Below are 112863 nucleotides of genomic sequence, written 5' to 3'. Positions count from 1 at the left end.
GACAGACCCCGGCCCGGCTCACCTGGGACGCCGCCCAGGCCAGCGACGTCATCATCACCATGGGCTGCGGCGACGCCTGCCCCGTCTTCCCCGGCAAACGCTACGAGGACTGGAAGCTCACCGACCCTGCCGGTCAACCCCTCGACGTCGTCCGCCAGGTGCGCGACGACATCAGGACGAGGATCACCGAACTGCTCGCCAGCATCCAACCGGACCGCTGAGCGCAACGCCCCCGCGCTGGCCCTCGGCTCCTATGGTCACGGGCATGCTTGACAAGCTGTCCGCTGCCACCGTGCGCCACCGGCGCGTTGTCCTGACCCTCGGGCTTCTCCTGGTCGTCATCAACGCCGTGATCCCGGGGTCCGCGTCCACCGTGGGGCAGCGCCTGTTGATCCTCATCTCCCTGGCAGGCCTGGTCCTGGCGGTCGTCGTCACCAGGGTCCGTCCGGCCTACCTCGTGGTGCAGCCGCAGGTTCCGGCCTTCGCCACACCCGGGCCCGCCTGCACGGTGTTCTTCGCAGTGGGCTACCTCGGGCCCGCGTCCATGCACATCGGCGCAATGGTGCGCGCGACCAGACAGGGCACCCTGTCGACGTTCGACGTGGTCATCGGTGTTCTCTGGGTGGTCCTGGCCGCGCTGGTGGTGACGTGGGCGTGGCGGGGTCACGGGGTGCGGCTGCATCCGTCCGGGGTACGGCAGACCTGGGCTCTGGGCACGCTCACCGTGCCGTGGGAGGCCCTCCTGGCCCCACAGATCCCCCCGGCTGCCGACCGCCGCCAGTGGCTCCCGATGAGGATCACGGAACCCCGACTGATCCGGCGGCGCGGCATTCCGCGAGGCCGGGCAGCGTTGCGGACCGACATCGTCGACGCGGGATTCCTCGCCGCGGTCATCGGGCACTACGTCGCTCACCCCGAACACCGGGCGGCGATCGGTGGTCAGGCCGAGTACGAACGACTCCGCGCCGCGCTGCCCGGTCACCCGGCCGGTGGGTCGGCGGCGGGCCCTCGGGCTCCTTACGGTACGAAGACATGGTGAGTGCCGCCAGCGTGACGCCCCTAGCCCTGTCCACCACCGAATCGGTGAGCTGCCAGGGCAGCACCTCCTGCGAGTGGATCTACGACATCACCAGGTCGGCCTGGTTCGCCGAGGGAAGTTACTGGATCCTGCTCAAACCGCTCCGCGTGCTGCTGATCGTGGCGCTGGCGATGGTGGCCCGCTGGGCGCTGCACCGGACGATCAACCGGCTGGTCCGGACGACCACCGACGGTGCGGTGCCGACGATGCTGCGGCCGCTGCGCGAGCGCGTACCCACCGCCGCGGTCGACCCGGCCGAGTTCGTACCCGAGCGGCGGCGGCAGCGGGCCGAGGCGATCGGGTCGGTGCTGCGCAGCCTGACCACCGCGTTCGTCTTCGGCATCGCGCTGCTGATGATCCTGCGGGAGTTCAGCTTCGACCTGGCCCCGCTGCTAGCCAGCGCGGGGATCGCCGGTGTGGCGCTGGGCTTCGGTGCGCAGAGCCTGGTGAAGGACCTGATCGCCGGCCTCTTCATGCTGATCGAGGACCAGTACGGCGTGGGTGACAACGTCGACCTGGGCGAGGCGATGGGCGTGGTCGAGTCGGTCGGCCTGCGGGTCACCACAGTGCGCGACGGCCGCGGCGTGCTCTGGTACATCCGCAACGGCGAGATCATCCGGGTGGGTAACAAGAGCCAGGGTTGGGCGCTCGTGGTGGTGGACCTGCCGATCGGTTTCAACAGCACCGAGGAAGCGACGGCGGTGCTACGGACCGCGGCCGCCTCGGTCGCCATGGACCCGGAGCTGTCGCCGGAGATCGTGGAGGCGCCCGAGGTGTTGGGTGTCGAGCAGGTGACTGTGGACGGCGCTGTCATCCGCACAGTGGTGAAGACGACCGCTGACGGGCAGTTCGCGGTGGGCCGGGAACTGCGTCGGCGTCTCGCCGAGGCGCTGGAGAATTCGGGTATCACCGCGCAGATCGCAGCGGCCCGCATCTATCCCGGTCTGTCGACCCGGCCGTTGTCCGAGGGCGAGACCGGTCAGGGCGGCGCCACCTGACACCGCCCACATTGTCCGGCAATTCAGGGGTCGCGAGCCGGCCGGCCCCTCGGGTATCGTCCGTTCGTTCAGTCGGGGAGGCGACGAACGACCCGTTCGACCTAGCTAGTTGTCAGACGATCGGGCAGAATCCGGAGCACGCGTTCCCACCGAAGCGTGATCACAACCTCGCTGATCCGTAGATCTGACGAGCGCTTCCGACCGGGCTGCCACGAGCGGCCGAGCCGGGGCCGATGGAGGCGACGGTGCCTGACGAGCGACCTTCCGCGGAAGGCCCCGCTACATTCCGCGACGTCTTCGGCCAGCACGAGTTCCGGGCCGTGTTCGTGGCTGGTGCTCTCTCCTGGGTCGGCGACTACGTCGCGAAGGCCGCCGTCACCCTGCTCGTCTATCAGCAGACCCGGTCCGTCGCGCTCTCCGCGGCTGCCTTCGCGGTCAGCTTCCTGCCCTGGCTGCTCGGCGGTCCCGTGCTCGCCGCACTCGCTGAGCGGTACCCGTTCCGACGGGTGATGGTGGCATGCGACCTCATCCGGATGGCGCTGATGCTGGTCATCGCCATTCCGAGCCTGCCGTACCAGGCGGTGCTGGTGCTCATCTTCGCCGCCACGCTGGCGAACCCGCCGAGCCAGGCGGCGAAGTCCGCGCTGATCCCACAGTTGCTCACCGGGGACCGGCTGGTGCTGGGGCTGTCGCTCAACGGCAGCGTCGGGCAGGCCGCCCAGGTCGTCGGGTACGTCTTCGGCGCCGCTGTCGCCGCTGTCGACCCGGAGGCGGCGCTGCTGTTCAACGCGGTCACGTTCGGTCTCTCGGCGCTGCTGGTTCGCCTCGGCGTACGCCACCATCCGGCGATGATGAACCCGGAGCACCGCAGCCACCTGCTGCGGGAGACTCGGCAGGGGTTCGGCATCGTGTTCCGCACACCGGTGCTGCGGGCCATCGCGGTGCTGGTGTTCAGCTCGATGCTCTTCTCGATCGTTCCCGAGGGTCTGGCCGCGGCCTGGGCCAACGAGGAGAGCCGCGGCGCGGTGAGCGCGGGCACCGCACAGGCGGCGATCATGGTGGCGAACCCGATCGGCTTCATCCTCGGTGGGTTGCTGGTGAGTCGCCTGTTCGGCCCGGCTCGCCGACTGAAGCTGATGCGGCCGCTCGCGGTGCTCGCCCCGTTGGTGCTCGTACCGGTGCTGCTCGACCCCCCGCCGCTGGTGGTGGCACTGCTCGCCGCGCTCTGCGGGTTCGCGGTCGCCGGCATGATGCCGATGGCCAACGGGTTGTTCGTCCAGGCGCTGCCCAACGGCTTCCGAGCCCGCGCCTTCGGGGTGATGGCCACCGGCATACAGGTCATCCAGGGCCTCGCGGTACTGGTCACCGGGATGCTCGCCGAACGGTTTCCCATTCCGATCGTGGTGGGGGTCTGGAGCGCAGCCGGGGTGGTGCTGATGACGGTGGCCACGCTGCGGTGGCCGGACCGGCAGACGGTGGACGACGCGATCACTGCCGCCTCGTTGGCCAACGCCGCTCCGCCATCCTCCGGCCTCGGCGACCCGGCCAGCGACCGCCCGGTGGAAGGCAGGCCCAACCCGCATACCGGTGACGGCCACCGCCGGCACGCTGTCACCTGACCCGTCGAACCGACCTTCGCCCGGGCAGGCCGGGTGGCGACATTCGGGCTTGTCGACCCGGCGTGATCCGACGCACGCTGTGCGGGTCGGGTCGGCACCGGACGCACCTGGCAGGATGGAACTGTGACTTCCGCAGGTGAATCCGACCGTCCCGGTGCGTCGATGACCCTCTTCGAAGCGGTCGGCGGCGAACCCACCTTCCGCAAGCTGGTCGACGAGTTCTACGCCGGGATCGCCACCGACCCCCTGCTGCGACCCATGTACCCGGAGGAGGACCTGGGCCCGGCCGCGGACCGGATGACCCTGTTCCTCATGCAGTACTGGGGCGGGCCCAACACGTACTCCGCTCAGCGGGGGCACCCTCGGCTGCGGATGCGCCACGCGCCGTTCCGGATCGGAGCGGCCGAACGGGACGCCTGGCTGCGCAACATGCGCCGGGCCGTGGACCGGCTCGACCTTGAGCCGGAGATCGCCGTCACCCTCTGGGACTACCTGGAGCGGGCCGCGTACTTCATGGTCAACGTCGAGGACGACCCGGCCAACGGCGGCTGACCCACAGCACCCGGAGCGGCGTCAGAGCAGCGCGCCCTCGTCGTGCAGCCAGTCCACGAAGCTGGTGGCGACCGCCGCGCCGCAGTCGAGCATCTCGACCAGGAGCGCGTCGTGGGTGCCGGCACCCAGGGGCACCTGAAGCTCGGCGTAGATCGGTAGCTGACCGCGCTCGGTCGGGTCACCGATGTACGCCTTGCAGAACCGGCGGGTGTGGTTCCACTCGTTGACCACCCGGTACGCCCGGTCGGCCCAGTCCGGCGGGACCGTGGCGTGCGGGCGTGCCCGCATGACCAGGATCTCGTCCTCCGGCCCTTCGAGGGTGACCAGCACCGCGTGCCGCTCCCACATCGCCAGCAGGTTGCCGTCGCCGTCGGCCAGGTAACGCACGTCGAGCAGATCGAGCGCGTCACAGACCCGGCGCAGACTCACCGGCTCGACGGTGGCGGGCGTATCGGTCAGCACGGGCCGCTCGTTGGACGGGCAGTCGTCCCCCGGCTGGCGAGGACTGGGCGGCCCGATCCGGACCGCGCTATCGACTGTGATCCCGCTTCGGGTTTCCGGTTCGCCGCCGTCGGCGGGACCGGGGCGCCATGACCACCACGGCATCGCTCGCGCACCTCACTCCCCAGCGGATCCAGTCGCCTACGGTGCGTTGGATCCGAGGATGGACGGTACCCGGACAGCCGGGTTGAAGCACCCCCCCAACGACCGCCCCTGACCAGAAGAATGATCCGGGATCACCCGTTCGGACGAGCGCTCAGGGGTGTCACGGCAAGATCCGTGGCCTTCTGCAACCACGCCGCTCCGTGTGGTCCCACCAGGCCCACCCAACGGCCGGCCACCCGCACCTGAACGGCGTCCCCGCCCTCGCCGGCCGCCGAGCCGTGGGCGGCACCGAGGAAGCCCATCCGGACCACCCCCTGCACCAGCCGCTGCGGCACCTCGACCGGCGCGGCAGGCGTCCCGTCGGGCGTCCCGTCCGGGGTGATCAACACCGCCACGTGGTCGAGCAACGCGTCACGCAAAGCCCGCTGGCCCACGGCACGGCCGGCCACACCCTGCTCGCTCGCCGTCCGCAGGGTGCCCGCCGCCGCGTCGGCGATCCGTCGCAACTCGGCAACGGGCAGCGCCTCCACCTGGCGGCTCCGCGTCGGCGGCAGCGGCCACCGCCACTGGGCGTCCCGGCGGGTCGGCAGGGTCGCGCCGCTCCGCTCCAGTTCGGCGAGCAGCTCCGCGGCTGCCACAGTGACGTCCTCCGCGACGCCGTCGGCCGGCCCACCGGCAACCGTGCGGACCACCAGGACCTGCCACGGCAGCCGGGCCCACAGGGCGATCCGGCCCGGTGCGCCGGCCGGCCGCAGCCGGACCGGTGCGACCGGATCCAACCGGACCAGCCGGGCCAGGAAGGCCCCCGCGTCCGCCACCCCTTCGACACCGTGGGTGGGCGCCGCCGTCCGGCCCGGCTCGGCGGTGCCGGGCCGGGTCACGCCACCCCGCCCTGCGGCGCGTACGTGAGCAGGAAGTCCCGCTCCTCGCTGGTGATCCGCCGGGGCACCTGGCGGGTCAGGTCGAACGGCACCAGCACCGAGCGGGCCCGGCTGGCCAGCACCTCACCGTCGTACAGCTCGTAGGCGACGGTGAACCGGGAGGCCCGGATCTCCTCCACCCACAGCTCGATCCGCACTGTGGGGGCCGCCTCCGCGGTGGCCCGGCCGAGCGCGTAGTCGACCGGGCGCAGGTAGTCGACCTCGTGCCGGCGGATCACCACCCCGTCGGCGAACGAGCCGACGCCCCAGGCCCGGCCGCCGGCGAACATCAACGCCACCCGCGCCTCCTCGTACAGGGTGAGGAAGCGCGAGTTGTTGACGTGGCCGTACGCGTCCAGGTCGGACCAGCGCAGGGTGCAGTGGTAGACGAAGCGGTCAGACACCTTCTCGGCCGGTCAGTCGCGGGTCAGCTTGCGGTAGGTCACCCGGTGCGGCCGGGCGGCCTCCGCGCCGAGGCGGTCGACCTTGTTCTTCTCGTACGCCTCGAAGTTGCCCTCGAACCAGAACCACTTGGACGGGTCCTGGTCGTCGCCCTCCCAGGCCAGGATGTGCGTGGCGACGCGGTCCAGGAACATCCGGTCGTGGGAGATGACCACGGCGCAGCCGGGGAACTCCAGCAGGGCGTTCTCCAGGCTGGACAGCGTCTCCACGTCCAGGTCGTTCGTCGGCTCGTCGAGCAGGATGACGTTGCCGCCGATCTTCAGGGTCAGCGCCAGGTTGAGCCGGTTGCGCTCGCCGCCGGAGAGCACCTTGGTCGGCTTCTGCTGGTCCGGGCCCTTGAAGCCGAACGCGGCGATGTACGCCCGCGACGGCATCTCGACCTTGCCCACCATCAGGTAGTCCAGCCCGTCGGAGACGACCTCCCAGACGGTCTTGTCGCCGTTGAGGCCCTCACGGTTCTGGTCGACGTACGACAGCGAGACGGTGGGGCCGACCCGGACCTCGCCGCTGGTCGGCTCCTCCAGCCCGACGATGGTCTTGAACAGCGTGGTCTTGCCGACGCCGTTGGGGCCGATGATGCCGACGATGCCGTTGCGCGGCAGCGAGAACGACAGGTTGTCGATCAGCAGCCGGTCGCCGAAGCCCTTGCTGAGGTTGTTCGCCTCGATCACCGTGCTGCCCAGGCGCGGGCCCGGCGGGATCTGGATCTCCTCGAAGTCCAACTTGCGGGTCTTCTCCGCCTCGGTGGCCATCTCGTCGTACCGGTCGAGGCGGGCCTTGGACTTGGTCTGGCGGGCCTTGGCGTTGGAGCGGACCCACTCCAGTTCCTCGGTGAGGCGCTTCTTCATCTTGGCGTCGCGGCGACCCTCGACGGCCAGCCGGGCGGCCTTCTTCTCCAGGTAGGTGGAGTAGTTGCCCTCGTACGGGTACGTCCGGCCACGGTCCAGCTCGAGGATCCAGTTGGCCACGTTGTCGAGGAAGTACCGGTCGTGGGTGATCGCCATGACGGTGCCGGCGTACTTCGCCAGGTGCTGCTCCAGCCAGGAGACGCTCTCCGCGTCCAGGTGGTTGGTGGGCTCGTCGAGCAGCAGCAGGTCGGGCGCCTCCAGCAGCAGCTTGCAGAGGGCCACCCGGCGACGCTCACCACCGGAGAGCTGGGTCACGTCGGCGTCCGGCGGCGGGCAGCGCAGCGCGTCCATCGCCAGTTCGAGCTTGGAGTCGACGTCCCAGGCGTCGAGGTGGTCAAGCTCCTCCTGGAGCTTGCCCATCTCCTCCATCAGCTCGTCGGAGTAGTCGGTGGCCATCTGCTCGGCGATCTTGTTGAACCGCTCCAGCTTGGCCTTGGTCTCGGCGACCGCCTCCTCGACGTTGCCGAGCACGGTCTTGGCCTCGTTGAGCGGGGGCTCCTGGGCGAGCATGCCGACGGTGTAGCCGGGCATGAGTCGGGCCTCGCCGTTGCTCGGCTTGTCCAGCCCTGCCATGATCTTGAGGAGGCTGGACTTACCGGCGCCGTTCGGACCGAGCACACCGATCTTGGCTCCCGGCAGGAAGCTCAACGTGACGTTGTCGAGCACGACCTTGTCGCCGTGCGCCTTGCGCGCCTTTTCCAGGACGTAGATGTACTGGGCCACGGTGCGGGCTACCTCCGTCGGTTGCTGTCGCTGATCGGCGGCGCGGCGCGGGCTGCGAGGACCGCCCGCCGCCGCCGGCCGGGAGCCGGCCGCGCGCACGCCATCGTCAATCCTGACAGGTACGGCGCGCTTCGCCCACATCACCCCGCCCCAGGAGTACGCGGGCGCGCCGCGTTGCCGACCGTGGTATCACCCGCTAGCGTCCCCGGTATGACCAAGAAGATCGCCATCAGCGTGCCGGATGACGTGGCGGAGCGGCTGGCCGAGGAATCCAATGTCTCCGCCTTCATCACCGAGTCCGTTCGTCAGCGGATGGCTGGCGAACGGACGCGGCGGGCGCTTCGACAGGTGGGCTTCCAACTCACCGACGAAGGCCTCGCCGAGGCGGGCCGGAAGCTTGACGAGGCTCACGCCAAGATCACCCCGGAACTGCGATCCAAGGCAGCTGCCCTGCTGGGCGAGGCTTCTCGCGGACGGATGACCATCCGTGACTGACGCCGGCCTCGTCCTCGACACGGGCTGCCTCCTCGCCTACTCGGAAGGCATGGAGGCTGTCGGGGAGCAGATCGCGAAAGTCGCGGACAAGGGGCAGGGCGTGATCGTCCCCGCACTCTGCCTCGCAGCCGCGTACCGCCAGGTGGCCAGTGACGGCTGGCCACTGCTCGACATCGTCGGCGACCTGGAGCACGTCATGGTCACGCCCGTCGAGCACGACATGTGCGCCATTCTCGGCGGCTGGTCACGAACCCTCGGCGGCATGGATCTGGCCCAGGTTGCGATGGAGGCCGCTCGGGCGATCACGCCGATCATGACGGATCGGCGGGAACTGCTGGATGAGGTGCTGCCCAAGGAATGGCCAATCATCGACCTCTGACCAGCGCGCTTGTCGACAAGATCACCTTTAGGATTCGGTCGTACCGGGGCGGGTAGGAGACTCCGGCACTAGGCACAAGACGCCGCAGCTACGCTCAGTACGCTCATCGCGGTGGACCCGTCAGTACCCGGAGGTGGCCGATCGTGACCGTCCGTAGCTCCTTTGTCGTAGTGGCGAACCGTCTGCCGGTCGACGAGGTGAGCACACCCGAGGGCCGGCAGTGGCGACGCAGCCCTGGCGGGCTGGTCACCGCGCTGCACCCCGTACTCGCCGAGCACAAGGGCACCTGGGTCGGCTGGGCCGGTGGCACCGGCGCGGCCCCCGAGCCGTTCGACCTGGAGGGGATCCGGCTGCACCCGGTCCCGCTCAGCGCCGAGGAGTTGGAGCGGTACTACGAGGGCCAGTCCAACGCGACGATCTGGCCGCTCTACCACGATGCCGTGGAGACACCGGCCTACAAGCGCCGGTGGCGGGAGGCGTACCGCCTGGTCAACGCCCGGTTCGCGGAGGCCGCGGCCGACGTCGCGGCCGAGGGCGCGACGGTCTGGGTGCAGGACTACCAGCTCCAGTTGGTGCCGGCGATGCTCCGTGAGCTCCGCCCGGACCTGCGGATCGGGTTCTTCCTGCACATCCCGTTCCCGCCGATCGAGCTGTTCATGCAGATGCCGTTCCGCACCGAGATCCTGCGCGGTCTGCTCGGCGCCGACCTTGTCGGTTTCCAGCAGCGGCTGGCCGCGCAGAACTTCGTCCGGCTGGCCCGGCACCTGCTCGGGCTGCGCTACGAGGGGCAGATGATCCAGGTCGACGGTCGGCAGGTGAAGGCCGGCGCCTTCCCCATCTCGATCGACACCCAGGAGATGGAGCGGATGGCCGCCGACCCGGCGATCCAGGCCCGGGCCAAGCAGATTCGCGCCGAACTGGGCGACCCGAAGACGATAATCCTGGGCGTGGACCGGCTGGACTACACCAAGGGCATCGAGTTGCGGCTCAAGGCCTTCCGGGAACTGCTGGCTGACGGAAAGTTGACAGTTCCCGACGCGGTCATGGTTCAGGTCGCCACACCCAGCCGCGAGCGCGTGGAGCACTACCAGGCACTACGGGTGAAGGTGGAGCGCGAGGTCGGCCGGATCAACGGCGAGTTCGGCAGGGTCGGCGTGCCGGCGGTCCATTACCTCCATCAGTCGTACAGTCGCAGTGAGCTGGCAGCGATGTACGTTGCTGCCGACGTGATGATGGTGACCCCGCTGCGAGACGGAATGAACCTCGTGGCAAAGGAATACGTAGCATCACGTGCCGACCAGGGTGGCGCGCTCGTACTCAGTGAGTTCGCCGGCGCCGCCACGGAGCTTCGCCAGGCATTTTTGTGTAACCCGCACGACCCGGACGCGGTCAAGGACGCCCTCCTCCGGGCAGTGCACGTGGAGAAAACCGAGGCGCGCCGCCGGATGCGGACAATGCAACGTCACCTGCGTACCCACGACGTGGGCCACTGGGCCAAGTCTTTCCTCTCGGAACTCGGAGTTCCCGAGGCGGAGGCCGAGTGAACACGTCCCTCAACGATGGGGCGGCAGTCGCCACCGGGGTCATGGACCCTGAGTTGCGCTCCGCCATCGGCCGGATAGCCCGGGTCCCCCAACTCCTTGTCGCCTGCGACTACGACGGCACACTGGCGCCGATCGTGGAGGACCCGAGCACGGCCGTTCCACTGCCCGAGTCAGTGGCCGCGGTCCGCGCGCTCGCCGCGCTGCCGCAGACCACAGTGGCGGTGGTCTCTGGCCGGGCGCTGCGCGACCTGGCCGCCCTCTCGCGGCTGCCCAGCGAGGTGCACCTCGTCGGCAGTCACGGCTCCGAATTCGACATCGGCTTCGTCGAGCGGCTCTCCCCCGAGCTGGTCGCCGTACGGACCCAGGTCCGCAACGCGCTGCGTGAGATCGCCGCCCAGCACCCGGGCATCCGGCTGGAACGCAAACCGGCGAGCGTCGCGATGCACACCCGTGGGGTCGACCCGCAGATCGCCGCCGCCGCCATCGAGGCGGTCCGCAACGGTCCGGCCACCTTCGACGGCGTCACGGTGACCCAGGGCAAGGAGGTCATCGAGCTCTCCGTGGTGGCCACCCACAAGGGCACCGCACTCGACCAGCTGCGGACCCAGCTCGCCTCCAGCGCGGTGCTGTTCATCGGCGACGACATCACCGACGAGAACGGGTTCGCCCACCTGCACGGTCCCGACCTCGGCATCAAGATCGGCCCCGGCGACACCGAGGCCAGCTACCGGGTGGCCGACCCGCTGGAGGCCGCCCGCGCGCTGGCCCTCCTGCTGGAGACCCGGCGGCACTGGCTGTTCGGTGAGCGGGCGGTGCCGATCGAACGGCACTCCATGCTGGCCAACGGTCGTACCGTCGCTCTGCTCACCCCCGAGGCCAAGGTGAGCTGGCTCTGTCACCCCAAGCCGGATTCGGCCGCGATCTTCGCCGACCTGGTGGGTGGCAGCCCGGCCGGTCACTTCAGCATCGCCCCGGAACGTGGGGGCATCCCGCTGGGCCAGCGCTACCGCTCCGGCACGATGACGGTGGAGACCCGGTGGTCCGGGCTCACCGTCACCGACTGGCTGGACAAGCCGGCCCGGGAGACCACCCCCGGCGACAGCCCGGCGGTCCTCACCGGCGACTCGACCCTGGTCCGGGTGCTGACCGGCAGTGGCAAGGCCACTGTCGAGTTCGCGCCGAGGCCGGAGTTCGGCCAGGTGGCCGTCCAGTTGCAGCCGCTCGGCGACGGCCTGCTGGTGCTCGGCTCGAACGAACCGGTCGCGCTCTACGCCCCCGGCGTGCAGTGGGAGGTCGGCAACGACGGAGGGTACGAGACCGCCAAGGCGACCGTCGACCTCTCCGCCGCCGGTGGACAGGTGGTGCTGGAGCTGCGCTTCGGCACGCACAGCCTGGAGCATCACCGGGTGCCGATCCACGAGCGGCAGGCCGCAGCCGAGCAGCCGTGGAAGGACTGGGTGGCCTCGCTGCGGTTGCCGTCCACCTCCCGCGAACTGGTCGCGCGCAGCGCCCTCACCCTGCGCGGGCTCTGCCACGAGGCCACCGGCTCGATCCTGGCCGCGGCGACCACCTCGCTCCCCGAGGAGCTGGGCGGCGTCCGCAACTGGGACTACCGCTACTGCTGGCTGCGCGACGCCGCGCTGACCGCCCGCTCGCTCGTCGACCTGGGCTCCATCGAGGAGGCCGAGGCGTTCCTGCGCTGGGTGGACGGCTGCATCGAGCGCACCGGTGGGCACCCGGAGCGGCTGCACCCGCTCTACACGATCGACGGCTACGAGCTGGGCGCCGAGGCGGTCATCGACACGCTGCCCGGGTACGCCGGCTCCCGGCCGGTCCGGGTCGGCAACCTCGCCAACCACCAGTTGCAGCTGGACGTCTTCGGCCCGATCGCCGACCTGATCGCGGCCGTCGCCGACGCTCGCGGTTCGGTCCGCGACGACGAGTGGCGGGTCCTGGAGAACATGGTCGAGGCGGTCCGCCGCCGCTGGCACGAGCCCGACCACGGCATCTGGGAGGCCCGGCTGCCACCCCGGCACCATGTCTTCTCCAAGGTCATGTGCTGGATGACAGTCGACCGCGCGCTGCATGTGATGCGCGAGCACGGCGGCGAGGACCGGCCCGAGTGGAAGGACCTGCGCGACCGGATCGGCGCGAACGTGCTGGAGCACGGTTGGCACTCCGACGTCGAGGCGTACAGCGTCGCGTACGGGGACGAGGACATGGACGCCTCGTCGCTCTGGATCGGCCTCTCCGGCCTGCTCCCGGGTGACGACCCGCGCTTCCTGTCCACCGTCCTACGGATCGAGGCGGATCTGCGCAGCGGCCCGGTCGTCTACCGTTACCACTGGGACGACGGCCTGCCCGGCCGTGAGGGCGGCTTCCACATCTGCACGGCGTGGCTGATCGAGGCGTACCTACGCACCGGCCGCCGCACCGACGCCGAGGAGCTGTTCGCACAGATGGTGCTGACCGCCGGCCCGACCGGGCTGCTCCCCGAGCAGTACGACCCGCTTGCCGAGCGCGGCCTGGGCAACCACCCGCAGGCGTACAGCCACCTCGGTCTGATCCGCTGCGCACTGCTGCTGGACAACATGCTCAAGCAGTAGTCGAAGGAGAGACCACGACGGGCCGGAGCAGCGCTGCTCCGGCCCGTCGTCTGTACCGGCTCCCGGCTCCCGGCGGGATGCAGCGGCTCCCTCAGCCGTCGAGGGTGTTGACCACGTCGCCCACCACGACGACGGCGGGTGGCCGTACCTCGGCCGTGAGCGCGTCGGCGGCCACCGCGTCGAGCGTCGACCGCAGCACCCGCTGGGTGCCCGTCGTGGCTTCCTGAACGACAGCGGCGGGGGTCTGCGGCGACCGACCGTGGGCGATCAGGGTGGCCGTGATGGCGGCGAGGTTCTTCAGCCCCATCAGGATCACCAGGGTGCCGTGCAGACCGGCGAGGGCGTCCCAGCGCACCAGCGAAGCCGGTGCGTCGGGTGCCAGGTGTCCGGAGACGACAGTGAACTCGTGCGCCACGCCCCGATGGGTGACCGGGATCCCAGCCGCGGCCGGGGCGGCGATCGAGCTGGTCACCCCGGGCACCACCGTCACCGGAACACCGGCGGCAGCGCAGGCCAACAACTCCTCGCCGCCGCGCCCGAAGACGTACGGGTCACCGCCCTTGAGCCGCACCACGAACGCGCCGGCCAGGGCCCGGTCGACCAGGATCTGGTTGATCTCCTCCTGGGCCCGGGACGGGCCGTAGGGGATCTTCGAGGCGTCCACCAGTTCGACGTCCGGGCGCAGCTCGTCCAGGAGCAGTCCGGGCACCAGCCGGTCGGCGACCACCACGTCGGCCTCGGTGAGCAGCCGCCAGCCCTTCACGGTGATCAGCTCCGGGTCCCCCGGCCCCGCCCCGACCAGCGCCACCCGCCCGACCTGCCGCCCGCCGCTCACACCGGCCTCGGTCACACCGGCGCCGAGCCCGCCAGGCGGCGCAGCAGCGGCACCGGCCTGGCCAGGCGGCGCAGCAGCGGCACCGAGCCCGCCGGACGGCGCAGCGGCGGCGGGCGCCAGGCGGACCGCCAGAAGGTCGCGGACGGCGTCGCGGACGGTCATCGCCCGGTGCGGGTCGCCGCCACCGAGCACCGCCACGGTGACCGGGCCGTGCCGGGTCACGGCCGGGGTCCAGGCGGTGGCGGCCGTCCGGTCGTCGGCCCGCACGCAGAAGATCCGCCGCTCGGCGGCGACGGCGCTCACCGAAGCCGCCGCCATCGGGTCGTCGACAGCGACCTGGACCAGCCAGGCACCGTCCAGGTCCTCGGGCACGAACCGGCGCGGCACCCAGTGCAGCCGACCCGCGTCGGCCCGGGCGCGCAGCGCCGGAGTCAGCTCCGGGGCCACCAGCAGGACGTCCGCGCCGGCGTCCAGCAGCGCGGGTACGCGCCGGGTGGCGACCGCGCCGCCACCCACCACGACCACGCGCCGCCCGTGCAGCCGCAAACCCAGGGGGTACGGATTGGAGGTCACGCCGCACCACCGAGGCGGACGGCTCGTTCGCGGCTCGTGCTCACTTCTCGGCCACCCCTGCGGAGTCGAAGGTGGCCACCTCGTGCAGCACCCGGACCGCGCCGGTGACCACGGGCAACGCCAGCAGCGCGCCGGTGCCCTCACCGAGGCGCAGCCCCAGGTCGATCAGCGGGTCGAGGCCGAGGTGGCGCAGCGCGACAGTGGCACCGGGCTCGGCCGAGCGGTGGCCGGCGACCATGGCGCAGACCGCGTCCGGGGCGAACGCGGCGGCGGCGAGCGCGGCCGAGACCGCGATCACACCGTCCAGCAGCACCGGTGTGCGGCGCGCTGCGGCCCCGAGGATCAGCCCGGCCAGGGCGGCGTGCTCCAGACCACCGACGGCGGCCAGCACCCCCAGCGGGTCGGCCGGGTCGGGGGTGTGCCGGGCCAGCGCGGCCCGCACCACAGCCACCTTGCGCGCGTACGTCGGGTCGTCGACCCCGGTGCCCCGACCGGTGGTGTCGAGTGGGTCGGCGCCGGTGAACGCGGCGATCAGCACGGCGGCCGGGGTCGTGTTGCCGATGCCCATGTCCCCGGTGAGCAGGATGCCGGCGCCGGCGTCGATCAGTTCGTCGGCGATCCGGATGCCGGTCCGCACCGCCGCCAGCGCCTCGTCCCGGGTCAGCGCGGCCGTCACTGTGAGGTCGCCGGTGCCCCGGCGGACGGACGAGACAACCAGCCGGGGCACGGCCGGATCGAGCACGACCGGGTCGGCGGCCGGATCGAGCACAGCCGGATCGGTGGGCAGCGGGGTGGCCACGCCGACGTCGACCACGGTGACCGAGGCGCCGGCCTGCCGGGCGAACGCGTTGACCACCGCTCCACCGGCCAGGAAGTTGCCGATCATCTGCGCGGTGACCTCCTGCGGCCAGGGGCTGACCCCCTGGGCGTGCACCCCGTGGTCGCCCGCGAAGATCGCCACTGCGGCCGGCTCGGGCAGCGGTGGCGGGCAGACTCCGGCCAGGCCGGCGAGGCGTACCGAAAGCTCCTCCAGCGCGCCCAGCGAGCCCGCCGGCTTGGTCAGCCGGCCGTGCAGCGCCCGGGCGGCGGCCATTGCCGCTTCGTCCGCCGGGCGGATCGCGGCGATAGTGGTCTCCAGCATCATGCCTCCATGGTCTCGCGCAGCACGTTGATGAACGCGTCGGTGGTGTTTCGGTCGCGTACGGCCACCCGCAGCCAGTCCGGGCCGAGGCCGGGGAACGTGTCGCCTCGGCGTACCGCCCAGCCGCGCTCGCGAAGGGCGGCTCGGATCGCTGTCGCGCCCGGCAGGTGCAGCAGGACGAACGCGCTGGCGGGACGGCCGACGACGCGTACACCGGGCAGTTCGGCGAGGCGCGCGACCAGGTGCTCGCGGTCGGCGGCGAGGTCGGCGGCGATCGCGCGTTCGGCCTGGACCGCGACGGCGCTGGCGCAGGCCGACGCGGCCGCCAGCGCGGGTGTGCTGACGGCCCAGAGCGGTTGGACGGCGGCCAGCCGGGACAGCAGCTCCGGCGCGCCGAGCAGGTAGCCGATCCGCAGCCCGGCCAGGCCCCACGTCTTGGTGAGGCTACGCACCACGAGCAGCCCGGGCAGGTCGCGGCGCTCGGCCAGCGACTCCGGTTCGCCGGGGTGCCCTGCGGCGATGGTGGTGTCCGCGAACGCCTCGTCGACCACCAGAACCCGGCCGGGGCGGGCCAGCGCGGCCACCGCCTGGGCGGGGTGCAGCACCGAGGTCGGGTTCGTCGGGTTGCCGATCATCACGAGGTCGGCGTCGGCGGGCACCCGGGACGGGTCGAGCCGGAAGCCGTCGGCCGCGTCGAGCAGCACCCGCTCGACCGGGTGTCCGGCGGCCCGCAGCGCCGCCTCCGGCTCGGTGAACTGAGGGTGCACCACCACGGGGCGGCGCACGCCGCGCAGCGCCTGAGCGATCAGCACGAACCCCTCTGCGGCGCCGGCGGTGAGCAGCACCTCGTTCGGGTGACGGCGGTGTCGGGCGGCGACCGCAGCCCGGGCCGGCGCCGGGTCCGGATAGCGGGCCAGGTCGGTCAGGGTCGCGGCGATCGGGTCGGCCAGCCAGGCGGGCGGCCGCGCCCGACGGACGTTGACGGCGAGGTCGATCAGGCCGGCGGTCGCCTCCGCGTCGCCGTGGTGGGCGAGGTCCGGCTCGACCCCGGCGGGTGGGGCGACAGCGCTCGGCTGATCAGACATGTCCGCGATCCTGCCGGGAAGGTGGCCGGTGGGACAGCCGATCTCGGCGTAAGCCACGTCACCACTCGCCGGTTTAAGAGTTCTTCTCATGTACGAATCGGAAATGTCATAACTTGACCAGGTGAGCAACCGACCCCTTGCTGCCGCTGGTCGTCTCGTCCCTCTCCTCCGCGCCGGACTGATCGCCGGAATCGTGATCGCCGCCGTCGCCTACCCGGTCGTCGCCCTCACCGGGCTCGGCGCGAAGGCCACCGCGCACGCCGTGGACCAGAAGACCCGGGTGCTGAAGACCGCCCTGCCCGCCGAGACCTCGTACGTCTACGGCCCGGACGGCAAGACCGTGCTGACGATGTTCTACGAGGAGTACCGGCAGTACACGAAGCTGTCGGACATGTCGCCGAACATCCAGCAGGCGATCATCGCCGCCGAGGACTCCCGCTTCTACCAGCACCACGGCGTCGACCCGAAGGGCGTGGCCCGGGCCTTCGTCTCCAACGCCCGCTCCGGCGGCTCCCAGGGCGCCTCGACGCTGACCATGCAGTACGTCCGGATGGCCCTACGGGACAGCGCGACCACGCCCAAGGAGGTCCAGGAAGCCACCCAGCAGACCAGCCTGCGCAAGGTCAAGGAGATGCGGATGGCGCTGGACCTGGAGAAGGAGATCAGCAAGGAAGAAATCATGGAGCGCTACCTGAACTCGGCGTACTTCGGGCACCGGGCGTACGGCATCTACGCCGCCAGCGAAATCTTCTTCTCCAAGACCCCGAAGGACCTCACCCCGGTCGAGGCCGCCACCCTCGCCGGACTGGTCAAGTCCCCCTCGGAGTACGACCCGGCCGACTCCGACCAGAAGGAGGCCACCGGGCGGCGCAACTACGTGCTGGACCGGATGAGCCAACTCGGCTACCTCTCCCCCGACTCGGCCACCGCCGCCAAGTCCGAACCGATCCGGCTCAAGCTGACCACCCCACCGCACGACTGCGCCGCGGTGGCGGAGAAGTACAACAGCTGGGGCTTCGCCTGCGACTACCTGAAGAACTGGTGGAGCGCCCAGCCCGCGTTCGGGGCGAACCGGCTGGAACGGATGGACAACCTGCGCCGGGGCGGCTACCGCATCGTGCTCAGCATCGACCCGAAGATCCAGGAGGCCGCGGAGAAGAACGTCGGCACCAAAGAGGCCACGGGCAGCCCGTTCGCCAACGGAATCGTGGTCTCCGAGCCGGGCACCGGGCGGGTGAAGGCCATGGCGGTGAACCGGACGTACTCGCTGGACCTGGCCGAGAACCCGCAAAGCTCCAACCCGGAGGCCGGGCCGAACGTGAAGGCCAACTACCCGAACACTGTGGCACCGCTGCTCGGCGGCGGTGACCTGGCCGGCTACCAGGCCGGATCGACGTTCAAGATGTTCCCGATGCTGGCCGCGCTCGACGCGGGCATGACCCTCTCCACCTCGTTCAACGCCCCGTACCGCTACCGCTCCGAGGTCTACGACGGCTGGGCGCCCTCCAACGCCAGCGGCGCCATGTCCGGTCAGCAGACCATGTGGTCCGGCTTCGGCAAGTCGGTGAACACGTACTTCGTCTGGCTGGAGGAGAAGGTCGGCGCGGACCGGGCGGTCCGGTTGGCCGAACAGCTCGGGCTGCGGTGGCGCACCGACGTCGACCGGGACCACGCGTCCCCGGACAAGGCGAAGAAGTGGGGTGCGTTCACCCTGGGCGTCTCCGACGCCACCCCGCTGGAGATGGCGAACGCGTACGCCGCCATCGCTGCCGACGGCCGCTACTGCGAGGCCATCCCCGTGCAAGCGATCATGAACCGGGACGGCACGCCCGCCACGTACGCCACAGCGGGCGGTCTGCACCGTGAGGTGGCCAAGCCGCGCTGCCGGCAGGTGGTCAGCGCGGACGCGGCACGGGCGGCCACCGACGCGGCCCGCTGCCCGACCGGCGACACCCCGGCGCGCGGCAGCTGCGGCGGCTGGTCCACCGCCGACAGCGTGCGGGGCACCGTCGGACGCCCGGTGGCCGGCAAGACCGGTACGACCGACAGCACCCGGTCGGCCTGGTTCGTGGGCTACACCCCGGAGTTGGCCGCGGCGAGCTTCATCTCCGACCCGGACAACCCGTTCAACGCGGTCGGTGACGGGCAGTCCCAGATCCCGATCAAGGCGGTTTCGGAGACCCTACGCGACGGTTTGAAGGGCACCCCGACCCGTCAGTTCACCCCACCCTCGGACGCCATCGTCGGCTGACCAGCGCGCGAGTCAGCGCAGGTCAGCGGGGCTCAGCGCAGGTAGGCGGGGCTCAGGCTCAGCGCAGGTCGGCGGCGACGAACGACCACAGCTCCAGATCCACCCGGCCTCCGCTGACGAACCCGGCGTTGCGCAGCAGCCCCTCGTAGCTGAACCCGGCCTTCTCGGCGACCCGGCGCGAGGCCAGGTTGCCGGGAGCCACCCGCAGCTCGACCCGCTGGAAGCCGTGCTCCAGGATCAGCGCGATGGCCACCGCATCGACCGCCTCGGCGGCGAAGCCGAAGCCCCGCGCGTGCGCCGCCATCGCGTAGGAGATCTCGGTGAGGCGGGCGCCCCAGTCGGTGCGCCGGGTCCACAGGGAGCCCACCACCTGGTCGTCCTCCCGCCGGAGCACCGCGTAGTGGTCACCCTCTCCGCTGTCGCGCCGCTGCCGGGCCAGATCGGTGCACCAGGCCAGCCCGTCGATCGGGCCGGAGTCGTCGGGCAGCGGCAGCCAACGCCGGGTGAGCTTGTCGGCGAAGATCTCCCCGGCCGCCGCCGCGTCGGCCGCTGTGAGCTGCCGCACCTCGGTACGCGGGGTGGAGACGGTCAGCGCCGGGAATCGGCGCACCGCCACCTGGCCGATCACACCGACACCTCGCCCGACTGCGCGGGCACCACCTCGCTCGTCGGATCGGCCGCCGCCGCGGCGACCAACCGGGCCGCCGTCGCCGGATGGCTCGCCCAGTGCAGCGTGAGCTGCGAGGCGTGCACGTTGCGCCAGACGAAGCCCTCGGGCGTGCCGCCGTCCCAGCTCCAGGCCGCGCGCTGACCGGCGCGGGGGGTGAGCACCGCGCGGTGTGCCTTGTGCCCGACCAGCACCGTCCCGGTGGCGGCGACGACGCTGTCGGTCTGGGCGGTCGCCTCCCGGTAGCCGGCCACCACCCCGTCACGGCTGACGCCCACCGCGTCCAGGACGCCGCACATCGGCAACCCGTCCAGCTCCCGGGCCAGCCAGAGCAGCCCGGCGCCCTCGGCGATCACCGGACGCCCGGTCCGCGCCAACTCGGCCACCGCGATGCAGAGCCGCCGGTTGGCCGACAACTGCTCGGCGTACGCCTCGGGCAGCGCGCCGCCGACGACCAGCGCGCGAGTGCCGACCGGCAGCGCCTCGTCGCGCAGCGGGTCGACGACGACGACCTCGGCGCCGGCGGCCCGGAGCAACTCGGTGGTCTCCGGGTGGCTGAAACTGCCGCCCGGCCCACCGGCCACCGCCACCAGTGGGCGGTTCGCCGGGGGTGTGAACGTGCCGAGGGCCTCCTCGGGAGACCAGGCCGGCGCCGGCAGCGGCGGGGCGGAGCGGGCCAGCCCGAGCAGCCGTTCCAGGTCGACGGTGGCGGCGACGGCCTCGCCCAGCCGGCGCACTGCACGGACGGCGTCGGCCGAACCCTCGACCACCGGGGCCACGCCGTGCCGCCGCGACGGCAGCACCGCCGGCAGGTCCTGTCGACGCAGCGCGCCGTAGACCGGCACCCCCACGTCGTCCAACGCCTCGCGCAGCATCCCCTCGTGCCGCGACGACGCCACCCGGTTGAGGATCACCCCGCCGAGCCACAGCTGCTCGTCGTACGAGCGGAAACCGTGCACCAGGGCCGCCACCGACTGGCCCATCGCGGCCACGTCGACAACGAGGACCACCGGGCTGCGCAGCGCGGCGGCCGCGGCGGCAGTGGACTCCTGCTCGGGACGGCCACCGACCGAGTCGTACAGGCCCATGCTGCCCTGCACCACGGCCAGCCCGGCACCGGCGGCGCCGTGCGCCACCAGCGGGGCGAGCCGGTCGAGGCCGACCAGTCGGGGGTCGATCACCCGACCCGGTCGGCCGGAGGCGAGACCGAGATAGGCGGCGTCGACGTGGTCCGGCCCGAGCTTGAACCCGGCGACGTCGACCCCTCGCTCGGCCAGGGCGGCTAGCAGCCCGATCGCCAGCGCGTTCTTACCGTGCCCGGAGGACGGCGCGCTGAGCACCAGGCGCGGCACGACGGTCATCATCGACTCCTCGCGAGCGGCGGCGGGTACGCGACGGGACGACCGAGGCCGATCCGTCGGCGTGACGATACCCGCCCGGCTGGAGGCGCGAGCACCGCCAACCGGGGTGCCCGGCCCGGCCCTGGCCGGACGCCCGGTCGCCGGTCCCGACCCATCCGGCCCGGTCCAGGTCAGTGGCGCCGGTCATACGAGTAGCCTCGGTGCCGTGTACCGGTTCCTGCTGAGCCCACGCTGGCTGGGCGCTCTCGCGCTGACCCTGGTCGCGGCCGCCGTCATGGTGTTCCTCGGCAACTGGCAGCTCGACCGCTACCGGGGGCGCACCGAGGTCAACGAGCGGATCGACGCGGGCCAGCGGATGGCTCCGGTGCCGCTCATCGACGCGCTGCGCGCTCCCGCCGGCGGCGCGGGGACGGCCGGTCCGGCCCCCGCCGAGGACAAGGTCTGGACCCGGGTCACCGTCACCGGCCGGTACGACCCCACGAACACCGTGCTGGTCCGTGGCCGCACGGTGGACAGCCGGGTCGGTTTCGAGGTGCTCACCCCGTTGGTGCTCGCCGACGGCACGGCGGTGCTGGTGGACCGGGGCTGGATCCCGCCGGCGCCCGGTGGGGCGACCGCCCAGCCGTCGGTGCCGGCCGCGCCGACCGGAGATGTGACTGTGGTCGGCCGGGTGCACGAGACCGAGAGCGGCGCCGGCGCTGTGGCCCGACGCGACGGGCTGCTGGAGATCCGGCGGATCGGGGTGTCGCGGCTGGCCGGCGAGCTTCCCTACCCGGTCTACGGCGCTTACGTGCTGCTTGACGAGCAGACCCCGGCAGCCGATCCGGTGTTCAAGGCGGTGCCGGTCGGGCACGCCAACAACTGGCAGAACTTCGGCTACGTCGTGCAGTGGTGGCTGTTCGCGGTGATGGCGCTGTTCGGCTACGGCTGGGTGGCCCGTCGGGAGGCCCGCCGGGCCGCCGGAATCGGCACCACCCCGGCTCCGCTGGACCGGGCCGCCGAGCCGACGCCGACCGCCTCCGCCTGACCTCGCCCGGTCAGCTGGTGACGCGGCCGGCGTGGATGGCGCGGACCGCGTCGATGGTGTCCGCCTCGGCGGCGGACTTGTCGTCGCGATAGCGGACCACCCGGGCGAACCGCAGCGCCATCCCACCGGGATAGCGCGAACTCGTCTGCACCCCGTCGAAGGCGATCTCCACCACCTGCTCGGGCCGGACCCGGACCACCCAGTCGCCGCGTTCCACGGCGAGGTCGAGGAATCGTTCGGTCTGCCACCGCAGCAGCTCGTCGGTGAGCCCCTTGAACGTCTTGCCGAGCATCACGAAGTCACCGGTGCGCGCGTCACGCGCACCCAGATGCAGGTTGGACAACCAGCCCTTGCGTCGGCCGCTGCCCCACTCGACGGCGAGCACCACCAGGTCGAGGGTGTGCCGCGGTTTCACCTTGACCCAGGCGGCACCGCGCCGGCCAGCGTCGTAGGGGGCGTCCGGCGCCTTGACCACAACGCCCTCCTGCCCGGCGTCGAGCGCGGCGGCGAACGCGGCGGCGGCCTGCTCCGGGCCGTCGACCTCCATGCGACCGACCAGCAGCGACGAATCCACCGAACCGGCGAGGGCGGCCCACCGCTCCCGGCCGGGACTGTCAATCAGATCCTGGCCGTCGAGGTGCAGCAGGTCGAAGAAGTACGGGGTGAGCACCGTGGCGCCCGTGCTCGCAGCCGCCGCGAGCACCGCCGGAGCGACAGGTGTGCGCCCGGTGGCGCTGGGGGTGGTGCGTCGGGCGGCCCGGCTCGACGTCTGCTGGAACGGCAGTGGGCGGCCGGTCTCGTCCAGGCCGATCGCCTCGCCGTCGAGGACCAACTCCCGGCCCGGCAGGGCACGGACCGCGGCGACCACCTCGGGCACCCGGGTGGTGATCTCGTCGAGGCTGCGGGTGAACACGGCGATGTCGGTGCCGGAGCGGTGCACCTGGATGCGGATGCCGTCGAGCTTCACGTCGACCACCGCCGGCGTGCCGGTCGCGGCGAGCGCCTCGTCGACCGAGGGGGCGCTCTGCGCGAGCATCGGCGCCAGCGGGCGGCCGACCTGTAGACCGAAGCCGGCCAACTCGGCGGCCCCTCCGGCCAGCGCGGCCACCGCCACCGCCCGGAGATCACCGGCGAGCAGCAGCGCCCGGCGGACCGTGGCGACCGGCACCTCGGCGGCCCGGGCCACCGCGTCCGCGAGGAGGCCGGCCTGGGCGCCCTGCCGTAGCTCGCCACTGAACAGGCCGGTGAGCAGCCGCTGCTCGTCGGTCGTCGCCGCCGCGTAGAGGGCGCCGAGCAGCGCCCGACGCCGAGCCTGTGAGCCTGAGCCGTGCACCGCGGCGATCTGCGCGATGGCCGCGTCCACGCCGGCCACCGTCAACGTCGGCTCGGCGGCCGGCGGCGGCAGGTCACGCAGGCTCGCGTAGCCGACGCCGGTCTGCCGTTGGCGCAGCTCACCGGCGAGATAGCCGGCGCCGGGCTCGACCTCGCCGGGGTCGAGCCGGCGCAGCGCGTCAGCGAGCAGCTCCACCTTGGCGCGTCGGCCGCTGGTGGCGCCGACGGCGGCGGAGGTGGCTGCCAGATCGAGGAACCGCACGCAGCTCATCCTGCCAGTCACCTCCGACACCGCCCGGGCATTGCCGTGCCCGGGCGGTGTCGGCAGGGTGCCGCCCGCTTACGCGGACGACGGATCAGGGCCTGGGCGTGTGTCAAAGTCCTCGGTCGAGCCGAGGCGGAGTCCAGGCGGCGATCCGGCAAGGCGGAGATTGGCTCGGATACCGGTGTTGTATCCGAGCCAATCTCCAACGCGGCCGGTCGTCGTCTGGGCCCGCCGCAGGCCGGCCAGGGGCTTTGACACACGCCCTAAGCGGAGACGGGTTCCTCGATGCGCAACCCCCGGGCGCGGACCTCGCCGGCGACCCGGGAGAGCACCGAGTCGAGGGCGACCAGTGCGGCGGAGAGCTCACCGAGCTGTTCGTTGAGCGTGTCCTCGGACCACGCGGAGACATCGACATCTCCCAGCGCGCTGACAGCGGCCCCCAACCGGGCCATCACCTCGTTCGTACTCATGTACGAAAGGCTATAACAGCTGACCATCCGACACGCCGTAAACTCCCAGATCAGGCCCAAAGTTGCCGTTCTGACACCTAACTGCTCACCGCCGCCGCCACGTTGCGCAGGAGCAGTGCCTCGGCCAGGCAGACCCGGGCGAACTCACCCAGATGCAGACTCTCGTTCGGGCCGTGCGCGCGGGCGTGTGGGTCCTCCACGCCGGTCACCAGGATCGCCGCCTTCGGGAACATCTCCTGGAAGGTGGCGATGAACGGAATCGAGCCGCCGACGCCGATGTCCACCGGGTCGGTGCCGTCCCAGGCGGTCCGAAAGGCCGAGCGGGCGGCGTCGAACATCGGCCCGGACGCGTCGATCACGCACGGGTCACCGTCGTGTTCGAAGGTGACGGTCACCTGCGCACCCCACGGCGCGTGCTGCTCCAGGTGCGCGCGCACCGCCGCGTACGCCCGCTTGGGGTCGTCGCCCGGGGCGAGGCGGATGCTGAGCTTCGCCTTCGCGGCCGGGACCAGGGCGTTCGGCGCCTCGCCGGTGGACGGCGCGTCGACACCGAGAATGGCCAGCGCCGGCTTGGTCCAGAGTCGATCGGTGATCCGGCCGGTGCCGATGAACTGCACGCCCTCGGCGAGCCCGGCCTCGGCCCGGACCCGGTCCTCCGGGTAGTCGACGGTGGCGCCCTCCCGGCCGACCAGGCCGTCCACGGCCACGTCACCGGCGTCGTCGTGCAGCGTCGCCAACAGCCGGACCAACGCGGTGAGCGCGTCCGGCACGGCGCCGCCGAACATGCCGCTGTGCACCGCGTGGTCCAGCGTGCGTACCTCGACGAAGCAGTTGACGATGCCCCGCAGCGAGGTGGTCAACGCCGGTACGCCGATGTCCCAGTTACCGGAGTCGGCGATGACGATGACGTCCGAGGTGATCGCGTCGCGGTGCTCGGCCAGCAGTTGCTCCAGCGAGTCGGAGCCGTACTCCTCCTCGCCCTCGATGAAGAGGACCACGCCGACCGGCAGCGCGTCACCGTACGCGCGCAGCGCCGCCACGTGCGCCATGATGCCGGCCTTGTCGTCGGCCGCGCCCCGGGCGTAGAGCCGGCCGTCCCGTTCCACAGGCTCGAACGGGTCGGACTCCCACAGCGACCGGTCGCCGACCGGCTGGACGTCGTGGTGGGCGTAGAGCAGCACGGTGGGCGCTCCGGGCGGGGCGGCCCGACGGCCGATCACCGCCGGCTGGCCGCCGGATCGCACGATGTCGACGTCCAGGCCACAGCCGCGCAGCAGCTCGGCGACCGCCTCGGCGGAGCGTTCCACGTGTGAGTGGTCGAAGCCCTCGAAGGCGATGCCGGGGATGCGGACGAGTCGTTCCAGGTCGGCCCGGACGCCGGGCATCTCCCGCTCGACGGCGGCCCGTACCTCGGACTCGGTCATGATCGGTGAGGTCATGACCGGCATCGTATGCCGGCCTTACCGGGGTGTGCCGGCGGAGCCCGTACCGTCACCGCTGTCCGCGGGGCCGGCGCCGGCCCGCGCGCCCGGGGCGGCCCGCCCGGCGCGGTGTGCGCGGCCCGCCGCCTCGGTGGCGGCGTCCATCCAGGAACGCGCCCGACCGGCGGTGCCGCCCACCCACTCGCCGACGTCGCTCGCGCCGTCGCCGAGCCGGCGCAGCAACCCGACCAGTGGGTCGGTCGACCGGCTGAACTCCTCCCGGTACGACTCGGCAGCCGCCTTGATCTCCTCCGACACGCTTGTCGAGCTGTCGTCCTCGCGGCGCGGATAGTCCCCCGCCAGCACCCGCCCGTACGCCCCGGAGTCGATCCACTGGCGCAGCGACGCCGCCCGCGCCACCGGCACCGGGTGGGTGCTCCACGCGGTCATCCGGATCTTGTGCAGGCTGTCGCGCAGGTCGCCGCCACCGGCGTACTCGGCGGCCTGCTCCAGGAAGGCTGTGGTGTCGACCTGGGACAGGTCACCGCCGCCGGCGAGCTTCATCAGAAGCCGCAGCGCGGCGGCCGGGTCCTGCCCGGCGAGCAGGCCGGCCCGGTCGGCGGAGAGCTCCGCCTTGCGCCACCACTCCAGCATCGCCGCGATGATGGCGCGCAGCGCGATCGCGCCGACCGGCAACCAGCTCAGGTTGGCCGCCCACCGGGTGAGGATCATGAGCATGGTCTTGTAGACCGCGTGCCCGCTGCCCACGTGGCCCAACTCGTGGCCGAGCAGGCAGCGCAGTTCGTCCTCGTCGAACTGCTGCACGCAGGCGGAGTTCAGCACGATGAACGGCCGCTCCAGCCCGACCGCCTCGGCGCCCAACCAGGGCGACTGGGTCACGTACAGCTCGGGCAGTTCGGCCACGTCGAGCGCCGCCGCGGCCTCGGTGTAGCGCTGCCACACCGCCGGATACTGCCGGTGGTCGACCCGGATGCCGGAGGCCAGCACGGACAGCCGGAAACCGCGCTCGTTCCACATCCCGAAGAACGCCCGCACCACGTCGTCGAAGCCGCGCAGCTCCCGCAGCGCGACCAGGGCACCACGGTCGGCCGGGTGCTCCCAGGCCCGCGAGCTGATGCCGGTGAGGGTGATCCGACGCCGCGCTGGCGCGTCCGCTGCCGTCATGATGGCTCCCCGTTCGCCGTAGCTCTCCGCATCGTGCCGCAGACCGTGGCCCACGTCCATGCCCCGCTCATCGCAGCCGCACGTAGTACCGGTCCGCGTCGAACGGCAGTGTCGGCGCGCCGTCCACCACCAGGTCGGCGTGGGTAGCGGTCTCGTCGACGGCGAAGTGCGCCCGCTCGCCGTCATGCCAGCGGCGCAGCTCGGGCAGGATCTCCGGCCCGTCCCGGGCGACCGCGCGCGCCAGCCGCAGCGACGCGGGCGCGGTGACGAACACGGCCAGCGTCAGCTCCGGCCGGACGACCGCCCGAGCGGCGCTGACCCCCTCGACCACCAGCACCGGAGCCACCGGAACCGGAACCGGCCGGGGCAGGAAACACCGCCGGACCCAGCTGTACCGCCGGTAGGCACCCGGCTCACCGACACGCAGCGGGGCGAGCACCCCCTCGTCGAGCCGGGGCCAGAAGGTGACCTGGTCGTCCCACCCGTCCAGCAGGTCGTCCGTGTGCACCACCGGCGGTCGGCCGCCGAGCGGCCCCGCCAGGGCATCCGCGAGCTGCGCGGCGAACCGGCTCTTACCCGCGCCACTCGGCCCGTCGACCGCGACCAGCCGGGTCCGCCCCAACCGCGCCGGGCTCGCGAGCACCCGACGAGCCAGTTCGGCGTACGCCTCGACAACCGCGACTGTCGGTCCGGCGGTTCCCGGGTTCAGCACAGCCTCAAGTGGTGCATGACCGAAGTATGCCGCCACCACCGCCGCCGTCACGTCCGGGGGAATTGGGGCGGCGACGGGTGACGGGCGGCCCGTTCGCCGCCCGGGGTGCCACCGAATCGGCATGATCGGGTGGTGCTCCGAGACGTGATGAGCCCCGGTATAGACGCCCTGCTCGAACAGGCCCGTGCCGGGCTGCACCGACTGACTCCGCAGCAGACCGTCGAGGCGGTCCGCGGCGGCGCGTTGCTGGTCGACACCCGTACCGAACTGCAGCGCCGCGAACAGGGCGACCTGCCGGGCGCGGTCGTCGTCGACCGGACCGTACTGGAGTGGCGCCTCGATCCGGCCAGTGCCTGGCGGATCCCGGAAGCCACCGGGTACGACCGGGAGATCATCCTGGTGTGCCGACAGGGTTACAGCTCCAGCCTGGCCGCCGCCAGCCTGCAGACCCTCGGGCTGCGCCGGGCCACCGACATGATCGGCGGCGTGGACGCCTGGCTCGCCGCCGGCCTGCCCACCACCGACCGTCCCGCCGACATCCGCCCCTGACTCCCCCGACCCCGCCACTCACGTTCCGTTGCGGGCGGTCGGTCCGCGCAAGATCGTGCCGGGTGGGCGTGGCCCCCACGACGAGGATCGAGCACGACCACCCTCCACAGGGGACGGTAAACCGGTCAGGAGGGTGGAGGACCGGGTGGGATGAAGGGCAGGTCGGCGGGTGGGCCGGCTTCGATGAGACGCCAGAGGGCATCGGTGTCCAGGTGTTCCTCGACCAGGTCGCCGAGCAGGTCGAGCGAGTTTTCCCGGGCGGCGGCGAAGCTGGTGGCCGGTGCGACCCGGAACCCGCTGCGACCGGCCAGGCGAGCCGATTCGGTGAGGAACCACCGGCGGAACTCGTCGGACTCGAACGCCCCGTGCCAGTGCGTGCCGTGCACCACGCCGAGCACGGCGCCCTCTCCGACGCCGTCGTCGCCGGTCAGCAGCGGGGTCAGGGTGGGGTCGGCCTGCGAGACGTACCCGTGGTGGATCTCGTAGCCCCGCACGGGAAGGCCACCGGGGCCGGTGCCCACCGACTGCCGGACGGTCTTGCGCGGGTCGAAGGTGATGTCGATGGGCAGCAGACCGAGCCCCGGCACGCTGCCCTGCCGGCTCTCCACTGGATCGTGGATGGCGCGGCCGAGCATCTGGAAGCCCCCGCAGAGGCCGAGCAGGGGCTTGCCGGCCGCCACATGGGTCGCCACCGCGTCGGCGAGACCGGTCTCGCGCAGCCACCCGAGGTCGGCGACGGTGGACTTGGAGCCGGGTAGGACGACCAGGTCGGCGGCGGCCAGTTCGGCCGGTTCGATGGTGAGGCGCACCCGGACGCCCGGCTCGGTGGCGAGCGCCTCCACGTCGGTGGCGTTGCTGATCCGGGGTAGGCGGACGACGGCCACGTCCAGCCATTCCCTGCCGTGCGGGGCGGCGGGTCGACCGAGCACCCGACCGTAGGCGAGTGAGTCCTCCGCGTCGAGCCACAGGTCCAGTGACCAGGGCAGCACCCCGTACGTCGGGCGGCCGGTGACCTGACGCAGCATGTCCAAGCCCGGCTGGAGCAGCCCGAGGTCGCCCCGGAACTTGTTGATCACGAATCCGGCGATCAGCGCCTGGTCGGCCGGGTCGAGCAGGGCCACGGTGCCGAACATCGAGGCGAAGACACCGCCCCGGTCGATGTCGCCGACGACGATGGTGGGCAGGTTGGCGTGCCGGGCCAGCCCCATGTTGACGTAGTCACCGGCCCGCAGGTTGATCTCCGCAGGGCTGCCGGCGCCCTCGCAGATCACCACGTCGTACGTCTCGCGCAGCTCGGCCAGCGCGGCGTACGCGGTTTCGGCGAGCCGGGGACGCAACTGCCGGAAGGTGCCCGCGGTGATCGTGTCGACCGCCTCGCCCAGCAGCACCACCTGACTGGCCAGGTCGCTGCCCGGCTTGAGCAGCACCGGGTTGAACCGCAGGTCGGGTGCGAGCCCGCACGCCGCGGCCTGCATGGCCTGGGCGCGCCCGATCTCGCCGCCGCGCCCGTCCGCCCCGACGACCACCGCCGAGTTGTTCGACATGTTCTGCGCCTTGTACGGCGCCACCTTCACGCCCTGCCGGTGCAGCCAACGGCAGATGCCGGCGGTGAGCACGCTCTTGCCAGCGTCGGACGTCGTGCCGGCCACCAGCAGCCCGCCGCTCACCTTCCACTCCCCCGGCGCACCCCGGCAGCCCTGCCCATCCCGACGGCTCGCAGCACGTGCTCACCGGCACCGGCCGACCGCGGGGCCCCGGCCACGCCACTCAACCCGCGTTCACCGGCCATAACCGCCGACCCTCGCCGGCCCGCACCGGTCAGTGCACGCCTGCTCAGCGCACCGACCAGCCGGCCGAGCGTCACCGGGTACGCGGCGGCCAACCCGACGGCGGCCAGCCCCACCGCGCCGGAGATCCGGGCGGCCCGCTTCAGGTGCCGCGCCTCGGGGCGGGGACCGTCGCCGAGGAACGGCCGCACCTCGGAGCGCCCGAAGTAGACGTTGCGACCACCGAGGCGGACCCCGAGCGCGCCCGCCATCGCCGCCTCGCACTGACCGGCGTTGGGGCTCGGGTGGTCGTTGCGGTCCCGCCGCCACACCTGCCAGGCGCGCTGCCGGTCCCCGTGCGCGACCGGCGCGACGGCGATGGTGAGCAGCCCGGTCAGCCGGGACGGCAGGAGGTTGAGCGCGTCGTCCAGCCGAGCGGCCGGCGTGCCGAACCGCGCGTAGCGCGTCGACCGGTGCCCGACCATCGCGTCGAGGGTGTTCGCGGCGCGATAGCCCAGCAGCCCGGGAAGACCAGCGACCGCACCCCAGAGCAGCGGTGCGACCACCGCGTCGGAGGTGTTCTCCGCTACCGACTCGACTGTGGCACGGGCCAACTCCGACTCGCCCAGCGTCGACGGGTCCCGCCCGCAGAGGTGACCGAGACGTCGCCGGGCAGCGGGCAGGTCACCGTTACGCAGCGTACGACCCATGACGGTCGCCTCGTGTCGTAGCGTGCGGCCGCCCAGCACGGTCCAGGTGCCGGCCGCCACCAGCACCGCCCGGGTCACCGGCCGGTGGCGGGTAGCCGCCGCGGCGACCGCCCCGAGCAACACCGGCCCGCCCACGGCCAGCGCGGTGAATGCCGTACCCGCCGTTCGGTCCGGGCGGTAGAGGTGGCGCTCCAGCGCGCCCGCTGCCTGCCCGAAGCCAGCCACCGGGTGCCACCGGCGGGGGTCACCGAGCACCCTGTCCAGCGCGTACCCGGCCAGCAGCCCCACCGCGTTCGCCATCGGCGCTGTCCGTCGCACCCGCACCACCTCCGGCCGGCCAGCCTAGACGAGCATCCCGTGAACCAGCCCAACCCACGGTGCCGCACCGGCAACGAGGACCCGTCGCGTGACGGCCGGCAACCCGCCGACGTCCTGTCACGCGGGGTGACGACGCTGGTCGCGCCGCCACCCCGCCCCCGTCGTGCCGCTCAACCGCGACGGCCGAGCCGATCGATCAGGCTGGTTGCGGAATCCGGCCCCGACCACGCCGCCCTCGACCGGGCTGCGCCGGCTCCGGCTGCCCCTCGTCGGGCACCGAACCCAACTCGATGTCCAGGTCACCGTCGGGGTTGTCGTCGTCCGCCTCGGGCGACGGGGCCAGCTCGTCGTCGAATGCCGGCGCAGCGTCGGCCGGCCCGCCCTGTCCGCCGCCCGCAAGCGCTCCGCCGTCACCGAGGACGCCGCCGCTCGGAGGGCTGTCGTCGTCGGCCGGGACGTTGCCGAACGCGCTGGTTCGCAGCTCCGCGTAGTCGGGCAGCTCGAAGTCGTCGTCCAGCGGACCGTCGTCGGGCAGCACTGGCGCCTGCCCGGCCGGCACCGGCTCGGTGGGCTCGCCGTGCACCCGGCTCTCGGCCTCCGCGTCCTCCACCGTGCTGGTCGCCATGCTTGGCCGGTTGCGCAGGAAACGGGCGCGCCCCCGGGACAGGTCATGGCCGACGGCCACCGCCTCCAACTCGTAGAGCGTGCGGTGGTTACCGCCGTCGTCGGTCCAGTCGCGGGTGTAGAGCCGCCCGCAGACCACCACCGGATCGCCGACCATGACGGAGGCCGCCACCCCCTCGGCGAGCTTGCGCCAGCAGTTGACGCGGACGCGGAGCGAATTGCCGTCAACCCACCGGCCGCTGTCCCGGTCGAGTCGGCGGGCGGTGGAGGCGACCTTGAAGTTGGCCACCAGGGTGTTGCTCTGGGTCGTACGCCGCCACTCGGGCGTAGTCAGCACATTGCCGACGATTGTCACGTAAGTGTCGAACATCGTCCCTCCAGGGGGATCGGGGCCTGCCAGCGCGAGTCGACTCGACACGAGCATCGACACTGAGGGCGCCCTTTGCGAGCGCCCGTCCCCGACCTGTGGATGACGAACCCACCTGTGGACAACGCCCTGATCAAGCCCTGCTGTGGTACGCCCGACCCACCCGACCCGCCGTCCACGGTTTCCCAGGCCGCCCGAACTGGGTAAGGACTTGATCAACGCACCACCGACAGCTCCACGTCGACGAGAGGTCAGCGCCATGATGATCACTACCATCGGCTCCGCGAACGCTTCCGAGGCGCAGCGATGAGCGCCGTGGCGAACCCGGCCACCGTGGCTGAGTGCCTGCGGGTGGGCGCCGGGTTCTCCCAGGGCGACCGCAACTGGATCGCCGAGCAGTTCGGCACCCTCGACGCCCGGCTCGCCAGCTTCCACGCCGATGCCACCGAGCTGGAGGTGTCGGTGAAGGACCGGGAGGCGCGCGGTCAGAAGGTCACCCTGGAGTGCTGGATCGCCGGCCGACAGAAGATCGTCACCACCTCCACCGAGGAGGACCTGCACGCCGCCCTCAATGACGTCCGGGACGACCTGCGCCGCAAGCTCAACGACGCCAAGACCCGCCAGGAGCCCCGGCACAACAAGCACCTGCGCGACGTCCCGCAGCCGCAGATCGACGCCGACGAGCCCGTCGACCCGGCCCTCCGCGCCGACGCGGAAACCGCCTGACCCACGCCACGCCCCCGCGATCTTGCACTTTCGAACGCCGAATGGCGGCAATCGCCCCTTACGCCGGGACACAAAGTGCAAGATCGCGGGGGCGAGCATCGGGCGGGCGTGGGCTACCGCTGGGTAGGTTGGCGGCGTAGCGTCGCGTTCGTGGAACCGGACGTGTTGGGGCCGCCGTACGAGCGGCAGACGATCGACCTGGGCACCGACGACGAAGGCCCCGTCGTCGCGACGCTGGTCCGGCGGCGGGCCGAGCGCCCCACCGGGCGGGCTGTGCTCTACGTGCACGGCTTCGTCGACTACTTCTTCCAGACTCACCTGGCTGACTTCTTCGCCGAGCGAGGCTGGGATTTCTACGCGCTCGACCTGCGTAAATACGGCCGGAGTCTGCTCCCGGCCCAGACCCCGAACTTCTGCCGCGACATCAGCGACTACTTCCCCGAGCTGGACGCCGCCGCCGAGATCATCCGCAAGGACGACGGGCACGACACCCTGCTGGCGATGGGCCACTCCACCGGTGGCCTGATCATCTCGCTCTGGGCGGACGCCCGCCGCGACACCGGCACCATCGACGGCCTGGTGCTCAACAGCCCCTTCTTCGACCTGAACGCCCCCTGGGCGGTCCGTCGACCCCTCGCGGCCGCCGTGTCCCGGCTGGGCCGCAGGGCGCCGCACCGCATCCTGCCGTTCGGGCTGGGCACTGTGTACGGCGAGAGCCTCCACGCCGACCACCGCGGCGAGTGGACCTATGACCTGGCGTGGAAACCGCTGGCCGGGTTCCCGGTCACCGCCGGCTGGCTGAACGCGATCCGCATCGGCCAACGCCGGCTGCGCGCCGGGCTGAACATCCAGGTGCCGGTGCTGCTCGCCTGCTCGACCCGATCGTTCCGGGGCACCAAGTGGCACGACAACGCGACAGTGGCCGACGCCGTACTGGACGTCGAGCACATGGTCCGCTACGCGCCCCGCCTCGGCCGCCACGTCACGATGGCGCGCTTCGACGGCGGGTTGCACGACCTCACGCTCTCCGGCCCGGCCGTGCGGACGAAGGTCTTCGACGAGGTGGGCCGCTGGGCCGAGGCGTTCCTCGCCGCCGGCCCCACCGCCCCGGCCGACGCCACCCCGACCGATGCCGACCGCGCTGACACAGCGCCGACCAGCACGCAGACGGCCGACGCGGCGGGGGCCGCGACGCCCGGCGGCTGACCAGGCCGGACGGCGCGCGGCTCAGATGTCGCCGGGCGTCGCCGGGAGGACGGCACGGATCCGGTCGAAGGTCGCCACCGGGTGCGCGCCGACACCGGGCAGGACCAGGCCCAGGCAGTACGGGGAGACCTCACCGGTGGGCTCAGCCTGAACGATGAAGACCGGCGCGCCGACGTACCCCGGCGGCAGTTCGGTGGTGATCAGCACGGCGTCCCCGTCGCGGACCACCCGCTCGATCGCGACCTCCAGCGGCCGCGACCCGTCTTCGCGTACCCCATGGGCCAGCACGAGAGCGGAACTGGCGTCGGCGCCGAGGCGGGCGACCACCTCGGGCCCGGCGGCGATCCCCGCCGGCACCGGCTGCACGCGCCACCGCCAGCCGCCGTCGCCGGCATACCGGTGCAGGCCAGCGGTCGGCAACACCGCGACCCCGTCGCCCGGGAAGCGGGCCCAACCGGGCACGATCTCGGCCTCCGAGATGGCGGCCGGGGCCACCCCCGCCGGCTCGGTGACGCTCGCCCGCAGGCCCAACTCACCAGCCGAACCGACCACCAGGTCGGCCGCCGTCAGCAGCGAATCCCCCACCGGGTCGTCGCCGCCCCGGAAGAAGAACGCGGTACCGACGTCGCCCGTTGACCGGTACGGCAGGATGGCGCGACCGACGACCTGGCACAGCTCGTAGGCGACGTCGCTCTCGGCGTCGGAATCCAGCAGCACGAGCCAACGCTACGGTCCGGGGCCGGACCGCTTCGAGGTAACCCGGATGCCCGCTACGAGGCGGACGTGAGACCCTGCTCGGCAACGTGGACACGGGCACCCTTTTCTCCGCCGGGCAATGCGACGGCGGTACCCTCTGGGCGCGACATCCACGCCACACGCGCCCGTAGCTCAGCGGATAGAGCAGGGGACTTCTAATCCCAAGGCCGCAGGTTCGAATCCTGCCGGGCGCACCCCTACAAGGCGGAGCTTTAAGCAGATGGCTACCAGCCGCGGGCCGCCGACATGCAGCAACACCGACCAATGGACCGCCCGCAGCGTCAGCCTTATTCGGTAAGTTCATCTCGTGCTTGCGATGACTCTGCAAGAGATCACGGCCGCCGTTGGTGGAGCCGTCCACGACGCCCCCGACCCGGTGGCGATCACCGCCCCGGTCGTGTTCGACAGCCGGCGGATTGAGCCGGGCGGGATGTTCGTGGCGCTGCCCGGTGAGCGCGTCGACGGGCACGACTACGCCGCCCAGGCGATCGAGGCCGGCGCGGCGGCCGTGCTGGCATCACGGCCGGTCGGCGTCCCGGCGGTGGTCGTCGACGACGTACCTACCGCCTACGGACGCATCGCCCGCGTGGTCGTGGACCGGCTCCCGAAGACCACGGTGATCGGTGTGACCGGCTCGGTAGGCAAGACCTCAACCAAGGACATCCTTGCCCAAGTGCTTCCCGCCTGGGGCGAGACGGTTGCTACCCGGGCGTCCAACAACAATGAGCTTGGGTTGCCGTACACGGTCACGCGCGCCACTGCCAACACCCGCTATCTCGTTTTGGAGATGGGCGCACGAGGGATCGGGCACGTGGCCTACCTGACTGGGATCGCCCCGCTCACCGTCGGCATCGTTACCCGCGTCGGGCACGCGCACCTTGGCGAGTTCGGTTCGGTGGAGAACATCGCCCATGCCAAGGGTGAGATCGTTGAAGCCCTGCCCGCAGCGCACGACGGCGGGCTGGCGGTGCTCAACGCCGACGATGAGTTGGTGGCCGCGATGGCGAGCCGCACACGCGCCCGCGTGCTCACCTATGGGATCGAGAGCCCGGCGGACGTGCGGGCCGAGAATGTGACGTTGGACGAGCTGGGACGCGCCGGCTTCCGGCTCATGTACGACGGACAGACCGCCGAAGTGCGGTTGCGCCTCTACGGGCTACACCAGGCGTCCAACGCGCTCGCCGCCGCCACCGTCGCTCTCGGGCTGGGACACCCGATCGAAGCCGTGGCCCAGGCGGTATCGCAAGCCGAAGCGGTGTCACCAGGCCGGATGCAGGTCACCACCCGCGCGGACGGGGTGACGGTCATCAACGACGCCTACAACGCCGCGCCCGACGCCATGCGCGCCGCACTACGCGCCTTGCACGCGATGACCGGCGACGGTCAGCGGGCGGTCGCGGTGTTGGGCGAGATGAATGAGTTGGGCGAACACGCCACGCAGGTGCACCGCGAAATCGGCCAACAGGTAGCCGAGATCGGGGCCGGGTGGCTGGTGGCGATCGGCGGAACAAACGCCGACCAGTACGCGGCCGGGGCCGGCGGCACCGTGGTTGATCGCGCGGTGGACGTGCAGCAGGCGTGGGAAATGCTGCGGGACGGCCTCCGGCCGGGCGATGTGGTGTTGGTGAAAGCATCGAACAGCGCCGGGCTCCTCGCGCTCGCGGACAAGCTGATCGAGGAACCCGGCGCTATTACCGCCCAGGCGTAAGGGTCACGCGGACAACGCCACCGTGGTCAACCATGTCACTTAGCGTGGCTGCTCGTCTGTCAGGTGCCACCAACTACTTGTATGGCGTCCAACAGCAGCGCAGGCACCACGTCGAGCGCCTGATCTAGGATGTGCTCGATAGCACTGGCTTCGACGGACGAGTCGATCTGGATCATCCGCGCCCAGTTGTTCGGCTCGTATCGCGCCATCATCGATAGCGCGAAAAGCACGGTCCACCATGCCAGAAGCGGGTGCAGCGACCCTGCCATGCTCCCAACCTTCGGGAACACCCACCAGTCTCCCGCCCCTCGATATCGCGTGGCCTTCAATTGATGAGCCTGCTTACCCCACTCGACGCTAGCGGCATTCGGGTAAGGCCAATAGACGTTCAGGTGACTGTATGTCCCACTGCCGTCTGAACCACCCCAGCCAATGGACCCACCACCAGGGTTCGGAAAGATGTAACCAGCAAGCGACGGATAGTGGTCCAGGAAGGCACTCAGCTTCGCCTGATCGTCACCACATTCCCTGCGCACAGTTCCTGGCACGTACCCCAGTAACGCTTCATAGAACGCGACGGTTTTGAACTGGTCAACACGGATAGAACCAACGCCATGTAAGGGCTCAGAAACACCCTCAAATGAAAGTGCTGCGTGCTGCGATGCCTCATCGAGGGGCACCTTGTGCGACTCTGGCAGTAGTGGCCAAAGTTCCCCGACCGAGATCTTCTCGTCCGCTTTCAGGCACTCGGCACCAAGAGCAACGGCGACACCCGGCAGCAGCCCAGTCCACTCAGCATGCACGCGGACCTTTGCGATCCGGCCCTGACTGGTGTTGGTCGCCTTGACACCATGCCCGCCCAGCTTCCATGGAAGGTCCTGAGTCTTCATTCGGCTGCGGTCATCACGGTCGGGCACCTGAATGCTGGCTGGCAGACGGGGCGAAGCGGCGGCTATCGCACGACCTCCCTGGGACAGGGCGTAGAACAACTGGAGAGGACGGGTGGCGTACCCGGCGCTCTCCGCTGCATCCATCAACTGCTGCGCCTGCTCTAGAGCAGACTGAAGAGTCTCGCGGCGCCCCCGGTCGGATGCGGCAGCACCGGGTGGAGAAACCCTCAAGCCCCGCAGTTGCCGCCATACCTCTTCGCGGTTGGGGAGGCTTAGATCCCGCCAGGTCATGGCCATTGATCTTGATCCCTCCCGTCGGGTGCTGATGAGAGTACCGCGCGAGAGTAGACGCGGACCTGACCAACCTTCCAGTTAGGACCGACGCTAACTCGACCAGGTCAACCTAGCCGTCGGTCGGGCGATGTGGTGTTGGTTGAGGCATCGAACAGCGCCGGACTCCTCGCGCTCGCGAGCAAGCTGATCGAGGAACCCGGCACTGTCATCTCCTAGGCGTAAGGATCACGCGGACAACGCGACCTCGGAACGCTGGCTCAGGGCGTCCAGGATCGCCGCACTGTAGCCGGCCACATCACCGGTGCCCATCGTCAGAACCACGTCACCGCGACCGGCCATCCGCCCGACGAGCCGGGCCACGTGGTCCGCGCCGAGCGGCAAGCAGTATTGACCGTCGCGCAACTGAGTCACGATCACTGTTGCGTCGGCCGCCGGCCGCCCCTGAGGCACGGTGCCGTGCACGTCGAGCAGCAGGACGTGATCGGCCTGGTCCGCCAGGAGCCGGCCGATCCGCCTACCGAAGGCCAGCACCCGGGCGTGCCCGGACGGCTGGAACACCACGATGACCCGGCCACGAGCCAAGGTGCGCGCGGCCTCCAGGTCGGCGGCAATCTCCTTCGGATGATCGGCGTAGGAGTCAATCACCGTCACCCCGGCCCGAGTGTCGACGTGCTCGAAGCGACGGCGTACCCCCGAGAAGGTGCACGCCGCTCCCGCTACGTCGGCGGGGTCCAAGCCCAGGGCCACCGCACACGTCACGGCCGCAACCGCGTTCTCCAGGTGGTGCACCGCCGGGGTCGGCAGAGTCTGCCGCACCGTCGTCCCGTTCGGCATCCGGACGGTCGCCGAAACGCTCCACCCCTCGGCGCGCACATCGAGCAGGCGGATATCGGCTGTGCGGCTCCGGCCGTAGCGCAGCACCGTCAGGTCGGGTCGCTCGTCAGCGATGACCTCGGCGGCCACGTTCGCACCCACGCAGTCGGCGTTCGCGACCAGGAACCCGCGAGAAGCGATCCGGCAACCGAACTCGACGTAGGCGCGCATCACCGCGGCGTGGTTGATGAAGTTCTCCGGGTGGTCGTCTGTGACGTTGGTGATGATGGCGATCGACGGGGTGAGGAAGTGGAACGACCGGTCCGACTCGTCGGCCTCAGCGACCAGCAGCTGAGACCCGCCGAGACGGGCGCCAGAGCCCGGCCCGGTCAGGTCAGCCCCGATCAGGTAGGTCGGGTCCTCCCCGAGGGTGCGCAGGATGTGGGCCAGGATGCCGGTCGTGGTGGACTTGCCGTGCGAGCCGGACACCGCGACGAGCCGCCGATTGGCGCTGAGCGCGTCGAGAACTTGCGCCCGGTGAACCACCGGGATACCGGCGGCACGGGCCGCCTCGATCTCCGGCGCGTTGTGGGCAACGGTGGTGTAAACGACGCAGCTCGCGCCCTGCACGTGGGAGGCGTCATGCCCCACGTGCACCCGCACGCCCGCCACGCCCAGGGCCGCGAGTGTGGCGGAGTCGTTCAGGTCGTTGCCGCTGACCTGGTGGCCCAGTTCGGCCAGCAATCGGGCCAGTCCGGACATCGCGGACCCACCGACGCCCACGAAGTGCGGGCGGGACAGGTCAATGGGGCCGGTGTAAGCCTCGGTCGTCGGGTTACCAGTGATCGTGTCGGTCATGGTGCCGTGTCTCCTTCGATGTGAGAGCTGACGGGTTACGTGCCGTGAGCTGACGTGCGAGGGGGTCCGCTCCTTCCGACGGGTGCGATTCCTTGCGCGCGGCCGGGGTGGCCTCGGGTCACCGCCTCGGCCGCGCGGATCCAATCGATATGCGTCGGCCTGTAGGGAGAGGCCGGAGACGGTGGCACGCCACCATCGGGAAACTGGAGATAGCCAGTGGCCGGCGGCGCAGCACCAGATGCCTGTTGCTTCCGCTCTCGCTTGCGCGCTCCGCGGCACGAGGGACACGCACACGGGCGGCCACCAGGGAAGCGGAGTGACCGGTGCGGGCGATGCCTTGGTCGGATCAGGTCCGCGTCGTCGTCATCCATGCGCACCGTCACTGCTTCCGCAGGGTGGGGTGTTCACGACGCCCCCTACGACGGCACGAGACGATGCCCCGAAGAGTGCAGGGCCGCCGATCCGACGCGCGTTGATCAGCTCAGGGCGTGTCGCTCCCGGGTTCCGCCTGGGTAGACGCAGGGAGTGGCGGAATACGCGAACGGCAGCTTCGCGTTGTGGGCACGACCCCGACTTCCCGCAGCCGGCGCAACAACCATTTGCACTCAGAGCCGTGTGCCGATCCAATACCAGTTGCGCCCTGTCGATCTGCCCGCCGCCGGAGTAAGTAGTCACGCGATTTCGCCTCCCGAGGGGGCAGGGCACGCCGCATGAGCAACAACCTCTCGCCCACACGACGCACCCTGCCCGTCACCCACCACCACGGCGCACACCGCTCGTAGCAATGGGGATTCCGCCCAGATTTCAGCCACACAAGACCGACGCGAAGCGGGGCTAATGTATTTGCCGATTCGTCGTCGTCTTGCGCACCTACAGCGAATCGCAAACCACCGCCGTTAGGTACTCTGTGACGCACGTCGAAGCGGTGAACGTGGTGAAAGATCGACTTATATGCGGGGGTACACAGTGCCGCAAGCGGGACCCGGCAACACCAAGCTCGCAGCCGTGATCGCGGAAGCTGGGATGTCCCACGCCGAGGTGGCACGAGCACTGGTCCGCGTCGCTCAAGAGAGCAACGTGGACGAACTGACCGGGGTCGGCCGCTCCCACGTCTCGCACTGGATCGCCGGCTCGAAGCCTTCCGGACGAGCACCCGCGCTGCTCTGCGAGGCGTTGTCACGCAAGCTCGGACGCGTGCTGACCTTGGATGACATCGGCCTGCCAGCTCCACTGCTGTCCTCAGCGGACATGATTGGGTGGCGAGTCGATACGCTGGCTGCGCTGACCGAACTCGGGAGAGTCGACGTGGACGCTGAGCGCAGGCGCGTTCTGGGCACTGCCGCCTACTCGCTTGCTGCGCTTGCCCTGCCAGCCGATCCCTGGTGGACGCGCATGGTCAAGCTGGGCCAAGCGCGCGGCACGCCCGCTGGCAGGACCGTAGGCAGAGGCGACGTTGACGCGGTACACGACATGGTGTCGCTGTTCTCGCGCGTGGACCAGCGCCGGGGCGGCGGGCACGCCCGATCAGCAGTGGTCCAATATCTCAGCTCCGACGTGGCGGCCTACCTACGCGGGCGCTACGCAGACGAAAAGCTGAGACGCGACATGTTCACCGCGGCCAGCGAGCTTTCTTACCTTGTGGGATGGATGGCGTTTGACAATGGCGAACACAACGTCGCGCAGCACTATTTCAACATCGCAGTGAAGTTAGCTGCCGAAGCCGACAACCCGGCGATGGCGGGCCACGTCCTCCGGGCGATGGCACACCAGGCGATCGACCTTGGGCACCACAAACACGCTCTCGATCTCGCCGATGCCTCGGTGCACGGCGACCGCTACGAGACGGCAGCTCCACGGGAACGCGCTCTCATAGGAGTGGTCCATGCTCGCGCTCTAGCAGTAAATGGCGAGACCCAACATTCGGCCCGCGCGCTGCTCCGAGCAGAGGACGACCTTGCCGCCGCCACCCAAGGAGACGACGAGCCCGGACGAGTCTTCTTCTTCGCTGAGGCCAGCCTCGCGCACGAGACGGCATGCGCGTTACGTGACACCGGCGACCTAGCGGGGGCGACAAGTCATTTCCGCCGCAGTGTCAGGACACGCAAAGCGGCAGCCTTCACCCGAACCCACGCCGTCACGCTTGGTTACCTCGGGGCAGTGCAGGCCCGGCAGGGTGAGATTGAGGAAGCCTGCGCAACGTGGTCCCGCGCCCTCGACGCGATGGACGGCGTTCGCTCGGGCCGTACGCGTCAGGTAGCCGCCGAGATGCGCGCCATCCTCTCCCCCTACCAAAACCGAAAGATCCGAGTGGTCCAGGAGATCGATGCACGCGCCAAGAGCTACCTCTCTACTTCTGCCTAGAAGAAGTCACATACAGACCGGGAGGCCGGAATGGCAGCCGAAGAATTCACCGTGGAGTCCATTGCTCGCGTCGTAGGGGGAAGAACCGAGCCAACAGACGACTACTGGGGCGGAACCAGAGCTGTCATTCGAGTCGATAAAGAACGCTTCACGCCAGAAGCCACCAAAGGACTTGAGGAGTTCTCCCATCTTGAGGTCGTATTTCGCTTCCATCTCACCGATCCCACTGACCTGAACCTCGGTACACGTCGCCCCAGGGACAACCCGGAGTGGCCGGAAGTCGGCATCTTTGGCCATCGCAACATGCGTCGGATCAACTGGCTGGGCGTAAGCCGGTGCCGGCTGATCAAGGTCGACGGGCTGGACCTGCATATCGAGGACCTGGACGCGGTGGACGGCACTCCGGTCCTCGACATCAAGCCGTGGTTCTCAGAGTTCGGGCCACGGGGCTCGGTGCAGCAAGCCAGGTGGAGCACCGAAATGCTGAAAGGCTATTTCGCCCCACAAGACGGTCAATCGACCTGATATGCAGCGGGCGCCCGCACCCCTGTCGTACCGGGATCGCCATGATCGAGTCTCTGGGACACGACCGATTGAGGCAGAGCTCATTGCAGCAAATCAATTATGGTCGACCCTGTTCGCCAACTGCCCTTCACTGGTCGATCCGAGAATTGCGAAGGCCGACGCAGGTCGCCGGAAGCGCAGTCAGCAAACCAGCCGGCCCATCGATTGACAAAGCCGTCAAGCTCGTCAATTACGACTGGCGTGAAGGGCCACGCAACGGCGTAGTCCCTTTCGAACGACAGGCCGTTTCCCAAAGCCTTTGCTGCATCATCATTGGGATCGAGTGCACACGGATCAATTTCGGGCCCCGAGGGGTGCAGCGCGCGTTGAGGCGTAAAGGCTGTTTCGAACCACTGGTATCGCCCCTCTTCCTGGGCGTCGCAATACCACAGAGAATGCGATCTACCCCGGTATGCCCTATCGTTTCGATTGCCCTTCTGGCGTTCAGCCGAAATCCGCGCATAATAAACAACATCAATCGGCAGCTCAAACCTGCTATGGAGGTCCATCTGCGCGCCGATTGGAATGATGAAATCGAGCGTTGCCTTGCTCAGGTTAATCGACCAGCCTTGAGGGCGCATGTGCTGTCGCCCGCTCACGGGATCGATGTCTGGCTCGGCAGTGTGACACACTGCCGAGGGCGCAGCTTCTAAAATCGACACCTTGACGGCATCCATAATCCGATTGAGCGCCTTGCTTGCCGATTTGGCTATGTCAGCACGGCGCTCCTTTTCGGAGCGGGCACGCTCAGCGGCACGTGCTTGTTCGCCAAGGCGGGCAACCTCAGCTCGATTCGCTTGGCGCAGAAGATCGAACCCTGTTCCAGGAACAGTGTGTGCAGCCCGTTCCAGCCGAGCTGAGATATTGCTTGGCGAGGGTCGAGTCTGCGGAGCCTTATACAGGCATTCCTCCACGAGGCTCACCAGGGCGACCGAGACGCCGTTCAGTGCAGGTGGCTCGTCATGCAAATGCTGATCCCGAAAGTCACCCAAACTGGGGCCTTTGAACGGCCAAGCACCGGCCAGCAACTCGTATGCCAGAACCCCGAAGGCGTATACATCGGTCGCAGAAGTAGCCCTCTCTGACCGCCACTGCTCGGGAGCAGCGTAAGGCGGGGTCATCGAGTATTTCTGCGTATCCGGTGCAGTCGTTGCTTCGGCGTACCGGGAGATTCCGAAGTCCGCAACGCACCAATGCCCGTCGAGTAAGAGAATGTTCTCGGGCTTGAGATCCCGATGAACAACTCTATCTTGCAGGTCGCTCAATGCAAGCGCCAGGTCCGATAGGATTGCAATCGCTTCCGTTGGGCTTAGGGCACTCTGCAAGTGCTGCCGAAGCGACATCTCCGCCCGAGGCATAATAATTACCCAGCTATCGGGAGTCTCGCCACTGTCGACGATTGGGACAACGTTCCTTGCGCCCTCAAGATCAACGAATAGAAGTTCCCGGGCGGATCCGGGCTTCTTCGGGATCAGCTTGGCAACTGCATCTTGATGACGCGGAGAACTGGCCGCAAAGACGCTGCCGAAGCCTCCCTCACCTATGCGCTCACCGAGCGCCCAATCCTCGCTGAGCTTCAGAGCCGTACTCGCCACCGAACGGTCACCCTTTCTCGCGGCCCCTGCCGGGCACGGACATCTTATCTGCCGGGCACGCGGCGCCCTAACATGGAATTTCCTCGTTTTGCCGCGCTGGATTGCATCCCTGCAACTCGCTTGCCTACGAGCAATCGGGTCATTCAGGCACGAAAGCTCCTGGCCGCAGCGGGTTGTCCTCGTGTCAACCCTCGGCAATACCTGTTCGTCATCCACGCCACCGAAACGCAATGCTGGCCGGATCCACCTGCTCACCTTCTTCGGCCTGCCCGGCTTGGCGGGGCGCAGCACCACCTCAACCAGGGCCGCAAGCACTGTCCGCCTCCATTGAATGTCATCCGAGGTGAGCCAACGCTCACCCTCTCCAGGACCGTGCAACCCGGCCTGCACGTGGCTACCACCCGCCTCAGTCAATCGAGCCTCGACCTCGGCAAGTCGATCCTGAGTCCTGCGGTTGGCCTGAGCGAACTGGTCCCGCGTCATCTCGCCATCGGCGAGAGTCGGCGAGTACGTGCGTCAGGTTGGTCCGGCGGCCCGGCCACCACCTATCGCGGTCTGGCTTCTGCGCAACCTAGATCCGGTGGCGGGGCAGCCGAGGCGTGGGTCTATGTCGCAGGGAAGAAGTAAGCTCGCGCCCATGCGCTCTGCTGTCGCCATCACGGAACTTGAGAAGCTCAAGAAGGAAGCCGTTGAGGCTGATTACTTCGGCCATAAGACAGGCCTCGACTCCTGGAAGGCGCGGACCCGTGCGGTATTCGTCCGCGCGCTCGGCGCTGACAACAACCTGGTAGAACGCTTCGACAAGCTTCGGTATAGCCTCGGCATGTTCACTGATCGCACGCCGAGTTCTGCGTTCCAGGAGGCCACCCGCCGTGGCGTCAGGAAAGCCTGCGAACTCATAGAGGCAGCCCTCTGGGAACTCGGACTGGCCAGCGGTGAGGAGTCGGTCGATGAGCACGCGTGGGACCCGGATCTCTGGAAGCACGTCAAGGGTCTGGTCGAGGATGAGGAGTGGGGAAAGGTCGCTAGCCAGACGGCGATCTTCGTGGAAAGCCACATTCGGACATGGGCGGGAAACCCGCAGGACCGGAGCGGCAACAACCTCGTAGGTAAGCAGCTCTACTCGGACGTATTCGGCGACACCAGCGACTACCGGCTAGGCCGCCAGGCCAGCGAGCGGGAGGGGTGGCGAGCTCTCGGCGTGGGCTTCGCCCAGGCGCTCGGCAACGTCGACCGGCACCGGATTCAGACCCGGGATGACGCCAAGCGGTACGCCCTCGGCGTACTCGGTCTGGGAAGCCTACTGCTGACGCAACTTCGGTACGAGCACGGTGACATCCTCCAAAAGGCAGCCGAGTGAACATCGCGTTCGACCCAGCCAGCCTGACACGACGGCCCGTAAGAAGCCGGCAGGACAGGACCCTGCAACACGGGTGCGATATAAAGCCTGGGTGTTGATGGCGGTCCCGTCCTAGCCGATCTCGGCATGGCGGACCAGCCCAGGTTAACCAGTCTCATACCGGGTAAGACCAGGCATTTCTTACAAAGGATTGCAGTGGTCATCGGCGACTGAGGAGGATACGTGACAAGGCGGCACGAGCATGCGCAACTCCCGGATAGCTCCGGCCATGGTGCGGCACGTCGCTGGCAGTGGATGGCCGCCGCAACCGGAGTACTCGCGGCGTTGCTGATCATCCCCAGCACGGCCTTCGGATACGCCACCCCTGCGCCCACCGGCGAGTACGGCAGCCCGGGGTATACGGAGAACGATACGAGAACGATACGAGTGAGTATCTACGTATCGATGGTGTCGACTTCCGCGAGCTGGTGCGGGAGTGGCGTCCGGCAGAGGTGCAGGTCCCGCCGGGCTACTCGTTTGCTTCTGACATCAACGAATTCGTCGCCGGACTTGGAACCGAGCCGGGAGTGATACAGGTGACCGCCGTACGGGGAAACTACGCTGCCTGGGCGGCCTGCGCCTGGAAGGCAGAGTGGCTGGCCGCGCGGGTCGCACACGACGAGCCCCGATCTGCCACGGCCGCTGCTGTACTTCGGGAGGTGCCTACGTGGCCGCTCGTCGTGCAGACGGATGGGGGCGGAACCCGTCAGCAGTACCGGACGGTGCGGACGCCGCCGAGCGAGGAGACGTCTCGGTCCTACGCGACGACGTCCGTGACTACTGCCCAAGGCACTTGATCGACAAGTCCGGCTGACTCACACCTCGGCTCGCTCGACACTCACCACCGGTCCCCTCGGCAAGGAGCGGGAGGTCAACCGGGGCAGCGCGGACAGTCAGATGTTCGGGCTGCACTTCGACGGACCCGGCAAGGACTCACGCGAAACCATGGCGAAGGGTGCGCCCGCTGTGAGCCCGGACGGCTACAAATTAACCGTCACAGGCCGGCAGTGACCGGCACGCCTAGGGGTGTCTACCTGGACAGATAGACACCCCTAGGGACTACTGATCACCCAGAAACACGATCAGGATTCAACTTCTAATCCCAAGGCCGCAGGTTCGAATCCTGCCGGGCGCACTTCACCAACGCAGGTCAGCGGCTTGCCGTGCCCGGCCCCGTCTATCACCTCGGCCCCTGTGCATCCCTTCCTCCAGCCGCGCCACCCGAAAGGGTGTTCACGGCGCCCCTTCATGTTGGTTCGGGGCGAGGCACCGGAGGAAGGGGAACGTCGTCCCGCCTGGGCTGAACGAGGCGTGTCAGGGGGTCGAGCGCAAGGCGTACAAGGACATCCGCGAGCTTTTCACCATCGACCTGGACACCGCTCCCGAGCAGGAGGTACGGGTGTTGGCCGCCCAGATCCTGTTCGCGGCGAACGCCGACTCGTTGCCCACTGGCCCCAACGTGGAGACAGCGGCGCAGACGGTGCTCCGCGAGGCGGCCGTCGATGCCTATCTGGCTTACCTGAACGACGGCCTGTACGACGCCCGTGAGCTGGACTGCGCGTCTCAGCCCACGCCGAGCGCTACGCCCAGCGCCTCGACGACCGCTGCACCGACTCCTACTGCCTCCGCCAGCCCGGGTGCCCCCGGCGGCGAGGGTGGCGAGGGCGGTGGGCTGCCCGTTACCGGTGCCGACACCGCGACCGTGGCCGGCATTGGCAGTGTGCTCCTGCTCCTCGGCGGCGCGGGCTACCTGATCGGGCGCCGACGCCGTTCACGCTTCGTGGCATAGCTCAGCCTGATGCGCCCGGCTCGATGCTTCGTCGGGCCGGGCGCGTCTGCGCCGCACGAAGGGTGTGCTCAGCCCTGCTGGTGGCGCTCATTGCGCCGAAGGGCCTCTTCGAGTTGGTCCTCAAGAATGATGATTCGGCAGGCCGAGGCCATGTCGGTGCCCTGGTCGCACATCTCCCGGGCTCTCGCGGCAAGGCGCAGTTGATAGCGGGAGTAGCGGCGGTGCCCGCCACTGGAGCGCTGCGGGTCGATCAGCTTCGCATCGCCGAGTCGGCGTAGGAAGTCCTGCGAGCAGCCGAGGATCTCGGCGGCACGGCCCATCGTGTAGGCGGGGTAGTCCTCGTCGTCGAACATGTCGTCGGGTTGAGCCATGGAACCTCCATCACGAGGGCCCCGGTGCTCGGAAGCACCGGGGCCCAAGGGTTGTGGGTCAGGAACACCATCTACCGACAGAACGTCGGCTTGTCTTGTCCGCACCAGCCGTCGGGGACGGCTTCGGGTGCGAGGATCGCATAAGCGTGACCGGAGACCACCTCTCGTTCGATGGAAACTGCGGTGTCCGCGCCCAGCCCACGAACGCGACTGGCAGCGGGCGATCCAACGGTGTAATGCCCTCCCTTGCCTCTGATTTCCTCTGTCGTACTCCGTGCTGTCCGTCGGTGTCCGAGCCCCACGCGACTTCATGGCCCTGACACGTGCGACGAACCTTTCTCAACCTCGGGTGAAGCCCTGAACAAGCGTCGGCCTCACCCGCTGTCACAGCCTTCCACGTACTACCCAGCGACGGCACGTGCCCGTCGCCGAGCTGAGCAGGCCCCACAAACTCCTGGGCCCCGCTCCTTCGCCCTCGTGCGGGGCGGCAACGTCAGCGTCTTTGTTTGCTCTCTCGACCCCAGAAACATTAGCCGGGGACGGCACGAAAATCTAGCGCTTCGCTCATAGATTTTTTCCCGACACGGACGGAGGTAGCCCCGCCGACGCCTCGACAGGTGGGGCGCGTCACGACGGCCCTGCTCGGTGGAAAGTGCCCGGCGGGTGTCTACGGGTTGGCCGGCCTACGGCGTTAATAGGGCGTGACGTTCGAGGAGTACGCGTTCGCTCGCACTTCAGCGCTGGTGCGGCTCGCCCGGCTGCTGACCGGTGACGAGCACCGGGCCGAGGACCTGGTTCAGGAGGTCCTCGCCCGGGCGTACGCCCGGTGGGGGCGCATCTCGCGCACCGACCAGCCGGACGCGTACGTCCGACGCATGCTCGTCAACACCCACAACTCGTGGTGGCGTCGGCTCAGCAGCCGGGAGATCTCGGTTGCCGCGGTGCTCGATCGGGCCGGCGGGGTGGACGAGGCCGCCGGCGTCGCCGAGCGCGACGCGCTGTGGCGGTTGGTCTGTGATCTGCCGGCACGTCAGCGCACCGTGATCGTGCTGCGCTACTACGAGGATCTGGACGACTCGTCGATCGCCGAGATCCTCGCCTGTTCGACAGGGACGGTACGCACACACGCCAAGCGGGCCCTGGCGGCGCTGCGTCGACGACAGGGTGCGGCAACCCACGCATGGGCGGGAGACCTCTGATGTTCAGTGACCTCGACGAGCAGCTCGCCACCACGCTCAGGCATCGGGCGGGAGGCGACATCGACCCGACGCCGATCGTGCAACAGGCCCGGCATCGGGGCCGGCGGTTGCGACTGCGGCGGCGAGGGCTGATCATCGGCGGCGTGGCGGCGGCGTGTGTCGCTCTCACCTCGGTGGTGCTGGCGATCCCGGGTGTTCGGAGCACCGATGACCCGGTCATGCCGGCCGCGGTACTGATGCTGCCGAAGGCGCAGAGCGATGGGACCGTACGCCCCGAGGAGGTCGGCGCCGATCCCGCGACAGTGCACTTCACGACCGACACCCTGGTGAACGGTGCCGACTTCGCCACGTGGCGCACCGGGCGAGGCATCGAGAGCGTCGAGTTCCGGGGTCCGAGCGATCAGGCGCGTTTCGCGCTGGCGCGCACCGAGGCGTTGCTCGACGGGCTCCAGCAGACGCTGTCCTCGCAGGGGCGACCGCAGGGGCGGACCGAGGTACGGGTCGGCGACCGCTCGGGGGTCGCCTGGTTCGATCCGTCCGGCGACCGGAAGCTGTGGTTCGTCCGCTGGCAACCCGCCGACGGGCTCTGGGCCCAGTTGGACAGCTACGCGACCACCCTTGACGACGCGACGGGCACGGCGAGCCGGGTCCGGTTCGACGGCGCCCACCGCTGCGCCGTGCCGTTCCGCCTGGAGTCGCTGCCGCCCGACGGACGGTTGCTGGAGTGCTCGGTCACGCTCGGCCGGTCAGCGCGGGACTTTTTCGTCGAGGGCGCTCTGGTGGTCGGCGACGTGTCCGGCCGTTGGCTGACCGTTCGGGCGCAACCCGCCCCGGCCCGCGACGCCCGGCCCGCGGATCTCGTCGCCGGCCCATACCGTGCCCGTCGGCAAGGCAGTGACGTCCTGGAGATGGTGGTCAAGCCCTGCGTCGTCGAGGCGTTCCGCAAGGGTTGGGGGAACGGCTACACCGAGGCGGAGGGCTTGGCGATCCTCGGCGGGTACCGGCCGGCCCGCGACCTCGACCGCCTGGAGACCTGGTGACGCCGTGCTCAGGCTGAGGCCACCGCCACGCAAAATTCGTTGCCCTCCGGGTCGGCCATCACCACGTGTTGCTGGTCGAACTCCGCGAGGACCCGTCCGCCGGCCCGCGCCAGCCGCTCGGCCTCAGCCCGGATCCGCGCCCACTGCTCGTCGGAGTTGCCGTGGCCGGGCACCCGGATGTCGATGTGGAGCCGGTTCTTCGCCGTCTTGGGCTCGGGCACGTTGAGGATGGAGAGGTAGGGGCCGACACCATCGGGGTCGCACAGCCACGCGCCGTGCTCGGGAAGGTCGTCCTCTGGCAGGTCGAACTGCGCGTGCCATTCCGCGCGGGTGGCGAAGGGCGGCGGTGGTGGCTCGTCGATGTAACCCAGGGCCTCCTTCCAGAAGGCGGCGAGCACCTGTGCGTCCGTGGAGTCGAGGGTGAGGGAAATCCGAGCTGCCATGACCGGGACGGTAGCGCGTACCTCCGACTTTCTAGACGGGCCCCAGCAAGGCGGCCAGAGCGGCGTCGCCCTGGCCAAGTTGCGCACCACCCGTCGCTGGCGCGACCAGGAACCGTTGGCAACCGTCGAGTTCCACGTACCGGTCGGGGCCCGCCCCTTCGAGCGGGCGCAGCACCGCGAAGCGGCTCGCCGGGGTGGCACAGTCGACCACCGCCCGGCGGTTGGACAACCCCCGGAGCACGCCCGCCTGACGCTCGGCCGGCAGCGGGCCGCCGTACACGAAATCACCCGGCGGTTTCTCGCCCTCCTGAAGCGACGCGGGCACCTCGTAGACGCAGAGGCGCAGCGGCCCGGCGGTCGAGCGGGCCGGCGGAGGCGGCCCGGGGCGGCCATTGCGGGTCTCCACCCACACCAGGTCCGTCCACTGTTGGGCACATCCGGCGGCCTCGGCCGCCGCGGATTCGACCTGCCGGATGGTGCGGGTGTCCACAGTGGTCCACTGCGGCCCGGCCAGAGCGGCGATCACCTCGGGGCGCGGCTTGTCGCAGGAGTCCGTCGGGATGTGGGGCCGAAGCCAACGCCCCCGCTCGTCCACCAGTGCGAGCCACGGCGGAATGACCATGTCGAGGGTGCAGGCGACCTTCCCGTTGGCCTGTTCGTCGGGAAGGCGCAGCGCGGTGAGCAGCCGTGCGATCTCCTCGGCGCGTCGCTCGGTGGCGACCTGCCCCTGGCCGCCGTTGGGTCCCGGCCGAATCTCCCGCCCGCAGACCACGGCCGCGACCGGTGTGAACGTGGGGTCGATGCGACCGATCGTCGGCTCGTCCACGGCCGGTGGCGACGCCTCCATGGTCATCTCGCCGGCCCTGGGCGCCTCCGTGGCACAGGAGGTCCACCCGTCGACGATCTGAGCCGGAGCGGGCTCGTCGGCCCGACCCGGCCCAATCTCCGTGCCACCGCAGCCGCCCAACGTCATGCCGAGCAGTGCCACCGCGAGTGCCGTACGGGAGAAGCGCATCCGGCCCACCACCTTTCCATCCGGGGATGAGACGGACGACGGGCGACCCCGGTTCCGGCCGGGTGGTCGCTCCATCGCACCCGGTGATCGACTCGGTTTTTATGATGTCGGGTGGTCAGCCGGCTCCGGACACCCCGACTTCCGCGAACGCGAGTGGATCACGCCCGCCCGCCGCAGCGCCCACAGCACAGAGTGACACATTAGCGACACTCCGCACACAAGGGATGACCCCGCCACGGTCCGCCATGCTATTGTCCGATGTCGATCTACGCCGCGTGGACCCGGACCGGGTCGTTGTCGGAAGGACACTTCCCGATGCCGGCCGTTGCCACCCCAACCGTGCCGCCGCCCACGCTGGACAATCCCGCCGGCGGGGCCCTGGGCCTCATCTTCACCACGTTGCCAGCGCTGCTGCGGCTGAGCTGCGGGCTGTTCGGCGCGGCGGTCGCCGTGTCGGTGCAGACCCCGCCGGTGCAGCAGGCGGTGCTGCTGCCCGCCGTGGGGGTGCTGACCGGCTGGTCCCTCTGGTACGCACACCGCGCGTTGCGCCACGGCATCGGCCCCGGCCTCGTCGGCGGTGACGTGGCGGTCACCGCGCTGACCTGCCTGCTCATCCCGGTGCTGGTGGCGCCCGAGGTGCTGCCCGGCGAGGGCAGCTGGATCGCCGTGCTGGCCAGCACCACGGTGATCAACACACAGGCCACGACCTCGGCACGCTGGTCGATCCCGGCCGGGCTACTCGTGATAGCCACCTACGTGACCGGCACGCAGGCAGCCGGCAACCCCACCGAAGCCCGGGCGCACGCGGCCACGCTACTGGCACAGACCGCCTGCACGGCGATGATGGCGGCGGTCATGCGCCGACGCATCGGCCGGGCGGACCGCGCCTTCGTCGAACACCAGCGGCTGACCCGGGAGGCGTTGGTCGCACGCGCCGCCCGCGAGGCCGAACGCCAGCAGAACCGCGACCTGCACGACACGGTGCTCGGGACGCTGACCATGGTGGGGCTGGGCGCGGTGGCCGGGCCTTCGACAGTCTTCCGGGACCGCTGCGCGGCCGACCTACGTACCCTCGTCGCGCTCACCGACGTCGGCCCGGTGGCCGGTGACGGCCCGGTGCCGCTCGACGGGCGGTTGCGGTTGGTGGCCGGCCGGCTACCCGAGCTTGCGGTGCGGCTGGACCTGGAGTCCTGCGCCGTCCCGGTCGGCGTGGCCGACGCGATCAGCGAGAGCGCCTACGCGGCGCTGTCCAACGTGGTCCGCCACGCGCCGGGCGCCGGGGCCACGCTGCGGCTGACCCGCGACGCCATCGGCGTCGTGGTCGAGGTCGTCGACGACGGCCCCGGCTTCGACCTGGCCACCGTCCCACCGCACCGGTACGGGTTGCGCGAGTCCATCTGTGGCCGGATGGCGACTGTCGGTGGCCGGGCCGACGTGCACTCGGCCGTCGGCGTGGGCACCCGGATTCGGCTGGAGTGGCCCGGTGTCGGCTGACCTGAACGCCCCGGCGCACCCCACCGACGCGCCCGAGACACCGAACTGGACCAGCGTTCCGACGCCTCGGGAACCGGAGTCCCCCGCGGCGCTCGCCGCCCCGGCCGCCGTGGCGCACGCGTCCGACCGGGGTGCCCGGATCGCCGCCGTCGCCATCGCGTTGGCCTGGCACGTCGCGATCGCGCTGCCGGCGGTGCTGTCCGCCCGTGCGGAGTTCGCCGCGCCAGCGGTGGTGCTCGGCGCCTGGGTACTGGTCGCCGTGACCGGCGCGATCGCCGGGGTACGGCTGCTGCAAGGCTCGCCACTGCCGCCGTGGCCGCTGGCCGGGCTGCTGCTTGTCGTCGACGCGGCCGTCTTCGCCGCGGCCGGTGAGCGGCAGTTGTTCACCGCCGCCAACTGGGTGTGGGGCACGCTCGGCTGGTTCTTCGTGCTGGCGGTGTGGGGCCGGCGCGTCGTGGGGCTGATCGCGCTCCTCAGCACCCACGCATTGATCGCCCTGGTCGCGGTGCTCGGGCACGGCCCCGATCCGGCCGACGTGGCCCGCTACGTGATGTACGTCTACGGCACGTTCTCGCTGCCGGTGGCGGTCTTCGTCGGCAGCACCGTCATCGTCGGCCTGGCTCGGGAACGGGCCGCCGTGTCGGCCGCCGGTCACGCGATGGCCGCGGAGCGGGACGCCGCCGAGCGGGGCCTTCGGGAACGCCGGGACCGGCTGGCCCTGGTCAGCTCGGCGGCCGGGCGGGTCCTCGGGGACCTGGCCGCCGGCCAGGCCGACCCGGACGACCCGGAGGTGCAGCGCCGGTGCATGCTGGCCGCCGCCCGACTGCGCCGGCTGATCGCCGAGTCCGACGATGTGCCCGACCCGCTGTTGCACGAGTTGCGAGCCGCCGCCGACCTGGCGGAACGCAACGGCCTTCCGATCGACCTGGTCACCATCGGCACCCCGCCGCCGCTGCCGGTGGAGGTCCGCCGCCGGCTGGCCGACCCGCTCACCGGCACCCTGGCCGACGCCCGGGAATGGGCGCGTCTGACAGTGGTCTCCGGCTCGGACGAGGTGGCGGTCAGCCTGGTCACACCGGACCGGGAGGGGCCGGAGTCGACCGGCCCGCCCCCCGGGGAGCACGACGACGGGCCGGTGGAGTACCTCTACGAACGGGACGGAAACATCAGATGGGCGCAGACCCGGTGGCGGCGGTGACCGGCGATCGACCGGTCGGGGTGGCGATCGTCGACGACCATCCGGTGGTGGTCGAGGGGGTCCGCGCCTGGCTCGCCACCGAGCCTCGCCTGACGGTGCTCGCCACCGGCGACGACCCGGACGCGGTGCTGCGGGCGGCGCCGCACGCCGACGTCATACTGCTCGATCTGCGACTGCACGGGCGGATGGCGTTGGACAAGTTGGCCGAGCTGAGCGCCGCCGGCCGGCGGGTGGTGGTCTATTCGGAGCACACCGACCCGCAGACGATGCTCGCCGCGTTGGACGCCGGGGCGGTGGCGTTCCTGGCCAAGCACGAGGGCCGGGAACACTGCGTGGAGACGGTGCTGGCCGCCGCGAGCGACCGTCCGTACGTGCCGCCGGCGCTGGCCGGTGCGATGGTCGGCGACCCACGGCCGGACCGGCCGATGTTGTCCGACAAGGAGCGTGAGGCGCTGCTGCTCTGGTTCCAGTCGATGTCCAAGGCGTCGGTGGCCCGGCGCATGCAGATCAGCGAGCACACAGTGAAGCAGTACGTCGACCGGGCACGGATCAAGTACACCCGGGCGGGGCGACCCGCCGCCACAAAGGCGGCACTACTCGCCCGTGCGATCGAGGACGGTCTCGTCCGCCCGGAGGAGATCGGCATCTACCGGTCACAGGCGGCGCACGACCGGCCGACCCCCTAACAGGCGTCATGACAGGGGCGCGCCGGTCCGGAAGGCTTCGTTACACAGCCAGCTGACCGGAAGGTCGTGACGATGCACGCCGACGCGTCCCCCTTCTTCATCGGTCCTCACCGGTTCGACGCCACCGACGACGACGTGGGCCCGACCCTGGACCGCCGCTACAACCTGCGACCCATGCCCGGCGAGCGGTTGCTCGGGCGACACCGGCTGCTGGTCGCGGGCTACCTGCTCGGGCCGAGCGAGGTGCGACGCCGCTGGCAGTTGCCCGAGCCGGTCGCGGTGACCGTCACCGACCAGCGGATCTGCTGGGTGGGCAGTGGCTCGCACCTGTCGCTGGTCGCCGACGGCACGCACCGAGCCCGGCCACCGGCTCGACTGAACGGCCTGATGAGCGGTCAGATCCGCTGGCAGTGGCCGTCCCGGTTGGAGCTGCCGACGAGCGCGCCGGACGTCCCAGCCCAGCTGCTGATCGTCTGCGACGCGCTGCGCACCATTCAGCAGCCGGCGTTGGCCTTCAGCGGAACGACAGCCGAGGTCGTGGCGCTGGCCCGGCAGGTCCGCCGGGCGGTTGCCATGTTCCGGCTCAACCGTCCACAACTGGTCGACCTCTCGGCCCAGGAGCGCGACGTGCTGCTGCTGCGGGCCGGCCCCGGTCTGCTCGCCGGCGACACCCGGATCACGCTGCCCGGCTCGTTGCCGGTGGAGTTCCACTCCCGGGACGACTACTACCGCTCAAGACCGGATCCGACCTCGTGGGGCGGGCTCGCAGGCGGGGCAGCATCCGGGCAGCGGTGACACCGACCGTCCGCGTCGGCAGACACCGTTCTGCCCTGGCGCGGAGCGATCCAGCCAGCTAGGGCGTGCGTCGAAGCCCCGGGCCCACCGAGAACGTCGACACACGCCTTCAGCGTCAGGCGCTGGGAGCGGGGTGTTCGGCGGCGGCGTCCAGAGCGGCGGCCTCCTCCGGCGTGGGCGCGCTGCCGCCCAGGTGCGCGGGCTGCCACCAGGTGTCGTCCGGGCCGGCCGGGGTGTCCGGATAATCCCGCTGTGCCCGGTCGACGAGGGCGCTGAGGCGGGTGGTCAGCTCGGCGGCCAGCACGTTCGGGTCCGGGAAGTCCGCCGGGCTGATCGGCTCGCCGATCAGGATCGTGATCGGCGTGTGCCGACGGGTCAAAGTGCGCGGGCGGCCCTTGGTCCAGAGACGCTGGGTGCCCCACAGCGCGACCGGCAACACCGGCACCTTCGCCGAGCGGGCCATCCGGACCGTGCCGCTCTTGAGCTCCTTGACGGTGAACGACCGGCTGATCGTCGCCTCGGGGAAGACGCCGACGACCTCGCCCTTCTTGAGCGCGCCAACGGCGGCGCGGAACGAGGCAGCGCCGGCCTGCCGGTCCACCGGAATGTGCCGCATACCGCGCATCAGCGGGCCGGAGATCTTGTGCGTGAAGACCGAATCCTTGGCCATGAACCGCACCAGGCGGCCCGACGCGTTCGCCCCCAGACCCGCGAAGATGAAGTCGAGGTAGCTGACGTGGTTGCTGGCCAGCACCGCCCCGCCCGTGCGGGGTACGTGGTGGGCGCCCTCGATGGTGATCTTCAGGTCGAGGACCCGGAACAGCGTCTTGGCGGTGGCGATAACGGGCGGGTACACGAGCTCCGGCATTCGCAGAATCTACCCTGACCGGCTGGGTATCGGCTGGGTGGCGACCCGGCGGCGGCGACGCGGGCGGCGACGCCACCGCCGGTTCGGCGGCCGAATCGGTCAGTCCGCGAGGTTGTCCAGGTCCAGTCGACCCCGGGCGAACGCGTCCACCCGGCCCCAACGACCGGGGATGTCCAGCACCTCGATGCGACCCATCCCCACCGGCAGCCGTGGCTCGACCGCCAGGTGACCCTCGTGCGGCTCCAGACCGAGCATGGTGCGCAGCAGCAGCAGCGGGGTACCTGTCGACCAGGCCTGCGGGCTGCACGCCGTCGGGTACTCCACCGGGAACTTGGTCAGCTCCCGCGGGTAGCCGCCGAATGCCTCCGGCAGCCGGCCGTCGAAGTACGTGGCCGCGTCCAGGATGCCGTTGGCGATGGTCGCGGCCTCCTCGGCGAAGCCGTACCGGCGCAGACCCCAGGCGATGAACGAGTTGTCGAACGGCCAGATCGTCCCGTTGTGGTAGCCGATGGGGTTGTAGCGGGCCTCCCCCTCGGCGAGGGTGCGCACCCCCCAGCCGGAGAAGAGCCGCGGCCCGACCAGGTGCGCGGCGAGCTTCTCCGCCCGCTCGGGTTCGACGATCCCGCTCCACAGCAGGTGGCCGATGTTGGAGCTGAGGATGTCGCACTGCCGGCCGTCCGGGTCCAGGGCCAGGGCGAAGTACTCGCCGTCGTCCACCCACCAGTCCCGGTTGAACCGCTCCTTCAGCTCCGCCGCCTCCCGCTCCAACTGGTCGGCGAACTCCGGGTCCCCCCAGAACTCGCGCGCCAACCGGGCCGCGCGGACCTTCGCGTCGTACGCGTACCCCTGCACCTCACAGGTGGCCCGGGGGAACGGCGGCAGCGTGCCGTCGGAGTAGGAGATCGAATCCCAGGAGTCCTTCCAGCACTGGTTCTCCAGGCCGGTGTCGGTGTTGCGTCGCTCGTACCAGATGTAGCCGGTGCCAACCAGGTCGGCGTAGTTGTCGATCCACCTCAGCGCCGCCCGGGACTCCTGCTCCAACTCCTTGACCAGCGCGACGTCCCCGCTCCACTTTTCGTACTCGTCGAGCAGCACGATGAACAGCGGCGTCGCGTCGACCGAGCCGTAGTACGGCGAGTGTGGCTGCTCCTCGAAGGCCGCGGTCTCGCCGTAGCGCATCTCGTGCAGGATGCGCCCCGGGTCCTCGTCCCGGAAGTCGTCGAACCGGCTGCCCTGCAGGGACGCCAGGATGCGCAGCGTCGTCTTCGACAGCTGCGGAGTGAACGGCAGTGTCTGGAGGCAGGTGAGGATGCTGTCCCGGCCGAACATGGTCATGAACCAGGGCAGACCGGCGGCCGGCAGGGTGGCACCGCCCAGCGACAGCGGCGAGAAGCGCAGCGCCGCCAGGTCGATCAGACTGCGCCGGTACGTGCTCGCCACCCGGCCGTGCTCGCTGTTGACCTTCGGTGCGTCGGCGATCCACTGCTCCAGGTCGTGCTGGAGGGCGAGCCGCTCGGTGCCGTGTTTGCGCAGGCCGAACCGCAGGTCCCGGCCACCGGGTCCGACCGCGTAGGTCTGGACGTCGATCGAGGCATCCCACTGCTCGTTGGGCTCCAGGTGCACGGTGTACGAGAAGCCCTTGCTGTCGTACCGGGCCGACGTCGACGACGAGATGACCGTCTCCCGCCGGAAGTTCCCCCGCCGGTACCCCAGCCGCAGCCGGTCCGACTCCACCTCGGTGTAGATCTCGCCCTTCTTGTTGAGGATCTCGTCCTTCACCTGGAACAGGTCGGCGAAGTCCGACGCCGCGTCCATTCGGACTTCCAGGTCGACAGGCTTCTCGTCGTGGTTGAGGATGGTCAGCTGCTCACAGAAGCTGCCGCCCACCGCGCGCTCGCGGATGATCGACAGCTTCGCGTCCACGTAGTGCGTGGCCATCCCCGGGACCAGGAAGAATCGCGACTCGAAGTACTGAAGGTCGTCGTAGGAGAGCGAGTTGAGCCGCTCACCGTTGATGGTCAGTACCCAGGTCGACAGGAACCGGGTGTCGATGGAGAAGAGCCCGGTGGGCTCGCTCGGCGTCGCCTCGATGTCACCGGTGTCCTCGCAGACGACGAACGTGTTGCCGTCCAGGATCCGGATCGTGTTGCTCTGCCCCATCAGTGCTCCTCCCCCGCGAATCGCCGACGCGGCCCACGGGCGTCCGGGGAACCCGGAAAGATCCGCTCCACCTGTACGACGAGGCGAGCGTCACCGGACACCGTCATGTCCCCCCGCAACAGCGCCGCCAGCCCGTGCTCGCGCCCCGAGGCGATGTCGTCGAAGAGGACCGGGCTCGCGCCGATCACCGTGTCGGCCTCCTGGTCCTCCTGACTGACGTTCAGCCGGCCGTGATCGATCCTCAGCAGCCAGTGCCGGGTCTGCGCCCCCTCGTGCAGGTCGATCCGCAGCGTCCCGGAGGTCTTGGCCAGCAGAGGTTCGTACCCCCGCCGGTCCAGGTCCTCGAAGAACCTCGTGGTCGCGTCCACCATCGGGTCCACTCCTCCCAGTTGCCGGGCCGGGGATCCCACCCACCGCGCTCGCGTCGCACGGACGGCCGGCGTTGCACGTCCCCGCACGGGTCCCCGCCGCTCCCCCGCTCAACCTCGCCCGATCCGGGTGAGCAGGGGGTGGAGACACCACGCGCCGGCCCTCCCGGAAGGGAGAGCCGGCGCGCACCGCGGCGGACGGGTCAGTTGTTCGGATCGTCGGCGCTGATGTCGGCCAGGACCGACTGTGGTTCGCGCTCGACAGCGAGGTCACCCATCGACACCAGGCCGACCAGGCGCCCGTCGTCGATCACCGGAAGTCGGCGTACGGCGTACGTCCGCATCAGGTCCGCGGCGGCCACGGCATCGTCGTACTGACTCACCGTGATCACGTCGCGAGTGGTGATCTGGTTCAACCGGGTCGAGCCCGGGTCCATGTTCTCCGCGACACCTCGGACCGTGATGTCCCGGTCCGTGACGATGCCGACCACACTGTCACCGATGGTAACCACCACATCGCCAATCGCACTGTCACGCATCTCCTGCGCGGCTGCGATGAGCGTGTCGTTGCCGTCCATCGTCACCAACCGGGTCGTCATGAACTCTCCGACCGTTGTCATGGTGCTCCCCTCTCGGTGTCGGCACGGCCCGTCTACCCGCCGCCCGGGAGGGGGTAACGCCGACTGCCCGCCGGGACTGTCCGTGCAGGTGTCCGCTGCCTACCGTGGGCACATGATGACGGGCGAGGACGAGCTGCGGGAGCTGGTGGCCGGCAGCAACTGGCTGATCCGGGCACTGGCGGTGGTGCGTGATTCCGGGCTGCCGGACGCCTGGATCGGCGCTGGCGCACTGCGCGACCTGGTCTGGGGCGAGCGGTACGGCAACGGGTTCGACCCGGCGCGGGTCCGCGACGTTGACGTGGTCTTCTTCGACCCGGCGAGGCTGACCCGAGCCGACGACGACCGGGCAACCGCGTTGCTGAAGGGGATGTGGGCGCAGCCGCCGTGGGAGGCTCGCAACCAGGCCGCTGTGCACACCTGGTACGCGGCCACGTTCGGCGGCGACCCGATCGAGCCGTACCGCAGCGTGGCCGAGGCGGTCGCCACCTGGCCGGAGTACGCGACAGCGGTGGCCGTCCGCCTGGACCAGGCCGGCCAGCTGGACGTCTGCGCGCCGTACGGTCTGACGGATCTGCTGGGCGGGGTGTGGCGGCACAACCCGGCCCGGGTGGACGTGGCCCTGTCGCGGCAGCGGTTGGCCCGGCACCGGCCGGCGCAGCGTTGGCCCGGCGTGACAGTGATCGAGCCAGGCTGATCGGCTGTGGCGGGTCAGCCTGAGCGGCGGGTCAGCCTGAGCGGCGGGTCAGCCTCGGGGCGGCATGCCGTAGAGCCGCTCGACGTGCAGGCGTAGCACGATCCGGCCCTCGTCGACCATGGCCTGGCGGTACTCGTCCCAGTCGGGGTGTTCGCCCCTCAGCCCCCGGTAGAGCGCCACCAACTCCTCGACCGTCTCGTCGTCGAGTCGGGTGGCCGGCGGGGTCAGCTCGGCGCGACCTTCGACCACCGCGTACGCCCAGCCGTCCTCGCTGCTGACGTGGAAGCTGGCGCGCGGGTCGCGGCGCAGGTTCGCGGTCTTGGCACGGCCGTCGGTGACCGAGACCCGGATCAGGCCCGCGTCCCGGTCGAAGGAGTAGACCACCGTTGACAGCTGTGGACGCCCGTCCCGCTTGATCGTGGCGAGCACGCCCATCGAGCGGCTGGCCACCAGATCGGTCAACGCCTGCTGGGTCCGGTCATCCGGCATGGTGTCCTCCAGGTTGGACGATCGTCTCCGACCCATCCAAGCACGACCTGCCGGCCCCTGCGGGCGACCACCTGGAACAGCAGGGCGACCACCGACCACCCGCAACGGCACCGAGCCCCCGCCGACGTACGGCGAGGGCTCGGTGATTGTTCGTCGTTTCAGCGACCGTGCCGGTCAGCGGCGCTCGGCGGCGACCAGCTCGGCGAGTTGCACAGCGTTCAGCGCGGCGCCCTTGCGCAGGTTGTCGTTGGAGCAGAACAGCGCCAGCCCGTACTCGACGGTCTCGTCGGCGCGGATCCGGCCCACGTAGGTCGGGTCCTGGCCGGCGGCCTGCAACGGCGTCGGAACGTCGGTCAGTGCCACGCCGGGCGCGTCGGCCAGCAGTTCGTGGGCGCGCTGCGGGGTGAGCGGCCTGGCGAAGCGGGCGTTGATCTGGAGTGAGTGCCCGGTGAAGACCGGCACCCGGACACAGGTGCCGGAGACCAACAGGTCGGGGATATCCAGGATCTTGCGGCTCTCGTTGCGGAGCTTCTGCTCCTCGTCGGTCTCGAACGAGCCGTCGTCGACGATCGAACCGGCCAGCGGGAGGACGTTGAAGGCGATCGGCTGGGTGAACGAGCGCGGCGCGGGGAACTCCACGGCCGATCCGTCGAAGGCCAGCCCAGCGGCGTGCTCGGCCACCTTGCGGACCTGCTCGTCCAGCTCGGCGACGCCGGCCAGCCCGGCGCCGGAGACCGCCTGGTAGGTGGAGACGACCAGGCCGACCAGGCCAGCCTCGGCGTGCAACGGACGCAGCACCGGCATCGCGGCCATCGTGGTGCAGTTCGGGTTGGCGATGATGCCCTTGGGCCGGTCCAGGGCAGCGCGCGGGTTGACCTCGGCGACCACCAGCGGCACCTGCGGGTCCATCCGGAACGCCGACGAGTTGTCGATCACCACGGCGCCGGCCTCGGCGACCCGGGGGGCCAACTCCCGGGCGGTGCCCTTACCGGCCGAGAAGAGCACGATGTCCAGCTCGGAATAGTCCGCGGTCGCGGCGTCCTCGACTGTCACCTCGCCGTCGCGCCACGGCAGCGTACGCCCGGCGGACCGCGCCGAGGCGAACAACCGCACCTGCTCCGCTGGGAACTCCCGCTCCGCCAGCACCTGCCGCATCACGCCACCGACCTGGCCGGTGGCCCCCACAATGCCGATCCTCATGCCCGCGAGGCTACCGACCCCACCCCCGAAACCGGGACCCCTTTCCCACCCCCCGGGTCCACCTCACACCGCGGCCCCACAGCCGTCGATCAAGAGGTTTGCGTCAGGAGTCGCGCTCCGGGTGACGCAAACCTCTTGATCAACGGCGCTTTCGGGGTTAGGGGAGGAGGTCTCCCAGGGCGGTGGCCTCCAGGTCGTCGCGGATCACCGCGGCGTCGCCCTCGATGACCAGGGTGAGAGCTTCCGGGTGCAGGTGGGTGGCTGCCGCCGCGGAGACCTGGGCCACGTCGGCGGAGAGCAGCGACTCGCGCAACCGCGCGTGGTAGTCGTCCGGCAGGTCGTGCACCACCAGGGTCGTCAGCGCGGAGGCGATCGCCCGAGGGCTCTGCAACTCGACCGAGAGCTGCCCGGCACGCCAGGAGCGGGCCACCTCCAGCTCCTCCTCGGTCACCCCGGTGGCCTGGGTACGGGTGATCTCGCCCACCGCCTCGACCAGGGCCGGCGCGGTGACCGCCGTCTGCACACCGGAGCTGACCGCGAACCGACCGAACCGCCGCGACGCGGCGAAGTCGCCCCGGATGCCGTAGGTGTAGCCGTGCACCTCCCGCAGCAGGTGGTTGAGTCGGGAGGTGAACGCCCCGCCGAGCACGGTGCCGGCGAGCGTCATCGGCACGTAGTCGGGGTGCGCCCGGTGCGGTGACGGGTGACCCAGCCGCAGCGTGGACTGCACCGAGCCGGGCCGGTCCACCAGGATGATCCGGCGACCGCTGTGCAGCGGCACCTCGATGGGACCGCCGCGCTCGGCGGGACCACCACCGGTGCCGGCGAACGCCGCGGCGGCCAGCGCGTCCAGGTCGATCCGGTCCAGGTCACCGGCGACGATCAGGGTGCCGGGGCGCAGGAACCACTCCGAGTGGAAGACCGTGACGTCCTCCACGTCCAACCCGGCGACCGACTCCGGGTCGCCGTGCATCGGCCGTCCCCAGCGGTTCTGGGCGCCGAACAGGTCGGCCCGCAGCGCGGCGTCGGCGCGCGGGCCGGGGTTGGCCCAGTCCATCCGGAGCGCTGTCGCCTCGTCGTCACGGACCCGGCGTACGTCGGCGGGGTCGAGCTTCGGCGTCCGGACCGCCTCGGCGAGCAGTTCCACGGCGGCGCTCAGCCGGTCCACCGGGATCACCACGCTGGCCTGGAACGAGTCCCAGTCCAGACCGGTCGACAGAGCGGTGCCGAGTCCTTCGACGGCGAGCGCGTATGCGGCGGCGTCCCGCTGCGCGGTGCCCTCCTCCAACGCCTTGGCCAGCACGCCGGACAGACCCTCCTTGCCGACCGGCTCCTGGCCCGCGCCCACGTCGAGCAGCAGCAGGGCCACGGCGAGGTTCTGCCCCGGCAGGTGCGCGGCGACGACCTGACCACCGGCCGCGGCGCGGCGGACCACCGGCGGGAACCGGTACGGGCGGGCGGCGCCCGGGCCGGGACGGTCGGCGATCAGCGTCATGAGGTCTCCTCGGGCAGGTAGGTCAGGGTCACCCGGTCGGTGGCGAGCACGTCGGCGGCGGCCTCGGCGATCTGCTCGGCGGTGACAGCGAGCAGGGCCGGCAACTGCTCGGCGATGCGGGCCGGGTCACCGAACTGCGTGGTGTACCGGCCGAGCAGGTCCGCGCGGCCGTCGACGGTGGACAGCTGACGCCACCACCCGGTGCTGAGCAACGCCTTGGCGCGATCCAGCTCGGCGGCGGTGACCGGCACCGTGGCCAACTCGTCGACGACCTCGGCCAGCCCTTCGGCGAGCCGCTCGGCGCTCACTCCGGGGCGGGCGGTGGCCGTGGCGATCAGCGGTGCCGGGGCGTGGGCGAGGTCCACCCCGTACGCCCCGACCAGGTCCGGTTGCGCGATCCGCTCGCCGTCGGCGAGGCGCTGGTAGAGCCGGCTGCCCCGGCCGCTGCCCAGGATGGTGGCGAGCACGGTGATCACGTTGTATCCGGGGGTGCCGAACGGGTAGCTGCGGTGGGCGATGTAGACCCGTGGCGCCGGCACGTCGGCGCTCACCGACTCGACGGCCGTCTGCCCGGTGGCGGGGACGGTGCGGCCGTCCGGTGCCGGCGGGATGTCGTCGCGGGCGGGCAGCGCGCCGAAGTACTTGTCGGCGAGCGCGAACACGTCGGAAGCGGTGGCGTCGCCGACCACTGTGAGCACCGCGTTGTTCGGCGCGTAGTAGGTCTGGTGGAACGCCTGAAAGGTGGCCAGGTCGGCGGCGTTCAGGTCGGCCATGGAGCCGATCGTCGCGTGGTGGTACGGGTGCCCCGGCGGGTAGAGCAGCGGCAGCAATCGCAGCCAGGCGTCGCCGTACGGCACGTTCTCGTAGCGCTGCCGGCGCTCGTTCTTCACCACGTCCCGCTGGTTGTCCAGCGTCTCCTGAGTGAGGGCGGGGACCAGGCCGCCCATCCGGTCGGCCTCCAACCAGAGCGCCAGCTCCAGGTGCTCGGCCGGGACCGTCTCGAAGTAGTTGGTCCGGTCCGGGTTGGTGGTGGCGTTGAGCGAGCCGCCGGAGCCCTGAATCAGCTTCATGTGCTCGGTCTTCGCCACGTTCACCGAGCCCTCGAACATCAGGTGCTCGAAGAGGTGGGCGAAACCGGTCTGCCCGGCCGGCTCATGTCGGGAGCCGACGTCGTACCAGAGGTTGACGGCCACTGCGGGCGCGGTGCGGTCCTCACTCACCACCACGCGCAGGCCGTTGTCCAGTCGGGACGTCTGAATGGGCCAGGGGTAACCGCTGTCGGGCATGCCCCGACGCTATCCGATCTCGGAGGCGGAAAGGTGACGTGCCGTCGGTCGGCGAGCCGACCCGGGCGGCTTCGGAGCCGCCGCGCGGGGTACCGGAGAGCAATGACCGTCACCCAGCCTCCGTTCCGGCCCGCCGGCCGGGCCGCCACCGCCGTCGAACGCGCCAGCACCGCACTCGGCCGGCTGCGCCGCGGCCGGTTGCTGCATCCGGCCGGTCGCTCGTTCGTCGGAGAGACGGTGATCTGGGGTACGCCCGGACCGCCCACCGGGGTCGCGCTGCTGGACCAGCCCGGCCAGTACCGGACCACCATCCGGCTTTCCAAGGGAACGCCCACGCCCGGCAGTTGGCCCGACGTCCTGGGCCTGGCGCTGCGCCTGCACAGCGACGGCGGCCGGCCGTTCGATCTGCTGGTCAGCTCCAGCGGCGCGGCCCCGGTGCTGCGGAACCTGCCGCTGCCGCGACGCCGCTTCACCGGCACGTACAGCACGATCACGTTCTACCGCGCGGGCCGGCGCCGCCTCTGGCTGGCCGCGCTGGCCGACCCCGACTCGGCCGACCTCGGTCGCAGCCTGGCCGCGGCGTCCGCCGCGACCCGGACGGACACCCCGCGCCTGGTGCTCGCGGTCGCGTCGGCGGTGGGGCCGTGGCGACTGGTCGGGCAGGTCAGCCTCGGCGCCCAGCTCAGCGCCGAGGAGGACAGTGCGCTCGCGTTCGACCCGGTGCGCAACCTGCCACCCGAGCTGCGGGTGGCAGGTCCGCTGGCCTGGCTGCGTGACCAGACCTACCGGGGGTCGCGCCGGGCACGCGGGGCGACCGCTCAGTCCGGCGGTTCGACCGCCACCACTGTCTGATCCGAGGTACGACGCTCCAGCACCGTGTCCGGAGCGGCGTTCTGGTCAGCGGTGCGGATGTCCGACTCGGCGAGGATGGCCTCCGCCTGCGCCTCCGGGTCGTCGCTGCCCACCGCCTCCTCCTCGGGCAGGAGGTGGTGCGCACGGGACTCCACCCGGTCCTGATCGCTCTGCTCGTGTGTCATGGCACCCCTGTTACCCCGACCGCGTCCCCGGCACGCGATCTTCACCCCGCATCTTGGGACGACAGCACGGGGGAACGCGTCCGGTCGGGTACGCTGGCCCGGTGACGCGTTCCTATCGATGGTTTAGGCAGCCGGCTCGCACGCCGGTGACTTCACCATGAACTGATGTCACCACGGACCGAGCCGGCTGGGCAGGAGCTGTCGTTCCTGCCCTTTTGCGTACGAGCAGCCGGCTCGTCCCGGGCACCGGCCCCGGCACGGTCGGCGAAAGGATGCCCACCGTGACGACCCCGGAGACCGATCGGGTCAGCGATCAGCGGATCGACCGTGTCGTGCCGCTGACCACGCCCGCCCTGCTGCACCACGAGTTGCCCCTGGACGCCCCGCTCGCAGCGGCCGTGTTGACCGGCCGCCGCGCGGTCGGTCGCGTGCTGGACCGCGAGGACGACCGCCTGCTGGTTGTGGTCGGTCCCTGCTCGGTGCACGACCCGGCCGCCGCCCTGGACTACGCGCAGCGTCTGCGGACGGCAGCCGACCGGCTCGCCGACGACCTGCTGATCGTCATGCGGGTCTACTTCGAGAAGCCGCGCTCCACCGTCGGCTGGAAGGGCCTGATCAACGATCCCGGCCTGGACGGCAGCGGGGACGTCAACACCGGTCTGCGGCTGGCCCGGGCGCTGCTGCTCGACGTGCTCCGCCTCGGCCTTCCGGTGGGTTGCGAGTTCCTGGACCCGATCACCCCGCAGTACATCGCGGACACGGTGGGCTGGGGCGCGATCGGTGCGCGCACGGTGGAGAGCCAGGTGCACCGCCAGCTCGCCTCCGGCCTGTCCATGCCGATCGGCATGAAGAACCGCCCGGACGGCAGCATCGGCACGGCCGTGGACGCGATCCGCGCCGCCGGGGTGCCACACGTCTTCCCCGGCATCGACTTCTCCGGCACCCCGGCGATCATGCACACCCGGGGCAACACCGACGGGCACCTCGTGTTACGCGGTGGGGGCGGCCGACCCAACTACGACGCCGAGTCGGTCGCCGGGGCACTCGACCTGCTCCGCGCCGCCGACCTGCCGGAGCGGCTGGTGATCGACGCGAGTCACGCCAACAGCGGCAAGGACCACCGTAACCAGCCGCTGGTGGCCGCGGACGTGGCCGCCCAACTGGCCGCAGGTCAGCGCGGGATCACCGGCGTGATGCTGGAGTCGTTCCTGCTGCCCGGCCGGCAGGAGCTCGACCCGACCCGGACGCTGGAGTACGGGCGGTCGGTCACCGACGCCTGCCTGGGTTGGGACGACACCGCCGAGGTGCTCGACCACCTCGCCTCGGCTGTGCGGGCCCGTCGGGCCACCCTGCCCACGACGGTGTGACCGCCGACACCACGACCGGCGGAACACGAACGGGGGTCGGCTCGTTGACTGGGGTGTCGGTGTGTCCAGTGTCCCCGGGCCTCACCTAAATAGCCTTCGCGGAATACCGTCCGGCTGGAGCCGCGTAGTGCCACTCGCCGAGAGGCGACCTGCACACCGACACCAGCGCCGCCCCCGGCCCACAAGGCCGGGGGCGGCGCTGTCGCTCTGCCCGCCCCCGCCCCCGCGCTGCTTTGTGTCTCCCTTTGCTCTGCACCCCTCCGCGCACCACTCACGAAGCGTGACCGTCGCATCGGCGGGTGCAGAGCAAAGGAAGGGTTGCGGGGCCGTCGGCCCAAGAGCGCAGGCCAGCGACGGGGTGACGTTTGACCGATTCCGCCCCGGGTAGCTGATCGACGTGACCGACGACTCACCACTGGCCGACGAGCCGGACACCCGGGCACTCGACGACCTGCTCGACGGCATCTTCCGAGGCCAGGAGCGGGTTGAGCAGGCGGAGATCTACCGTCAGGCGGTGGCCGCAGAACTCCCGCCGGAGCTGCTCGCCCGCATCGACGCGCTCCCCGAGGGTGAGTACGCGGTGGACGAGGCCAGTGACCTGCTGGGCGGCTCGGTCGGCTGAGCGACCGCGGAAGGGACACCGACATGACGCACCACGAGGACCACGACGAGAAGGTGCCGGCGCTGGGTCAGCCCCCGAAGGGCAGGGACACCACGCCCGAGCCGGACTTCGCCAACGAGCACGACCGCACGGCGGTGGATCGGGACATCATCACCGGGGCGGACGAGGACGAACGGGAACCGGAGTCGCCGCACGGTTGGTCCGGCATGCAGCGCTGAAGGCGTACGAAAAAAGGGGGGCCGGCGCAGGCCGGCCCCCCTTTTTTGGCTTTCAGTCGTCGTGCCCGCCCTCGGCGGCCTGCTGCGCCGTCGCGTACGCCATCTGGAGGAAGTCGGACGCGGCGACCGCCGTCAGCGCGGTCGCCACCAGGCGGGTGAGCCGGGGCGCGAGCACCAGGCCACCGGTCAGCCCGGTGGCCACCCAGACCGCCAGGCAGAACGGGCAGCTCAGCAGCTCGCCGATGGCATGCCGGGTGGGGCTGCCCGAGTCGCGGACCTGCTCCATCACCTCGCCGCTGCCGATCGGGCGGTCGTAGCGGGTGAACGGCGCCCGCAACGGGCTGGTCACCGCGTCCTTGGACAGCAACCGGCTCAGCTTGTGCGTGGCGATGGAGAGCAGCACCACGTCGGACGGCGCGGGACGCTCCGGCACCGGCCGGCCCGTCGCCTTGACCAGGCCGGCGAGAGCCCCGGTCACCCCGGCGTAGGCGCCCATCGCCACCAGGTAGCCGCCGAGCGGCCGGTGCTCGTGCGGCGCGTACGCCCGGCGCAGCCGGGCCGCCTTCTGCCGCAGGCCAGTGTCGCTCACCCGATCTCCTCATGTGTCGTGGTGGTGCGGGAACGGCGTCGCGCGTGGCCGACTCAGCCGGCCTGGAGGTTGTCGGCGACCTCGCGTGCCAGGTTGGTGAGCGCCTCGTCGGCAAGCTGGTCCGGACCGGGCCCGCCGGACCCGTCGGCCAGGTCCAGCTGGATCCGCGCGCCACCGGAATCGGCCGGCTCCACCCGGATCTCGGCGGACCAGTCGTCGGCGTCGCCGTCGCCCCAGCGGGCGCGCAGCTCCTCGCCGCTGATCTCCGCGGCGGGGCTGCCGTCGCCGCGCAGCGGCTCCGGCAGCCAGGCCGAGGCACGGTCGGGGTCGGTGGCTGTGCTGAAGACCACCTCGGGTGGCGCGGACATGCCGCGCACAGCGCGCGCCGGCATCACGCGTCCCGCAGGCGGCTGGGATCGACCTCGCGACCCGGGTGTCGGGCCAGGTACTCGGTCTCCAACTCCGCCGTGCGCCGGAGGTGGTTCGCGAGTGCGGAGTCGGCAGCGTGCCGCAGGGTGTCCAGGCGGGTTCGGTGCAGGCTGTGCATCTCACGGATCAGGTCCTCGTCGGAAAGCTCCGTCGGGTCGATGCCGAGCAGGTCGTCGTCGAGGCCGGGTGCGCCGGCCGGGTCGGCGAGCTGATCGCCGCCCCACTCGGGCACCCGCTGCTCCGGGCTCGTATCCGCGCTACCGCTGGACGCAAAGCCGTCCTCACGTACCGATCCGGTCATGATCGCCCCCCTTGATCTCGTTTGGGCTGGCGTCTAAACGATTGCCCAGGCGCGGTGACGCCAAACCAAGGCGACGAGTCGACGACTACGACACGGTGTCGGAGACCGATGGCGTCCCCGGTACCCTCAATGTCATGAGGCGGCTCTGGACCCCGGCGTGGATCGCACGCCACGTGGCCATGGTCGTGCTGGTCGTGGGCTTCCTGGGGCTGGGCTGGTGGCAGATCAGCCGGGCCACCGCCGGCAACAGCCTGAGCTGGGGGTACGCGGTCGAGTGGCCGATCTTCGCCGGCTTCGTGGTCTACGTCTGGTGGCGTGAGGTGAAGATGGCCCGCCGCAGGGCGACGGAGGCCGACGCGCCGCCAGCGGATCCGGCCGTCGAGCCGGCGCCGGCGGTCACCACCGGGTCCCGACCGGGGGTACGCCGCCCGGTGCGGGTGTCCCGGGTGCCCGCCACCGGGGACGTCGTCGAGGACAACGACCTGGCCGCCTACAACCACTACCTGTCATGGTTGAACGCCAATCCGGGCGCCCGGCCCGGCGACTATCCCGGCTGAGCCGGGTTCGGAAGGACGGACGAAGGTGGGCGCTGCCCTTACCCGGTACCGCGTGATCGCCTGGATCGTGGGCGTGGTGCTGATCCTGCTGGTCGTGGTCGGCATGCCGCTGAAGTACGCGTTCGACAATCCGGTCGTCGTGGAGACGATCGGGCCGGCGCACGGCTTCCTTTACATGATCTACCTGGTGGCCGCGTTCGATCTGAGCCGCCGAGCCGACTGGCCGCTGAAGCGGATGCTGCTGGTGATGCTGGCCGGCACGGTGCCGTTCGTCTCGTTCTACGCCGAGCGCCGGGTCAGCGCCTGGGTGGCAGCGCCGCAGGCCGAGCGGACTCCGGAGCCCGTCCTCCCGCGATGACGGTCAGCGGGCGTGAAGATTGCTTGCGCCGACCTTCACGCCGGTCGCGCCGCATCAGCGGTTGGGCCGCCACGGATCCGCTTCGGCGATCGGGTCGACCCAACTGCCGTAGCGGTTGACCTCCCGGGCCCGGAGCAGCGACCGGGTGACCTGGCCGAACTGTCGTTCGTCGTCGGCGCTGAACAGCAGCACCTCCGAGCCTTGGTACCACCCCCACAGTTCGTGTGGCGGTGGGCGCCAGCGATCGCCGACCAGGGCGAGAGCGGCCGGGAGCAGGAACACGGCGCCGAGGATCAGGTACGCCCCGGCGGTGAGGCGGTGCAGACCGCCGGTGAAGCCGAGAAGCACCCCCACACCGCCGAGCATGCTGGCGGTGATGACCACGGCCCGGACGGCGATCCGGTCGTGCGGACCCCGGGTGGTACGCAGATGGGTCAGGTCGGCGACCCGGTAACTGTTCCGACCGATGGTGAACCGGTCGATGGTCACGATGATGCCGGGCCGCGCGTACAGCAGGGTCGACCGGGCGCCCGGCACCGTTCGCGGCGGTCGCGTCTTTGCGCCTTCACGATTCACGGTTCCTCCCGAAGGGGACGGTTGGCCGAGTGGGCCCGCTGGCGACAGTCATCGCTGCCTGCCGACGGGATTCCCGGCTCCGGACTTCATTGTGTTGCGGCGCCGCCAGTCGACCTGGGCATTTACCGGGTCACGACAGCTCACCCCGACTGGGTGAGATCGCCGAGAAACCGCATCCATTTCAGCTTTTATCGGTTATGGCCACCAGGAATCCGGCGGCATAAGCCCGGAACGACGAAAGTCATAAATCTGTCAGTACGCCGCGAAAAGGGCGATGTTCCCTCGTTCGCAGGTGTCATCAGCCACGATGGCGCCACCCAGCCCACCGGCCCGACCCGCAACTCTCCCAACTTTCGCCCCTGCTTCAACTGCGAGTCACATCCGTCTCGGGTTAGGTTGGGCAAGCCGGTCCGGCCCAGTGCCGTCCGCCCGGGTGGCCCCGGCCGGTGTCGTCGAGGGCGTCAGCAGCCCCGGCGGCCGTGGGAGAGGGGCCTTCCGCTCTTGTCATCCCTGAGAAATCTGCTGCGCACCGTGGCGCTGGTCGGCATGTCGGCCGCGCTGATCGCCCCGACGGCGGTGGCCCAGGCCGAGCCGTCCCCCGCCGACCTGACCCGCCGGATCGAGACGTCCTCGGCCGAGTTGGAGCGGGTCGTCGAGTCGTACAACAAGTTGCGTGAGGAGATCAAGACAAACGAGGCCGCCGTGGCCCGATTACAGACCCGCATTGGCCCGCTCGAACAGCAGGTCGAGCAGAGCCGGGCCGACGTGGCCGAAATCGCCTCCACGGCGTACAAGAGTGGCGGCCTGCGCACCGCGGACGCCCTGCTGCGCGCGGGCGGCTCGGCTGCGCTGCTGGACCGGCTCGGCACGATCGAGCAGTTGACCCGCCAGCGGCAGGAGCGCATCTCCGGCTTTACCACCGACCAGCGGCGGCTGCTCGACGAGAAGGCCCGCCTGGGCACGACCTTGACCCGGCAGGCCGCACAGGCCCGTCAGCTCGCCGCGGCCAAGAAGCAGATCGAACAGGACCTGGCCAAGCTGTACGAGCTGCGCCGGCAGGCGTACGGGGCCGCCACTGAGCGACCCGCGCCCAAGGCAGCGACGACCGAGGCCAGGAACGTGCCCGCCGTGTCCGGTGCTGCCGGAACAGCCGTGCGGTACGCGTTCGGGGCGATCGGCAAGCCGTACAAGTGGGCGGGCGAAGGGCCGGACGGCTACGACTGTTCCGGGCTGACCCTGGCGTCCTGGCGGGCGGCCGGCAAGTCGCTGCCGCACAGCGCCCGGATGCAGTGGAGCGCTGTCGCCCACATCGGGCGGGGCGAGCTACGCCCCGGCGACCTCATCTTCTACAGCGGGCTCGGGCACGTCGCCCTCTACGTCGGCGACGGTCAGGTGATCGACGCGCCCAGCGCCGGTCGCAACGTGCTCAAGCGTGGCATGAACATGATGTCCATCCACGGTTACGGCCGGGTCCGCTAACCACTGTCAATGACGGCGAACGGCCGGCGTCCCCCTATCGGACGCCGGCCGTTCGCCGTCATTACTACCAGGTCAGGCCGCCTGCAGCCCCTCCGCCCGGGCCAGCTCACGGAGCCGGCCGAGGGCCTGGATCTCCAGTTGCCGGATCCGCTCGCGGGACAGCGAGAACCGTGACGCGACCTCGGTGAGCGAGTGCTCCCGACCGTCCTCCAGCCCGTAGCGGGCCCGCATGATGCCGGCCGACCGGTCGTCGAGGTGGTTGAGCAGCCCCTCGATGCGCTGCCGCTCCAGACCGCTGAGGACGATGTCCTCCGGCGACGGCGCGTCACTGTCGGCGACCAGGTCGCCGAGGCTGGTGTCGCCGTCGTCGCCGACCGGGGTGTCCAGCGAAACGGTGTCCTGCGACCAGCGGCGCAACTCGTTCACCCGCTCGACGGTGACGCCGAGGGATGCCGCGATCTGCTCCGGCTCCGGGTCGCTGCCCAACTCACGGGTCAGCTGCCGCGCCACGTTGCGCATCCGGTTGACGTCCTCCACCAGGTGCACCGGCAGACGCACGGTGCGCTCCTGCTGGGCGATCGCCCGGCTGATCGCCTGGCGGATCCACCAGGTGGCGTAGGTGGAGAACTTGTAGCCGCGCTCGTAGTCGAACTTCTCGACCGCCCGGACGAGGCCGGTGTTGCCCTCCTGGATCAGGTCCAGCATGGGCATGCCCGAGCGCACGTAGCGCCGGGCGATCGACACGACCAGTCGGAGGTTGGCGCGGATGAAGAGGTCCTTCGCCCGCTCGCCCTCGACGACCAGCCACTCCAGGTCGGCCCGGTCGACACCGGCGCGGACGGTCTCCTCGCCGAGCAGGTGCTCAGCGTAGAGGCCGGCCTCGATCGCCTTGGAGAGCTCTACCTCCCGGGCGGCGTCCAGCAGTGGCGTCCGGGAGATCTCGTGCAGGTAGACGCCCACCAGGTCGCGTTCCTCGGCGACCTGATCGGTTCGCATGCCGATGTTCTTGTCCACGTTGCCCACGGTCCCCTCGCTCGCGCCGGTTGCCCGGTTCCTTGCCATTCCCCACACCTGTCAGCCCCTGGTAACTTCTGCTGTGCCCATCGGTGCTGACACCTACACAACAGATGAGACGTGTCGGGGATTCCTCGTCGTGAGTCGAAAGTGTCACGAATGCCTGAGTAGTAGCTGAGAGCACGATCCATGTTTGCTGTCAGCACCCCATCGGGTGGCTCGCCACTGGGCACCACGTACGGGTTTACCGCACCATGGCAACACCACCCGCCGTGGGGACACAGCGACCCGGGTCACCACCAGGATGCGATCCTGGTCACTGCCAGATACGCACCGGTGAGCCGGTCGGTTCATTCACGGGGGTGTTATTACCCTCCGGCCAGATGAACAATCCGAGGGCCCGTTCGCTTCCCGGGGGACGGGACGGGGGCGCTATGAGGCGAGCAGGGCGAGGGCGCCGCGCACCTGGTCGGCCGAGCGGGCCAGCGCGGCCCGGGCAGCGTCGATCTCGGCACCCGAGACGAGGGCGACGAGCGCCGTCTTCAGGTCCCCGTCGGCCTCGGTGAGGGCCTGCTGGGAAAGCTCCTCGGAGCAACCGGTGGCCTCGACCAGAATCGAGATCATTCGTCCGCGAAGTTTCGCGTTGGTGGCCACCATATCGATCATGAGGTTCGAGTAGACCCGGCCCAGACGCACCATGACGGCGGTCGAGAACGTGTTGAGCACCAGTTTCTGCGCTGTGCCCGCCTTCATCCGGGTCGACCCGGTGACCACCTCGGGTCCGGTGTCCACCCCGATGAACACGTCGACCGACCGGGCGGCCTCCGCCTCCGGATTGGCGCAGAGCAGCACCGTCGAGGCGCCCTTGGCGCGGGCTGCGGACAGCGCCCCGAGGACGTACGGGGTGCGTCCGCTGGCCGCCAGTCCGACCACCAGGTCCCCGGCCCGTACACAACTGGCCGATTCGACCGCGCCGCCCCGGTCGTCGTCCTCGGCGTCCTCGACGGCCCGCCACATGGCGTCCGGGCCTCCCGCGAGGTGTGCGCAGAACCAGTGTCGGGGCGAGTTGAAGGTGGGGGCCAGTTCGGCCGCGTCGAGCACGCCCAGACGGCCCGAGGTGCCGGCCCCGAAGTAGTGCACCCGGTGACCGCCGCGTAGCGCCGCGACAGCCAGGTCGACGGTGGTGGCGATCTCGTCGAGCACCGCGGCGACCGCTGCGGGCACCCGTCGGTCCGCCTCGTTGATCACGGTGAGCACGTCCCGCGTCGACATCAGGTCGAGGTCGACGCTGAGCGGGTTACGTCGTTCGGTGGGGGCACCCACCCGGACCGTGGGGCGAGCGGGCCGTGCGGGCATCTCCGCACCGGCCGTCATGCCCGCCTCCGGTTGGCACCCACCCGGTGCGACTGGACCGCCTCGGCGGTCGCCTCCAGGGCCTTGCGGGCCCGGGCGCGGTTGCGGGCGGCCACCCCGACGAAGAGGCAGTCGACCACTGTGAGCTGGGCCAGCCGGCTGGCCGTCGCGCCGGAGCGGTAGGTGGTCTCCCGGGCCGCCGTGGTCAACACGAAGTCCGCCACGTCGGTGATCGGCGAGCGCGGGAAGTTGGTCAGCGCCACTGTCACGGCACCGCGGGTACGGGCCTGCTCCAGCACCTCGATCACGTCGGAGGTGGTGCCGGTGTGCGAGATGCCGATCGCCACGTCTCCCCGGCCCAGGAGGGCGGCCGAGGTCAGCGCGGTGTGCACGTCCGGGAAGTAGAAGGCGATCCGGCCGATGCGGTGCAGCTTCTGCTGGAAGTCCGAGGCGACGAACCCGCTGGCGCCGGCGCCGTAGATGTCGATCCGAGCGGCACCGCTGATCGCCTCGACCACCTGCTCGCAGACGGCGGGGTCGAGTTGCTCGGCGGTCTCCTCGACGGCGCGGGCGTCGTTGAACGCGATGGTGGCGATGATCTGGGCGAGGTCGGCACCGGGCGGGATGTCGCCGCCGACGACGCGGGCGTCCGGTGGTTCGATCCGGCGGGCGGCCTCGGCAGCGAGGCGGATGCGCAGTTGGGGGTAACCGTCCATGCCCACCGAACGGCAGAACCGGATGACCGTCGCCTCGGAAGTCTCGGCTGCGGTGGCGAGGTCGGTGATTGTCCGCCGGGCGGCGGCCGCCGGGTCGGAGACGACCAGCCGGGCGACCCGCTGCTCGGCGGGCGACAGCGATGGCAACAGCCCGCTGATGTGGACGATCAGCCCACCGGGCTCGTGACTCGCAGAAATCTTCGGACTCTTCGCCACGGATGAAACTTACTTTCACCAAGCGTGAGCGTCAACTATGACTGTCCGACATGGGGGAAACTTCGATCGCCGGGATCACCGGTCCCGCACAGCCTGCCACTTCCCCAGGATCGCCGCCTCATCCGCCGGGTCGAGTCCACCCTGCCGGACGGCCGCCGGGTGTGCGGCCATCCACGACGCCGTCGCCCGAACGGTATCGGCCAGCGGACGGACGGTCAGACCGGCGTCCAGGGCCGGCCGGACGTCCCGGTCCATCAGGCCGGCGGTCTCCGGCAGTCGCACCCAGAGCGGCAACGCCCGCTCCCCCGACCACTCGCGTACGTCGTGGGACAGCAGGAACTCCTGGTCGACCCAGGTGAGGACCGGATCGGGGACGCCCAGCCCGGCGGCCACTCCGGCCAACAGGTCGGCCCGGGACATCGCCGGACCGGAGCCGTCGTACGTGCCGCCGAGGCCGGTGCCGGCGGCGTGCAGCAACCAACGCGCCAGATCGGCGACGTCCACGAACTGCACCCGATCGGTCGGGCGCCCGGGGGCCAGCACCTCGCCACCGGCCGACAGCCGCCGCACCCAGTACGGGAAACGGTCGCTCGGATCCTCCGCGCCGACGATCAGCCCCGCCCGGCAGATGAACGAACGGTCCACGCCCACCCGCTCCCGGACCAGCTCCTCGATGCTCACCTTGCACTCGCCGTACCAGCGGTGGTCCGGGCCGATGGGACCGTCCACGTCCGGCGGGGCGGGCGGCAGGATCGGCGCGTCCGCAGCGGTCTGGCCCGGGGTGGTGTAGTCCGCGTACACCGAGATCGTCGACACGAACGACCAGTGGCCGACATGGTCGGCGAGCGCGGCGAGCGCGTGCCGGGCGTGGCTGATCTGGCGGGTCACGTCGACCACGGCGTCGAAGCCCGCGGCGGCGAGCGGGACGAGCGACTCGGGATCATCCCGGTCGGCCGCCACGAACCGCGCCCCGGCCGGCACCGCGCCGGACACGCCCCGGGCGGCGCAGGTCACATCGTGACCCTGTTCGACGGCAAGCTGCGCCGTGGCCCGACCGAGGAACCTGGTGCCACCGAGAATGAGGATCCGCATCCGCCGATCCTGCGCCCCCGAGGTCCGGACATCCCAGCCAATCTGCCGACGGCAGACCGCGATCATGAAGTTGTTGCCCCTCGGATCGGCGTGTCACGGCAACAACTTCATGATCGGCGGAGGGGCTCGAAGGGGGCGGGGCACTAGCGTGGGGCTCATGGGAGAGCGCAGCGTGTTGGTGACCGGGGGTTCCGGCGGGCTCGGCGGGGCGGTCGTCACCGCGTTCGTCGAGGCGGGCTGGCGGGTGGTCGTACCGGAGCGGAAAGCCCGGCCCGGGTCGGAGCCGGCGATGGCCGGACTGGTCCGCGTTGTCGCGGACCTGGGCGAGCCGGCGGGCGCGGCGCAGGCGGTCGAGGCCGCGACCGGCGACCCGGCGGCGCCGCTGCGCGCGGTGGTCAACCTCGTCGGTGGGTACGCCAGCGGCGGGTTGGTGCACGAGACCCCGGTCGAGGAGTTCGAGCGGATGCTCACCGTCAACCTGCGGCCGACCTATCTGGTCACCCAGGCCGCGCTCCCGCACCTGGTGGAGTCCGGCGGCGGCGCGGTGGTCTGCGTCTCGGCCCGCGCGGCGGTCACCCCGTTCCGCGGCGCGGCCGGCTACTCGACGGCCAAGGCGGCGGTGCTGGCCTTCGCCAACGCGGTAGCGGTGGAGTACCGCTCGCAGAACGTCCGTTGCAACACGGTGCTGCCCAGCGTCATCGACACCCCGGCGAACCGGGCGGCCCAGCCCGACGCCGACCATTCCCGCTGGGTCACCCCGGCAGAGATCGCGCCGGTGATCCGGTTCCTCGCGTCGGCGGACTCCGCCCCGACCAGTGGTGCCACAGTGCCGGTCTACGGGCGGGCCTGAGCCACCACCGGGCCGAGGTCCTCTCCGCCCGGGGCGGACGGCGGTAGCCAGGTCTCCAGATGCGCCTGGATCTGCTCGGTCACCTCCTCGGCCGGGCGGCCCGCGTCCACCAGCACGAAGGTGGGGTACTCGGGCAGTGCCCGGTAGGCGGTGTCGGCAGCGGTCAACCATCCCATCGTCTCGTGGTCGGTGCCGCGTTCCTCGATACGCCGGTACGCCTCCGCCGGGTCGACGGCGAGCAGGAAGGTCACCTGCGGGGTCGGGAACAGCCGGTAGCCGGCCCGGGCGAGCCGCTCCCAGCGCTGCCCGCCGTGCGCCCGGATGCTCGCGTACTGGCAGGCCGAGTAGCGGTCCATGACCGCCGTCCGGCCGGTGAGCAGACAGCTGATCAGGGCGATGGCGATGGCCAGCCAGCGCAGTACCGACTCCACTGCCAGCACACCGTCGCGACCGACGAGCCGCTGTGCGTCCGGCCGACCGAGGCGTTGGGCGATCCGGCCGAGCCAGCGGCGGCCACTGGCGTTGCGGCGGTAGGTGGCGGGGCGCCCGGCGGCGGTCAGCGCGTCGGCCAGCCGGTGTGCCTGCGTGGTCTTACCCGAACCGTCGATCCCGATCAGGGCGACAGTGCGCAATCGGGCCTTGCGTCGTCGCATCCCCGATGATCTGGCCACCCTCCACAGGTTATCCGACCCACGCACATGGTCCGCGAGGTTTGTGGTGCTTCATCCCTGTTCACGCCCGACCGAGACACCAGCAGGTGTGGACGAACGGAATGCCGGGTACCGGAGTTCGAAATCCAACCGCCGGTCCACCAACACGACGACGGAGGAACCAGATGGCTGAGCGCGGAGACGAGAGTCTGGTGCACACCCTCAAGAAGGTCGCCGCCGTGCTCAAGCAGTCCGAGATTCCGTTCGCCCTGGGCGGCAGCTTCGCGGTCTACGCCCACGGGGGGCACTCCAGCGATCACGACGTCGACTTCCTGATCCGGGAGGCCGACGTGGAAGAGGCACTGGAGGCCCTGGTGGCCGCCGGTTTCGTCGCGGAGCGTCCGCCGGAGGACTGGCTGGTGAAGGTCTTCGACGACGGCCGGATGGTGGACCTGATCCACCGGCCGATCGAGACTCCGGTCACCGAGGAGACGTTCGCCGACACCGTCGTCCGACCGGTGGACGCGATTCGCATGCCGGTGCTGTCCGCGACCCAGCTGATGGTGCACAAACTGCTCAGCTTCTCCCAGCACTACTGCGACTTCGCCCGCGGTCTGCCGCTGGCCCGCTCACTGCGGGAGCAGATCGACTGGGAACGGGTACGCAAGGAGACGCAGCACTCGCCGTACGCCGAGGCGTTCCTGGTGCTGCTGGACCGGCTGGAGGTGGTGTCGGCCGCCGGCACCCAGCCAGGAGAGGGGACATCGTGACCCACCATCGCGACATCGACACCGGGCCACCTGACGAGTACGTCGAGGCGGAGATCCAACGGCTGCTCGTCGAGGACCCCGCCGTCGCCGAACAGGGGATCACAGTGGTTCGACGGGAACGCGCCCTCGTGCTCTACGGCGAGGTGGAGAGTCCGCACCGACGGGACGAGATCCTGCGTCGGGTGTCCGAGCGCTTCCCGGACGTGCCTGTCACCAGCGACATCGGGGTGATCCGCGCCCAAGCGCCCACGGAGATCGAGCAACTGCCCTGAGGGAGGTTCCATGGTGATCCGGATTGCCGCTGTGGGCGACGTGCATCTGGACGAGGACGTGGTCGGCCGGTTCCGACCGGCGCTGGAGGAACTGCCGGAGTGCGCCGACGTGCTGCTGTTGGCCGGGGACCTGACCCGGCACGGCACCGAGGCCGAGGCGCGCTGCGTGGCGGAGGAGTTCGGCGGCTTGGCCGTACCGGTGGTGACAGTGCTCGGCAACCACGACCACCAGTGTGACCAGGTGCCACAGGTGGTCAAGGTGCTGGAGGACGCGGGCATCACGGTGCTGGAGGGCAACGGCGTCGTGCTGGACTGCGCGGGTGGCCGGCTCGGCATCGCCGGCGTCAAGGGCTTCGGCGGCGGGTTCGCCGGGCGGTGCGCCAGCGACTTCGGCGAGCCGGAGATGAAGGCCTTCGTACGGACCACCACCGAGAGCGCCGACCGTCTCGGTGCGGCGCTGCGCTCGCTGGACTGCGACATGCTGGTCGCGCTCACCCACTACTCGCCGGTGCCGGACACGCTCGCCGGCGAGCCGTTGGAGATCTACCCCTTCCTGGGGTCGTACCAGCTGGGGCAGGCGATCGACTCGGCGCCCACGGCGCTGGCCGTGCACGGGCACGCGCACGCCGGCACCGAGCGCGGCACGACCCCCGGCGGGGTACGCGTCCGCAACGTCGCGCACCCGGTGATCAAGCAGGCGTACAGCGTCTTTCATGTCGGCGATCAACTCGACACCGACCAGGTTTCCCCGATCGGCCAGTCGGGTAGTCAGAGGTCATGGAGCTGATTCTCTGGATTCTCGCAGTCGTACTCGTGGTCGCCGGCATCCTCGCGCTGTTCCGCCGGCAGATCCTGTGGGGCATCGTCCTCATCGTTGTCGGGCTGTTGGTCGGCCCGGGTGGTGTCAGCATCTTCAATTAGCGCTCGTACCTCTAACACCGGGACCCGTCGGGGTCGCCGCGACCGGAGCTTCGTCCTCCCGACAGAAGCACCGGCCGCGGCGATCCCGGCGCTTTTTTGTGGCTGCCGGCCCGGTGAACCGCCCTTCCGCTCGGCGGTTTGAGCCGACCCCGAGGGCTCGGCGGTTTCAGCCGAAGCCGAGGGGAAATATCTCGACCATGGAGATGTCTCAGGAGGCGCCAGCGAGCTCCGGACGGCGGGCGTGGTGGGCCCTCGCCGGTTTCGCGGCGGCGGTGTTCGTCGCGGCCGCGATCGGCGGCCTGGGCGTGCAGGGCACCACTGCGGAGTACGCGAACCTGCGGCAGCCCGGCTGGGCCCCGCCCTCGTGGCTCTTCGGCCCGGTCTGGTCACTGCTCTACGCGCTGATCGCGGTGGCCGGCTGGCTGGTGTGGCGCCGGGTCGGCTTCTCCCCCGCCCTCTGGGCGTGGACCACCCAACTGGTGCTCAACGCGATCTGGACCCCGCTGTTCTTCGGCGCCGGGCAGTACGGTCTCGCGTTCGCCGAGATCGTGCTGATGTGGCTGGCGATCGGCCTGACCGTGGTGCTGTTCGCCCGGGTGTCCCGGGTGGCGACGGCGCTGCTGCTGCCGTACTGGGCCTGGGTCACCTTCGCCGCCGCGTTGAACCTGGCGATCTGGCAGCTCAACAACTGACCGCACGGTCCCCGGCGGCGACGCCCGCCGGGGACCGTGACAGTCACCGGGTCAGCAGCGGGGCACGCCCGGGATGTAGCCGTCGGAGCCGGTGTACACGTACGCGTCGGCGATGTAGCGGCCGGAGCCGATCCGGTCCCAGATCGAGCTGGTGCCGTACGTGCCGGTGACCGTGGTGCCACTGGTCTGGCAGGCGATCGTCACCCGGGTGCCGTCGGCGACGGTGCCCACCGAGGCGTACCCAGTGCCGGGGCCGGAGCGGACGGTCAGTGGCGTGCCGCTGGTGTCGACGGTGCCGTTACCGCCGCCCGAGGAACACCCGTTGCCACTGGTGTAGCTCTTGGTGCCCCAGTACAGCGCGAGGCTGCCGTTGAAGCGGACCTGGATGTCGGCGCCGTTGAGGCGCTGCTCGTAGTGCAGGTGGGGGCCTGTCGATCCGCCGGTGCTGCCGACCCAGCCGATCACCTTGCCGTACCCGACCGTCTGCCCGACGGAGACGTTGAAGCCGCTGAGGTGGGCGTAGTACGTGCTGTAACCGCCCCCGTGGTTGATTCGGACGTACTTGCCGTAGCTGGTGCCGCCGAGGTCGGTCACCCGGTCGACGGTGCCGGGGGCGCTCGCCACCACCGGGTCGCCCTGGTCGTCGGTGCGGTTGAAGTCGACGGCATAGGCCGGGCTGTGGTCCGACCGGGTCTGCCCGGACCAGGACTGCCCGCACGGGAACGGCACCCTGAAGGTCGGCGCGGCCAGGGCCGGGGTCGCCGGCACCAGCGCTCCCCCGACGAGGAGACCCGTCACCAACAGGCTGATCCACCGCTTTCGCATACAGCTCCTCCTATGTCGAAAACCTTCGATCCGGTGGGGTCAGCCTGACAGATATCGTCAATCTTCGAAAGAGTCCTCAGCCTGTCCCGGAAACGCGCCCAACCAGGCAGCCCGCAGGTTTCCGGATTGTTACTCGCTCGTGTCTGACAGGGGGTGGACCGGGCCGGATGCAAGCGCTTACATGTGTGCACGCCCAATCGGACCGGCGACGGGTCACCAGCACGACCGCGCCGGCTAGGAAGGAGGACGGCATGGCGGTCTTTACCAGACCACGCCAGGCCTTCGTGATCGCCGGTGTAGTCGGGCTGGCGCTCAGCGCCACCGCCTGCGGTACCGGCGACGACAAGAAGAGCAGCAAAGCGGGTTCCGCGGAGTGCGCCGCATACGACAAGTACGAGGGCCACGACGGCAAGAAGGTCTCCATCTACGCGTCCATCCGTGACGCCGAGGCCGACCTGCTCAGGAACTCCTGGAAGACGTTCGAGGACTGCACCGGCATCGAGATCGACTACGAGGGCAGCGGCGAGTTCGAGGCGCAGCTCCCCGTCCGGGTCGACGGTGGCAACGCCCCCGACATCGCCTTCGTGCCGCAGCCGGGCCTGGTGAAGCGTTTCGCGGACGCCGGCAAGCTGAAGTCCCTCAGCGCCGACACCAAGGCCCTCGCCGAGCAGAACATGCCGGCCGACTGGCTGAAGTACGGCACCGTGAACGGGACGCTCTACGGCGTGCCGCTCGGCGCCAACGTGAAGTCCTTCGTCTGGTACTCGCCGAAGACGTTCAAGGAGAAGGGCTGGGAGGTTCCGACCACCTGGGACCAGCTCATCGCCCTGAGCGACAAGATCGCCGCCAGCGGCATCAAGCCGTGGTGCGCGGGCGTCGAGTCCGGTGACGCGACCGGCTGGCCGGCCACCGACTGGATCGAGGACGTGGTCCTGCGTACGCAGGGTCCCGAGGTCTACGACCAGTGGACCACCCACGCCATCCCGTTCAACGACCCGAAGATCGTCGACGCGGTCGACCGCGCCGGCAGCATCCTCAAGAACGAGAAGTACGTCAACGGCGGCTTCGGCGGGGTCAAGAGCATCACCACCACCGCCTTCCAGGAGGCGGGCCTGCCGGTGACCACCGGCAAGTGCGCGATGCACCGACAGGCGTCGTTCTACGCCAACCAGTTCCCCGAGGGCACCAAGGTGGCCGAGGACGGCGACGCGTTCGCCTTCTACTTCCCGGCCATCGACCCGGCCAAGGGCAAGCCGGTGCTGGGCGCGGGCGAGTTCGTCGTCGGCTACGCCGACCGTCCCGAGGTCCAGGCTGTGCAGACCTACCTCGTCTCGGCGGAGTACGTGAACAGCCGCGCGAAGCTCGGCAACTGGGTCACGGCGAACAACAAGCTGGACATCGCCAACGTCGCCAGCCCGATCGACAAGCTCTCCGTCCAGATCCTCCAGGACAAGACGGGCACCTTCCGCTTCGACGGATCCGACCTGATGCCGGCCGCCGTCGGCGCGGGAACGTTCTGGAAGGGCATGGTCGAGTGGCTGAACGGCAAGGCGACCGCCCCGGTGCTCCAGGGCATCGAGAGCAGCTGGCCTAAGTGATCCCCGGCGGTGGCCCGGTCCGCTGACGCGGGCCGGGCCACCGGCCGAGGTGGACCCGGAAGGGAGGGTTGATGGAGTTCGACTTCGCCGATCAGCAGCCGAAGCTCCTCATGCTGATGTACGGGCTGGTCGCCTTCGTGCTGGTGGTGGGTGGTCTCCTACTGCTGCTCGACGTGGTGCCGGCCTGGTTCGCCCGGCGACGGGAGGCGCAGCTCGTCGCTGCCTCGGTTAGTGGTGCTCCACTTCCCCGTCGACCCAAGCAGCGGGAGGGGATCTTCGCGCTCTTCTTCCTGCTGCCGACGCTGCTGCTGCTCACCATCGGTCTGGTCGTGCCGGCCATCCGCACCGTGCTGCTCTCCCTGATGAACAGGACCAGCACGGAGTGGGTGGGGTTGGACAACTTCGGCTGGATGTTCTCCGACGACGCGATCGTCCGGGTCCTGATCAACACCCTGATCTGGGTGCTCCTGGTCCCGCTGGTAGCGACCGGTTTCGGCCTGATCTACGCCGTACTGGTGGACAAGGCCCGCTTCGAGTCCGTGGCCAAGTCACTGATCTTCCTGCCGATGGCCATCTCCTTCGTCGGCGCCAGCATCATCTGGAAGTTCGTCTACGCCTACCGCGGTGAGGGCGACCAGATCGGTCTGCTCAACCAGATCGTGGTCAGCCTGGGCGGCGAGCCCAAGCAGTGGCTGCTCGAATCGCCGCTGAACACGCTGCTGCTGATCGTCATCATGGTCTGGATCCAGGCCGGCTTCGCCATGGTGGTGCTCTCCGCCGCGATCAAGGCGATCCCCGGCGACATCGTCGAGGCCGCCCGGCTCGACGGGGTCAGCCCGTGGCAGATGTTCTGGCAGATCACCATGCCGAGCATCCGACCGGCGCTGATCGTCGTGATGGTGACCCTCACGATCGCCACGCTCAAGGTCTTCGACATCGTCCGGACCTCGACGAACGGCAACTACGACACCAGCGTGATCGCCAACGAGATGTACAACCAGGCGTTCCGGTACAGCGAGAACGGGCGGGGTTCCGCGCTCGCGGTCTTCCTCTTCCTCCTGGTCATCCCGGTCGTGATCTACCAGATCCGTAACCTCCGTCAACAGCGGGAGGGCTGAGATGACCACCGCAACGCCCACCGTCGCCGCCGGGACCCAAAAGACCGACGGCACCCCGACCACCACGGCCGGCCGGGTCCGCAAGCGGTTGAACAGCCGCACCGCGACGCTCGTCTCGATCGTCATCGCGGTGGTCTGGACCATCCCGACCTTCGGGTTGCTCGTCTCGTCCCTCCGCCCGGAGGACGAGATCAAGACCACCGGCTGGTGGACGGCCTTCACCAACCCGCAGTTCACCTTCGAGAACTACGAGCAGGTCCTGTTCGGGCGCTCGTCGTCCTCCGGGCAGCTCGCCGGTTCCTTCATCAACTCGCTGGCGATCACCATCCCGTCGGTGCTCTTCCCGCTCGCCTTCGCGTGCCTCGCCGCGTACGCGCTGGCGTGGATCAACTTCCGCGGCCGGGACTGGGTCTACATCGCGATCTTCGCGTTGCAGATCGTGCCGTTGCAGATGGCCCTGGTGCCGCTGCTGAGGTTCTTCTCCACCGGGGTCAGCCTCGGCGGCGTCACCCTGATGCCGGCCTGGGACCTGGTCGACGAGCAGAAGTTCGCCCAGGTGTGGTTCGCCCACACCTGCTTCGCGCTTCCGTTCGCCGTCTTCCTGCTGCACAACTTCATCTCGCAACTGCCGGGGGACCTGATGGAGGCGGCCCGGGTCGACGGGGCCACCCACCCGAAGATCTTCCGCACCATCGTGCTGCCGCTGATCACCCCGGCGCTGGCGGCATTCGGCATCTTCCAGTTCCTCTGGGTCTGGAACGACCTGCTGGTCGCGCTGATCTTCGCGGGCGGCGGTGACGAGACCGCTCCGCTGACCGTCCGGCTCGCCGAGATGGCCGGTACCCGGGGCAACGAGTGGCAGCGCCTCACCGCCGGTGCGTTCGTCAGCATCGTCGTACCCCTCATCGTGTTCCTGTCCCTGCAGCGCTTCTTCGTGCGAGGTCTGCTCGCCGGCAGCGTCAAGGGCTGACCCGCGCGCCCGCCGCCGCCTGGCCCCTCGGGCGGCGGCGGGCGCTCCGGGCACCGAGCGGGGGAAACCGTGACGAGGATCGATGATGTGGCCCGGCTGGCCGGAGTCTCCACGGCCACCGTCTCGCGGGCGCTACGCGGACTACCGACGGTCTCGGCCGCCACCCGGCGGCGGGTGCTCGCCGCCGCCGAGCAACTCGACTACGAGGTCTCGCCGAGCGCGTCCCGGCTCGCCGGGGGCCGGACCGGCACGGTAGCGGTGGTGGTCCCCCGGATCACCCGCTGGTTCTTCAGCACCGTCGTCGAGGCGGTCGAGGAGTACCTCCACCAGTCCGGCTACGACCTGCTGCTCTACAACCTGGGCGGCCGGGAGCAGGTCCGCCAGCGGGTCCTGCGGACGGCCAACCTGCACAAACGGGTGGACGCCATGATGCTGGTCGCCACACCGCTGCGTCCGGCCGACCTGACCGCGCTGGCCACGCTGGAACTGCCCGGTGTCACCATCAGCTCGGGCAGCAGAGTGCCCAACTGGCCGTGCGTACGGATCGACGACGTGGCGGCCGCGCGGGTCGCGACCAAGCATCTGATCGACCTCGGCCATCACCGGATCGCCCACATCTCCGGCGACCCGGACGACGAGTTGGCCTTCACCACCCACCTCGACCGACGCCGGGGTTACCAGACGGCACTGCGCTCCGCCGGCCTGCGACCCGATCCCACCCTGGACATCGAGTCCACCTTCACCATCGACGGTGGCAACCGGGCCACCGCCGAGTTGCTGGCCCGCGGCGAGCCACCGACCGCGATCGTCGCCGCCTGCGACGAGATGGCGATGGGCGCGATGACCGCCCTGCGCGACGTCGGGCTGCGGGTGCCGCAGGACGTCAGCGTGGTCGGCATCGACGACCACGACCTGGCCGGTGTGCTCGGGCTCAGCACCGTCGCCCAGCCCGCTGCCGAGCAGGGCCGGCTGGCCGCCCAGATGTTGCTCGACCCGCTCGGGGCCCGGCCTCCGGGGCCCATCGTCAGTCAACGGGGTGCCGGTTGCGACACTCCGGTGGTCCTGCCCACCCGGTTGGTGGTCCGGGACTCGACGGCACCACCCCGGGCACACTGAAGTCCACACACCGCAACACAGGAGACGACCCTGAACACCGACCCGACGCAGCAGACCCCCTCCGGTCCCCCGGCCACCGGCTGGTGGACCGAGGCCGCCATCTACCAGATCTACCCCCGCTCGTTCGCCGACTCGGACGGGGACGGAATCGGTGACCTGCCCGGCATCACCGCCCGCCTCGACCACCTGGTCGAGCTGGGCGTGGACGCGGTGTGGCTCTCCCCCTTCTACCCCTCGCCGCAGGCCGACGCCGGCTACGACGTGGCCGACTACCGCGACATCGACCCGCTCTTCGGCACCCTCGCCGACGCGGACAAGCTGATCGCCGAGGCCCGGGCCCGCAACCTGCGGGTGATCGTCGACCTGGTTCCGAACCACACCTCGTCGGCGCACCGCTGGTTCCAGGCCGCGCTGCCGGCCGCGCCCGGCAGCGCGGAACGGTCGCGGTACGTCTTCCGGGACGGCCGTGGTCCGGCCGGCGACCAGCCGCCGAACGACTGGCAGAGCGTCTTCGGTGGTCCGGCCTGGACCCGGACGGTCGACGCCGACGGACAGCCCGGCCAGTGGTACCTGCACCTGTTCGACACCGGGCAGCCGGACCTCAACTGGGACAACCCGGAGGTGCACGCGGAGTTCCTGGACGTACTGCGCTTCTGGTTGGACCGCGGCGTGGACGGCTTCCGGGTCGACGTCGCGCACGGCCTCATCAAGCAGGCCGACCTGGCCGACTGGCAGGAGCCGCAGGAGATCCTCTCCGGCAACGAGATCGACAAGCCCCGCCCGCCGATGTGGGACCAGGACGGCGTGCACGAGATCTACCGGCAGTGGCGGCAGGTGTTGGACAGCTACCCCGGCGAGCGGGTGCTGGTCGCCGAGGCATGGGTGGAACCGGCCGAGCGGCTGGCCCGCTACGTCCGCCCGGACGAGATGCACCAGGCGTTCAACTTCGAGTACCTGCTCGCCGCGTGGAGCGCACCGGCCCAGTACGCGGTGATCACCCGTTCGTTGGAGGCGACCGACTCGGTCGGCGCACCGACGACCTGGGTGCTGTCCAACCACGACGTGGTGCGGCACGCCTCCCGGCTCGGTCTGCCGATCGGCACCGTACGCCCCAACGGCATCGGCATCGGCGACCCGCAGCCGGACGCCGCACTCGGTCTGCGCCGGGCCCGGGCGGCCACCCTGCTGATGCTGGCGCTGCCCGGCTCGGCGTACCTCTACCAGGGTGAGGAGCTGGGGCTGCCCGAGCACACCACACTGCCCGACGAGGCCCGGCAGGACCCGACCTGGGCACGCAGCGGGCACACCCAACGCGGCCGGGACGGCTGCCGGGTGCCGATCCCGTGGGAGGCCGACGCCCCGTCGTACGGCTTCGGGCCGACCGACGCGAGCTGGTTGCCGCAGCCCGCGCTCTGGGCGGAGTACGCGCTGGACCGCCAGCGCGACGTGCCCGGTTCGACGTACGAGCTGTACCGCACGGCATTGCGGTTGCGCCGTGCCCACGGGCTGGGTCGCGGCACCCTGGAGTGGTTGTCCTCGGGCGACGAGGTGCTGAGCTTCCGCAACGGTGAGCTGACCGTGCTGACCAACTTCGGTGCCGCCCCGGTGCCGGTGCCGGCCAACGCCGAGGTGCTCGCCGCCAGCGCGCCCCTGGACGACGACGGTGCGCTCCCGGCCGACGTCACCGTCTGGCTGCGAGGCTGATCCGCGTGCCGTGAGGGGCCAAGATCCGCGCAAGATCAGGGATGTTGGCCCCTCACGCTCGCCCAAGGCAGCACTTTCCCTGATGTTGCGCGGATCAGGGAGAGTAGGTCGGCGGTCAGAGGCGGTCGGCCCGGGTGTGCAGCAGGTCGCGCACGTTGTCGATGTCCGCCGGTGAGGTTCGCGAGGCGAGCCAGTACATGACCCCCGTCGGGATGAAGAAGAGCTGGAACGCGGCCAGCCCGACGGCGAAGTTCAGCGGTGGCGGGAACGCCACTCGCAGCGCCTGGAAGGCCACCCCGACCAGCCCGTTCCCGGCGGCGCGACCGACCCCGTTCACCAGGTTGCCCAGGCTGTAGACAGTGCCCCGGTGCTCCGGTGGGTTGACGTCGGCGATCAACGCGAACCAGTTCGGCGAGTTGGCCGACGTCAACGCGAGCGCCACGACGGCGGTGAGCAGGCTCAGCCCTACCGACGGCTCGGTGAACACACTGGCCAGTACCGCACCCACCACCGCGCCGCCGCTCGCGCCGTCCGGCACGTCGATGGTCACCGGCACGAAGAACAACACCAGGTAGAACGGCAGCGCGGCGAGGATGCCGATCGAGGCGACGAGTGCCCGCCCTCGCGGGGTACGCCGTTGCACGGCGTCACCGATCAACCCGCCCACGATGGACAGCACCCCACCGAGCTGGAACAGGGTGGCGAAGACGCTGCCCACCACCACAGCTGTCGACGTGGAGTAGCCCTGGGCCTCGGCCCGTTCGGCGAACAGCACCGGCAGCCAGACCAACGAGCCGAACGCGGCCTGCGCGGTCAGGCCCTGCAGGATCAGCCACCGGTTGGTCCGCCGGGCCAGGATGCGCGGCAGGTCGGCGCGGCTGATCCGGTAGTCGTACTCGGCGCCGGCGTCCAACCTGCCGGCCAGTTCCGGCTCACTCTGGCCACGCCGAACGTCGTACGTGAACAGGTAGGCCACCGTGGCGACGAGGCCGACGCCGGTCAACAGCAGGAACGGCCGACGCCAGTCGGCAGCCCCGAGCAACCCGCCGAGGAGAGTGCCCGCGAGGGTGCCGACCCCCTGGGAGAGCCCCCAGAAGCTCATCACCAGCCCGCGTCGGGTCGGCGAGATCAGGTCGGTCACCACGGAGAAGCCCACCGAGCCGACCGCGCCGAGACCGACCGCCGCGACCAGTTGCGCGGCCAGGAACGTCAGGTAGCCGCCGGCGAGCGCGCTGCCGCCGGTGCCCGCCGCCCAGAGCAGGGTGCCCACCATGAGCAGCGGTTTACGGTTGGTGTGGTCACCGACGTACGCCCAGCCGACCGCCGCGACCGCGCTGACCAGGAAACTGACCGCGGTGACCACGCCGAGCAGCCGACCGGACACGTCGAACGCGTCGGAGATCGGGCCGTACAGCGGGGGGACCAGCCCGATCGCCACGTTGTCCAGCGAGGCGAGCAGCACGAACACCACCACGCTGTACAACCGGTGCGCCCGCCCACCGCCCCGACCATGCGGGCGCAGGCCGGGCCCGCCACTGGTCACCGTCATGACCGGCAGCCAACCAGACCGCGTGCAGGAGGCCGTCACGCGGGTGGGTGCCGGTCACCGTCGACCGGCACCCACCCGCGCGTCGATCCCGACGGTCAGCGCCGGTCGAGCACCAACCCGCGGGCCGCGGCGTACTGGTCGCGCACCGCGGGGACAGCCGCCGCGGCGTACTCCTCGGTGCCCTCGACCGCCCAGACCGGCGGCGCGTCGCCGCCCAGGGCGACCCAGGCGGCCTGGCGGGCGGCACCGTCGGCGACGTACTCCCCGGCCGGCGGGACGACGACCGGGCAGCCGAAGACCTGCGGGGCGATCTGCCGCACCGCAGCTGACCGGGCCCCACCGCCGATCAGGATGACCCGGCGAGCGGTCGCGCCCTGCGCGGTCAGCGCGTCCAACCCGTCGGCGAGCGCGCAGAGCATGCCCTCCACGGCGGCCCGCGCCAGGTGCGCGGGGGTCGATGTACGCAGGGTCAGGCCGTGCACCGCACCGGTGGCGAGCGGTCGGTTCGGCGTCCGCTCACCCTCCAGGTAGGGCACCATGACCAGCCCGTCCGCCCCGGCTGGCGCGGAGAGCGCCAGCTCGGCCAGCTCGTCCAGGGTGACGCCGAGCATCGCCGCGGCGGCGTCCAGCACCCGGGCCGCGTTGAGCGTGGCGACCAGCGGCAGGAAGCGACCGGACGCGTCGGCGAAGCCCGCCACCGCACCACTTTCGTCAGCGGCGGGCACGTCGGCGACGCTGAACACGGTGCCGGAGGTGCCGATCGAGACGATCACGTCACCGGGCCCGGCACCGACACCGAGCGCGGCGGCGGCGTTGTCCCCGGTGCCCGCACCGAGCAGGGCCCCGCCCGGCCCACCCAGTACGTCGGACAGCTTTCCCGCCGAATCCGCCGGACCGAGCACCTCGGGCAGCATCAACCGCCGGCCGAAGCCCCGCTCCAGCAGGTCCAGCCGGTACTGCCCGGTGGCCGGCGACCAGTAGCTGGTGCCGCTGGCATCGCCCCGGTCGGTCCGCAGCGCGTCCAGCCCCGGTGCTCCGGCGAGCCGCCAGGTCAGCCAGTCGTGCGGCAGGCAGACGGCCGCCACCTGGGCTGCCCGCTCCGGCTCGTGCGTGGCCAGCCAGCGCAGCTTGGTGAGGGTGAAGCTGGCCACCGGAACGCTGCCAGTGGCCTCCGCCCAGAACCTCTTCCCGGCCGAGCCGCCGCCGACCTCCTCGATGAGGTCGGCGGCGGCGTCGGCGGACCGGGTGTCGTTCCACAGCAGCGCCGGGCGGACCACCCGGCCGTCCTCGTCGAGACACACCATGCCGTGCTGCTGGCCGGCGACGGAGATCGCCGCCACGTCGGCCAACCCGCCGGCCTGGTCGGCGGCGCTACGCAGCGCCTGCCACCAGGCTTCCGGGTCGACCTCCGTGCCGTCCGGGTGCGGTGCCCGGCCCTGCCGGAGCAGGGCGCCGGTTTCCGCGTCCCGGATCACCACCTTGCAGGACTGGGTGGACGAGTCGACGCCCGCGACCAACGGCATGGCGGGGCCTCAGCGGGCGCCGAGCAGGTGCTCGACGGCGAGCTGGTTGAGCCGGACGAAGGCGAAGCCCCGGGCGGCCACCGCGTCGACGTCGACGTCCTCGAACGCGGACCGGTCAGCAAGGAGCTCCTCGTAGCCCTCGCCGTCGTTGAGCGTCGGCGTGCTCAGCTCGCCGACCTTGCTGGCGGCGAGCGCCTCGACCACCTCGGGGTCGGCGCGGAACGCCGCTGCCCGCTCCTTGAGCAGCAGGTAGGTGCTCATGTTGGCCGCCGCGGAGGCCCACACCCCGTCCATGTCCTCGGTGCGGGACGGCTTGTAGTCGAAGTGCCGGGGGCCGTCGTAGGCCGGACCGCCGTTGGGGCCGCCGTTTTCCAGGAGGTCCACCAGGGCGAACGCGTTCATCAGGTCACCGTGGCCGAAGACCAGGTCCTGGTCGTACTTGATGCCGCGCTGGCCGTTGAGGTCCAGGTGGAACAGCTTGCCCTGCCAGAGCGCCTGGGCGATGCCGTGGGCGTAGTTGAGCCCGGCCATCTGCTCGTGGCCGACCTCCGGGTTGAGGCCGACCAGCTCGGGGTGCTCCAGCTGCGAGATGAAGCCGAGCGCGTGCCCGATGGTGGGCAGCAGGATGTCGCCGCGCGGCTCGTTGGGCTTGGGCTCCAGCGCGAACCGCAGGTTGTAACCCTTGTCGATGGAGTACTGGGTGAGCAGGTTGACGGCCTCGCGGTAGCGGTCCAGCGCGGCCTGGACGTCCTTGGCGAGGTCGTACTCGGAGCCCTCGCGGCCACCCCACATGACGAAGGTGCTGGCACCCAGCTCGGCGGCCAGGTCGACCTGACGCAGCACCTTGCGCAGCGCGTACCGGCGGACGTCGCGGTCGTTGCTGGTGAAGCCGCCGTCCTTGAAGATCGGGTGGGTGAAGAGGTTGGTGGTGACCATCGGCACCACCAGGCCGGTCTCGTCGAGGGCCTTGCGGAACCGGGCGATGTGCTGGTCCCGGGTGGCCGCGTCGACGCCGAACGGGATCAGGTCGTCGTCGTGGAAGGTGATGCCGTACGCGCCCAGCTCGGCGAGCCGGTGCACTGCCTCGACCGCGTCGAGCTCGGGACGGGTGGCGTCACCGAACGGGTCGCGGGCCTGCCAGCCCACGGTCCAGAGCCCGAAGGAGAACTTGTCGGCGGGGGTGGGACGGGGTGCCATGAGCAACCTCCGGGGTGGTGTTGTCCGCTATTTGTTCAGCGATTGAATTATTTGCCCACCCTATGGCACTGTCAAGGGGTGAGCCTCACCCACGCCCCTGCCGGCGCTGTCCGTCAGGGCAGCCTGCGCGAGCTCAACCTCGCCCTGGTCCTCGGCCGGATCGCCACGGCCGACCGACCTCCCTCCCGAGCCGACCTGGCGACCGCCACCGGCCTGACCAGAGCCACCGTGTCCGCGGTGGTCGAAGACCTGCTCGCGGGCCGGCTGGTCAGTGAGTCCGACCCCGCGCCCCGCTCCGGTGCCGGCCGCCCGGCGCGCGGACTGGTCCTGGCCGATCAGGGGCCGGCCGGGCTCGGACTGGAGGTCAACGTGGACTACCTGGCGGTCTGCGTGGTGGACCTCGCCGGCCAGGTCCGGCACCGCACCGTACACCGGGCCGACCTGCGCCCGGTGGCCCCCGCCGACGCCCTGGCCCGCCTTGTCGAGATGGCCGGGGCAGCCCGCGAGGACGCCGCCCAGCGCGGCCTCACCCTGGTCGGGGCCGCCCTGGCGGTGCCCGGCCTGGTGGACGACGCCGGGCTGGTCCGGCTCGCGCCGAACCTCGGCTGGCATGACGTGCCGGTGCCGGCGCTGCTCGCCGAGCACCCTCCGCTGATCGAGCAGGTGCCCGGCATCCCCGCACTGGTGGTGGACAACGAGGCCAACCTCGCGGCGCTCGGCGAGCTGCACTCGCAGCCCACCGGCACGTCCAGCTTCCTGCACATCTCGGGCGAGGTGGGCATCGGTGCCGGCATCGTGCTGGACGGCGCGCTGTTTCGCGGCGTACGCGGGTGGAGTGGCGAGATCGGGCACCTTCCCGTGCACCCCGAGGGCCGTCCGTGCCGCTGCGGCGGGCAGGGCTGCCTGGAGCAGTACGCCGGTCAGGAGGCGATCGTGGCCGCCGCCGGGCTGGCCCGGGCGGAGCTTCCCGCAGACACGGCGACGGCCCGGTTGGCCGAGTTGGCCGAGGCCGGCGACGCCGACGCGCTGCGGGCGCTGCGCGACGCCGGAACGGCACTCGGCGTCGCGGTGGCCGGCGTCGTCAATCTGCTCGACCTGGACACCGTGGTGCTCGGTGGCGGTTACGCGGCGCTCGCGCCCTGGCTGTGCCCCCCGGTCCTCGCCGAGATCGGTGCCCGGGTGCTCACTGCGGCCTGGTCGCCGGTCACGGTCCGTCCGTCGACGCTCGGCGCGGAGGCCGCCGCGGTAGGCGCCGCCGGCTCGGTGGCCCGCCGGATCGTCGCTCAGCCCGCCGGCTGGCTGGCCCGCGCCGGCTGATCGCCACCCGCGCCGTGCATCGCTGTCGGGGGGAATCGGTACCCTTGCTATCAGGCAACGATCCCCGGTGAGGAGTCGAGAAGCAGCATGCGCACACGTCGTCAGACGCGAGCCGGCGTCCGGCGGTGACCACGACTCAGCGACCCGGCGGCACCCCGTTGCCGGCCGACGAGCGGTTGGCCCGGGAGTTGCTCGACGGGCTCGCCGAGGCCGTGCTGACGACGGACGAGGCCGGTCGGGTCACCCTGGTCAACGCCATGGCTGCCGAGTTGATCCCGGAGATCGACGCCGGCACCGAGCTGGCCGGGTGCTCGGTGGCGGCACTGGCCCGGGCTGTCGCCGGCGGCGCTGACCACTTCGACGCCGACCACCACGGCCGGCGACTGCGCGGCGTCCGACGGCAACTCGCCGGCTCCCGGTGGGCGTGGTACGTCCGCGACGTCACCGAGGAGCACGCCCGCACCGACGCCCTGCTGGTCGAACGCTCCCGCACCGCGTTCCTCGCCCAGGCCGGCAGTCGGCTGGCGCTGGCCCTGCACCGCGACCAGGTCCTCCTGGCCACCACCACGCTCGCCGTTCCCTACCTCGCCGACGTCGCCGTCGCACTGCCCCGACCGACAGCGCCGGCCGAGCCGCACCCCCGATGGATCCGGTACGCCGACGGCGAGCCGGCCCCGATCACCGGGCTGGCCAGCCCCGCGCTGACCGGCTCCGTCCCCGGGCTGGCCGAAGCGCTGGCCGGCGACCGTGCCGAACCGGGCCCCTGGCCGGACGCCCCGATCACCGACCTGGCCGACCTGCTGCCGCCCGGGTTCGGCCCCCCGGGGATGGTGCTGGTCAGCCCGCTTCTCAGCGCCAGCGGGTCGGCCGGTGCGCTACTGCTCATCCGTCGGTCCGGGCGGGCCGGCTTCGACCGGCGCGACGTGGAGCTGGCCCGGGAGTTCGCCACCCGCGCGGGTGCCGCGCTGGCCACCGCCGACCTGCACGGCGAGCAGGCTCACCTGGCCCGGGTGCTGCAAACCAGTCTGCTTCCGCCCGAGTTGCCCGTCGTGCCCGGCGTGAGCCTGGCCGGCGGTTACCGGGCAGCGGGCGACACCCTCCGCATCGGCGGCGACTTCTACGAGGTGTTTCCGCACCCGCGCGGCGCCCTGTTCGCGCTCGGCGACGTGTGCGGCAAGGGTGTGGGCGCGGCGGTGCTGACCGGCCGGGTCCGCCAGTCGTTGCAGACGCTGCGGCTGGTGGAGCACCGCCCGCTGGAGCTGATTCACCTGCTCAACCAGGCGCTGTTCGACGCGCCGGATGCGGCACGGCGCAGCCAGTTCACCACCCTGTTGCTCGGTTCCCTGGACCGGGGGCCGACCGGGCTGGACCTTCGCGTCGCCGGCGGGGGCCATCCGGCGCCACTGCTGGTCACCGCCGACGGCACCGTCACCCCGGTCCCGGTCGGTGGCATGCCGGTGGGGGCGCTGACGGCCGCACGCTTCGCCGAGAGCCGGGTGCACCTCGATCCGGGCGATCTGCTGCTCGCGTACACCGATGGGGTGACCGGGGCGCGCGACCCCCGCGACGCGGCGATGTTCGGCGAGGCCCGGCTGCGGGCCGCGCTCGTGGCGGCGGCCGGGCAACCGCCGGCGGCGCTGATCGACCGGGTGCTCCGCGCTGTCGACGACTGGGCGGGCGGGCAGGCCCACGACGACATCGCGATGCTGGCCGTCGGCGCCTCGGCCTGACCGACGGGCGACCGCCCGCCGGCTCGATCAGGCGGTACGCGCCACCGGCGGGCTGCCGCCCGGCCACTCCCTGGTGCTGCCGACCGATCGTTCCGGACCGCCCGACGAACCCGTCCACCCCGTTCGGGTCTGCCGAGCCGAATCGCCCGCCCAGTCCCCCGACCGCCCACCCGGCCGGTCCGGGCCGTCCGGCCAGTCCCCCTGGCCCGGCGGCTCGTCCGGTGTCGACGTGTCCTCCGCCTGCTGGCGGCGGGCGGTCTCGTCGAACTCCCGCATTCCGCGCAGCAGCGCGTCGCGGCCCTCCCGGCTCATCCCGGCCAGCACGGCGGCGAGTTGGCCCTGGCGGTCGGCCCGCAGCTCGGCGAGGAGCCGGCGAGCCTCCGGGGTGAGGTGAAGCGAAATCTCCCGCCGGTCGAAGCGGCCCGGCTCACGCTCCAGCATGCCGGCGGCGACCAACCGGTCGCAGAGACGGCTGGCGGAGCTGAGCAGCATGTCGAGTCGGGTGGCGAGCCGACGCAGGTTGATACCGTCGTACTGCTCCACCACCATCACCGCCCGCAACTGGGCGCCGGACACGCGGTTGGCGGTCCCCTCCCGGGCAGACTCCCAGATGCCCAGCAGGGCAGCGGCTGTCGCATCCAGCGCGGCAGCCATACTCGTCTCAGGGTCCGTCGGACGGTTCAGTTCTGCCATGGTGGGCCGAGAGTACTCCGAACCTCCTGGTGGTTGAGCTTTCAGTGAAGGACTGACGATGAGCGAACCGGTCGATCGGGCACGACGTGCCCTGAACCAGACACCAGCTGACCGGCTCGTCGGTGGCATCGGGGACGTGTTCGCCCAGTCGTACGGGATCACCGACGTCGAGCTCTATCAGGTCGACTACCGACTCGCGGAGCTGCTGCCACTGACCGAGGGTGACTCGATCACGAGCCCCGGGCATCCGGCCTGGCGCGCCTTCGACCACCAGTCGCCGATAGTTGCCGACGGCGCCGCCTGGTTCCCGGTCACCATGCGTGGTGAGCGGCGGGGGGTGCTGCGCCTGTCACCTGTTCCGGACGACCGGGACGTCGTCGCCGCGCTGGCCGAGGTCGCCACCGCGCTCGCCCACGAGGTGGCGGCGGTCTCCGCCGGCACCGACGTCTATCGGGCGGCCCGGCGCACCCAACGCCTCACCCTGGCCGCCGAGATGCAGTGGGACCTGCTCCCCGGCCGCAGCCGCATCCGCCCCTCGTTCAGCCTCGCCGGGCAGTTGGAGCCGGCGTACGCGGTGCGCGGCGACAGCTTCGACTGGTCCGACGACGGGGAACGGCTCTGGTTGTCGACAATCAACGGCACCGGTGAGGGCGTGGCCGCGTCCCTGCTCACCTCGCTGGCCACCCACGCGCTGCGCAACGCGCGTCGGGCCGGGCTGAGCCTGGCCGACCAGGCCGCCCTCGCCGACCAGGCCATCTACGACCTGTACCGGGGCGAGCAGCACATCTCCGCGTTGCTGATGGAGTTGGACCTGCGCTCCGGGATGATGACAGTGGTGGACGCCGGCTCACCCCGGCTGGTCCTGCTCCGCGACGGGGACGTCACCGAACAGCCGCTGGAGGCGCAGTTCCCGCTGGGCATGTTCGAGGCGACCGACTACCACGAGCAGAAGTTCCCGCTGCAGCGCGGCGACCGGGTCTTCGTGGTCAGCGACGGGGTGGTGGAGGCCACCGGTCAGCACATGCGCTACGGCGAGACGGCGCTGGACCGGTTCCTGCGCCGGACCGGGCCGATGGCCCCCCTGGACGCCGTCCGGTCGCTGATCGGTGACCTGCGCGCGTTCGTGTCGGGTGACCTGGTCGACGACGCGGTGGTCGTCTGCCTGGACTGGACCGGCCCGCAGCCGTGACCGGTGGTCAGTACGCGCCGCGGCCGTTCAGCACCGCGCCGAAGGTCTTCCAGAGGATGGTGAGGTCGGCGGCGAGGGACCAGTTCTCCACGTAGTAGAGGTCCAGCCGGATGCCGTCCTCCCAGCTCAGGTCGGAGCGGCCACTGACCTGCCACAGGCCGGTCATGCCGGGCTTGACCAGCAGCCGTCGGGCCACGTCACCGTCGTAACGGGCCACCTCCGAGGGCAGCGGCGGGCGGGGGCCGACCAGGCTCATCTGCCCCAGCAACACGTTGACCAACTGCGGCAGCTCGTCCAGTGACCATTTGCGCAGCAGCCGGCCGACGCGGGTCACCCGGGGGTCCTGGCGCATCTTGAACATCAGGCCGTCGGTCTCGTTGCGCGCGGTCAGCTCGGCGAGCAGCGCGTCCGCGTTCACCACCATGGTGCGGAACTTGAACACGCCGAACTCCTGCCCGCCCCGACCGACCCGGACCTGCCGGAACAGCACCGGGCCCCGGCTGTCCAGTTTGATGGCCAGCGCGATGAACGCGATCAGCGGCAGCAGCACCGCCAGCGCCAACGACGAGACGGACCGGTCGACGAAACCCTTCACCAGCTTGCGCACCCCGCGGAACTCGGGCGCCTCGACGTGGATCAGCGGCAGGCCGGCGACCGGGCGGGTGTGGATGCGCGGGCCGGCGACGTCGGTCAGCGCGGGTGCCACGACCAGGTCGATGCCGGTCCCCTCCAACTGCCAGCCGAGGCGGCGCAGCCGGGCCGCGGTCAGCTCACCGGAGGCGGTCACCGCGACCGTGTCCGCGCCGATCGCGGTGGCGGCCTCCGGGATGCCCCGGAAGGACCCCACCACCGGCACGTCACCCAGCCGCTGCGCCACCGGCGCGAGCAGCGCGTCCGGGATGCAGGCGCCCACCACCTGGTAGCCGGCGTACGGCTCGCGGCGCAGCGTGTGGACCAACTCCAACACGTGAGCGGTGTCGCCGACCACCAGCACCTTGCGGGACCAGCCGGCACCCAGCGAGCGGGCCCGGTGCAGCCGCTTACGGGCGGCGAACCGCGCCACCTCCAGCCCGACGGTGCCCACCGCGAAGGAGATGCCCAGGAAACCCCGGGAGACGCCGACATCGGCGATGTAGCCGATGATGGCGATCGCCCCGGCCAGGCGCAGGCTGGCTGAGCTGACCCGCCGGTACTCGTCCGCCCCGTAGCCGATCACCCGGTCGTCGTAGCAGCCGAGCGCCTTGAGCGAGATCAGCCAGGCCAGCACCAACCCGGGGGCGACAAGCACGTACGGGATTTCCGAGCCGGTCGGCTCGTCGTCACCGAAACGGGCGACGTACCCGATCAGCAACGCGATGATGAGGATGGTGGTGTCCAGCACCACCAGAACCCGGACGTAGGACCGTTCGTCGGCGCGCGCCACCAGCCCGGCGCGTCGATCGTCCGGCTCCGCCGACGTGGCGGGGGTCAACAGTGTCGCCACGCTCACCGGCCCTCCCACTCTGTACAGGATGGCCCCGGCCGACGGGTCGGTCCGGAGGCGGACCGACTATGCCGGAACAGTCGACATCCTGCCTTGACAACTATGACTGCCGATTGCTTCCGACGTATTGCCGTCACTTTTCTTCAACAACCTGGTGGCCGAAAAGGGGCCTGCCACACCGAATTGACGGTACGGCAGGCCCCTGGACGTCTGAGCGTCGGATCAGCGCGGCGCTGGCGGACGCCGTGCGATGGCGCTGAGGAAGATGCTGCCGATCTCGCTCGGGTCCTTCGTGACGAAGACGTCGCCACCGGTCACCTTGGTGATCGACTCCAGCTCTGCCTTGCTGACGCCCTCGCCGATACCGATCATGATGACCTGGACCGGCCGCTCCGGGTCGGCGATCTGCTTGAGCTTGCCGAGCAGCTGCTGCTGGTTGAGGCCGTTGTCGTCCTCGTTCTTGCCGTCGGTGAACAGCACGATCGAGTTGACCCGGCCCGGCTGCCAGTTTTCCTGCACCGCCTGGTAGGCGGCCAGCATGGTGTCGTAGAGGCCGGTGTCACCGCTGGAAGGCTTGACGGTGGCGAGGGCGCCCTCCAACTGGGCCCGCTGACCGGAGAGCGGCCCGATCGGGACCAGCTCGCGGTAGTCCCGGTTGCCGACGAGCTTGGTGGAGAAGGTCCACAGGCCGATCGACCAGGAGTCGTCGAAGAGGCCGAGGCCGCGACGGGCCGCGTCGACGGTGACCTCTTCCCTGCTGCGGTTGTTGGCGCTGGGCACCGGTTCCTTCATCGAGCCGGAGACGTCGATGACGGCGAGCATCCGACCGGACTGGGTGGCGATCGACCAGCTGGAGACGACCCGCTGGATGGCGGCCGGGTCGAGGCCACCCGCCGCGGTGCCACCGTTCGCCGGTGCGGTCGGCGCGCCGCCGGACGGGCTCGGAGCACCCTGTGGCGCCTTGAAACCATCTCCCCAGTTGCCGTCCGGCGCGCGCAGCGACTGCGCGGCGAGCCGGTTGCGGAAGTTCGGGCTGGTGAGCAGCTCGTACAGCACCTTGGCCGCCGACGCCTTGCTCGGCTCGATGCCGGGCAGCACCGCGTACGGGTAGTCCAGCGGCATCGGCGCCGGCTCCATGTAGAGCGCGGCCAGCGGCACCGGCGGCTTCTTGCTGTTGTACGCGATCACGTCTTCTTCGGACAGAGCCGCCGCGCCGAGACCGCTCGCGATGGACGTCGAGTCGTTGGCCGTGGGGAAGCGGGCCAGCAGGTCGTTGCGGAGCGAGGAACGCCCGGTGGCCAGTGCGCGGAGCGCCCCGACGGTGTTGCGCTGGGCGTCGCCGCCGGCGCCGTTCGCCGCGGCGGTCAGCGAGAGCAGACCGGACAGGCCCGCAGCGTCGCGGGTCGGCTCGACGATCCCGGTCCGCAGCGGAGAGCTGGTGTTGTTGACCTGCTTGAGCAGGTCGGTCCAGTTGAACTTCTTGTCCGGCCAGCCCAGTCGGGTGGCGATCGGCTCGGGCATCGCGACGACGATCGGGCTGCGCGCGATGGACTGGCCGTTGGTCGGAGCGAACGCCGTCGCGTCCTTCTTCAGCCGCAGCAGCCAGGTCGAGGAGTCGGGCACCCAGACATCCGGGCTGACGGCGGTGCCGCTGGCCTGCCCCACACCGGCCAGCAGGGCCCCGTGCTTGGCCGCCACCACGGCCGCCACGTCGACCGGGTCGGACGCGGACACGTCGACGCGGATGCAGGTCGGGCCCACCGCCGCGCCGTCCTTCACCCACTGGGACGCGGCAGCGTCCACCGCTGGCGCGAGTTCGGAGGCGACCGCCACGGCTAGTCGGATCTCTCCCGAGCAGCTGGGCTGGATCAACTCCTGGTAACCGAACCACGCGCCCGTCGTCACGACGAGCACACCCGCCGTTGCTGCGGCGGCGGCTAGGTGGAGTTTCGAACGCATGCGATGGCGGCCTGCTGACACGGTGACCATCTTGCGTACTAGGTGCCGTCTCTGCCACATCCGTTCGGACTAAAGTTACGGAGGAGAAACAGTTGACCACTTTTTTGCAACACAGAGTGACGGGGCAGCCTCGCGGCGTTGCCAAACCAGTGCCACCCTCACGTCTATTTAGCGAGCGTTCAGGGCAGGACGCACGTCGGGCTCGGCACCGGCACCGGCTCGCCGGCCGCCTCCAGGACGCCGGTGTCGGCGTCGCGACGGAACACCCGCACCATGTCCGCCCGCTCGTCGGCGACGTAGAGGTGCTCCCCGATGAGGGCGAAGTGCCGGGGCCACTCCCCTCCGGTGTCCACTTCGGCCACCAGCTCGGGCAACTCCCCTGCCACTGCGAAGACCGCCAGCGTCCCCACCCCACGGTTGGCGACGTAGAGGAACCGGCCGTCCGGGGCGACCGCGACCTCCGACGGCTGGACGTGACCGGCGCGACCGCTCGCCTCGACCCGCCCGCGCTGGTGCAACGCGCCGTCGTCGGTCAGCTCGTAGGCGGTGACCGAGGCGTCCAGCTCACCGACGACGTAGCAGCGCCGTCCGTCCGGGTGCCGGGCCAGGTGCCGGGGGCCGGTGCCGGGCTTCGTACGCACCCGGGGCGCGCGCGGCACCAGTCGTCCGGTCGCTTCGTCCAGGTCGTACCGGTAGACCGAGTCGGTGCCGAGATCCACGCCGAAGATCGGCCCTTGGCCCGCACCGGGCGAGACCATGTGGGCGTGGGCGTGGTCCTGGCGCTCCGGGTCGGGGCCGTGCCCCTCGTGCACCACCAGGTCGGTGCGCTCGCCGGGCACGCCCTGCGGGTCGAGCGGGAAGACCGCGATGCTGCCGCTGCCGTAGTTGGCCGCCAGCAGGTGACCGCCCCCGGGCAGCACCGCGAGGTGGCAGGGCTCCGCGCCGCCGGTCGACCGACTGCCGAGCGGGTCCAACGCGCCGTCCGCACCGACCTGCCAGGCGCTGATCTCGCCGTCCGTCAGCTCGTTGACCGCGTACAGCACCGGCTGGGTGGGGTGCCGCACCAGGAAAGAGGGGGACGGGGTGACCGCCACAGTGCCGAGCGGGGTCAGCGCCCCGGTCCTCGGGTCGCGACGCGCGGCGACGATGCCGCTGCCCCGCCCGCCGCTCTGCGCGGTGTAACCCCCGATGTGGACGACCTCACCCTGACCGCTCACGCCCAACTCCTCCGCCGGCAACCTTCGTTGATCCAACCAGAGGCTGCCCGCGTTGCCCGCCCGTTAACCGGCTTTTCGGCCCGGATCTCAGGCCGCCGGCACCGGCTCACCGCGCTGTCGGGCGACGTGCTCCACCAGAGAGATCAAAACCATCTTCCCGGACTGCCGGTCCCGGGCGTCGCAGAGCACCATCGGTACGTCCGGGTCCAGGTCGAGCGCTCGGCGTACGGTCTCCAGGTTGAACCGGCGGGAGTCGTCGAAACAGTTCACGCCCACCACGAACGGGATTCCCCGCTGCTCGAAGTAGTCGATGGAGGGGAAGCAGTCGGCCAACCGCCGGGTGTCGGCGAGCACCACGGCACCGAGCGCGCCGAAGGCCAGCTCGTCCCAGAGGAACCAGAACCGGTCCTGGCCCGGCGTGCCGAACAGGTAGACCTGAAGGTCCTCGTTGATGGTGATGCGGCCGAAGTCCATCGCCACAGTGGTGGTGGACTTGCCCTCCACGCCGGAGAGGTCGTCGGTGCCGATCCCGGCACCGGTGAGCACCTCCTCGGTCTGCAACGGACGGACCTCGCTCAGGGCGCTCACCAAGGTCGTCTTGCCAGCTCCGAAGCCTCCCGCGATGAGGATCTTCAGTGCCAGCGGGATGGTGGTGCTGGTGCCCACCTGGTCATAGCGCACGGAGTCCACTGACCACCGCCTTGAGGATGTCGTCGTCGGGAAGGATGCCGGCGGCCGGCGGCTCGTGCACCGCGACCAGGCCCTCGGCGAGGAGATCACCGAGCAGTACCCGGACCACGCCGACCGCGAGGTCCAGCTCGGCTGCCAGTTCGGCCACCGACACCGGCCGGTGGGCCAACGTGACCAGCCGTCGATGCTCCGGCAGCAGATGCGATTGGCGTGTCGCGTCGACGTCCGAACCGGCCAACACGAACGCGACCAGGTTGAATCCGTCGACGGCAGGGCGTACTCGGCCTCCGGTGAGGGTGTACGGGCGCATCACCGGGCCGGCTTCACCGTCCAGCCACTCGTGCTGCGGCCCGGGCGGTTCAGTCCGCATCTCCGGCACCCGCCGCCGATCGGGCCGGCGCGGCGAGGCTCTCCCCCACGCGGATCACCAGCATCGCCATCTCGTACGCGACCAGCCCGATGTCCGCGTCGGCGTCGCTCACCACGGCCAGGCAGGCACCCTGCCCGGCGGCGGTGACGAAGAGGTACGCCTCCTCCATCTCCACCACTGTCTGCCGGACCGGGCCGCCGTCCACGTGCCGGCTGGCGCCTCGGGCGAGGCTGGAGAAGCCGGCGGCGAGCGCACAGAGGTGCTCGGCGTCGGAGCGCTCCAGCTCGGCCGAGCAGCCGAGCAGCAGGCCGTCGGCGGAGAGCACCACCGCCTCGCGGGCGGCGGGTACCCGTTGCACCAGTTCGTCGAGCAACCAGTCCAGGCCGGCGCTCTGCTTCGTCGAATGCGGCACTAGGCGTCCCTCTCAGTCGCGGTCGGGGGTTCGGGGGTCGTCGGCGGGTCGGTGGGGGCCGCCTGGACCGCCGGGCCGGTCGACGCTGGCGGGCCGGTCGGCGCTGGCGGGGTGATGGCGGTGGCGCGTCCGCGCGCCGTGCCGGCCTGGAGCGCCGCCATCACCTGGCGGACCTCCTCCGGCGAGCGGGGCGACGGCGTGTCGGTGACGGTCGAGCGGGGCTGGGCGGCGGGGGTACGACGTCGCACCCGGCGGGGCAGTCCATCCAGCTCGTCGTCCGGCTCGTCGGGGGTGGCCGACCCCTCGGCGGGTGCGACGGTAGAGGTCGGCGCTCCGGCGGGCGGGGCCGTGCTGGCGGACGGGGCCGTCGGCGGGCGGGTACGGGGGCGGGTCACGGCGCCCCGGCGCGCCGTCCGGGCCAGCCGCCGGCTCGGGTCGGCCGACGCGGTGTCGAGCGTGGCAGGGTCGGGGCCGGCCGGCGGCTCGGTGGTGACCAGGTCGCCGGGGACCAGCACCACGGCGGTCACGCCCCCCTCCCCGGATGGGCGCAACAGCACCCGTACGCCGTGCCGGGCCGCCAGCCGGGCCACCACGAACAGGCCGAGTCGGGCGCTCTGCGCCGGGTCGAACTCGGGCGAGCTGGCCAGTCGGGTGTTGGCGGTCTCCAGTGCCGCGGCGGACATGCCCAGCCCCTGATCGGTGATCTCCAGGGCGTACCCGTCGGCGACCTGCGCGCCGGTGACGGTGACCCGGGTGTCCGGCGGGGAGAAGGCGGTGGCGTTCTCGAACAGCTCGGCGAGCAGGTGGATGACGTCGCCGACTGCCCGCCCCAGCACGCCGGCCGGCTGCACGGCCTTGACGTCCACCCGTTCGTACGCCTCGACCTCGGAGATCGCGCCACGGATCACGTCGACCATCGCGACCGGGTTCCGCCAACCCCGACCGGGCGCGGAGCCGGCGAGGATGACCAGATCCTCGGCGTGCCGGCGCAGCCGGGTGGCCAGGTGGTCGACCTGGAACAGCTCGGCCAGCTCGTCCGGGTCCTCGCTACGCCGCTCCATCCGGTCCAGCAGGTGCAACTGACGGTGCACCAGGCTCTGGCTGCGTCGGGCGATGTTGAGGAAGACCTCGTTGAGCCCGCGACGCAGGGTGACCTCGTCCACCGCGGCCTGGACGGCGGTGCGCTGCACCTCGGTGAAGGCGCGCCCGACCTCGCCGATCTCGTCGTGGCCGTACTCCAGTGGCGGTGCCTCCCGGGCGACGTCGACCTGCTCGCCACGGCGCAGCCGGGCGACCACGTCGGGCAGCCGGTGCTCGGCCAGCTCCAGCGCTGCGGTGCGGACGCCGCTGAGCCTGCGGACCAGGGTGCGGCCGACCCGCAGCGCCACCAGTACCGAGACGACGACTGCGACGAGCCCGAGTACGCCGGCGGCGGCCAGCCGCACCAGGATGCGGACCGCCATCGGCACGGAACGGTCGGCGAGAGCGTCGGCCTCGGACAGTTCGAAGTCCCGCAGCTGTTGCTGTACCGCGTCCTGGCTGGCCTGCCAGGCCGCGGCGTCGACAGTCGGCCGACCGGACCGGTTGGGCACGACCAGGGCGTCCTGCATGCTGCGCAGCCGGGTGAACGCCTCGCTCTCGGTCAACCGCTGGTACGCGACCCGGCTGCTCTCGGGCAGGTCTGCCACGGCGCTCTCGGTGAGCCACCGTTGGTTGCCGATGGCCTGGACGAGCTGCGTGTGCTCCCCCTCGGCGAACCGTCCGGCGGTCAGCGCGCCGGCCAGCAGCGCGTCGCTCTGGCCCAGCAGTTCCCGGGAGCGACCCAGCGCGGTGAGCGCCAGCGCCTGCCGGTTGATGTCCGGGTCGGTGAGGGTCGCCATGCCGGCGAACGCCTGGAAGGCCGCGGCGACCATGCCGCTGTAGAGGCCGATCGCACCGGCCCGGTCCACCTTGCGCTCGTCGATGAACCTCCGCCCGTCGGGTAGCGCCGCCAGGGAGTTGACCAGCTGGTCGACCCGGGTTTCCAGCAGGTCGTCGGCGGCGTCGCGCAGCGGTTCCCCGTCCACCCGGCGGCGCAGCTCGGCGACCGCCCGGTCAGTGCGCCCGCGCTGCTCGGCGAGGGCGGGCAACTCGGTATCGCCGGCAAGCTGCACCACCGAGAGTCGGCGTTCCCGTTGCAGCTCGGTGACCACCGTCTCGCCGGGGCGACCCAGGTCGTACAACAGGGTGCGGGCGGAGAGAAGGTTCAGGGCGGGACCGAAGGTCAGCGTGGTCGCGAAGATCCACAGCGCCAGGAGCGCGGTCACCGGCGCGACGACCAACGCGGTCAGCTTCGAGCGGATCGGCCAGTCGCGGGTTTTCATCAGACCTCGCCCGTACAGGGTGGCAGGAGGGGTGCCGGCACCGCCGGGCACCGCGCCTGCCGGCTGCGCGCCCGGCCGCGTCGCCGGGCACCGGCGCGGGCGCCTTGGGCAGGATACGTAATCGGAGGCTGTTTCACTACCGCCCGTGTCGTCACCGCCCAAGCGCCGCTTCCGGGATGAATCAGGTCTCGGCCGGTGAGTGGTTGCGCCCCTCGTCAGGAAAGTGTCTCGGATCGGGATTGGCGATCACTGCGCGGAGGGAATAGCAGAGGGCGAAGGAGGAGCCCATGTCGCCCACGCAGATAGTCGTCATCGTGCTCGTCGTGCTGGTGATCGTCGCGGTGCTGGCCGTGGCCGCCCGCTCGCTCAACAACCGTCGGGCCCTGCGCAACCGGTTCGGGCCGGAGTACGACCGGGTGGTGGCGGAACAGGACAGCCGGTCCGCCGCGGAGCGCGAACTGCGCGACCGGGAACGCCGGCATGCCGAGCTCACGCTCACCCCACTCACCCCGGAGTCCCGGGCTCGCTACGCCGCGGCCTGGGAGGAACTCCAGGTCCGCTTCATCGACTCCCCCGGCGAGACGGTGGGCGACGCGGACGAACTGGTCACCCGGCTCATCGAGGAGCAGGGCTACCCGACCGGTGACTTCTCCGACCAGATCGCCCACCTCTCCGTCGAACACGCCCGCACTCTGACCAACTACCGGGACGCGCACGAGATCCACCTGCGCAACTCCCGGGGCGAGGCCAGCACCGAGGAGCTGCGGCAGGCGGTCGTGCACTACCGCGCACTCTTCGCCGACCTGCTGGGCGAGGAGCCGGTCGGCCACCGCACGCCCGAACAGCGCCACCACCCGGACCACGACGCCACGAGCCGCTGAGGAGGCCACCGATGCGCCAGGAAGAGCAGCAGGTGAGCAACGACCACCCGGAGGCCGTCCGCTCCGCGCCCGTGCCGGTACCCCCGGCCGGCGACCGGGCCGACCGCTCCGACGTCCCGGAGGACGCCCTCGACGACCGGGGCACCTTCGACGACCAGACCGCCGCCCACGAGCGGGCCGACGACACCGACCGGGACGCCGCGTACGACCCGGCCGACGACGAGCTGACCGACGACGCCGACCCGCGCCACCGGCGCGACAACCGGTCCACCGACGAGGGCGGTTTCCACGAGCCGGGGCCGCTGCCGACGACGTTCGGCGCCACCACGGTGGCCGACGCGGTGGCCGCCTCCGCGCTGGCCAGCCCGCACCCGCAGGATCAGCCGGACCCGAGGGCCGAGCGGACCGCCCAGCCGGGCGACGGCGCCGAGGACGGTGAGCGGGAGGGCCTGCGCGCCGACCCCACCGCCGAGCTGCACCGCCGCGACGCGTACGTCGACGACAGCACGGACGTCGACGACAGCACCGACCTGGACGACCGGGACGACTCGGACACGTCCGCGCGCACCGTCGTCGCGCCGGGGAGCACTGACGGCGACCCTGAGCGGCGCGGCGACCTGACCGGCGACCGGGACGCCGCGACGGCGGGCGCAGCCGGCTACGGCAGCGCGACACCCGAGATGGTCGACCCGGACGCGGACGGCGAACCGGCCCCCGGCGACGACACCAGCCCCACGCTGGAGTCCGCCGGAACATCCCGACCCTCCGGGTCGACAGTCGCCACCGAGGCGGCCACCCTCCTCGACACGGACACCGCGCAGGGCTTCCGGGACCGCTGGCGGGACGTGCAGCTGCGTTTCGTCGACGACCCGCAGGCGGCTGCCGGTGAGGCGCAGTCACTGGTGGAGGAGGCCATCCAGGCCCTCTCCTCGGCGCTGGCCGCCCAGAAGAGCACGCTGGGCGGGTGGCAGGACGCCGGCTCGGCCGACACCGAGCAACTGCGGATGGCGGTCCGCAACTACCGGGACTTCCTGGACCGCGTACTCGGTCGCTGAGTCCACCCGAGCGACACTGGCGCCCCGGCCGAAACGGCCGGGGCGCCCTTCTGTGTACCGATCCCGCCAGACCGCCGGAACGGCCCAGACACGCCCGGGCGCGACCTCGGGGAGTGAAACCGCGCAGACGGGGTAATAGGGCGCGCGCGAACTCAGCAGCGCGGACGTCCGACGAGGGGTGACGGGATGGACGGCGACGGTCTCCGGCTCAACATGAACGGCCTGGACTACCTGATCCTGGCGCTGTACTTCGTCACCGTCCTCGGGGTCGGCTTCGCCGCGCGCCGGGCCATCCGGACCAGCGTCGACTTCTTCCTCTCCGGTCGCTCCCTGCCGGCCTGGGTGACCGGTCTCGCCTTCGTCTCGGCGAACCTGGGCGCGTTGGAGATCATCGGAATGGCCGCCAACGGGGCCCAGTACGGCGTCATGACGGTCCACTACTACTGGATCGGCGCGGTCCCGGCGATGGTGTTCCTGGGCATCGTGATGATGCCCTTCTACTACGGCTCGAAGGTCCGCAGCGTGCCGGAGTACCTGCGGCTGCGCTTCAACCGCCCCACCCACCTGCTCAACGCGATCAGCTTCGCCGTCGCCCAGGTGCTGATCGCCGGCGTGAACCTGTACGCGCTGGCGCTCGTCATGCAGGCGCTGCTCGGCTGGCCGCTCTGGACGGCGATCGTGGTCGGCGCGGCGATCGTGCTGGCGTACATCACCATCGGCGGCCTGTCCGGGGCGATCTACAACGAGGTGCTCCAGTTCTTCGTCATCCTGGCCGGCCTCATCCCGGTCACAGTGATCGGCCTGGTCAAGGTCGGCGGGTGGAACGGCCTGATGGACGCGGTCGGCGACACCAAGCTCGGCGAGGCCGGCCTGCACGCGTGGCAGGACACCGGCAGCACGGCCAACCCGCTGGGCGCGCACTGGATCGGCATCGTCTTCGGCCTCGGCTTCGTGCTGTCGTTCGGCTACTGGACGACGAACTTCGCCGAGGTGCAGCGGGCCCTCTCGGCCAAGAACATGAGCGCCGCCCGGCGTACGCCGATCATCGCCGCGTACCCGAAGCTGTTCATCCCCCTGGTCACGATCATCCCCGGCCTGGTGGCCCTGGTCACGGTGAAGGGCCTCGGCGCGGAGAGCGGCGACCTCCAGTACAACAACGCCATCCCGCTGCTGATGCGCGACCTGCTCCCCAACGGCGTGCTCGGGGTCGCGGTCACCGGCCTGCTCGCCTCGTTCATGGCCGGCATGGCGGCCAATGTGAGCGGCTTCAACACCGTCTTCACCTACGACATCTGGCAGGCGTACATCCGCCGTGACCGGTCGGACGAGTACTACCTGCGCATCGGCCGGTGGGCGACGGTCGCCGCCGTCGTGATCGGGATCGGCACCGCGTTCATCGCGGCCGGGTTCAGCAACATCATGAACTACATCCAGGCACTCTTCTCCGTCTTCAACGCGCCGCTGTTCGCCACCTTCATCATCGGCATGTTCTGGAAGCGGATGACCGCGCTCGCCGGCTTCTGGTCGCTGCTGCTGGGCACCCTGGTGTCGCTGAGCCTCTACCTGCTCTACAAGGGCGGGGTGATCGATTTCAACTCCGACCTGGAGGAGAGCTTCTGGGGCGCCGGTCTGGCGTTCGTCACGGCGGTGGTGGTCGCCGCGATCGTCACCCCGCTCACCTCACCCAAGCGGGACGAGGAGTTGCGCGGGTTGGTGTACGGCATGGGCGGCGTCGACCTGAAGGGCGATGTGCTCGCCGGGGACGCCGCCTGGTACCGCTCCCCGGTGCTGCTCGGTCTGATTGCGGTCGCGCTGGCCGCCCTCTTCTACATCCCGGTCTTCTGAGGAAAGGGGTCGGCAGATGAGCAACGACGGCCAGCCGGCACAGGACCCACTGATCGACGAGGCACAGGCGGAGCAGCGGCGCTCGGCCGCGGCCCGGTTGTTCGACATCCGCCGTGTGATCGGTGGCCTCTTCGTCGCGTACGGGGTCATCGTCACGCTGATCGGCATCTTCGACAGCCGAGCCGAGATCGACAAGGCCGAAGGCGTACGGATCAACCTGTGGGCCGGGCTGGCGATGCTCGTGTTCGGTCTGCTCATGCTGCTCTGGCAGTGGTGGCGCCCAGCGGAGGCGCCGGAGCCGAACGAGCAGCAGCCCGACGCCTGACCGCACTGCGCTGGCACGGCCCGCCCCGACCGCCGGGCGGTGCGGCATGAGCGCGGCACGAAGGGGTACGCGGGGGAATCAGGCACCGTGTCGGACCCAGGAGGCAGCACCATGACCGATCGCGATGGCCAATCGCCGCTGGAGGACAGCCCCGAGGTGGCCTCGGCGGTGGACGATGACGCCACCGTGCCGCAACTGCGGACCGGGGGTGGCCCGGACCGGGACACACCGGGCTTCGCCGAACCCCGCGGTCGACCGGGCGACCTCGCACCCGACACCGACGAGCTGATCGGTGACCCGTACGCCGCCGGCACCGGGGCGACCGGGACGGGCACCGGTGCCGGCGGGGACAACATCCGCACCGGGGGCGAGCAGCAGTGGGAGCCGGAGGACCTGGTGATGGCCCGCGGGCAGGATCTGACACCGGAGAACCTGGAAAAGGCCCGCCGTGACCTGGCCGAGCAGGGCCAGGCGGCGATCGAACGCACAGTGCCCTGATCGGGCCGACAAAAAGGGGGGGTCCCCGGCCCGACCTGTGACGGTCGAGCCGGGGACCCGGGGGGAACCTGCTGCCAGCAGTGCCTCACCAACCACTGGCAGCGGGTTGGTGCGTGAGCTACCCGATCAGAGCGCCGGGTAGGCGTTGCGCATGAGCTCCTGGAACTGGGCGGAGAACCAGGCACCGGAGATCGGCGCGTTGCCCAGAGCCCCCGACGGGTTGTTGCCGTTGCGGGCGTTGCCGCCGTACGTCGGGTCACACATCCGGTCGAAGCCCTTGCCCTCGTTGTTCGGGATCTCGCTGCTGGAGCCGTCCGACTCGCCCGGCGGCTTCACCCAGACGTAGGCGTCGATGCCCGTCGCCGGGTTCGCCCGGGGCCGCTCACCGAGACCGGCACCGGCCTGGTTGCACCAGTTGCCGAGGTGCGCCCGGCGGTCGATGCGGCCACCGTTGACGTACGTGTCGACGCTCGTGGTCGCGCCCGGCCCGGTGGGTCGAGCGGAGCCGCCCCAACCGTTGCGGGAGGTGTCGATGAGCATGCCGATGTTCGAGTTGAAGCCCAACGAGACCAGCTTGGTCCGGAACGCCTGGGCGAACGACAGCTCGTCGACGTAGTAGTTCCAGTCGACCCACTTGGACTGCCGCACCGTCTGGCCGTTCACGTTGTCGGTGACCTTGAAGTACGGCTCCTGGAGCGCCGAGTAGTTCGCGGTGTTGGTGATGAATCCGTGCACGTTGTTGACCGTGCTGCCGGAGGCGACCGCGGCGGTCTTCAGGATTTCGGCGCTCGGGTTGAAGTTGCTGTCCCAACCGAGCCAGCCGTGGTGGCCGGAGTCGATGTAGTTGTAGACGTTGCCGATCGCGCCAAGCTTGGCCAGGGCGTAGCCGACACCGTTGACGTAGGCGCCGTTTGCCTTGACCGTGTCGCACATGACCGTGCCGCCAGGCTGGCCGGAGGTGTTGGTCACCAGGTTCGGCAGCGAGTCGATCTCGATGATGTTGATGATCCGCAGGCTGCTGTACTTCGACTGACCCTGGATCGCGGCAATCGGGTCGATGTACTCGGCCTTGTACCTCGGCAGCTCGTTCGGGCCCAGCTCACCGTTCGAGGCGAGCGCGGAGCAGTCCCGGCCGGGCAGGTTGTAGATCACGAACTGGATGTAGCCGGCACCTTGGCGCAGCGCCTCGTCCAGGTGCTCCTTCACCCCGAAGGCCCCGTTGGAGCTGCTGTTCGGCGTGCCGTTGATCGCGGCGATCCGGTCCAGCCAGACGGCGGTGGGGTTGTTGGAAACCCGGCTTCCGCCGGCCTCGGCGTCCGCCTTGGCCTTCCACTCCGGGTTCACGTAGCCGCGGACCCCGACGTACGGGTTGTCGACCTTGGTGCCGGGCGGCGGGTTGGTGGTGGGCGGCGGGTCGGTAGGCGGCGGCGTGGTGGGCGGCGGGTCCGTCGGCGGGGGCGTGGTCGGCGGGGGCGTCGTCGGCGGGGTGGTGCCACCGTTGCAGACCACGCCGTTCAGGGTGAACGAGGTCGGCTTCGGGTTGCTGCCGCTCCACGCGCCGTTGAAGCCGATGCTCGTCGACGCGCCGGTGGCCAGGGTGCCGTTGTAGGACATGCTCCGGGCGGTGACCTGGCTGCCGGACTGGGTGTACGTGGCCGACCAGCCCTGCTGAACCCGCTGGCTGGAGTTGGGGAAGGTCCAGCCGAGCGTCCAGCCGTTCAGCGGGTCGCCGACGTTCTTGATGGTGATGTTCGCGGTGAAGCCGCCCTGCCAGTCGTTACTCGTGTACGCGATGTCGCACTGCGTCGCGGCCTGCGCCGCGGTACCCGGAATCGTTACGAGCCCACCGGCGACCAGGGCACCCGCGCCGGCGAGCGCGAGGGCCCGGCGTGGGCCGGTTAACCTTCTCCACACATTCATGCCACTGATCTCCTTGGGCGAGACCGGGCCCACGTACGGCCCGGCGGGACGGCCCGATGGGCGTCCTGCACGGACGGCCGTCGGCGCCACGGGATTCTTTGGGGGCGCCCGACCCGGACGGGCGATAGTGGTGGTGGTGCCCGACCGATGCGTCGGCCGGTCGATCGGCGGCGGGTGCGTCGCCCGGTGAAACCGGGTGCCCTCGACTCCCTGCCTGCACGGTGTGGCTCTCAGAACCGCGTTCGCCGATTCTTGCATGGGAGCGCTTCCATGGCAATGGCTCGATGCGTTGCCGGAGCCGCTTCGGACGATACCTCCGAGCACGCCGGACCGGCACGCGCCGCCCGGAGCCGCAGCTATCGGATGCCGGGGCAGGCCAGGAACGGGGAGCGCGCAACACCGCGGCACACCCAGAGGCCCCGGGATACCTGACACGACACTCAGCGCGTCGAAAGCCGCGTACCACCCCTTCACCTCTTACTTGGATCAAAGGTAAAACGCGAATCTTTCACTTCATAAGTCATGAAACGGTCTAACGTCGGTCTTAGCTCGGTTGTCGCCGAGCTCAGGACAACAGGGATGGAGTGACGCAGGTCATGGCTAAGAAGATGCTCGGGAAAGTCGTTGCGGGCGCCGCGCTCGGCGGCGCGTCGCTCCTGGTGTTCGCACCGGGGATCGCGTTCGCCGACGGCCACGACGACGGCAAGGTCTACGCCAAGCCGCACGTCGTCAAGGCTGGCGACGAGGTCAAGCTCCTCGAGATCTGCCCGGATCGGCAGGAGCACGCGTACGTGTGGTCCAAGGTCACCGGCAAGGTCAAGCTCAAGCCGGCGGATGAAGACCGGGGCGAGGACCGCGAGTGGCGTGAGGAGGAGGACTCCTCCGACCACGACAAGGGCAAGGACGAACACGGCAAGGACGAGAACGGCAAGGACGACAAGGGCAAGGACCACGAAGGCAAGGACGACAGCGGCAAGGACGAGCACGGCAAGGACGACAAGGGCAAGGACGACAAGGGCAAGGACGAGAACGGCAAGGGTGGCCAGGGTGGCGGCGCTGCCGCCGACGCCTACGGCGACGAGGGCAGCAAGGACTGGAAGGGCGAGGAGCACGGCCAGGACGCCGAAGAAGGCCGTGACAAGAAGGACTGGGACTCCAAGGACGAAGACAAGAAGGACTGGGAGTCCAAGGACGAGCACGGCTCGGAATACGGCTCGGACAAGGGCTGGGAGAACAAGGACGAGCACGGCTCCGAGTACGGCTCGGACAAGGGCTGGGAGAACAAGGACGAGCACGGCTCCGAGTACG

106 protein-coding genes, 1 tRNA gene and 2 pseudogenes (1 of these 109 only partly in view) are annotated in these 112863 nt (G+C 70.7%); 54 read left to right on the top strand and 55 right to left on the bottom strand.

From position 1 onward, the window contains the following. The 5 genes from AB0B68_RS05600 to AB0B68_RS05580 all read left to right on the top strand — a co-directional run. Window positions 1–221: the 3' portion of an arsenate reductase ArsC gene (locus AB0B68_RS05600; protein WP_357202322.1), read on the top strand. 187 nt of this gene lie to the left of the window's left edge; only the last 221 of its 408 coding nucleotides appear in the window; its start codon lies off the left edge, out of view; the stop codon is at window positions 219–221. A gap of 44 nt (window positions 222–265) precedes the next feature. Next, window positions 266–1039, top strand: a complete 774-nt coding sequence (locus tag AB0B68_RS05595) for a hypothetical protein (RefSeq protein ID WP_357257989.1) — start codon at window positions 266–268, stop codon at window positions 1037–1039. Continuing rightward, window positions 1033–2076 carry a mechanosensitive ion channel family protein gene (locus AB0B68_RS05590; RefSeq protein ID WP_357202328.1) on the top strand — a complete coding sequence of 348 codons (1044 nt, stop codon included), beginning with the start codon at window positions 1033–1035 and terminating at the stop codon, window positions 2074–2076. Before AB0B68_RS05595 ends, AB0B68_RS05590 begins: the two co-directional genes overlap by 7 nt. A gap of 233 nt (window positions 2077–2309) precedes the next feature. After that, window positions 2310–3695, top strand: a complete 1386-nt coding sequence (locus AB0B68_RS05585; protein WP_357202331.1) for an MFS transporter — start codon at window positions 2310–2312, stop codon at window positions 3693–3695. A 123-nt stretch (window positions 3696–3818) separates the two neighbouring features. Next, window positions 3819–4247, top strand: a complete 429-nt coding sequence (locus AB0B68_RS05580; protein WP_357202334.1) for a globin — start codon at window positions 3819–3821, stop codon at window positions 4245–4247. Window positions 4248–4268: 21 nt separating this feature from the next. Here AB0B68_RS05580 and AB0B68_RS05575 read toward each other — a convergent pair whose 3' ends face one another. The 4 genes from AB0B68_RS05575 to ettA all read right to left on the bottom strand — a co-directional run bounded on the left by AB0B68_RS05575 (window position 4269) and on the right by ettA (window position 7866). Then, entirely contained in the window at window positions 4269–4853 is a 585-nt protein-coding gene (locus AB0B68_RS05575) for a YbjN domain-containing protein (protein WP_355008914.1), read from the bottom strand. 131 nt (window positions 4854–4984) lie between these two features. Continuing rightward, complete coding sequence (locus AB0B68_RS05570; protein WP_357257987.1) at window positions 4985–5734, bottom strand: hypothetical protein; 750 nt, start codon at window positions 5732–5734, stop codon at window positions 4985–4987. Next, the gene (locus AB0B68_RS05565; RefSeq protein ID WP_357202341.1) at window positions 5731–6177 is read right to left on the bottom strand and encodes a thioesterase family protein; all 447 of its coding nucleotides are present in this window, start codon (window positions 6175–6177) and stop codon (window positions 5731–5733) included. The genes AB0B68_RS05570 and AB0B68_RS05565 overlap by 4 nt, the downstream gene beginning before the upstream one ends. Window positions 6178–6189: 12 nt before the next feature. After that, window positions 6190–7866 carry an energy-dependent translational throttle protein EttA gene (gene ettA / locus AB0B68_RS05560; RefSeq protein ID WP_357202344.1) on the bottom strand — a complete coding sequence of 559 codons (1677 nt, stop codon included), beginning with the start codon at window positions 7864–7866 and terminating at the stop codon, window positions 6190–6192. 210 nt (window positions 7867–8076) lie between these two features. Here ettA and AB0B68_RS05555 point away from each other — a divergent pair, with 210 nt between their 5' ends. From AB0B68_RS05555 to otsB, 4 genes are all read left to right on the top strand, one after another. Then, entirely contained in the window at window positions 8077–8361 is a 285-nt protein-coding gene (locus AB0B68_RS05555) for a hypothetical protein (protein WP_357223416.1), read from the top strand. Then, the gene (locus AB0B68_RS05550; protein ID WP_357202350.1) at window positions 8354–8740 is read left to right on the top strand and encodes a hypothetical protein; all 387 of its coding nucleotides are present in this window, start codon (window positions 8354–8356) and stop codon (window positions 8738–8740) included. The genes AB0B68_RS05555 and AB0B68_RS05550 overlap by 8 nt, the downstream gene beginning before the upstream one ends. Window positions 8741–8883: 143 nt before the next feature. Continuing rightward, window positions 8884–10284, top strand: a complete 1401-nt coding sequence (locus AB0B68_RS05545; protein ID WP_030333449.1) for a trehalose-6-phosphate synthase — start codon at window positions 8884–8886, stop codon at window positions 10282–10284. A gap of 41 nt (window positions 10285–10325) precedes the next feature. Further along, entirely contained in the window at window positions 10326–12890 is a 2565-nt protein-coding gene (gene otsB, locus AB0B68_RS05540) for a trehalose-phosphatase (protein WP_357202374.1), read from the top strand. Window positions 12891–12981: 91 nt separating this feature from the next. Here the strand turns inward: otsB and cobA are convergent, their stop codons facing one another. Genes cobA through cobC form a run of 3 tightly spaced genes read right to left on the bottom strand, consistent with a single transcriptional unit; the run spans window position 12982 to window position 16524 of the window. Then, window positions 12982–14298 carry a uroporphyrinogen-III C-methyltransferase gene (gene cobA, locus AB0B68_RS05535; protein WP_357257985.1) on the bottom strand — a complete coding sequence of 439 codons (1317 nt, stop codon included), beginning with the start codon at window positions 14296–14298 and terminating at the stop codon, window positions 12982–12984. A gap of 40 nt (window positions 14299–14338) precedes the next feature. Beyond that, on the bottom strand, window positions 14339–15439 hold the full coding sequence (gene cobT, locus AB0B68_RS05530) for a nicotinate-nucleotide--dimethylbenzimidazole phosphoribosyltransferase (RefSeq protein WP_357202356.1): 1101 nt from the start codon (window positions 15437–15439) through the stop codon (window positions 14339–14341). Further along, the gene (cobC, locus tag AB0B68_RS05525) at window positions 15439–16524 is read right to left on the bottom strand and encodes an Rv2231c family pyridoxal phosphate-dependent protein CobC (protein WP_357257983.1); all 1086 of its coding nucleotides are present in this window, start codon (window positions 16522–16524) and stop codon (window positions 15439–15441) included. Before cobC ends, cobT begins: the two co-directional genes overlap by 1 nt. Window positions 16525–16645: 121 nt before the next feature. Between cobC and AB0B68_RS05520 the strand changes: the two genes are divergently transcribed. Beyond that, window positions 16646–18775 carry a transglycosylase domain-containing protein gene (locus AB0B68_RS05520; RefSeq protein WP_357202362.1) on the top strand — a complete coding sequence of 710 codons (2130 nt, stop codon included), beginning with the start codon at window positions 16646–16648 and terminating at the stop codon, window positions 18773–18775. A 58-nt stretch (window positions 18776–18833) separates the two neighbouring features. On the opposite strand, the gene AB0B68_RS05515 is transcribed toward AB0B68_RS05520, so the two are convergent. Further along, window positions 18834–19403 (bottom strand): GNAT family protein, encoded by a 570-nt coding sequence (locus AB0B68_RS05515; RefSeq protein WP_091405515.1) that lies wholly within the window; start codon window positions 19401–19403, stop codon window positions 18834–18836. After that, a complete protein-coding gene (locus AB0B68_RS05510; protein WP_357257981.1) occupies window positions 19400–20803 on the bottom strand; it encodes a cobyrinate a,c-diamide synthase in 1404 nt (467 codons plus the stop codon). Before AB0B68_RS05510 ends, AB0B68_RS05515 begins: the two co-directional genes overlap by 4 nt. A 205-nt stretch (window positions 20804–21008) precedes the next feature. Between AB0B68_RS05510 and AB0B68_RS05505 the strand changes: the two genes are divergently transcribed. Then, complete coding sequence (locus AB0B68_RS05505; protein WP_357202368.1) at window positions 21009–21830, top strand: SURF1 family protein; 822 nt, start codon at window positions 21009–21011, stop codon at window positions 21828–21830. Between the two features lie 10 nt (window positions 21831–21840). Here the strand turns inward: AB0B68_RS05505 and AB0B68_RS05500 are convergent, their stop codons facing one another. The 5 genes from AB0B68_RS05500 to AB0B68_RS05480 all read right to left on the bottom strand — a co-directional run bounded on the left by AB0B68_RS05500 (window position 21841) and on the right by AB0B68_RS05480 (window position 27215). Next, entirely contained in the window at window positions 21841–23433 is a 1593-nt protein-coding gene (locus AB0B68_RS05500) for an ATP-dependent DNA ligase (RefSeq protein WP_357257979.1), read from the bottom strand. 257 nt (window positions 23434–23690) lie between these two features. Beyond that, entirely contained in the window at window positions 23691–23897 is a 207-nt protein-coding gene (locus AB0B68_RS05495) for a hypothetical protein (protein ID WP_030333429.1), read from the bottom strand. A 77-nt stretch (window positions 23898–23974) separates the two neighbouring features. Beyond that, window positions 23975–25321 (bottom strand): dipeptidase, encoded by a 1347-nt coding sequence (locus tag AB0B68_RS05490; RefSeq protein ID WP_357258050.1) that lies wholly within the window; start codon window positions 25319–25321, stop codon window positions 23975–23977. 36 nt (window positions 25322–25357) lie between these two features. Beyond that, entirely contained in the window at window positions 25358–26503 is a 1146-nt protein-coding gene (locus AB0B68_RS05485; RefSeq protein ID WP_357202977.1) for a M48 family metallopeptidase, read from the bottom strand. A 67-nt stretch (window positions 26504–26570) separates the two neighbouring features. Next, complete coding sequence (locus AB0B68_RS05480; protein WP_357202933.1) at window positions 26571–27215, bottom strand: hypothetical protein; 645 nt, start codon at window positions 27213–27215, stop codon at window positions 26571–26573. Window positions 27216–27362: 147 nt separating this feature from the next. On the opposite strand from AB0B68_RS05480, the gene AB0B68_RS05475 reads away from it, so the two are divergent. Then, window positions 27363–27764, top strand: coding sequence for a rhodanese-like domain-containing protein (locus tag AB0B68_RS05475; protein WP_355009007.1), 402 nt, complete (start codon window positions 27363–27365; stop codon window positions 27762–27764). A gap of 125 nt (window positions 27765–27889) precedes the next feature. Here the strand turns inward: AB0B68_RS05475 and AB0B68_RS05470 are convergent, their stop codons facing one another. The 3 genes and pseudogenes from AB0B68_RS05470 to AB0B68_RS05460 form a co-directional block, all read right to left on the bottom strand. Further along, window positions 27890–29431 (bottom strand): cobyric acid synthase, encoded by a 1542-nt coding sequence (locus AB0B68_RS05470; RefSeq protein WP_357257977.1) that lies wholly within the window; start codon window positions 29429–29431, stop codon window positions 27890–27892. 170 nt (window positions 29432–29601) lie between these two features. Further along, window positions 29602–30540: pseudogene (locus tag AB0B68_RS05465) on the bottom strand (cobalamin biosynthesis protein); the annotation flags it as partial. A gap of 214 nt (window positions 30541–30754) precedes the next feature. Continuing rightward, entirely contained in the window at window positions 30755–31552 is a 798-nt protein-coding gene (locus tag AB0B68_RS05460) for a single-stranded DNA-binding protein (protein ID WP_357257975.1), read from the bottom strand. A gap of 303 nt (window positions 31553–31855) precedes the next feature. Between AB0B68_RS05460 and AB0B68_RS05455 the strand changes: the two genes are divergently transcribed. Both AB0B68_RS05455 and AB0B68_RS05450 read left to right on the top strand, forming a co-directional pair. After that, window positions 31856–32275 (top strand): HPF/RaiA family ribosome-associated protein, encoded by a 420-nt coding sequence (locus AB0B68_RS05455; protein WP_355008931.1) that lies wholly within the window; start codon window positions 31856–31858, stop codon window positions 32273–32275. Window positions 32276–32425: 150 nt separating this feature from the next. Then, window positions 32426–33481, top strand: a complete 1056-nt coding sequence (locus tag AB0B68_RS05450; protein WP_357257973.1) for an alpha/beta hydrolase — start codon at window positions 32426–32428, stop codon at window positions 33479–33481. 21 nt (window positions 33482–33502) lie between these two features. Here the strand turns inward: AB0B68_RS05450 and AB0B68_RS05445 are convergent, their stop codons facing one another. Next, window positions 33503–34198, bottom strand: a complete 696-nt coding sequence (locus AB0B68_RS05445) for a hypothetical protein (protein WP_357257971.1) — start codon at window positions 34196–34198, stop codon at window positions 33503–33505. A 160-nt stretch (window positions 34199–34358) separates the two neighbouring features. Between AB0B68_RS05445 and AB0B68_RS05440 the strand changes: the two genes are divergently transcribed. Together AB0B68_RS05440 and murF are read left to right on the top strand one after the other, a co-directional pair. Continuing rightward, window positions 34359–34431 (top strand) — tRNA-Arg (locus AB0B68_RS05440). Between the two features lie 122 nt (window positions 34432–34553). Continuing rightward, on the top strand, window positions 34554–35945 hold the full coding sequence (gene murF, locus AB0B68_RS05435) for a UDP-N-acetylmuramoyl-tripeptide--D-alanyl-D-alanine ligase (RefSeq protein WP_357257969.1): 1392 nt from the start codon (window positions 34554–34556) through the stop codon (window positions 35943–35945). A gap of 59 nt (window positions 35946–36004) precedes the next feature. On the opposite strand, the gene AB0B68_RS05430 is transcribed toward murF, so the two are convergent. Next, the gene (locus AB0B68_RS05430) at window positions 36005–37132 is read right to left on the bottom strand and encodes a hypothetical protein (protein ID WP_357257967.1); all 1128 of its coding nucleotides are present in this window, start codon (window positions 37130–37132) and stop codon (window positions 36005–36007) included. Between the two features lie 222 nt (window positions 37133–37354). Further along, on the bottom strand, window positions 37355–38800 hold the full coding sequence (gene murC / locus AB0B68_RS05425; protein WP_357257965.1) for a UDP-N-acetylmuramate--L-alanine ligase: 1446 nt from the start codon (window positions 38798–38800) through the stop codon (window positions 37355–37357). A 1005-nt stretch (window positions 38801–39805) separates the two neighbouring features. Here murC and AB0B68_RS05420 point away from each other — a divergent pair. Together AB0B68_RS05420 and AB0B68_RS05415 are read left to right on the top strand one after the other, a co-directional pair. Further along, window positions 39806–41161, top strand: coding sequence for a Tat pathway signal protein (locus AB0B68_RS05420; RefSeq protein ID WP_357257963.1), 1356 nt, complete (start codon window positions 39806–39808; stop codon window positions 41159–41161). A 30-nt stretch (window positions 41162–41191) separates the two neighbouring features. Continuing rightward, entirely contained in the window at window positions 41192–41686 is a 495-nt protein-coding gene (locus tag AB0B68_RS05415; RefSeq protein WP_357257961.1) for an SAM-dependent methyltransferase, read from the top strand. 80 nt (window positions 41687–41766) lie between these two features. Here AB0B68_RS05415 and AB0B68_RS05410 read toward each other — a convergent pair whose 3' ends face one another. After that, window positions 41767–43320, bottom strand: a complete 1554-nt coding sequence (locus AB0B68_RS05410; protein WP_357257958.1) for a serine/threonine-protein kinase — start codon at window positions 43318–43320, stop codon at window positions 41767–41769. A 637-nt stretch (window positions 43321–43957) separates the two neighbouring features. Between AB0B68_RS05410 and AB0B68_RS05405 the strand changes: the two genes are divergently transcribed. Then, the gene (locus AB0B68_RS05405) at window positions 43958–44680 is read left to right on the top strand and encodes a TIGR02391 family protein (RefSeq protein WP_357257956.1); all 723 of its coding nucleotides are present in this window, start codon (window positions 43958–43960) and stop codon (window positions 44678–44680) included. Window positions 44681–46019: 1339 nt separating this feature from the next. Continuing rightward, window positions 46020–46508, top strand: coding sequence for an LPXTG cell wall anchor domain-containing protein (locus AB0B68_RS05400; protein WP_357258048.1), 489 nt, complete (start codon window positions 46020–46022; stop codon window positions 46506–46508). Between the two features lie 68 nt (window positions 46509–46576). On the opposite strand, the gene AB0B68_RS05395 is transcribed toward AB0B68_RS05400, so the two are convergent. Beyond that, window positions 46577–46879: a MerR family transcriptional regulator gene (locus tag AB0B68_RS05395; protein ID WP_357202949.1), complete on the bottom strand. Its 303-nt coding sequence runs from the start codon at window positions 46877–46879 to the stop codon at window positions 46577–46579. 701 nt (window positions 46880–47580) lie between these two features. On the opposite strand from AB0B68_RS05395, the gene AB0B68_RS05390 reads away from it, so the two are divergent. Then, window positions 47581–48078, top strand: coding sequence for a SigE family RNA polymerase sigma factor (locus AB0B68_RS05390; RefSeq protein WP_357202952.1), 498 nt, complete (start codon window positions 47581–47583; stop codon window positions 48076–48078). Then, entirely contained in the window at window positions 48078–49118 is a 1041-nt protein-coding gene (locus tag AB0B68_RS05385; RefSeq protein ID WP_357257954.1) for a hypothetical protein, read from the top strand. The genes AB0B68_RS05390 and AB0B68_RS05385 overlap by 1 nt, the downstream gene beginning before the upstream one ends. Window positions 49119–49126: 8 nt before the next feature. Here the strand turns inward: AB0B68_RS05385 and AB0B68_RS05380 are convergent, their stop codons facing one another. Next, the gene (locus AB0B68_RS05380; RefSeq protein WP_357257952.1) at window positions 49127–49561 is read right to left on the bottom strand and encodes a VOC family protein; all 435 of its coding nucleotides are present in this window, start codon (window positions 49559–49561) and stop codon (window positions 49127–49129) included. A gap of 31 nt (window positions 49562–49592) precedes the next feature. Further along, on the bottom strand, window positions 49593–50576 hold the full coding sequence (locus AB0B68_RS05375) for a hypothetical protein (RefSeq protein WP_357202959.1): 984 nt from the start codon (window positions 50574–50576) through the stop codon (window positions 49593–49595). A 315-nt stretch (window positions 50577–50891) separates the two neighbouring features. Here AB0B68_RS05375 and AB0B68_RS05370 point away from each other — a divergent pair, with 315 nt between their 5' ends. The 4 genes from AB0B68_RS05370 to AB0B68_RS05355 all read left to right on the top strand — a co-directional run bounded on the left by AB0B68_RS05370 (window position 50892) and on the right by AB0B68_RS05355 (window position 54749). Continuing rightward, complete coding sequence (locus AB0B68_RS05370; RefSeq protein ID WP_357202979.1) at window positions 50892–52070, top strand: ATP-binding protein; 1179 nt, start codon at window positions 50892–50894, stop codon at window positions 52068–52070. Beyond that, window positions 52060–53268 (top strand): hypothetical protein, encoded by a 1209-nt coding sequence (locus AB0B68_RS05365; protein ID WP_357257950.1) that lies wholly within the window; start codon window positions 52060–52062, stop codon window positions 53266–53268. Before AB0B68_RS05370 ends, AB0B68_RS05365 begins: the two co-directional genes overlap by 11 nt. Beyond that, window positions 53241–53954 (top strand): response regulator transcription factor, encoded by a 714-nt coding sequence (locus tag AB0B68_RS05360; RefSeq protein ID WP_357202965.1) that lies wholly within the window; start codon window positions 53241–53243, stop codon window positions 53952–53954. Before AB0B68_RS05365 ends, AB0B68_RS05360 begins: the two co-directional genes overlap by 28 nt. A 72-nt stretch (window positions 53955–54026) precedes the next feature. Further along, window positions 54027–54749 carry a hypothetical protein gene (locus AB0B68_RS05355; RefSeq protein ID WP_355008940.1) on the top strand — a complete coding sequence of 241 codons (723 nt, stop codon included), beginning with the start codon at window positions 54027–54029 and terminating at the stop codon, window positions 54747–54749. A gap of 115 nt (window positions 54750–54864) precedes the next feature. On the opposite strand, the gene AB0B68_RS05350 is transcribed toward AB0B68_RS05355, so the two are convergent. From AB0B68_RS05350 to AB0B68_RS05335, 4 genes are all read right to left on the bottom strand, one after another. After that, window positions 54865–55617, bottom strand: a complete 753-nt coding sequence (locus tag AB0B68_RS05350) for a lysophospholipid acyltransferase family protein (protein ID WP_357257948.1) — start codon at window positions 55615–55617, stop codon at window positions 54865–54867. 99 nt (window positions 55618–55716) lie between these two features. Beyond that, a complete protein-coding gene (locus AB0B68_RS05345) occupies window positions 55717–57777 on the bottom strand; it encodes a glycogen debranching N-terminal domain-containing protein (protein ID WP_357202971.1) in 2061 nt (686 codons plus the stop codon). Further along, window positions 57777–58148: an SCP2 sterol-binding domain-containing protein gene (locus AB0B68_RS05340; protein WP_355008943.1), complete on the bottom strand. Its 372-nt coding sequence runs from the start codon at window positions 58146–58148 to the stop codon at window positions 57777–57779. The genes AB0B68_RS05345 and AB0B68_RS05340 overlap by 1 nt, the downstream gene beginning before the upstream one ends. 200 nt (window positions 58149–58348) lie before the next feature. Next, a complete protein-coding gene (locus AB0B68_RS05335) occupies window positions 58349–58765 on the bottom strand; it encodes a CBS domain-containing protein (RefSeq protein ID WP_357257946.1) in 417 nt (138 codons plus the stop codon). Window positions 58766–58877: 112 nt separating this feature from the next. Here AB0B68_RS05335 and AB0B68_RS05330 point away from each other — a divergent pair, with 112 nt between their 5' ends. Then, complete coding sequence (locus AB0B68_RS05330) at window positions 58878–59459, top strand: nucleotidyltransferase family protein (protein WP_357206502.1); 582 nt, start codon at window positions 58878–58880, stop codon at window positions 59457–59459. Between the two features lie 48 nt (window positions 59460–59507). Here AB0B68_RS05330 and AB0B68_RS05325 read toward each other — a convergent pair whose 3' ends face one another. The 4 genes from AB0B68_RS05325 to AB0B68_RS05310 all read right to left on the bottom strand — a co-directional run bounded on the left by AB0B68_RS05325 (window position 59508) and on the right by AB0B68_RS05310 (window position 63929). Then, a complete protein-coding gene (locus AB0B68_RS05325) occupies window positions 59508–59948 on the bottom strand; it encodes a PPOX class F420-dependent oxidoreductase (RefSeq protein ID WP_357206505.1) in 441 nt (146 codons plus the stop codon). 174 nt (window positions 59949–60122) lie between these two features. Beyond that, window positions 60123–61148 (bottom strand): aspartate-semialdehyde dehydrogenase, encoded by a 1026-nt coding sequence (locus AB0B68_RS05320; RefSeq protein ID WP_357257944.1) that lies wholly within the window; start codon window positions 61146–61148, stop codon window positions 60123–60125. Window positions 61149–61305: 157 nt separating this feature from the next. Beyond that, window positions 61306–62643, bottom strand: coding sequence for a pitrilysin family protein (locus tag AB0B68_RS05315; protein ID WP_357206499.1), 1338 nt, complete (start codon window positions 62641–62643; stop codon window positions 61306–61308). Continuing rightward, on the bottom strand, window positions 62640–63929 hold the full coding sequence (locus AB0B68_RS05310) for a pitrilysin family protein (protein ID WP_357206497.1): 1290 nt from the start codon (window positions 63927–63929) through the stop codon (window positions 62640–62642). The genes AB0B68_RS05315 and AB0B68_RS05310 overlap by 4 nt, the downstream gene beginning before the upstream one ends. A 102-nt stretch (window positions 63930–64031) precedes the next feature. Between AB0B68_RS05310 and AB0B68_RS05305 the strand changes: the two genes are divergently transcribed. Further along, the gene (locus AB0B68_RS05305; RefSeq protein WP_357257942.1) at window positions 64032–64781 is read left to right on the top strand and encodes a phosphodiesterase; all 750 of its coding nucleotides are present in this window, start codon (window positions 64032–64034) and stop codon (window positions 64779–64781) included. Here AB0B68_RS05305 and AB0B68_RS05300 read toward each other — a convergent pair. Then, entirely contained in the window at window positions 64748–64966 is a 219-nt protein-coding gene (locus AB0B68_RS05300; RefSeq protein WP_355008950.1) for a hypothetical protein, read from the bottom strand. The genes AB0B68_RS05305 and AB0B68_RS05300 overlap by 34 nt on opposite strands. Window positions 64967–65238: 272 nt before the next feature. Here AB0B68_RS05300 and AB0B68_RS05295 point away from each other — a divergent pair, with 272 nt between their 5' ends. The 3 genes from AB0B68_RS05295 (at window position 65239) to AB0B68_RS05285 (ending at window position 67173) form a co-directional block, all read left to right on the top strand. Then, entirely contained in the window at window positions 65239–66333 is a 1095-nt protein-coding gene (locus AB0B68_RS05295; protein WP_357206493.1) for a 3-deoxy-7-phosphoheptulonate synthase, read from the top strand. Between the two features lie 388 nt (window positions 66334–66721). Continuing rightward, window positions 66722–66955, top strand: coding sequence for a hypothetical protein (locus AB0B68_RS05290; RefSeq protein ID WP_355009012.1), 234 nt, complete (start codon window positions 66722–66724; stop codon window positions 66953–66955). A gap of 23 nt (window positions 66956–66978) precedes the next feature. Continuing rightward, the gene (locus tag AB0B68_RS05285; protein WP_091405645.1) at window positions 66979–67173 is read left to right on the top strand and encodes a hypothetical protein; all 195 of its coding nucleotides are present in this window, start codon (window positions 66979–66981) and stop codon (window positions 67171–67173) included. Between the two features lie 52 nt (window positions 67174–67225). Here AB0B68_RS05285 and AB0B68_RS05280 read toward each other — a convergent pair whose 3' ends face one another. Genes AB0B68_RS05280 through AB0B68_RS05270 form a run of 3 tightly spaced genes read right to left on the bottom strand, consistent with a single transcriptional unit; the run spans window position 67226 to window position 68492 of the window. Then, window positions 67226–67762, bottom strand: coding sequence for a DUF1360 domain-containing protein (locus AB0B68_RS05280; protein WP_355008951.1), 537 nt, complete (start codon window positions 67760–67762; stop codon window positions 67226–67228). A gap of 53 nt (window positions 67763–67815) precedes the next feature. Next, a complete protein-coding gene (locus AB0B68_RS05275; RefSeq protein ID WP_238678168.1) occupies window positions 67816–68154 on the bottom strand; it encodes an SRPBCC family protein in 339 nt (112 codons plus the stop codon). Beyond that, the gene (locus tag AB0B68_RS05270) at window positions 68154–68492 is read right to left on the bottom strand and encodes a DUF6158 family protein (RefSeq protein WP_357206489.1); all 339 of its coding nucleotides are present in this window, start codon (window positions 68490–68492) and stop codon (window positions 68154–68156) included. The genes AB0B68_RS05275 and AB0B68_RS05270 overlap by 1 nt, the downstream gene beginning before the upstream one ends. Window positions 68493–68626: 134 nt before the next feature. Here AB0B68_RS05270 and AB0B68_RS05265 point away from each other — a divergent pair, with 134 nt between their 5' ends. Both AB0B68_RS05265 and AB0B68_RS05260 read left to right on the top strand, forming a co-directional pair. Continuing rightward, window positions 68627–69049, top strand: coding sequence for a hypothetical protein (locus tag AB0B68_RS05265; protein WP_357206487.1), 423 nt, complete (start codon window positions 68627–68629; stop codon window positions 69047–69049). 25 nt (window positions 69050–69074) lie between these two features. After that, entirely contained in the window at window positions 69075–69407 is a 333-nt protein-coding gene (locus tag AB0B68_RS05260) for a DUF3817 domain-containing protein (protein WP_357206485.1), read from the top strand. Window positions 69408–69461: 54 nt separating this feature from the next. Here AB0B68_RS05260 and AB0B68_RS05255 read toward each other — a convergent pair whose 3' ends face one another. Then, window positions 69462–69983, bottom strand: coding sequence for a DUF6232 family protein (locus tag AB0B68_RS05255; protein WP_357206483.1), 522 nt, complete (start codon window positions 69981–69983; stop codon window positions 69462–69464). A gap of 501 nt (window positions 69984–70484) precedes the next feature. Here AB0B68_RS05255 and AB0B68_RS05250 point away from each other — a divergent pair. Beyond that, window positions 70485–71462 (top strand): NlpC/P60 family protein, encoded by a 978-nt coding sequence (locus AB0B68_RS05250; RefSeq protein WP_357257939.1) that lies wholly within the window; start codon window positions 70485–70487, stop codon window positions 71460–71462. Between the two features lie 72 nt (window positions 71463–71534). On the opposite strand, the gene AB0B68_RS05245 is transcribed toward AB0B68_RS05250, so the two are convergent. The 4 genes from AB0B68_RS05245 to AB0B68_RS05230 all read right to left on the bottom strand — a co-directional run bounded on the left by AB0B68_RS05245 (window position 71535) and on the right by AB0B68_RS05230 (window position 75853). Further along, a complete protein-coding gene (locus tag AB0B68_RS05245; protein WP_355008957.1) occupies window positions 71535–72524 on the bottom strand; it encodes a sigma-70 family RNA polymerase sigma factor in 990 nt (329 codons plus the stop codon). Window positions 72525–72908: 384 nt separating this feature from the next. Then, window positions 72909–73850, bottom strand: coding sequence for an N-acetylmuramic acid 6-phosphate etherase (gene murQ / locus AB0B68_RS05240; RefSeq protein ID WP_355008958.1), 942 nt, complete (start codon window positions 73848–73850; stop codon window positions 72909–72911). Continuing rightward, a complete protein-coding gene (locus AB0B68_RS05235; RefSeq protein WP_355008959.1) occupies window positions 73847–74761 on the bottom strand; it encodes a MurR/RpiR family transcriptional regulator in 915 nt (304 codons plus the stop codon). The genes murQ and AB0B68_RS05235 overlap by 4 nt, the downstream gene beginning before the upstream one ends. A 75-nt stretch (window positions 74762–74836) precedes the next feature. After that, window positions 74837–75853: an NAD-dependent epimerase/dehydratase family protein gene (locus tag AB0B68_RS05230; protein ID WP_357257937.1), complete on the bottom strand. Its 1017-nt coding sequence runs from the start codon at window positions 75851–75853 to the stop codon at window positions 74837–74839. Between the two features lie 157 nt (window positions 75854–76010). On the opposite strand from AB0B68_RS05230, the gene AB0B68_RS05225 reads away from it, so the two are divergent. Then, a complete protein-coding gene (locus AB0B68_RS05225) occupies window positions 76011–76703 on the top strand; it encodes an SDR family NAD(P)-dependent oxidoreductase (protein WP_357207548.1) in 693 nt (230 codons plus the stop codon). On the opposite strand, the gene AB0B68_RS05220 is transcribed toward AB0B68_RS05225, so the two are convergent. After that, complete coding sequence (locus AB0B68_RS05220) at window positions 76688–77356, bottom strand: thymidylate kinase (protein ID WP_357258046.1); 669 nt, start codon at window positions 77354–77356, stop codon at window positions 76688–76690. The two genes, AB0B68_RS05225 and AB0B68_RS05220, sit on opposite strands and share 16 nt — an antisense overlap. A 5-nt stretch (window positions 77357–77361) precedes the next feature. Between AB0B68_RS05220 and AB0B68_RS05215 the strand changes: the two genes are divergently transcribed. The 5 genes from AB0B68_RS05215 (at window position 77362) to AB0B68_RS05195 (ending at window position 80008) form a co-directional block, all read left to right on the top strand. Beyond that, window positions 77362–78123 carry a nucleotidyltransferase gene (locus tag AB0B68_RS05215; RefSeq protein WP_357257935.1) on the top strand — a complete coding sequence of 254 codons (762 nt, stop codon included), beginning with the start codon at window positions 77362–77364 and terminating at the stop codon, window positions 78121–78123. Further along, window positions 78120–78395: a hypothetical protein gene (locus tag AB0B68_RS05210; protein WP_355008963.1), complete on the top strand. Its 276-nt coding sequence runs from the start codon at window positions 78120–78122 to the stop codon at window positions 78393–78395. The genes AB0B68_RS05215 and AB0B68_RS05210 overlap by 4 nt, the downstream gene beginning before the upstream one ends. Before the next feature lie 10 nt (window positions 78396–78405). Further along, window positions 78406–79182: a metallophosphoesterase gene (locus AB0B68_RS05205; protein ID WP_112621865.1), complete on the top strand. Its 777-nt coding sequence runs from the start codon at window positions 78406–78408 to the stop codon at window positions 79180–79182. After that, complete coding sequence (locus AB0B68_RS05200; RefSeq protein WP_007464364.1) at window positions 79173–79316, top strand: GPGG-motif small membrane protein; 144 nt, start codon at window positions 79173–79175, stop codon at window positions 79314–79316. The genes AB0B68_RS05205 and AB0B68_RS05200 overlap by 10 nt, the downstream gene beginning before the upstream one ends. A gap of 197 nt (window positions 79317–79513) precedes the next feature. Next, window positions 79514–80008 carry a TspO/MBR family protein gene (locus AB0B68_RS05195; protein WP_357257933.1) on the top strand — a complete coding sequence of 165 codons (495 nt, stop codon included), beginning with the start codon at window positions 79514–79516 and terminating at the stop codon, window positions 80006–80008. Window positions 80009–80059: 51 nt separating this feature from the next. Here AB0B68_RS05195 and AB0B68_RS05190 read toward each other — a convergent pair whose 3' ends face one another. Further along, the gene (locus AB0B68_RS05190; protein WP_357208074.1) at window positions 80060–80833 is read right to left on the bottom strand and encodes a peptidoglycan DD-metalloendopeptidase family protein; all 774 of its coding nucleotides are present in this window, start codon (window positions 80831–80833) and stop codon (window positions 80060–80062) included. A 251-nt stretch (window positions 80834–81084) separates the two neighbouring features. On the opposite strand from AB0B68_RS05190, the gene AB0B68_RS05185 reads away from it, so the two are divergent. From AB0B68_RS05185 to AB0B68_RS05165, 5 genes are all read left to right on the top strand, one after another. Beyond that, window positions 81085–82431, top strand: a complete 1347-nt coding sequence (locus AB0B68_RS05185; RefSeq protein ID WP_357208072.1) for an ABC transporter substrate-binding protein — start codon at window positions 81085–81087, stop codon at window positions 82429–82431. Window positions 82432–82502: 71 nt separating this feature from the next. Then, entirely contained in the window at window positions 82503–83549 is a 1047-nt protein-coding gene (locus tag AB0B68_RS05180; RefSeq protein WP_355008967.1) for a sugar ABC transporter permease, read from the top strand. Window position 83550: 1 nt separating this feature from the next. Further along, a complete protein-coding gene (locus tag AB0B68_RS05175) occupies window positions 83551–84519 on the top strand; it encodes a carbohydrate ABC transporter permease (RefSeq protein ID WP_357208069.1) in 969 nt (322 codons plus the stop codon). A 69-nt stretch (window positions 84520–84588) separates the two neighbouring features. After that, window positions 84589–85635, top strand: a complete 1047-nt coding sequence (locus tag AB0B68_RS05170; protein ID WP_357257931.1) for a LacI family DNA-binding transcriptional regulator — start codon at window positions 84589–84591, stop codon at window positions 85633–85635. A gap of 30 nt (window positions 85636–85665) precedes the next feature. After that, window positions 85666–87339: a glycoside hydrolase family 13 protein gene (locus AB0B68_RS05165; RefSeq protein WP_357258044.1), complete on the top strand. Its 1674-nt coding sequence runs from the start codon at window positions 85666–85668 to the stop codon at window positions 87337–87339. Between the two features lie 115 nt (window positions 87340–87454). On the opposite strand, the gene AB0B68_RS05160 is transcribed toward AB0B68_RS05165, so the two are convergent. From AB0B68_RS05160 to xylA, 3 genes are all read right to left on the bottom strand, one after another. Next, window positions 87455–88888, bottom strand: a complete 1434-nt coding sequence (locus tag AB0B68_RS05160) for an MFS transporter (protein WP_357257929.1) — start codon at window positions 88886–88888, stop codon at window positions 87455–87457. Between the two features lie 95 nt (window positions 88889–88983). Continuing rightward, entirely contained in the window at window positions 88984–90411 is a 1428-nt protein-coding gene (xylB, locus tag AB0B68_RS05155; RefSeq protein ID WP_357257927.1) for a xylulokinase, read from the bottom strand. A gap of 9 nt (window positions 90412–90420) precedes the next feature. Next, window positions 90421–91608 carry a xylose isomerase gene (gene xylA, locus AB0B68_RS05150; protein WP_357204272.1) on the bottom strand — a complete coding sequence of 396 codons (1188 nt, stop codon included), beginning with the start codon at window positions 91606–91608 and terminating at the stop codon, window positions 90421–90423. Window positions 91609–91686: 78 nt separating this feature from the next. On the opposite strand from xylA, the gene AB0B68_RS05145 reads away from it, so the two are divergent. Continuing rightward, a complete protein-coding gene (locus tag AB0B68_RS05145) occupies window positions 91687–92925 on the top strand; it encodes an ROK family transcriptional regulator (protein WP_357204270.1) in 1239 nt (412 codons plus the stop codon). Window positions 92926–93050: 125 nt separating this feature from the next. After that, the gene (locus AB0B68_RS05140) at window positions 93051–94655 is read left to right on the top strand and encodes a PP2C family protein-serine/threonine phosphatase (RefSeq protein WP_357204268.1); all 1605 of its coding nucleotides are present in this window, start codon (window positions 93051–93053) and stop codon (window positions 94653–94655) included. Window positions 94656–94682: 27 nt separating this feature from the next. On the opposite strand, the gene AB0B68_RS05135 is transcribed toward AB0B68_RS05140, so the two are convergent. After that, a complete protein-coding gene (locus AB0B68_RS05135; RefSeq protein WP_357204266.1) occupies window positions 94683–95309 on the bottom strand; it encodes a MarR family transcriptional regulator in 627 nt (208 codons plus the stop codon). A 97-nt stretch (window positions 95310–95406) separates the two neighbouring features. On the opposite strand from AB0B68_RS05135, the gene AB0B68_RS05130 reads away from it, so the two are divergent. Then, window positions 95407–96537, top strand: a complete 1131-nt coding sequence (locus AB0B68_RS05130; protein WP_357204264.1) for a PP2C family protein-serine/threonine phosphatase — start codon at window positions 95407–95409, stop codon at window positions 96535–96537. A 7-nt stretch (window positions 96538–96544) separates the two neighbouring features. Here the strand turns inward: AB0B68_RS05130 and AB0B68_RS05125 are convergent, their stop codons facing one another. From AB0B68_RS05125 to AB0B68_RS05095, 7 genes are all read right to left on the bottom strand, one after another. Next, a complete protein-coding gene (locus AB0B68_RS05125; RefSeq protein ID WP_355009015.1) occupies window positions 96545–98011 on the bottom strand; it encodes a sugar transferase in 1467 nt (488 codons plus the stop codon). A 231-nt stretch (window positions 98012–98242) separates the two neighbouring features. Next, entirely contained in the window at window positions 98243–100000 is a 1758-nt protein-coding gene (locus AB0B68_RS05120; RefSeq protein ID WP_357204262.1) for a substrate-binding domain-containing protein, read from the bottom strand. Window positions 100001–100158: 158 nt separating this feature from the next. Continuing rightward, window positions 100159–101196: a lactonase family protein gene (locus tag AB0B68_RS05115; RefSeq protein WP_357257924.1), complete on the bottom strand. Its 1038-nt coding sequence runs from the start codon at window positions 101194–101196 to the stop codon at window positions 100159–100161. Between the two features lie 87 nt (window positions 101197–101283). Then, the gene (locus AB0B68_RS05110; protein WP_355008977.1) at window positions 101284–101886 is read right to left on the bottom strand and encodes an ATP/GTP-binding protein; all 603 of its coding nucleotides are present in this window, start codon (window positions 101884–101886) and stop codon (window positions 101284–101286) included. Beyond that, entirely contained in the window at window positions 101867–102256 is a 390-nt protein-coding gene (locus tag AB0B68_RS05105; protein ID WP_357204257.1) for a DUF742 domain-containing protein, read from the bottom strand. Before AB0B68_RS05105 ends, AB0B68_RS05110 begins: the two co-directional genes overlap by 20 nt. Further along, window positions 102246–102668 carry a roadblock/LC7 domain-containing protein gene (locus tag AB0B68_RS05100; protein WP_357204255.1) on the bottom strand — a complete coding sequence of 141 codons (423 nt, stop codon included), beginning with the start codon at window positions 102666–102668 and terminating at the stop codon, window positions 102246–102248. Before AB0B68_RS05100 ends, AB0B68_RS05105 begins: the two co-directional genes overlap by 11 nt. Continuing rightward, the gene (locus AB0B68_RS05095; RefSeq protein ID WP_357204254.1) at window positions 102668–105031 is read right to left on the bottom strand and encodes a nitrate- and nitrite sensing domain-containing protein; all 2364 of its coding nucleotides are present in this window, start codon (window positions 105029–105031) and stop codon (window positions 102668–102670) included. Before AB0B68_RS05095 ends, AB0B68_RS05100 begins: the two co-directional genes overlap by 1 nt. Before the next feature lie 287 nt (window positions 105032–105318). On the opposite strand from AB0B68_RS05095, the gene AB0B68_RS05090 reads away from it, so the two are divergent. From AB0B68_RS05090 to AB0B68_RS05070, 5 genes are all read left to right on the top strand, one after another. After that, the gene (locus tag AB0B68_RS05090) at window positions 105319–105912 is read left to right on the top strand and encodes a hypothetical protein (protein WP_357204252.1); all 594 of its coding nucleotides are present in this window, start codon (window positions 105319–105321) and stop codon (window positions 105910–105912) included. An 11-nt stretch (window positions 105913–105923) separates the two neighbouring features. Beyond that, window positions 105924–106967: a hypothetical protein gene (locus AB0B68_RS05085; protein WP_357204250.1), complete on the top strand. Its 1044-nt coding sequence runs from the start codon at window positions 105924–105926 to the stop codon at window positions 106965–106967. A 186-nt stretch (window positions 106968–107153) separates the two neighbouring features. Next, window positions 107154–108812, top strand: coding sequence for a sodium:solute symporter family protein (locus tag AB0B68_RS05080; RefSeq protein ID WP_357204248.1), 1659 nt, complete (start codon window positions 107154–107156; stop codon window positions 108810–108812). A 16-nt stretch (window positions 108813–108828) separates the two neighbouring features. Further along, window positions 108829–109137 (top strand): hypothetical protein, encoded by a 309-nt coding sequence (locus AB0B68_RS05075; protein ID WP_355008983.1) that lies wholly within the window; start codon window positions 108829–108831, stop codon window positions 109135–109137. 111 nt (window positions 109138–109248) lie between these two features. Next, window positions 109249–109635: a hypothetical protein gene (locus tag AB0B68_RS05070; RefSeq protein WP_357257922.1), complete on the top strand. Its 387-nt coding sequence runs from the start codon at window positions 109249–109251 to the stop codon at window positions 109633–109635. Window positions 109636–109761: 126 nt separating this feature from the next. On the opposite strand, the gene AB0B68_RS05065 is transcribed toward AB0B68_RS05070, so the two are convergent. Next, window positions 109762–111555 carry a glycoside hydrolase family 6 protein gene (locus AB0B68_RS05065; protein WP_357208354.1) on the bottom strand — a complete coding sequence of 598 codons (1794 nt, stop codon included), beginning with the start codon at window positions 111553–111555 and terminating at the stop codon, window positions 109762–109764. 596 nt (window positions 111556–112151) lie between these two features. Here AB0B68_RS05065 and AB0B68_RS05060 point away from each other — a divergent pair. Next, window positions 112152–112863, top strand: a pseudogene (locus AB0B68_RS05060) (hypothetical protein); the annotation flags it as partial.

Origin of the sequence: Micromonospora sp. NPDC049049, from assembly GCF_040649115.1 — a bacterium.
Classification (GTDB): domain Bacteria; phylum Actinomycetota; class Actinomycetes; order Mycobacteriales; family Micromonosporaceae; genus Micromonospora.
The sequence above is the reverse complement of the archived record's forward strand: the minus strand, read 5'-3'. Positions and strand labels throughout refer to the sequence as shown.

Coding starts and splice junctions, on each gene's coding strand:
- AB0B68_RS05090 (WP_357204252.1), top strand. CDS start 105,319: ATGTCGCCCACGCAGATAGTCGTCATCGTGCTCGTCGTGCTGGTGATC.
- AB0B68_RS05385 (WP_357257954.1), top strand. CDS start 48,078: ATGTTCAGTGACCTCGACGAGCAGCTCGCCACCACGCTCAGGCATCGG.
- xylB (WP_357257927.1), bottom strand. CDS start 90,411: ATGCCGTTGGTCGCGGGCGTCGACTCGTCCACCCAGTCCTGCAAGGTG.
- AB0B68_RS05105 (WP_357204257.1), bottom strand. CDS start 102,256: ATGCGGACTGAACCGCCCGGGCCGCAGCACGAGTGGCTGGACGGTGAA.
- AB0B68_RS05265 (WP_357206487.1), top strand. CDS start 68,627: ATGAGGCGGCTCTGGACCCCGGCGTGGATCGCACGCCACGTGGCCATG.
- AB0B68_RS05205 (WP_112621865.1), top strand. CDS start 78,406: ATGGTGATCCGGATTGCCGCTGTGGGCGACGTGCATCTGGACGAGGAC.
- AB0B68_RS05275 (WP_238678168.1), bottom strand. CDS start 68,154: ATGCCGGCGCGCGCTGTGCGCGGCATGTCCGCGCCACCCGAGGTGGTC.
- AB0B68_RS05490 (WP_357258050.1), bottom strand. CDS start 25,321: ATGACCGAGTCCGAGGTACGGGCCGCCGTCGAGCGGGAGATGCCCGGC.
- murC (WP_357257965.1), bottom strand. CDS start 38,800: ATGACCGACACGATCACTGGTAACCCGACGACCGAGGCTTACACCGGC.
- AB0B68_RS05200 (WP_007464364.1), top strand. CDS start 79,173: ATGGAGCTGATTCTCTGGATTCTCGCAGTCGTACTCGTGGTCGCCGGC.
- AB0B68_RS05225 (WP_357207548.1), top strand. CDS start 76,011: ATGGGAGAGCGCAGCGTGTTGGTGACCGGGGGTTCCGGCGGGCTCGGC.
- AB0B68_RS05370 (WP_357202979.1), top strand. CDS start 50,892: ATGCCGGCCGTTGCCACCCCAACCGTGCCGCCGCCCACGCTGGACAAT.
- AB0B68_RS05345 (WP_357202971.1), bottom strand. CDS start 57,777: ATGGGGCAGAGCAACACGATCCGGATCCTGGACGGCAACACGTTCGTC.
- murF (WP_357257969.1), top strand. CDS start 34,554: ATGACTCTGCAAGAGATCACGGCCGCCGTTGGTGGAGCCGTCCACGAC.
- AB0B68_RS05080 (WP_357204248.1), top strand. CDS start 107,154: ATGGACGGCGACGGTCTCCGGCTCAACATGAACGGCCTGGACTACCTG.
- otsB (WP_357202374.1), top strand. CDS start 10,326: ATGGACCCTGAGTTGCGCTCCGCCATCGGCCGGATAGCCCGGGTCCCC.
- AB0B68_RS05325 (WP_357206505.1), bottom strand. CDS start 59,948: ATGCCGGATGACCGGACCCAGCAGGCGTTGACCGATCTGGTGGCCAGC.
- AB0B68_RS05495 (WP_030333429.1), bottom strand. CDS start 23,897: ATGAGTACGAACGAGGTGATGGCCCGGTTGGGGGCCGCTGTCAGCGCG.
- AB0B68_RS05395 (WP_357202949.1), bottom strand. CDS start 46,879: ATGGCTCAACCCGACGACATGTTCGACGACGAGGACTACCCCGCCTAC.
- AB0B68_RS05595 (WP_357257989.1), top strand. CDS start 266: ATGCTTGACAAGCTGTCCGCTGCCACCGTGCGCCACCGGCGCGTTGTC.
- AB0B68_RS05380 (WP_357257952.1), bottom strand. CDS start 49,561: ATGGCAGCTCGGATTTCCCTCACCCTCGACTCCACGGACGCACAGGTG.
- AB0B68_RS05585 (WP_357202331.1), top strand. CDS start 2,310: ATGGAGGCGACGGTGCCTGACGAGCGACCTTCCGCGGAAGGCCCCGCT.
- AB0B68_RS05270 (WP_357206489.1), bottom strand. CDS start 68,492: ATGACCGGATCGGTACGTGAGGACGGCTTTGCGTCCAGCGGTAGCGCG.
- AB0B68_RS05245 (WP_355008957.1), bottom strand. CDS start 72,524: ATGGCAAGGAACCGGGCAACCGGCGCGAGCGAGGGGACCGTGGGCAAC.
- AB0B68_RS05295 (WP_357206493.1), top strand. CDS start 65,239: ATGCCCACCGTGACGACCCCGGAGACCGATCGGGTCAGCGATCAGCGG.
- AB0B68_RS05185 (WP_357208072.1), top strand. CDS start 81,085: ATGGCGGTCTTTACCAGACCACGCCAGGCCTTCGTGATCGCCGGTGTA.
- AB0B68_RS05575 (WP_355008914.1), bottom strand. CDS start 4,853: ATGCCGTGGTGGTCATGGCGCCCCGGTCCCGCCGACGGCGGCGAACCG.
- xylA (WP_357204272.1), bottom strand. CDS start 91,608: ATGGCACCCCGTCCCACCCCCGCCGACAAGTTCTCCTTCGGGCTCTGG.
- AB0B68_RS05590 (WP_357202328.1), top strand. CDS start 1,033: ATGGTGAGTGCCGCCAGCGTGACGCCCCTAGCCCTGTCCACCACCGAA.
- cobT (WP_357202356.1), bottom strand. CDS start 15,439: ATGCTGGAGACCACTATCGCCGCGATCCGCCCGGCGGACGAAGCGGCA.
- AB0B68_RS05175 (WP_357208069.1), top strand. CDS start 83,551: ATGACCACCGCAACGCCCACCGTCGCCGCCGGGACCCAAAAGACCGAC.
- AB0B68_RS05160 (WP_357257929.1), bottom strand. CDS start 88,888: ATGACGGTGACCAGTGGCGGGCCCGGCCTGCGCCCGCATGGTCGGGGC.
- AB0B68_RS05355 (WP_355008940.1), top strand. CDS start 54,027: ATGCACGCCGACGCGTCCCCCTTCTTCATCGGTCCTCACCGGTTCGAC.
- AB0B68_RS05360 (WP_357202965.1), top strand. CDS start 53,241: ATGGGCGCAGACCCGGTGGCGGCGGTGACCGGCGATCGACCGGTCGGG.
- cobC (WP_357257983.1), bottom strand. CDS start 16,524: ATGTCTGATCAGCCGAGCGCTGTCGCCCCACCCGCCGGGGTCGAGCCG.
- AB0B68_RS05340 (WP_355008943.1), bottom strand. CDS start 58,148: ATGGTGGACGCGACCACGAGGTTCTTCGAGGACCTGGACCGGCGGGGG.
- AB0B68_RS05095 (WP_357204254.1), bottom strand. CDS start 105,031: ATGAAAACCCGCGACTGGCCGATCCGCTCGAAGCTGACCGCGTTGGTC.
- AB0B68_RS05350 (WP_357257948.1), bottom strand. CDS start 55,617: ATGCCGGAGCTCGTGTACCCGCCCGTTATCGCCACCGCCAAGACGCTG.
- AB0B68_RS05075 (WP_355008983.1), top strand. CDS start 108,829: ATGAGCAACGACGGCCAGCCGGCACAGGACCCACTGATCGACGAGGCA.
- AB0B68_RS05335 (WP_357257946.1), bottom strand. CDS start 58,765: ATGACAACGGTCGGAGAGTTCATGACGACCCGGTTGGTGACGATGGAC.
- AB0B68_RS05460 (WP_357257975.1), bottom strand. CDS start 31,552: ATGTTCGACACTTACGTGACAATCGTCGGCAATGTGCTGACTACGCCC.
- AB0B68_RS05405 (WP_357257956.1), top strand. CDS start 43,958: ATGCGCTCTGCTGTCGCCATCACGGAACTTGAGAAGCTCAAGAAGGAA.
- AB0B68_RS05455 (WP_355008931.1), top strand. CDS start 31,856: ATGAGCGCCGTGGCGAACCCGGCCACCGTGGCTGAGTGCCTGCGGGTG.
- AB0B68_RS05305 (WP_357257942.1), top strand. CDS start 64,032: ATGACCGTCACCCAGCCTCCGTTCCGGCCCGCCGGCCGGGCCGCCACC.
- AB0B68_RS05310 (WP_357206497.1), bottom strand. CDS start 63,929: ATGCCCGACAGCGGTTACCCCTGGCCCATTCAGACGTCCCGACTGGAC.
- AB0B68_RS05065 (WP_357208354.1), bottom strand. CDS start 111,555: ATGAATGTGTGGAGAAGGTTAACCGGCCCACGCCGGGCCCTCGCGCTC.
- murQ (WP_355008958.1), bottom strand. CDS start 73,850: ATGACGGCCGGTGCGGAGATGCCCGCACGGCCCGCTCGCCCCACGGTC.
- AB0B68_RS05330 (WP_357206502.1), top strand. CDS start 58,878: ATGATGACGGGCGAGGACGAGCTGCGGGAGCTGGTGGCCGGCAGCAAC.
- AB0B68_RS05285 (WP_091405645.1), top strand. CDS start 66,979: ATGACGCACCACGAGGACCACGACGAGAAGGTGCCGGCGCTGGGTCAG.
- AB0B68_RS05320 (WP_357257944.1), bottom strand. CDS start 61,148: ATGAGGATCGGCATTGTGGGGGCCACCGGCCAGGTCGGTGGCGTGATG.
- AB0B68_RS05555 (WP_357223416.1), top strand. CDS start 8,077: ATGACCAAGAAGATCGCCATCAGCGTGCCGGATGACGTGGCGGAGCGG.
- AB0B68_RS05510 (WP_357257981.1), bottom strand. CDS start 20,803: ATGACCGTCGTGCCGCGCCTGGTGCTCAGCGCGCCGTCCTCCGGGCAC.
- AB0B68_RS05130 (WP_357204264.1), top strand. CDS start 95,407: ATGAGCGAACCGGTCGATCGGGCACGACGTGCCCTGAACCAGACACCA.
- AB0B68_RS05215 (WP_357257935.1), top strand. CDS start 77,362: ATGATCTGGCCACCCTCCACAGGTTATCCGACCCACGCACATGGTCCG.
- AB0B68_RS05190 (WP_357208074.1), bottom strand. CDS start 80,833: ATGCGAAAGCGGTGGATCAGCCTGTTGGTGACGGGTCTCCTCGTCGGG.
- AB0B68_RS05415 (WP_357257961.1), top strand. CDS start 41,192: ATGGCAGCCGAAGAATTCACCGTGGAGTCCATTGCTCGCGTCGTAGGG.
- AB0B68_RS05475 (WP_355009007.1), top strand. CDS start 27,363: ATGAGCCCCGGTATAGACGCCCTGCTCGAACAGGCCCGTGCCGGGCTG.
- AB0B68_RS05430 (WP_357257967.1), bottom strand. CDS start 37,132: ATGGCCATGACCTGGCGGGATCTAAGCCTCCCCAACCGCGAAGAGGTA.
- AB0B68_RS05300 (WP_355008950.1), bottom strand. CDS start 64,966: ATGACACACGAGCAGAGCGATCAGGACCGGGTGGAGTCCCGTGCGCAC.
- AB0B68_RS05375 (WP_357202959.1), bottom strand. CDS start 50,576: ATGCGCTTCTCCCGTACGGCACTCGCGGTGGCACTGCTCGGCATGACG.
- AB0B68_RS05220 (WP_357258046.1), bottom strand. CDS start 77,356: ATGCGACGACGCAAGGCCCGATTGCGCACTGTCGCCCTGATCGGGATC.
- AB0B68_RS05230 (WP_357257937.1), bottom strand. CDS start 75,853: ATGCGGATCCTCATTCTCGGTGGCACCAGGTTCCTCGGTCGGGCCACG.
- AB0B68_RS05315 (WP_357206499.1), bottom strand. CDS start 62,643: ATGACGCTGATCGCCGACCGTCCCGGCCCGGGCGCCGCCCGCCCGTAC.
- AB0B68_RS05195 (WP_357257933.1), top strand. CDS start 79,514: ATGGAGATGTCTCAGGAGGCGCCAGCGAGCTCCGGACGGCGGGCGTGG.
- AB0B68_RS05070 (WP_357257922.1), top strand. CDS start 109,249: ATGACCGATCGCGATGGCCAATCGCCGCTGGAGGACAGCCCCGAGGTG.
- AB0B68_RS05135 (WP_357204266.1), bottom strand. CDS start 95,309: ATGGCTGCCGCGCTGGATGCGACAGCCGCTGCCCTGCTGGGCATCTGG.
- AB0B68_RS05180 (WP_355008967.1), top strand. CDS start 82,503: ATGGAGTTCGACTTCGCCGATCAGCAGCCGAAGCTCCTCATGCTGATG.
- AB0B68_RS05085 (WP_357204250.1), top strand. CDS start 105,924: ATGCGCCAGGAAGAGCAGCAGGTGAGCAACGACCACCCGGAGGCCGTC.
- AB0B68_RS05485 (WP_357202977.1), bottom strand. CDS start 26,503: ATGACGGCAGCGGACGCGCCAGCGCGGCGTCGGATCACCCTCACCGGC.
- AB0B68_RS05500 (WP_357257979.1), bottom strand. CDS start 23,433: ATGAGCTGCGTGCGGTTCCTCGATCTGGCAGCCACCTCCGCCGCCGTC.